This is a genomic window from Lysinibacillus sp. NPDC048646 (assembly GCF_050272295.1).
In the GTDB taxonomy this organism is placed as follows: Bacteria; Bacillota; Bacilli; order Bacillales_A; family Planococcaceae; genus Lysinibacillus.
This window is the reverse complement of record NZ_JBNNLZ010000020.1, coordinates 1-89,514: the sequence shown is the minus strand read 5'-3', so window position 1 is coordinate 89,514 and position 89,514 is coordinate 1. Positions and strand designations below refer to the sequence as shown.

At 38.6% G+C, this 89,514-nt stretch carries 81 protein-coding genes, 3 pseudogenes and 1 riboswitch; of the genes and pseudogenes, 17 read left to right on the top strand and 67 right to left on the bottom strand.

Translation table 11 applies throughout. The features are described from left to right. Window positions 1-365: 365 nt before the first annotated feature. From ACQKII_RS18560 to ACQKII_RS18540, 5 genes are all read left to right on the top strand, one after another. A complete protein-coding gene (locus ACQKII_RS18560) occupies window positions 366-698 on the top strand; it encodes a tyrosine-type recombinase/integrase (RefSeq protein WP_427461761.1) in 333 nt (110 codons plus the stop codon). Window positions 699-991: 293 nt separating this feature from the next. Continuing rightward, window positions 992-1,351, top strand: a complete 360-nt coding sequence (locus tag ACQKII_RS18555) for a GntR family transcriptional regulator (protein WP_107922990.1) — start codon at window positions 992-994, stop codon at window positions 1,349-1,351. Window positions 1,352-1,354: 3 nt separating this feature from the next. Continuing rightward, on the top strand, window positions 1,355-2,221 hold the full coding sequence (locus tag ACQKII_RS18550; RefSeq protein WP_427461759.1) for an ABC transporter ATP-binding protein: 867 nt from the start codon (window positions 1,355-1,357) through the stop codon (window positions 2,219-2,221). Further along, window positions 2,218-2,913: a hypothetical protein gene (locus tag ACQKII_RS18545; protein WP_427461757.1), complete on the top strand. Its 696-nt coding sequence runs from the start codon at window positions 2,218-2,220 to the stop codon at window positions 2,911-2,913. Before ACQKII_RS18550 ends, ACQKII_RS18545 begins: the two co-directional genes overlap by 4 nt. A 66-nt stretch (window positions 2,914-2,979) precedes the next feature. Further along, complete coding sequence (locus tag ACQKII_RS18540) at window positions 2,980-3,687, top strand: CPBP family glutamic-type intramembrane protease (RefSeq protein WP_427461754.1); 708 nt, start codon at window positions 2,980-2,982, stop codon at window positions 3,685-3,687. Between the two features lie 113 nt (window positions 3,688-3,800). Here the strand turns inward: ACQKII_RS18540 and ACQKII_RS18535 are convergent, their stop codons facing one another. Continuing rightward, on the bottom strand, window positions 3,801-5,156 hold the full coding sequence (locus tag ACQKII_RS18535; RefSeq protein ID WP_427461751.1) for a YjiH family protein: 1,356 nt from the start codon (window positions 5,154-5,156) through the stop codon (window positions 3,801-3,803). Between the two features lie 1,054 nt (window positions 5,157-6,210). Here ACQKII_RS18535 and ACQKII_RS18530 point away from each other — a divergent pair. The 4 genes from ACQKII_RS18530 to ACQKII_RS18515 all read left to right on the top strand — a co-directional run bounded on the left by ACQKII_RS18530 (window position 6,211) and on the right by ACQKII_RS18515 (window position 10,779). Continuing rightward, entirely contained in the window at window positions 6,211-6,537 is a 327-nt protein-coding gene (locus ACQKII_RS18530) for a CotD family spore coat protein (protein WP_427461749.1), read from the top strand. Between the two features lie 1,125 nt (window positions 6,538-7,662). Next, complete coding sequence (locus ACQKII_RS18525) at window positions 7,663-8,667, top strand: alpha/beta hydrolase (protein WP_427461747.1); 1,005 nt, start codon at window positions 7,663-7,665, stop codon at window positions 8,665-8,667. A 1,107-nt stretch (window positions 8,668-9,774) separates the two neighbouring features. Continuing rightward, window positions 9,775-10,347 carry an AAA family ATPase gene (locus ACQKII_RS18520; RefSeq protein ID WP_427461745.1) on the top strand — a complete coding sequence of 191 codons (573 nt, stop codon included), beginning with the start codon at window positions 9,775-9,777 and terminating at the stop codon, window positions 10,345-10,347. A 162-nt stretch (window positions 10,348-10,509) separates the two neighbouring features. Further along, on the top strand, window positions 10,510-10,779 hold the full coding sequence (locus tag ACQKII_RS18515) for a translation initiation factor 2 (protein WP_427461743.1): 270 nt from the start codon (window positions 10,510-10,512) through the stop codon (window positions 10,777-10,779). 641 nt (window positions 10,780-11,420) lie between these two features. Here the strand turns inward: ACQKII_RS18515 and ACQKII_RS18510 are convergent. The 5 genes and pseudogenes from ACQKII_RS18510 to ACQKII_RS18490 all read right to left on the bottom strand — a co-directional run. Further along, window positions 11,421-11,738 (bottom strand): annotated as a pseudogene (locus ACQKII_RS18510) (GNAT family N-acetyltransferase); the annotation flags it as partial. Then, window positions 11,735-11,815 (bottom strand): annotated as a pseudogene (locus ACQKII_RS18505) (transposase); the annotation flags it as partial. The pseudogenes ACQKII_RS18505 and ACQKII_RS18510, both read right to left, overlap by 4 nt. Window positions 11,816-11,884: 69 nt before the next feature. After that, window positions 11,885-13,219, bottom strand: coding sequence for a type I glutamate--ammonia ligase (gene glnA / locus ACQKII_RS18500; RefSeq protein WP_427461741.1), 1,335 nt, complete (start codon window positions 13,217-13,219; stop codon window positions 11,885-11,887). 100 nt (window positions 13,220-13,319) lie between these two features. Next, window positions 13,320-13,694, bottom strand: a complete 375-nt coding sequence (locus ACQKII_RS18495) for a MerR family transcriptional regulator (protein ID WP_427461739.1) — start codon at window positions 13,692-13,694, stop codon at window positions 13,320-13,322. A gap of 156 nt (window positions 13,695-13,850) precedes the next feature. Next, on the bottom strand, window positions 13,851-15,101 hold the full coding sequence (locus ACQKII_RS18490) for an aminotransferase class I/II-fold pyridoxal phosphate-dependent enzyme (RefSeq protein WP_427461737.1): 1,251 nt from the start codon (window positions 15,099-15,101) through the stop codon (window positions 13,851-13,853). A gap of 149 nt (window positions 15,102-15,250) precedes the next feature. Between ACQKII_RS18490 and ACQKII_RS18485 the strand changes: the two genes are divergently transcribed. Further along, window positions 15,251-15,856, top strand: a complete 606-nt coding sequence (locus ACQKII_RS18485; RefSeq protein WP_427461735.1) for a trimeric intracellular cation channel family protein — start codon at window positions 15,251-15,253, stop codon at window positions 15,854-15,856. 206 nt (window positions 15,857-16,062) lie between these two features. Here ACQKII_RS18485 and cobT read toward each other — a convergent pair whose 3' ends face one another. The 20 genes from cobT to ACQKII_RS18385 form a co-directional block, all read right to left on the bottom strand. Next, on the bottom strand, window positions 16,063-17,118 hold the full coding sequence (gene cobT / locus ACQKII_RS18480) for a nicotinate-nucleotide--dimethylbenzimidazole phosphoribosyltransferase (RefSeq protein WP_427461733.1): 1,056 nt from the start codon (window positions 17,116-17,118) through the stop codon (window positions 16,063-16,065). 115 nt (window positions 17,119-17,233) lie between these two features. Next, window positions 17,234-17,410: riboswitch (cobalamin riboswitch) on the bottom strand. A 492-nt stretch (window positions 17,411-17,902) separates the two neighbouring features. Continuing rightward, window positions 17,903-18,205 carry a rhodanese-like domain-containing protein gene (locus ACQKII_RS18475; RefSeq protein WP_427461731.1) on the bottom strand — a complete coding sequence of 101 codons (303 nt, stop codon included), beginning with the start codon at window positions 18,203-18,205 and terminating at the stop codon, window positions 17,903-17,905. 95 nt (window positions 18,206-18,300) lie between these two features. After that, window positions 18,301-18,531, bottom strand: coding sequence for an RNA chaperone Hfq (hfq, locus tag ACQKII_RS18470; protein WP_010858560.1), 231 nt, complete (start codon window positions 18,529-18,531; stop codon window positions 18,301-18,303). An 89-nt stretch (window positions 18,532-18,620) separates the two neighbouring features. Beyond that, on the bottom strand, window positions 18,621-19,523 hold the full coding sequence (gene miaA, locus ACQKII_RS18465) for a tRNA (adenosine(37)-N6)-dimethylallyltransferase MiaA (RefSeq protein ID WP_427461729.1): 903 nt from the start codon (window positions 19,521-19,523) through the stop codon (window positions 18,621-18,623). Next, window positions 19,510-20,427, bottom strand: a complete 918-nt coding sequence (locus ACQKII_RS18460) for an alpha/beta fold hydrolase (protein WP_427461727.1) — start codon at window positions 20,425-20,427, stop codon at window positions 19,510-19,512. Before ACQKII_RS18460 ends, miaA begins: the two co-directional genes overlap by 14 nt. A 3-nt stretch (window positions 20,428-20,430) precedes the next feature. Continuing rightward, window positions 20,431-22,077: a glycerol-3-phosphate dehydrogenase/oxidase gene (locus ACQKII_RS18455; protein ID WP_427461725.1), complete on the bottom strand. Its 1,647-nt coding sequence runs from the start codon at window positions 22,075-22,077 to the stop codon at window positions 20,431-20,433. Between the two features lie 18 nt (window positions 22,078-22,095). Next, window positions 22,096-23,589, bottom strand: coding sequence for a glycerol kinase GlpK (glpK, locus tag ACQKII_RS18450; RefSeq protein WP_427461723.1), 1,494 nt, complete (start codon window positions 23,587-23,589; stop codon window positions 22,096-22,098). A gap of 72 nt (window positions 23,590-23,661) precedes the next feature. Beyond that, window positions 23,662-25,515, bottom strand: a complete 1,854-nt coding sequence (mutL, locus tag ACQKII_RS18445) for a DNA mismatch repair endonuclease MutL (protein ID WP_427461721.1) — start codon at window positions 25,513-25,515, stop codon at window positions 23,662-23,664. Between the two features lie 13 nt (window positions 25,516-25,528). After that, window positions 25,529-28,096, bottom strand: a complete 2,568-nt coding sequence (gene mutS, locus ACQKII_RS18440; RefSeq protein WP_427461719.1) for a DNA mismatch repair protein MutS — start codon at window positions 28,094-28,096, stop codon at window positions 25,529-25,531. A 315-nt stretch (window positions 28,097-28,411) separates the two neighbouring features. After that, window positions 28,412-29,077: an outer spore coat protein CotE gene (cotE, locus tag ACQKII_RS18435; RefSeq protein ID WP_427461717.1), complete on the bottom strand. Its 666-nt coding sequence runs from the start codon at window positions 29,075-29,077 to the stop codon at window positions 28,412-28,414. Window positions 29,078-29,286: 209 nt separating this feature from the next. Beyond that, window positions 29,287-29,724: a RicAFT regulatory complex protein RicA family protein gene (locus tag ACQKII_RS18430; RefSeq protein ID WP_427461715.1), complete on the bottom strand. Its 438-nt coding sequence runs from the start codon at window positions 29,722-29,724 to the stop codon at window positions 29,287-29,289. Then, a complete protein-coding gene (miaB, locus tag ACQKII_RS18425) occupies window positions 29,725-31,269 on the bottom strand; it encodes a tRNA (N6-isopentenyl adenosine(37)-C2)-methylthiotransferase MiaB (protein WP_427461714.1) in 1,545 nt (514 codons plus the stop codon). A gap of 73 nt (window positions 31,270-31,342) precedes the next feature. Beyond that, the gene (locus ACQKII_RS18420; RefSeq protein ID WP_427461713.1) at window positions 31,343-31,720 is read right to left on the bottom strand and encodes a hypothetical protein; all 378 of its coding nucleotides are present in this window, start codon (window positions 31,718-31,720) and stop codon (window positions 31,343-31,345) included. Between the two features lie 61 nt (window positions 31,721-31,781). After that, the gene (locus ACQKII_RS18415) at window positions 31,782-32,795 is read right to left on the bottom strand and encodes a histidinol phosphate phosphatase domain-containing protein (RefSeq protein ID WP_427461711.1); all 1,014 of its coding nucleotides are present in this window, start codon (window positions 32,793-32,795) and stop codon (window positions 31,782-31,784) included. Further along, window positions 32,795-33,577, bottom strand: coding sequence for a DeoR/GlpR family DNA-binding transcription regulator (locus tag ACQKII_RS18410; protein WP_427461709.1), 783 nt, complete (start codon window positions 33,575-33,577; stop codon window positions 32,795-32,797). The genes ACQKII_RS18415 and ACQKII_RS18410 overlap by 1 nt, the downstream gene beginning before the upstream one ends. Continuing rightward, window positions 33,574-34,575, bottom strand: coding sequence for an ABC transporter ATP-binding protein (locus ACQKII_RS18405; protein ID WP_427461707.1), 1,002 nt, complete (start codon window positions 34,573-34,575; stop codon window positions 33,574-33,576). The genes ACQKII_RS18410 and ACQKII_RS18405 overlap by 4 nt, the downstream gene beginning before the upstream one ends. Further along, complete coding sequence (locus tag ACQKII_RS18400; RefSeq protein WP_427461705.1) at window positions 34,572-35,357, bottom strand: ABC transporter permease; 786 nt, start codon at window positions 35,355-35,357, stop codon at window positions 34,572-34,574. The genes ACQKII_RS18405 and ACQKII_RS18400 overlap by 4 nt, the downstream gene beginning before the upstream one ends. Beyond that, window positions 35,357-36,190 (bottom strand): ABC transporter permease, encoded by an 834-nt coding sequence (locus ACQKII_RS18395; protein WP_427461703.1) that lies wholly within the window; start codon window positions 36,188-36,190, stop codon window positions 35,357-35,359. Before ACQKII_RS18395 ends, ACQKII_RS18400 begins: the two co-directional genes overlap by 1 nt. Window positions 36,191-36,234: 44 nt before the next feature. After that, the gene (locus tag ACQKII_RS18390) at window positions 36,235-37,071 is read right to left on the bottom strand and encodes an alkaline phosphatase family protein (RefSeq protein WP_427461701.1); all 837 of its coding nucleotides are present in this window, start codon (window positions 37,069-37,071) and stop codon (window positions 36,235-36,237) included. Next, the gene (locus ACQKII_RS18385) at window positions 37,061-38,149 is read right to left on the bottom strand and encodes an ABC transporter substrate-binding protein (RefSeq protein WP_427461699.1); all 1,089 of its coding nucleotides are present in this window, start codon (window positions 38,147-38,149) and stop codon (window positions 37,061-37,063) included. The genes ACQKII_RS18390 and ACQKII_RS18385 overlap by 11 nt, the downstream gene beginning before the upstream one ends. A 305-nt stretch (window positions 38,150-38,454) precedes the next feature. On the opposite strand from ACQKII_RS18385, the gene ACQKII_RS18380 reads away from it, so the two are divergent. Further along, window positions 38,455-38,700 (top strand): hypothetical protein, encoded by a 246-nt coding sequence (locus tag ACQKII_RS18380; protein ID WP_427461697.1) that lies wholly within the window; start codon window positions 38,455-38,457, stop codon window positions 38,698-38,700. 276 nt (window positions 38,701-38,976) lie between these two features. Here ACQKII_RS18380 and ACQKII_RS18375 read toward each other — a convergent pair whose 3' ends face one another. From ACQKII_RS18375 to ACQKII_RS18335, 9 genes are all read right to left on the bottom strand, one after another. Further along, a complete protein-coding gene (locus tag ACQKII_RS18375; protein ID WP_427461695.1) occupies window positions 38,977-39,354 on the bottom strand; it encodes a 2-oxoglutarate ferredoxin oxidoreductase subunit beta in 378 nt (125 codons plus the stop codon). An 87-nt stretch (window positions 39,355-39,441) separates the two neighbouring features. Beyond that, complete coding sequence (locus ACQKII_RS18370; RefSeq protein WP_427461693.1) at window positions 39,442-40,857, bottom strand: sensor histidine kinase; 1,416 nt, start codon at window positions 40,855-40,857, stop codon at window positions 39,442-39,444. Beyond that, on the bottom strand, window positions 40,845-41,507 hold the full coding sequence (locus ACQKII_RS18365) for a response regulator transcription factor (RefSeq protein ID WP_427461691.1): 663 nt from the start codon (window positions 41,505-41,507) through the stop codon (window positions 40,845-40,847). Before ACQKII_RS18365 ends, ACQKII_RS18370 begins: the two co-directional genes overlap by 13 nt. Before the next feature lie 28 nt (window positions 41,508-41,535). Next, a complete protein-coding gene (locus ACQKII_RS18360) occupies window positions 41,536-42,291 on the bottom strand; it encodes a lantibiotic immunity ABC transporter MutG family permease subunit (protein ID WP_427461689.1) in 756 nt (251 codons plus the stop codon). 4 nt (window positions 42,292-42,295) lie between these two features. Then, on the bottom strand, window positions 42,296-43,030 hold the full coding sequence (locus ACQKII_RS18355; RefSeq protein WP_427461687.1) for a lantibiotic immunity ABC transporter MutE/EpiE family permease subunit: 735 nt from the start codon (window positions 43,028-43,030) through the stop codon (window positions 42,296-42,298). Window position 43,031: 1 nt separating this feature from the next. After that, window positions 43,032-43,739, bottom strand: a complete 708-nt coding sequence (locus tag ACQKII_RS18350; protein ID WP_427461685.1) for a lantibiotic protection ABC transporter ATP-binding protein — start codon at window positions 43,737-43,739, stop codon at window positions 43,032-43,034. 332 nt (window positions 43,740-44,071) lie between these two features. Then, a complete protein-coding gene (locus ACQKII_RS18345; protein WP_427461683.1) occupies window positions 44,072-44,938 on the bottom strand; it encodes a 2-oxoacid:ferredoxin oxidoreductase subunit beta in 867 nt (288 codons plus the stop codon). After that, window positions 44,938-46,677: a 2-oxoacid:acceptor oxidoreductase subunit alpha gene (locus tag ACQKII_RS18340; RefSeq protein WP_427461681.1), complete on the bottom strand. Its 1,740-nt coding sequence runs from the start codon at window positions 46,675-46,677 to the stop codon at window positions 44,938-44,940. Before ACQKII_RS18340 ends, ACQKII_RS18345 begins: the two co-directional genes overlap by 1 nt. Window positions 46,678-47,388: 711 nt before the next feature. Continuing rightward, entirely contained in the window at window positions 47,389-47,655 is a 267-nt protein-coding gene (locus tag ACQKII_RS18335) for a stage V sporulation protein S (RefSeq protein WP_010858535.1), read from the bottom strand. A gap of 472 nt (window positions 47,656-48,127) precedes the next feature. Between ACQKII_RS18335 and ACQKII_RS18330 the strand changes: the two are divergent. Further along, window positions 48,128-48,328 (top strand): annotated as a pseudogene (locus tag ACQKII_RS18330) (IS5/IS1182 family transposase); the annotation flags it as partial. A gap of 146 nt (window positions 48,329-48,474) precedes the next feature. Here ACQKII_RS18330 and ACQKII_RS18325 read toward each other — a convergent pair. From ACQKII_RS18325 to ACQKII_RS18280, 10 genes are all read right to left on the bottom strand, one after another. Continuing rightward, window positions 48,475-49,272, bottom strand: coding sequence for a TIGR00282 family metallophosphoesterase (locus tag ACQKII_RS18325; protein WP_427461679.1), 798 nt, complete (start codon window positions 49,270-49,272; stop codon window positions 48,475-48,477). Window positions 49,273-49,434: 162 nt separating this feature from the next. Beyond that, the gene (locus tag ACQKII_RS18320; RefSeq protein WP_427461677.1) at window positions 49,435-50,544 is read right to left on the bottom strand and encodes an acyltransferase family protein; all 1,110 of its coding nucleotides are present in this window, start codon (window positions 50,542-50,544) and stop codon (window positions 49,435-49,437) included. Between the two features lie 82 nt (window positions 50,545-50,626). Beyond that, window positions 50,627-52,135 (bottom strand): lipopolysaccharide biosynthesis protein, encoded by a 1,509-nt coding sequence (locus ACQKII_RS18315; protein ID WP_427461675.1) that lies wholly within the window; start codon window positions 52,133-52,135, stop codon window positions 50,627-50,629. A 13-nt stretch (window positions 52,136-52,148) separates the two neighbouring features. Next, on the bottom strand, window positions 52,149-53,216 hold the full coding sequence (locus ACQKII_RS18310) for a glycosyltransferase family 2 protein (RefSeq protein ID WP_427461673.1): 1,068 nt from the start codon (window positions 53,214-53,216) through the stop codon (window positions 52,149-52,151). A 4-nt stretch (window positions 53,217-53,220) separates the two neighbouring features. After that, window positions 53,221-54,441, bottom strand: a complete 1,221-nt coding sequence (locus tag ACQKII_RS18305) for a hypothetical protein (protein WP_427461671.1) — start codon at window positions 54,439-54,441, stop codon at window positions 53,221-53,223. Window positions 54,442-54,563: 122 nt separating this feature from the next. Next, window positions 54,564-55,745 carry a glycosyltransferase gene (locus tag ACQKII_RS18300; RefSeq protein WP_427461669.1) on the bottom strand — a complete coding sequence of 394 codons (1,182 nt, stop codon included), beginning with the start codon at window positions 55,743-55,745 and terminating at the stop codon, window positions 54,564-54,566. A gap of 58 nt (window positions 55,746-55,803) precedes the next feature. After that, window positions 55,804-56,922, bottom strand: a complete 1,119-nt coding sequence (locus ACQKII_RS18295; RefSeq protein ID WP_427461667.1) for a glycosyltransferase family 4 protein — start codon at window positions 56,920-56,922, stop codon at window positions 55,804-55,806. 108 nt (window positions 56,923-57,030) lie between these two features. After that, window positions 57,031-57,786 carry a tyrosine-protein phosphatase gene (locus ACQKII_RS18290; RefSeq protein WP_427461765.1) on the bottom strand — a complete coding sequence of 252 codons (756 nt, stop codon included), beginning with the start codon at window positions 57,784-57,786 and terminating at the stop codon, window positions 57,031-57,033. 39 nt (window positions 57,787-57,825) lie between these two features. Further along, entirely contained in the window at window positions 57,826-58,488 is a 663-nt protein-coding gene (locus ACQKII_RS18285; protein ID WP_427461763.1) for a CpsD/CapB family tyrosine-protein kinase, read from the bottom strand. Between the two features lie 49 nt (window positions 58,489-58,537). Beyond that, window positions 58,538-59,263: a YveK family protein gene (locus tag ACQKII_RS18280; protein WP_427461665.1), complete on the bottom strand. Its 726-nt coding sequence runs from the start codon at window positions 59,261-59,263 to the stop codon at window positions 58,538-58,540. Window positions 59,264-59,843: 580 nt separating this feature from the next. Here ACQKII_RS18280 and ACQKII_RS18275 point away from each other — a divergent pair. Beyond that, window positions 59,844-60,551 carry a diphthine--ammonia ligase gene (locus tag ACQKII_RS18275; RefSeq protein WP_427461663.1) on the top strand — a complete coding sequence of 236 codons (708 nt, stop codon included), beginning with the start codon at window positions 59,844-59,846 and terminating at the stop codon, window positions 60,549-60,551. Window positions 60,552-60,655: 104 nt separating this feature from the next. Here the strand turns inward: ACQKII_RS18275 and rny are convergent, their stop codons facing one another. From rny to ACQKII_RS18165, 22 genes are all read right to left on the bottom strand, one after another. Next, on the bottom strand, window positions 60,656-62,215 hold the full coding sequence (gene rny, locus ACQKII_RS18270) for a ribonuclease Y (RefSeq protein ID WP_427461661.1): 1,560 nt from the start codon (window positions 62,213-62,215) through the stop codon (window positions 60,656-60,658). A gap of 638 nt (window positions 62,216-62,853) precedes the next feature. Next, the gene (gene recA, locus ACQKII_RS18265) at window positions 62,854-63,921 is read right to left on the bottom strand and encodes a recombinase RecA (protein WP_427461659.1); all 1,068 of its coding nucleotides are present in this window, start codon (window positions 63,919-63,921) and stop codon (window positions 62,854-62,856) included. 159 nt (window positions 63,922-64,080) lie between these two features. Further along, window positions 64,081-65,340: a competence/damage-inducible protein A gene (locus ACQKII_RS18260; protein ID WP_427461657.1), complete on the bottom strand. Its 1,260-nt coding sequence runs from the start codon at window positions 65,338-65,340 to the stop codon at window positions 64,081-64,083. A 17-nt stretch (window positions 65,341-65,357) separates the two neighbouring features. Continuing rightward, a complete protein-coding gene (pgsA, locus tag ACQKII_RS18255) occupies window positions 65,358-65,936 on the bottom strand; it encodes a CDP-diacylglycerol--glycerol-3-phosphate 3-phosphatidyltransferase (protein ID WP_054767153.1) in 579 nt (192 codons plus the stop codon). Between the two features lie 47 nt (window positions 65,937-65,983). Beyond that, window positions 65,984-66,892: a helix-turn-helix domain-containing protein gene (locus ACQKII_RS18250; RefSeq protein ID WP_427461655.1), complete on the bottom strand. Its 909-nt coding sequence runs from the start codon at window positions 66,890-66,892 to the stop codon at window positions 65,984-65,986. Between the two features lie 25 nt (window positions 66,893-66,917). Next, window positions 66,918-67,706 carry a DUF3388 domain-containing protein gene (locus ACQKII_RS18245; RefSeq protein ID WP_143999307.1) on the bottom strand — a complete coding sequence of 263 codons (789 nt, stop codon included), beginning with the start codon at window positions 67,704-67,706 and terminating at the stop codon, window positions 66,918-66,920. Between the two features lie 226 nt (window positions 67,707-67,932). Next, window positions 67,933-68,190, bottom strand: a complete 258-nt coding sequence (locus ACQKII_RS18240) for a DUF3243 domain-containing protein (RefSeq protein ID WP_143997728.1) — start codon at window positions 68,188-68,190, stop codon at window positions 67,933-67,935. Between the two features lie 44 nt (window positions 68,191-68,234). Further along, window positions 68,235-68,963 carry an elongation factor P 5-aminopentanone reductase gene (gene ymfI, locus ACQKII_RS18235; protein ID WP_427461653.1) on the bottom strand — a complete coding sequence of 243 codons (729 nt, stop codon included), beginning with the start codon at window positions 68,961-68,963 and terminating at the stop codon, window positions 68,235-68,237. Continuing rightward, window positions 68,960-70,261 carry an EF-P 5-aminopentanol modification-associated protein YfmH gene (gene yfmH / locus ACQKII_RS18230; protein WP_427461651.1) on the bottom strand — a complete coding sequence of 434 codons (1,302 nt, stop codon included), beginning with the start codon at window positions 70,259-70,261 and terminating at the stop codon, window positions 68,960-68,962. Before yfmH ends, ymfI begins: the two co-directional genes overlap by 4 nt. Next, window positions 70,258-71,529, bottom strand: coding sequence for an EF-P 5-aminopentanol modification-associated protein YfmF (gene yfmF / locus ACQKII_RS18225; protein WP_427461649.1), 1,272 nt, complete (start codon window positions 71,527-71,529; stop codon window positions 70,258-70,260). The genes yfmH and yfmF overlap by 4 nt, the downstream gene beginning before the upstream one ends. A gap of 172 nt (window positions 71,530-71,701) precedes the next feature. Next, a complete protein-coding gene (locus tag ACQKII_RS18220; protein WP_427461647.1) occupies window positions 71,702-72,661 on the bottom strand; it encodes an ABC transporter permease in 960 nt (319 codons plus the stop codon). 1 nt (window position 72,662) lies between these two features. After that, window positions 72,663-73,709 carry an ABC transporter permease gene (locus ACQKII_RS18215; RefSeq protein ID WP_427461645.1) on the bottom strand — a complete coding sequence of 349 codons (1,047 nt, stop codon included), beginning with the start codon at window positions 73,707-73,709 and terminating at the stop codon, window positions 72,663-72,665. Beyond that, window positions 73,709-75,250: an ABC transporter ATP-binding protein gene (locus ACQKII_RS18210; RefSeq protein WP_427461643.1), complete on the bottom strand. Its 1,542-nt coding sequence runs from the start codon at window positions 75,248-75,250 to the stop codon at window positions 73,709-73,711. The genes ACQKII_RS18215 and ACQKII_RS18210 overlap by 1 nt, the downstream gene beginning before the upstream one ends. 549 nt (window positions 75,251-75,799) lie before the next feature. Continuing rightward, the gene (locus ACQKII_RS18205; RefSeq protein ID WP_427461641.1) at window positions 75,800-76,882 is read right to left on the bottom strand and encodes a BMP family lipoprotein; all 1,083 of its coding nucleotides are present in this window, start codon (window positions 76,880-76,882) and stop codon (window positions 75,800-75,802) included. A gap of 53 nt (window positions 76,883-76,935) precedes the next feature. Further along, window positions 76,936-77,664 (bottom strand): GntR family transcriptional regulator, encoded by a 729-nt coding sequence (locus tag ACQKII_RS18200; protein ID WP_427461639.1) that lies wholly within the window; start codon window positions 77,662-77,664, stop codon window positions 76,936-76,938. A gap of 198 nt (window positions 77,665-77,862) precedes the next feature. After that, a complete protein-coding gene (locus tag ACQKII_RS18195; RefSeq protein WP_427461637.1) occupies window positions 77,863-80,157 on the bottom strand; it encodes a DNA translocase FtsK in 2,295 nt (764 codons plus the stop codon). 291 nt (window positions 80,158-80,448) lie between these two features. Next, window positions 80,449-82,116: a ribonuclease J gene (locus ACQKII_RS18190; protein WP_427461635.1), complete on the bottom strand. Its 1,668-nt coding sequence runs from the start codon at window positions 82,114-82,116 to the stop codon at window positions 80,449-80,451. A 793-nt stretch (window positions 82,117-82,909) separates the two neighbouring features. After that, window positions 82,910-83,809, bottom strand: coding sequence for a 4-hydroxy-tetrahydrodipicolinate synthase (gene dapA / locus ACQKII_RS18185; protein WP_427461633.1), 900 nt, complete (start codon window positions 83,807-83,809; stop codon window positions 82,910-82,912). 13 nt (window positions 83,810-83,822) lie between these two features. Beyond that, window positions 83,823-84,860 carry an aspartate-semialdehyde dehydrogenase gene (locus ACQKII_RS18180; protein ID WP_427461631.1) on the bottom strand — a complete coding sequence of 346 codons (1,038 nt, stop codon included), beginning with the start codon at window positions 84,858-84,860 and terminating at the stop codon, window positions 83,823-83,825. Window positions 84,861-84,942: 82 nt separating this feature from the next. Further along, window positions 84,943-85,533: a dipicolinate synthase subunit B gene (locus tag ACQKII_RS18175; RefSeq protein WP_427461629.1), complete on the bottom strand. Its 591-nt coding sequence runs from the start codon at window positions 85,531-85,533 to the stop codon at window positions 84,943-84,945. Further along, window positions 85,527-86,306 (bottom strand): NAD(P)-dependent oxidoreductase, encoded by a 780-nt coding sequence (locus ACQKII_RS18170; protein WP_427461627.1) that lies wholly within the window; start codon window positions 86,304-86,306, stop codon window positions 85,527-85,529. The genes ACQKII_RS18175 and ACQKII_RS18170 overlap by 7 nt, the downstream gene beginning before the upstream one ends. 9 nt (window positions 86,307-86,315) lie before the next feature. Next, window positions 86,316-86,579, bottom strand: coding sequence for a YlmC/YmxH family sporulation protein (locus ACQKII_RS18165; RefSeq protein WP_427461626.1), 264 nt, complete (start codon window positions 86,577-86,579; stop codon window positions 86,316-86,318). 211 nt (window positions 86,580-86,790) lie between these two features. On the opposite strand from ACQKII_RS18165, the gene ACQKII_RS18160 reads away from it, so the two are divergent. Genes ACQKII_RS18160 through ACQKII_RS18145 form a run of 4 tightly spaced genes read left to right on the top strand, consistent with a single transcriptional unit; the run spans window position 86,791 to window position 89,268 of the window. After that, the gene (locus tag ACQKII_RS18160; protein ID WP_143997712.1) at window positions 86,791-87,168 is read left to right on the top strand and encodes a GntR family transcriptional regulator; all 378 of its coding nucleotides are present in this window, start codon (window positions 86,791-86,793) and stop codon (window positions 87,166-87,168) included. After that, window positions 87,169-88,017: an ABC transporter ATP-binding protein gene (locus ACQKII_RS18155; RefSeq protein ID WP_427461623.1), complete on the top strand. Its 849-nt coding sequence runs from the start codon at window positions 87,169-87,171 to the stop codon at window positions 88,015-88,017. Continuing rightward, entirely contained in the window at window positions 88,014-88,640 is a 627-nt protein-coding gene (locus tag ACQKII_RS18150; RefSeq protein ID WP_427461621.1) for an ABC-2 transporter permease, read from the top strand. Before ACQKII_RS18155 ends, ACQKII_RS18150 begins: the two co-directional genes overlap by 4 nt. Window positions 88,641-88,653: 13 nt before the next feature. Then, complete coding sequence (locus ACQKII_RS18145) at window positions 88,654-89,268, top strand: ABC-2 transporter permease (RefSeq protein ID WP_427461619.1); 615 nt, start codon at window positions 88,654-88,656, stop codon at window positions 89,266-89,268. Window positions 89,269-89,514 lie beyond the last annotated feature (246 nt).

Sequence of the window (89,514 nt, the reverse complement as noted above, 5' to 3'; positions counted from 1 at the left end):
AAATACGTGGTTTTATCATTCCTATCCTCGGTTATAAAGTTAGGATTTCCGAAGAAATCCCTTGTATTTTCACACATTAGTGCTTATAACAAAACTTGTCGCGCTGCCTCGTTAGCTCAATAAGAAAAAAAGAGCTGCATATGCAACTCAATGATCTTTAATTAACGCCTCCGTTAGTTTAAGTATATTCATTCACAAATGTGCAAATAAGAGTGCAGAGCTAGTCTATCAAGCAAGAGTATAACGCATTTAAAAGTTAAGAATGCGAACTTTAATACCGAAAACACCTGATGAAAAACAAATACTCAAAATCAAGAAAGCGATTCCTGCTATAATTATTAATTGGTTATTTTAAGGATGTAGAGATGGAATTGCTTGACACCAATCAACTGAAGGAATATCTTGCTATATCCGGCAAGCACTTAAAACCAGCCAGTCTTGCACACTTTATGAAATCATTTTTTCGTTGGTCTCATGAGGAAGGATACCTGAGTAAGAATCCAACTTCCAAAATTAAAGAACCGAAAGTAGGGAAACGGATACCCAAGTATTTAACCGAACGGGAGATTGAACATTTTCGTGAATCCTGTCATTCCGCAATGGAAAAAGCGATTTTCGAATTCATGTTTTCTACTGGTTGCCGAATTGGAGAAATAGTTGCGTTAGAAAAGAACCATAACTTTGCTCCACTTGACTAAAGCACTCCGTTAGTTGAATAACAACAATCTTTTAGAAAACAGCCATTATTTATAACAATAATGTTTAGTTGCCTACATTGTTGTTATAAATTTTTATTTTAATCTAAAACAACTTTTTATGTTAATTGAAAATAAGTTGGAAACTTATCCACAGATTCCAACTTTTTTTGTACGATTCCAACTTTATTTGTTCTGTACAAGTGAAATTTTTCCATCAAATGGATTGACAAAAATAACCTTACGTTATATGGTTAGTTACATAACTAATTAACCAATGGACTAGGAGGTGGATTGTGAGCTATTCGTTAAGCAATGAAAAGCCTATTTTCCAACAAATTCGCGAACGCATTGAGGACGCTATTCTCGATGAACTGTTACAGCCTGAAGATCGCATTCCATCAACAAATGAATTTGCAAAGGAATATCAAATCAACCCAGCTACAGCAGGAAAAGGTGTGAACGAATTAGTGGATAAGGGAGTCATTTATAAAAAACGTGGAGTCGGTATGTTTGTCAGTACTGATGCTCGAAAGATACTAATTGCTGAGCGTAAAGAAAGTTTTTTTGCCCAGCATATTGAACCATTGAAAAAAGAAGCAACAAGATTAGGCATCTCACATGAAGAATTACAAAATATGTTACAAAGGGGATAACTTATGAGGATTGAAGTGAGGAATGTAAGTAAATCGTATAAGCACAAGCAGGCGCTGAAAAATGTCACATTTACGATTGAAGGGCCGAAAATCATTGGTTTCTTAGGTCATAACGGTGCTGGAAAAACAACATTCTTAAATCTGGTAGCAGGACTAATTGACACATCCAGCGGAAGTGTTTGTGTGAACGGAGAAAATGTCTTTAATGCCTCAACTATTTTACGGGACATTTGCTTTGTTGCAGAGAGTGGCAATTTTCAAGAAGAAATGACCATCGCTCAAAGCCTAAAGGCCAATAGCTTCTTTTATCCAAAATGGGATGCAGACCTTGCTTTGGAGCTACTCGAGGTCTTTGCGCTTAATCCGAAAGATAAAGTGCAAAGTCTGTCAAAGGGAATGATATCTGCACTAGGCATTATTACAGGCTTTGCCAGCAATGCCGGCATCACGATTTTTGATGAACCGTATATCGGGCTAGATGTAGCCGGACGTAATACATTTTATAATTTATTGATTGAACAGCAGGCTGAAAATCCAAGATTATTTATTTTGTCCACGCATTTAATTGATGAAGCAAGTGAGTTGTTTGAGGAAATCCTTATACTTCACGAAGCACAATTACTGCTTCATAAAACGGCAGATGAATGGCGGCAACATATTGTTGCTGTAAAAGGCAGCTCTCACGCTGTCGAGCAGGCAACTGCTGGCTTGGAGGTTATTTACCAGCATTATTTTATGCATGAAATGATCGCCGTTGTTTATGCCAATGGCCGCACGATCGAAGGCGACAATATTACATGTGAAAGTGTTTCTGTACAAGACATGTTGGTGTATTTAAGTAAACAACAGAAAGCGAGGGCAATTGTATGAATATAGTAAAGGGTAGCTTTTATGTATTATTTCAAAGCTATAAAAAGAAGAATATTATTTTCTGGAGTATTTTATTTTCCATTGTTTTGCTGTCGTTTTTCTTAGATACCTTTTTTGGCAAATATATTTCCTTTGTCATCACGATTTCTATTCCTGTCTATATTTTTTATAGTACAATGGGCGCAAAAATATTAAATAGAACCTTGCCCTATTTTTTAAAGCTTGGCTTAAGTCGTAAGCAGTATTTATGTAATGTTGGACTCTTTTTCATTGTTTGGAGCATCACAGGTGCACTCATTATAGCCTGTACACATAAATTGATATCTTTCTTCTATAGCTTGCTAGATGTTAAAGATATTATTATTATCCACCCAATTTTATTGTTTGATGGTTCCTCTTCCTTTTTACAAACAGTCATTTTAGACACAGTGTTACTACTGTTTTTCCTCATCTCTGGACTTTTATTGAATGTTGTCTTTTACCGTTTAGGTACACTAGGTGGCTATAGTTTTATTGGACTGCTTGCATTAATTCCGATTGTCATGGTGATTTTCGAATGGTATATCCCACTGTTTAATCTGCTATCAGAGGCTTCCGTTTATGTGCTATTAAGTAGTTTACTAGGACTCAGTATTTTGCTCTACGCCGTGATTATAAGTGCAATGCAAAAGGCTTCGGCAAATCCGGCCTGAATCCTTTAAGAATTAATGCCATAAGATGTACAGATACGAAAATTAGCCTCGAAAGGAATCGACGAAATGAACAAAAAGATTGCCTTTAAGCTTATAGGTTTGGAATTACTGTTAATATTTTTCTATGTTTTCAACGGTGCTTATGTATCTATTCAGCAACCTTCTAGCCCATTATTACAGTTTGTCTTGTTGATACCATTAGCGTTAGGACTCCTCATCTATATTGCGTCGAAAAAAAAGTGGAGCAATTACTTCTTTATTCATATCAATAAAGAAAATATTCTGATATACAGTCCACTCATTCTTGTTTTATGTATCATTTTAATAGGAACAAAAGGATTAAATTTCGACTCCTTTAGCGATTTACTTTTAATGTTTATCATGCAAATGTTCATCGTTGCATTTATTGAAGAAACAGTTTTCAGAGGAATTATGCTTCGAATATTGTTAACGAAGGGTGCATTTACAGCAGTATGGATTTCTAGCATACTTTTTGCTGTCACACATGCCTTACAGCTACTTGGCGGGCAATCCGTTGAAGATACCATCATACAAATTATTTATGCACTACTCGTAGGACTTGTGCTTTCGTTACTAATTCTGGATGGTCAATCCATTCTACTAACGATTCTATTTCATGGCTTCAATAATTTCTTCAACTTCATGGGCAATACAGAAAGTTCAATGTTGACAGGATATATCATTATTTTTGTACTATTTGTATATATGCTATTCCTATGGAAGCGAGTAAAGAAAAAAGTAACTGTTCAATAACGAAGGATCAAAATGCCAAGCCAACAAAATTTAGCACTTGGCATTTTGATTTGTGAAACCACAAAAAAAAGCAACTGTTTACATTCATAAGATGCAAACAATTGCCGTTTCGACTAGAAGAGTAGGTGAGCAACTAAAGCTGCAATTGGTAGTGAAATGATCGTACGTAATAAGAATAGGACAACTAAATCAAAAAATTTCAGTGGGATTTTTGTACCTAAAATAAGACCACCTACTTCAGACATATAGATTAACTGTGAAACAGAAACAACAGCAATTACAAAGCGTGTCGTTTCAGCTTCAATACCTGCACCCAAAATTGAAGGCAGGAACATATCTGCAAAGCCAACAACCATTGTTTGTGCTGCCTCAGCCGCTTCTGGTAAGCCGAGCACTTTTAAAATAGGTTCGAATGGCATCCCTAACACTGTAAAAACACTAGTGAATTCAGCAAGCATTAAAGCAGTCGTACCAAATGCCATAACAATGGGTGCTACGCCAATCCATAAATCCAAAACATTTCTAAACCCATCTTTTAAAAATTGGCGCGGATCACGATTTGCATGTGCGACTGTTAACGCATTTTCCAAGCCATGTGTCACAGAATTATAGCCTTTTGGTAATTGTTCACGTGATAAATCTACTGGTGTACCGTCAATATAAGTGTCTTCCTTGTTGGCAAGCGGATAAATTCGAGGCATTATGATTGCAAGCACAATCCCACAAAGTACAACCGTTAAATAATATGGGATAAAATAGCGCTCCAAATGAACTGTCTCTAACACCACGATACAGAAAGTAATAGACACAACAGAGAAGCTGGTTGCAATAATAGCAGACTCTTTTTTCGTGTAGTTCCCCATCTCATATTGTTTACTCGTCATTAAAACACCAATTGTCCCATCACCAACCCATGAAGTAAGTGCGTCAACAGATGAGCGTCCAGGGCTTTTAAAAAGTGGACGCATGATTTTCACCATCATTGTACCGAAAAACTCAAGCAAGCCGAAGTTTGTTAAAAACGGTAATAACAGTCCAGCAAATAAGAAAATTGTAAATAAAAATGTTACCAAGCCATCATTAGGATTCATTAATAATCCACCAGTATTTTCATTGATAATGGCAGCTGGGCCGAAATTAAATACAACCATTGATGCAAAGACTAAACCGATAAGACGAATGATTGTCCAAAACCAATTTACATAAAATAATGAATCTAAAATACTAGGTTCTTTGGTATTTTTTCGAGGAATAAATTTAGCAATGACTGAGCCAATAGCAGAAATAGCAAACATCGATACAGTAAAATAGCTAATGACAGGTGACACAATTCCCGCTAGTAAATTTGCTAAAATAGCAATCGGTACTTTCCATCCTGCATCTGTTAAGACTGGTGTCATGAATAATAGGACACCAATAAGAGATGGAATAATGAAGTAAAAGTAAGTGGAAGTAGGATGTTTTTTCATATTTTTAAAAAAACCTCATTTCTCTATTTTGATTGGAGTTTATACATGCTTGCTAGTTATGCACCGTTAAAAAGCTAATATATGTAAGTTTCATTTCTTCTGAATGAACAAAGAACAAATAAAAAAACATTCCCCTAAAAAGTAATCAAGGAATGACCAAGCGCTACTGTTTTATAATTAACATAGGCATTCACAATTTCTTAATATTAAGCCGGACTTCAATCTAATGCTGTATTTAACGTACCAAGCTACACTCTTCAATTTTCTTAGAATAATTTCATTCATTAAGATGATTTATATAGTGTAAAGTGCTTATTTAAATTTGTAAAATAAATTATTGTGTTAAAAGTTAATTTCTCCATTTCCAGTCAATTAAATCTTTCAAAAATCTAAAATTCCTCAAAATAATAGAGATTCTATTCATACCTCTTTCATATTATTTAACGATAATACGGACATTTAGTTGTATCTAGAATAATACCATCCTTTTCATGTTTTTATAACATCTCTATGTTACAAAACTATTGTAATCTTTATCATATATTCTGTTCACCCTTATAAAAAATGAATTTTTATACAATTAAAATAATTATAGACATTACACTATATCTTCAAAACTAATTTACTTTGTGCAAATTTGTATCACCCAAATAATCTGTAACTTCTCTCAGCCTGGGCCTTTGTATAAATCTTAAGTGAGCCATTAACATGCAAGGCATGCGATTTTCTTTATTAGGACCAATCACCACCTTACCTTTTGCTATGTCCTTCCCCTAACTTTAAACGTGTTCCATTGCTACAAGAAAATAAAAAATCCCTTAGCAAGTCCGAATTATTTAACACTAATAACAACAAGAATCAACCTGAAGATTTTAAATTTTGTCTTCCATTACTCCTCTATTCCTTTAATTGGTAGTTCATAATACTTAGGCATTACTCGTTTAATTGCCTAAGAGATTTAACCAACACTTAATAGGCATACAAATAGACCAGTTAGTCTTCCATCTCATATGTTAATTATGAACCACAACTTATCAAAACAGGAGGTTTTAACATGTTTAAACGTAATCGTCGCCATGGAAGAGGACCACATTGCTGTCCGCCACAAACAATGCCTACGCAATTTGATCCACCACAGTTTTTACCAGCTGAACAATATGTTCGTACTAACTATATCCATACTGTCGTACCACACGTTCAACCAGCTCATATCACAACTGTCAACAAACATATCTTCGATCATCAATATTTCTTCCCTTGCACGGAATCCGTAGTGAATGAATGCTGTGAAAATCACACACTTTGTGAAATGCCACATAATCCTTGCCATATGCCGCAACACTGCCCAATGCCACATCATCATAAACATATGGGCTATTAATGAAAGAGCGCGATGGGGCTATTTTCTGCCTCATCGCCTTTTTGACTATCTTATATTTCCTTAATCTAATATGTACATGCTAGTAAGTTTAATTTGACCATGACTTTAAATTGGCACTCAGGCTAACCTCATTTCAAGTTGTGCATCCTTATTACTCTGGAAAAAGGATTTTCGCTGCCCTAACAGAAATAATTGTCGTACACAGTGTTACATCGTTATTCCAAGGCAAAATAGATATCGGTAATAGTAATGAATTTTTTTAAAATGCTGCTTCATGTTTAATTTCGATAAATTTATGATACATTCTCTATTTTCAAATTACATTTCAGGCAATTCGTTTACATCGCTTATGGTAAATGTATGGAAATTTTTTATTGTATTACATATTCCATAAAAGGCGTTGAAGCCCAGAGCCCCCAACGCTTTTGATCACATTTGTTAATGGGATAATCAGCTGTTGTCGATCCACAACAATTTGGCGATTCCGTTGAATTTGGACCTATAATTTTTCACGCTGACACTGGCAATTACTCAACAAATATTAAAGGGTCACTTCCCATCCAAAAGTGACCCAAACCAACAAATCAGGATGTGCAAAGCTAAATTAGCTTTACACTACTATTACTATGATGTGATAGCTATTTATGTCTAGCTATTTGCCTGTAAACTAGAACAAAAAAATAAAAAGCCGCAGTGAGTTGGTATGAATTAAATTCCATTACATACATTAGTTTTGGGATAGCACCTTTAGCATCGCCCCACGATGTTTTCGTACTTCGCTATCCCATTTTTGTACATTTTACTCATATTGTGCGGTAGTTAGCATGTAGCGTGTTGATTGATGTAGAGAATTTATTTTTAAAAGTGGATAGTACGTTATCTCCAAACAATGCTATGAAAATAGTTTTATTATTTTTAATATATTTTAAAATCTCTACAAGATTTTTTTCATGATATTCATTATTTTCATTCCTGCTCATTTATGACACTATTGATATTAGTATTGAGATAATAACACATCGAAATGAATTGATTGTTGTCTTCCGAATTTGAATTAATATAATAAATCATAAATCAGCATCAATAACTCAACGTAATGTTGAAATAAAAAGGAGTATAAAAATTATGAAAAAATTTTTAAAAATATTCAAATGGATGGTAATTATAATGACAGCAAGCCTATTATTGATTATTACCGTTAACCATTTTAATCCAGCCCCCTTTTTAAAAGTTACAGGGAGTTTTCTAGGTGCTGAGTACAGTTACGATGAGAGTGTTAAACAAACAGAAGAGGTATTAAGTGATAATACAAAAGTATATAGAAATGTTACCTATGCAAGTAATTATACTAATAATTATTTAGATATTTTTGTACCAGAAGGAGATACAACAACTACAAGACCCGTGCTTTTTAATATACATGGTGGCGGCTTTGCATGGGGTGATAAAGTAGATGATGAAGAATTTGTTCAACACTTTGTTGATGAAGGATACATTGTAGTCTCAATGAATTATGCTTTATCTCCTGATAATTTATATCCTGTTCCAATTATTCAAGCAACAGAAGCCCTAGGTTATGTTGCTGAAAATGCACAACAATATGGTATCGATAAAAATAACTTTGTGATTTCTGGTGGTTCGGCTGGTGGACAATTAGCAGGCCAATTAACTATTATTCAAACTAATAATGAATATGCAGAAAAATATGGATTTAAGGCAACAAAGGATATATCAATAAAAGGAGTTATTTTAAATTGTGCCTTATTAGATATAACACGTGTCGATAATACAGGTTTCACATTTACAAACTGGCTTTTCAACGGTATGGTTAGAGCTTATTTTGGTTCAAATGAGTTTGAAAGTCTATCCGAGGTTGCTGAGGCAAATGTTATTGAAAATACAAATGTGGATTTTCCAAGTACTTATTTAACTGACGGAACAGTTGCAACCTTCACTGATCAAGCATTAGATTTCAAAGAAAAATTATCATCTTTTGGAATAGATGTAACAATATATATTACTCCTGAAGAATCGAATCAAGCACATGGTTATAATGGTAATTTTTCAACAGAGGAAGCACAATACAATATAGCTCAAGAGTTAGACTTTATGAAGAAAGTCACTCAGTAATAAAATAAATAACAACCATACAGATTTAGGAGGAACTTCTAGTGTTGTGCAATTATCTACCATTTGGTGGGAAATAATATTGTTTATCCAATGACAAAACAAATAAAATTTCATCATGAAATACCAATGGGAACCATCATGACATATACATAGACTATCACTCACATTATAAGATTCCCTCTTTAGCAATCCCTCCGAAAAGTGACGGCTTTTTTATAAAAATCATGTGAGCATGTAACGCCTGACTTGATTTAATTTTGATTAAAAAGAACCATTGCTTATTCTCAAGAGTCATATACTTCTCCACAGTATTGATCACTCTACTTTTCTTGAGGATAAATCTAAATCACTTTGTAAACAGAAAGTGGTCCTTTTTTATAGATTTTGAATATTTTTAAATCTATTCCAAAGGCAATAAATTATATAAACATAACTATGGCGTCATATAAATAGTAATTAAAGCTAAGCTGGCTTTACACCTCCAAATTCCTTTCTAAGGGTCACTACGCCCAAGTGACCCTGTTTTATACCTTTTTTCATCAGATTGTTCATTAGTTTGCTGTAGCCTAAAAGACGCCGCAGCTTTTTCCATGTCATAATTTACATATATTACATACATAGGTGATGATATGGAAAACAATAAATTGGTTTGTAAGGCTTGCGGTAGTGATTCCTTTACAACCGGTCAAGTTGGTGATGCTAGTACTTATGGTAGTGTTAAACCTATCGGATCTGCATTTACTGCAGGATCCCCATTTATTTTTCGCTTTTGTAAGGTTTGCGGCGAAGTAGCTTCAATCAAGGTTGTAATACCGCAAAAATTCAAGTGGTCACTTATATTTTATATTTAGGGTCACTTCTAGCAGTGTGACCCTTTAATAGTTTCTTTCTTCATATTGTTCAGTAATAAAAATGTACTCGACAAAAAAGAACTATACTTTACAATAAAGTTATATACTGAAAAAAGATGTATACCCTGATTATATAACTCTAATGAGTGGAGTTTAGTCGTATCTTTTTTGATACAGATAGTTTCTACTCAATCATTTGGATACATCCTTTTTGTGGATTAAAATAAAGTATAAATACCTAGGAGAATATCGGAAAATGATTGATAATAATTTATTTAGAGATGATTTTATCATTATTACCGGAGGTCCCGGTTCTGGTAAAACAACTTTGTTAGATGAAATACTTAAAAATAACTATAACTACATTCCTGAAATTGCAAGAGAAATCATTCAAACACAAGTTTCTTCTGAAGGTGATGCGCTACCTTGGAAAAATGTAAAAAAATATCGTGATTTAATGTTAGATAAATCAATAGAAAGCTTTATTTCAGCATTGACGAACCCTCAAAAACAACCTTTATTTTTTGATAGAGGCATTCCAGATACTCTTGCCTATACTCACTTAATTAATATTCCAATTTCGAAGAGACTTGAATCAGCAACTAGAAAGTACATGTATAACAAGAAGGTGTTTATTTTACCCCCTTGGAAAGACATATACAAAACTGATTCTGAAAGAAAACAGGATTTTGAAGAAGCTGTAGCAACTTATAAAATCATGTTTGAAACTTATAAACATCTTGGATATGAACTTATTGAAGTACCCAAACTGATCGTTGAAGAAAGGGCAAGCTTTATTATTAAAAATGTAGTATCTTGGGAGCTTTAGATGGAACGCTATTTGTACAATCAGCAACCAATCCTCAAATTGTTCAGTACAACAATCCTACAACCTAGATAATAATTATTTGTATTTGTCACTTTTCATCTCTTTAATTCATAGGATACAGTTGAGATGCTTGATCACTATGAAAGTGAAGGGGATATTGTAATGAATGATTATAAAAAAAATCCACAACAATCTTTGGATACAACAGAAATTCAAATAGCTAGACTTGCATATATCGGAGCTTCAATCTCAACATTGGGGGATGGTCTATCTGCTGTTGCAGCAGGCCTAGCGCTAAATGCATTAGAAAAATCGAGTAACCAGAATCCTCAAAACCAAAATAATGATCAATCTAAAAGTTCAGAAGACATGCAAAAACAGATAGACTATTTAATAAATGAACTAAAACAAGTAAAAAAAATGATGCGATAACTCCAACTTACTGACAAGATACTTTTGATTAATTGTTATTTTGAAGTTTTAATAAAAAGAGGTGTAATCTTTTGCAATAGCCACAAATGGCGAATTCAATGCCATTCGATTTTACGAACGCTTGGCTCAACTTGCTCCAAACGGTGAAATTAGAGATAGAATTCTTGAAATAAGAAATGATGAAATACGTCATTATCAAAGTTTTCCCTACATTTATACATGCATTACAGGACAGCAACCATGTCCTCAAATAACCGAACAATTGCCAACTTAACTTTAAAAGTGGAGTGATAACCGCTTTTAAAGATGAACAAGAAGCAGTCGAGTTTTACCTTAGAGTAGCTAGGGAACCTTATATTCCATATATCAGTAACCAATTTAGGTCGAATGCTTTAGATGAACAGAGTCATGCTGTTTGGTTTTTATTTTTTTATAACAAAATACTAATGACGCTACCGACTATTGAGGTCGGTTTCTTTATTAACTCTTGTTACTGAACATTTTTTATCAGATATTCACTGTGATGAAATTCAAAATTCCACTTTGATATATCTGTTTAAGGTAACCTTCTACTCCTTCTTACTCAACTAACCGGCCACGTTAGCACAAGAAGCGATTGTTCAATTAGGTTGTTGCACAGTTTATTTCCATTCATTAGCCAAAAGTCCATAAATAACGTGGTCTACATAATGGTCATATAACCACTCTGCTTGTCTTATTCTTCCTTCTTCTTTAAAATCGAACCTTTCTGGAAGTGCTCTACTTTTTTTATTTTCAACTGCGACTCTAACTTCAATTCGATTTAGTTTAAGGTCATTGAATCCGTAATCAATTAATGTTTTGAATGCTTTAGACATTATACCTTTACCTTGAAATTTTTCACCTAACCAATAACCCACAACACCAATTTTGTTATTCTTATTGATTTCATTAAATCCGATTGTACCAGCAATTCTTCCATCTTGATTTGATCATAAATAACTTGTCTTCTGTATTTCGATGCGAAGACGATATGATACTTACATTCCCTTGTTATATGTGCTCATAGCAAGGGGTTTTCCAAAAAAAAGAAAAGCGTTGGAGCCTAGAGCCCCAACGCTTTTAATTAATACATTTTTAAATATTGATCGCGTTCCCATTGGTGTACTGTTGTGCGGTACATGTCGAACTCGATTTCTTTTGCTTCTTTGAAGTTTGCATAGATATGTTCACCTAGCGCTTCTTGAGCAATTTTGTCTTTTGCTAGTAATGCTAAAGCGTCATCCAGTGCTGGTGGTAAATTTTCAATACCATTTGCCTTACGTTCTTCTTCACTCATTACATAGATGTTACGGTTGATGGCAGCTGGTGGTGTTAATTGTTGGCGGATTCCTTCTAGGCCCGCTTCTAAAATAACAGCCATTGCTAAATATGGGTTTGCTGCTGGGTCCACTGAACGTACTTCTACACGAGTTGAAAGACCGCGTGCAGATGGAATACGGATAAGTGGTGATCGGTTTTGCGCTGACCATGCTACGTAACATGGCGCTTCATAACCAGGAACAAGTCGTTTATAAGAGTTAACTGTTGGGTTTGTTACTGCTGTGAAACCTTGAACATGCGCAAGAACTCCTGCCATGAATTGCATAGCTGTTTCAGAAAGACCTAGTTCTGTTGATTTATCGAAGAATGCATTTTCTTTACCTTTAAATAAAGATACGTTGAAATGCATACCAGAGCCTGCTTCACCGAATAATGGTTTTGGCATGAATGTAGCATGTAAGCCATGTTTGCGTGCAATTGTTTTCACAACTAATTTGAATGTTTGGATGTTATCACAAGCAGTGATTGCATCAGCATATTTGAAGTCAATTTCGTGTTGTCCAGGCGCTACTTCATGGTGAGACGCTTCGATTTCAAAGCCCATTTCTTCTAGTTCTAATACGATGTCACGACGGCAATTTTCACCTAAATCAGTTGGTGCTAAGTCGAAGTAACCACCGTGGTCATTAACTTCTAATGTTGGTTCACCTTTTGCATCTAATTTGAATAAGAAAAATTCTGGCTCAGGTCCTAAGTTGAAGCTTGTGAAGCCTAAGTTTTCCATTTTTTTCAGGATTCGTTTTAAGTTGTTACGTGGGTCACCAGCAAATGGTTCGCCTTTTGCAGTGTACACGTCACAGATGAAACGTGCTACTTTCCCTTTTTCAGAAGTCCAAGGGAATACTACGAAAGAACCTAAATCAGGAAATAAGTACATATCTGATTCTTCGATACGTACGAAGCCTTCAATTGATGAGCCATCGAACATCATTTTGTTATCTAGTGCTTTGTCTAGTTGGCTTACAGGAATTTCAACGTTTTTGATTGTGCCAAGAATATCCGTAAATTGTAAACGAATAAAGCTTACATTTTTTTCTTCGATTAGACGCTTAATGTCCTCTTTTGTGTATTTACCCACAGTTTTCCACACTCCTATAAATTGTCTAGCTTATATTATTACCCTACCCTATTCATGAAACAATAAACGGTCCGCTCAAAAAGCTTACGATTGCTCAATTTTAATAGAATCGAGATAAATCCCCACGTCTGATGGATGATTTTTGCATGCGCTGTGCTTGACGCACTTCTTCGCGCATAATTCGACGCAATTCTTTGTCGCTTAAATCTGGTTCTTCTGCTGCAACAGGATCAAGCTTTTTAGCGAATATTTTTTTAATTTTCGCCATATTCATGCCCTGCTCCAAGTAATCCTTTACTTCTAGCAGTGTGTCGACATCATTTAATGAAAACATACGACGATTGCCTTCTGTTCGGTGCGGCTCGATTAAATGGTGTTCTTCATAATAACGAATTTGGCGTGCCGAAAGCTCGGTCAATTGCATCACGATACTCATGGATAATAGCGGCATAGTTCGTCTAATTTCACGACTCATTTAAGTCCCCTCCAATACCCGCTAATCATATAACGAAAATTTTTCACTGTCAATAAAGATGTAAGGTTTCCTAACATCATTTTTCAGATTTTTTTTGAAGTGATAAAAAATTGTAAAAAACGATAGAAAAAAATGCTTGAATTAATTATTGTTTCCCTATTTTGAGATGGATTGCACTGCGCTACAAATGGCCAATTTCACGTGCTCATACGTTAATCCACCTTGAATGAACGCTGTATAAGGTGGACGAATCGGACCATCCGCTGTTAGCTCAATACTCGAACCTTGAATAAATGTTCCTGCCGCCATAATAACATCATCCTCGTACCCAGGCATATACGCTGGTTCTGGGGCATAATGCGCATTAATCGGAGAATTCGCTTGAATTTCTCGACAAAAAGCAATCATCTGCTCCGCCGTTTGGAATGATACCGATTGAATTAAATCCGTTCGCACAGCATCATAACTAGGTGACGTCGTCATGCCTGCTTCCGCCAACATCCCTGCTGTGAAAATGGCACCTTTTAACGCTTGTGAAACTACGTGAGGCGCAAGGAAAAAACCTTGATAGAAATCACCTAATGTATTTAATGTGGCACCAGCTTCAGCACCAATACCCGGTGACGTCATACGATAGGCGCATTTTTCTACTAAATCGGCACGGCCGGCAATATAACCACCGATTTTGGCTAAGCCACCACCTGGATTTTTAATCAGCGAGCCTGCCATTAGATCAGCACCGACCTCAGTCGGCTCGTGTGCCTCGACAAATTCACCATAGCAATTATCCACAAAAATAACTGCATCTGGTGCAAGTTGACGAACCTTTGCACACATTTCTGCAATTTGTGCAATCGTAAATGATGGTCGTGTGGCATAGCCCTTAGAACGCTGAATTGCAATCATTTTGGTGTTCGGTGTAATGGCTGCTACTACACCTTCCCAATCAATCGTGTGGTTGTCGATTAAATCCACATGACGATAGCGTATTTTATAATCCTTCAGCGAGCCAGTATCCTTGTCTCCCCCATCAACAATCGATTGCAATGTATCATATGGTTGACCCGAAATATAAAGCAACTCATCACCAGGACGTAACACACCGAATAAACTAAGCGTGATGGCATGCGTACCCGAAATAATTTGCGGACGCACTATAGCTGCTTGTGCTCCAAATACCTCTGCATAGACACGTTCAAGATTGTCACGACCTTCATCATCGTAACCATAGCCATTGGAAGGGTGCAGATGATAATCACTTACCTGATGCTTTCTGAATGCCGCAAGCACCTTTTGTTGATTGTAAAACGCCATGTCCTCTACTTTTGCATGATAAGGACGTACCTTTTCTTCTATTTTAGCCGCGAAAGCTAGCGTTTGTTCTGTTAAATTACTTGTAAAAGTCATTGTTTTCGTCTCCGTTTCACATATGTTCCTGTCTTATCTTATCAATTTGTGCGCAAGCCTGCAAAACTTGCTATTGTTTCTATTTACAAGATGCGCTAAGCTAAGGGGCGGACTTATTACAAATTATTCTCGTATAAGGAGTGAAAGTTGTGGCTTGGGAAGTATTTAGCACCATTGGGACAATTGCCTTCGCCATTTCCGGGGCAATAATTGCGATGGAGGAAGAATACGATTTATTCGGTGTATATATACTTGGCATTGTAACTGCATTTGGTGGCGGTGCCATTCGAAATTTACTGATTGGGTTGCCCGTGACAACACTGTGGGGCCAGGATATGATGTTTCAAATTGCCATAGCGGCGATTACGATATTTTTTATATTTCCACATCATCTTATCCAGCATTGGCATCGCTGGGGCAATTTCACGGATGCCATTGGCTTATCGGCATTTGCCATTCAAGGCGCACTTTATGCTGTCAAACTCAACATGCCAATTAGTGCAGTCATTGTGGCCGCTGTCTTAACAGGTTCAGGTGGTGGGATTGTTCGTGATGTATTAGCTAGACGCAAACCACTCGTACTCCGCGATGAAATCTATGGGGTATGGGCAGCAATAGCAGGACTTATCGTAGGGCTAGAACTATTTTCAGGAGATATCTTTTTATATGTATTATTCGGTGTCATAACAGCATTACGCATTCTCTCTTATATGAAGAAATGGCGTTTGCCGTTGCGAAAGTTGAATCGAGCTTAGCCAAATTACTTTCAATGCTAAATACCAACAAGCCCAAATAGCTATTCTGTTACTTGGGCTTGTTTTCCCCTATTTCTTAAAAAAATAACATGCTACAACGATTACTGTCACCAAGTATTCTAAGTAAATCTATACTTATTGAAAATACGGTAACTACTTTGAAAAGAACTAATTGTTTTTCTTTAATCGAAAATTCATAGATCTGGTTACTTTTCCAACAGCTTCATCGATTCTTCTAATGTAGCCATGTTTTTCATCATGGAGCAAGCTGCGTCCAAAATAGGAAAGGCTAAAGCTGCACCAGAGCCTTCTCCCAATCGCATATTCATATGCAGCATCGGTTCAACTCCGAGCAAATCGGCGGCAATTTTTGCACCTGGTTCTTCAGAGGTATGAGAAGGAATGATATAGTCTTTAACTTTTGGTTCGAGTTCGTATGCAAGAAGTGCAGCAATGGTAGATATAAAACCATCAATGACCACAGGCTTGCGATTAGCAGCGGCAGCAAGTACGACACCCGCCATAGCGCCTATTTCTAAACCACCAACTTTTGCAAGAATATCAATCGCATCTTGGCGATTTGGTTTGTTTAAGGCAATGGCTTTTTGAATGACCTCTACTTTATGTTCAATTCCCCCAGGTCCAATGCCTGCACCGAATCCTGTCACTTCAAGCGGATTACACGCATGAAGAACCGATAATATCGCAGCACTTGGCGTTGTATTGCCAATCCCCATTTCACCTGTCCCGAGTACATTGGCCCCATTTTTTATTTCTCCTGTCGCTACTTCAATGCCTACTTCAATTGATTGAATAGCTTCTTCCCTTGACATGGCAGGACCTTTTGCCATATTATCCGTGCCATATTTAATTTTTTTTAGGATGACACCCGCATCAAACGGAATATCCTCCTTTACACCAACGTCTACCGTTACAATTTTTGCATTTGTAATTTTAGCGATAGCACAAACTCCTGTTAACCCTTTTGGAAAATTTAATGTTTGAAAGACCGTCACATTTTGTGGGTTTGATGTCACCCCTTCATCACAAACACCATGATCTGCCGCACAGACAATAATGGCTTTGTTATCAATATTGGGAAATAATTGTCCTGTTATACCAGATAGTTGCACGGCTAGAGATTCAAGTTTACCTAAACTTCCAGGGGGCTTGCTAAGGGCGTCTATTCGTTCCCTCGCTTCCTCCATCATCTTGTTGTCAGCACCTTGAATGTTTTGAATTGTTTGTTGTAATAAATGCATGAAAATTTCCCCTTTCCTTTTTGGCCTATTACTTTGAAAATAAGAATAAAGAAAAAACAAAAAGCCTGTAGTTTATTCCATAACAAATAAACTACAGACTTTTCCATCGTCTATATAAACCGAAGTCAATTAGGCAGGTCTCCTGGCTCAATTTCAACATTTCATAGAACCTTCCCAGCACCATGCTAGTGGCATTCTCTATGAAACTCCCTTTTACAGTGGTGGGACCGCTAAAGTTTTTCACTTTATTCCCTATTCTCCCGCAATGGGCACCTAATACTTTTATGTAACTCCTTTAAATCTACGACAAAGTGTTTTTTGTGTCAATATACTAAAATAATCGATGTAGGAACACAAAACAGTGAAGTCAAGATAATTAAACTACCGTGAGAACGCGTCTGATATAAGTCAAAAACAAAATAAGCAGTGTATGCACCCAATTATGAATGTCTACTTGACAGTGTATGGGGCTACTTGTTTGGGATATAAAGGGGTTACACATTTTAGAAATGATGCAGCCAACTTTAAGAATGAAAAACTTAGAAAAACGATAAAATTAGTTGATTGGCGTGCAGGCGACGACTCCTTGGGGGGACTAGCGAACAGCTTGAGACCCCCAAGGTGCATTAGCGACGAGGAGGCTCAAGGTTCGCCCCCAGGAAAGCGTCCGCCAAAACGGCAATCAACGGCGTCGAAGTAAAAGCCATGGCAGAAACGATTAATCGTTTCCGCCATGGCTAAACTTTTTCAGTACCCTCGTATAAACGAGGGTTTTACTCAACAATTATTTAAATTCTAACTCGCCATCGTAAGCAAGCATACCGCCTTCAAGGTTTGTTACATCAAAGCCTCGATCTTCTAGAAATGCACAGGCATTTGCAGAGCGTCCGCCAGCTTTACAAACCACGATATACGGTTTTGATGCATCCAATTCTTCTAGGCGATCTGGAATTGTGCCAAGTGCGATGTGTTGTGCGCCCGGGATCATACCTTGTGCAACTTCATCATCTTCACGAACATCGATAATGTATAAATCTTCGTTTGTATCCAGTAATTCTAATATTTCGGTTGTTTCCATTGTTTTCATGTGTATAATCCTCCAATATGTCTAAACTCTTGTACTATTATAGCGTGAACAAAAAAAAACAGCTAGTGTCACACACTAACTGTTCATATAGCCTCTTATTCTTCTGTCTCTGAAAAATCTACTTGCTTTGCTGGAACGAATGTAGAAATCGCGTGTTTGTATATAAGATGCTGTTTGTTGTCAGCGTCTACTAATAACACAGTAAAATTATCATAGGATTTTACAGTCCCTTTTAACTGGAATCCATTTAAAAGAAACACAGTTACAAAAACACTGTTTTTACGTAGATGGTTTAAGAACGTATCTTGCAAATTAATTGATTTCATCAAATGCGCCTCCCCTAATCTCTTTCTACCTCTTCATTCCTATAGTAGCATGTTCTACCAATTAAGCAATTAGTAATTTTTTGAAATTATTAAATACGCCAGTCTTTTTCGACAAATTGCACATCCATTTTATTTCGGAAATAGGTTAACTGTCTTTTCGCATAACGTCGTGAATTTTGCTTTAAACGCTCGATTGCCTCTTCAAGTGTGCATTTACTATCTAAATAATCATATAACTCCTTGTAACCGATCGCCTGAATCGACTGGACACCTCGAATATTTTGTTGCCATAAGCCCTTCACTTCTGCTAAGAGGCCCTTTTCCATCATTACATCGACACGAAGGTTAATGCGGTCGTAGAGCTCTTCACGCGACATATTTTGGCCAAGCCCTAAAATCAAATGATGATAAAGCGGAATTTCCCCACGGTTTTGTGCTGCGGATGCCTTCGAGACCCCACTAAGCTCAATCATCTCTAATGCCCGAATGACACGACGCGTATTGTTTGGATGTATTGTCTCAGCTGTTTTCGGGTCACGCATAGCAAGCTTTGCATGCATTGCCTCTGGACCTAACTTTGCAAGCTCAGCGTAATAGGCTTCACGTGCCGCTTCATCGACCTGCTCCTCTGTAAATTGAAAATCATAGAGTACTGCTTGCACATATAATCCCGAGCCTCCTACTAAAATCGGCAGCTTTCCACATCCTTGAATATCAGCAATTTTAGCTCGCACTAATTTCTGATAATCGGCAACCGAGAAGGATTCTGTTGGCTCTTTGAAACTAAGTAAATGATGTGGCACACCCTCCATCTCTTCCTCAGTAATTTTCGCCGTACCAATATCTAAACCTTCATATACTTGCATTGAATCGCCGTTAATGATTTCGCCATTATACTTTTTTGCAATTTCAATACTGAGTGCCGTTTTGCCAGAAGCCGTGGGTCCCACAATCGCTACGACCTCTGCCTGCTGTAATTTATCTTGTATCATATTTTCCCAACCACCGTAATAAAACTTGATAAACCGCTTGTTGATTGTCCTCGTTCAAAATCTCATGTCGCTTATCTTCAAACAAGTAGACTGTTACATCTTGTACACCGGCAGCTGCAAACTGCTCAGCGACTGTGTATACACCTTGTCCGTGATCACCGACTGGATCCTTGCTTCCACTTATCAATAAGATCGGTAAGTTTTTCTTTATTTTTTCAATCTCTTTTTTTCGATTCAGCAACATAAAACCTGCCGTTAAATCAACGAAAAATTGATTCGTCGGCATAAATCCACAATATGGATCATCGATATATTTCTGCACTTCTTGCTCTACCGAACATAACCAATCATAAGCCGTTTTCGGATTTGGAAACTGTTTATTAAAGCTACCGAAACTCAGCTTATTTAACAATGGGCTCTCCGTATCTTTGCCATGTTGCATCGCCAATGTACGGGCAAAGAAATGACCCGCCATATGCAATGTTGAAACACTGCCTGTCCCACATAGAATAACATTATCAACCTGATCACTATGCAATTGAATATATCTTCTTGTAATAAAAGACCCCATACTATGACCAAATAAGATAAACGGAACATCTGTAAACTGCGCATGCATAGTCATGACAATTTCATGGACATCCTCCACGACACGCTCAAAACCATTGTGCTCGGCAAAATAGCCCAATTTGCCGTTATATCCTGCTGTTTCCCCATGTCCTCGGTGATCATGCATGGTTACCGCATAGCCCGCAGCACATAGCTCCCCCGCAAGTTTCACATAACGACCGCTATGTTCTGCCATACCATGCAAAATATGAATATGACCAATACAGGAAATTGTTGGTGCCATTGTTCGCGTAAACACAAAATGTCCATCTGACATTTGAATATAGCGTTCCATTTTCTATACTCCTTCCTCAGCAAAATTTGTCGCATCAAGGATTGCTTGTTCTAGCTGAGCAACATATGTGTCTTTTTGTGCTTCTGTATAGTGAAAACGTTGTTGCATCACTTGAATAACCTGCTGCTTATAACGTTTAACTGCATGAATATCAAAGTATAATAAGCCCGTACGACGGATAAAGAAATCACTTGGCGTATATATCATCTCCTCCTTCATGCCATATAATAGCATCGCATTTAGCGCGAGTGGCATTGTGCTCCCATGTTCATGCAAATATTTCACCTGTTCAAATAAAGCATCGACATTCGTGCCATATTTTTGCACAAGTTGTTTTGCTTCATCATAATTTAAACCGTACTGAACGCCCTCTCTTGCTTTATAGGTAGTATAATCAGGGAAATTAATGGCATTTATGCCCTTTGCGCCAGAAAGCGAAAGTTCACGTGTCATACATGGACTAGCATGCTTAAATTTATGCATTTTGACAATTTTATCGACGACGGTTTCAGCCATTTGACGATAGCCTGTTAGCTTACCACCCGCAATGGTCATCAAACCACTTGGAGCTGTCCAAATTTCATCTTTACGTGAAATTTCTGAAGGATCTTTTCCTTTTTCGAAAATAAGAGGTCGTACACCTGCCCACGATGACTCTACCGTCTCACGTGCTATATTTGCTGTTGGAAATATATTTTTTGCAGCGGCTATTAAATAATCAACGTCTGCTTGCGTCGCCACAGGATGTACGGGATCACCTTCATATACTGTATCAGTTGTGCCAATATAGGTCTTACCATCACGCGGTATCGCAAACGCCATACGACCATCTGGAATATCAAAATACACAGCTTGTTGCAACGGAAAATACTTTTGGTCAAGGACAATATGTACACCTTTTGTCAGGCGTAATTGTTTCTTGTCCATCGTTTTATCCTTTTGACGAACTTCGTCCACCCAGGGACCAGCCGCGTTGACAATTTGTGCTGCATGGACTTCCACTGTTTCACCCGTAATATGATTCTTAACTTTTGCGCCAACTAGCTTTTTCTTGTTATATAAAAACCCTGTCATTTCAGCATAATTTAAACAAAGCGCCCCGTATTCAACTGCTTTTTTCAGTACTTCAATTGTGAGGCGGGCATCATCTGTGCGATATTCCACATAATAGCCTCCACCAACAAGCTCGTCACTATTCAAAAGAGGCTCGAGTGCTGCAGTTTCTTGTGCGCTCAGCATCGTTCGACGTTCATGCTTTTTCACACCTGCTAGTCGATCATATACTTTCAACGCCAATGATGTTGTAAATGGTCCAAGCGAGCCCTTCTTATATAAAGGAAGCAACATTTTTTCAGGCATCGTGACATGAACAGCATTGTCATAGACAATTTCACGTTCACGTCCTACCTCTGCTACAACACTTACGTCAAACTGTTTTAAATATCGAAGGCCTCCATGAATAAGTTTTGTCGAACGACTTGACGTACCAGCCGCAAAATCCTGCATCTCAATCAGTGCGACTGACAATCCTCTTGAGGCGGCATCAAGCGCAATTCCTGCTCCCGTAATGCCCCCTCCAATCACTAATACATCAAAGCTATACTGCTCTAAATAATGCATGATTTTAGGTCGATGCTCAAATGAAAACATACTCTTTTCCCCCATTAGCTATGATTTAAATATACGTGTAGCTTCTACTGCTTTTTGCCAACCGGTATATAAAGCCTGACCTTGCTCCGCTTCCATCTTTGGATGATAGTTTTTTCCATTAACCCACAGTGTGGATAAGGTTTCTTTACTCTGCCAAAAATTAGTGGCAAGCCCCGCTAAATAGGCTGCACCAAGCGCTGTTGACTCATTGAGTTTTGCCAACTCCACCTTTAACTGCAAAATATCACTTTGGAACTGCATTAACAGGCTGTTATTTACTGCTCCTCCATCAACACGGAGTACCTCAATCGGTGTCCCAGCTGCTTCCTCCATCGCATCCAGCACATCCTTTGTTTGGTACGCCAAAGATTCAAGTGTTGCGCGGATAAAATGCTCTTTCGATGTGCCACGCGTTAAACCAAAAATCGCCCCACGCGCATCCGTATCCCAGTACGGTGTTCCCAAGCCAACAAATGCAGGTACAACATATACACCATCCGTGTCTTCTACCTTTTTTGCATACTTTTCAGAATCCGCCGCAGTACGAATCATCCGCAGTCCATCCCGTAACCACTGGATCGCTGAGCCTGCTACAAAAACGCTACCCTCTAGCGCATATGTCACCTTGCCGTCTATGCCCCAAGCAATCGTTGTGAGCAAGCCATTTTTAGAATGTACGGCCTGCTGTCCTGTATTTAATAACATAAAACACCCTGTACCATACGTATTTTTAGCCATTCCTTTATCAAAGCAAGTTTGCCCAAAAAGTGCGGCTTGCTGATCCCCTGCAATACCAGCAATCGGTATTTTCTCGCCAAAAAAGATACTTGGTGCAGTCGTCGTATAGACCTCTGATGAATTCTTCACTTCCGGCAACATCGTCATCGGAATATCCAAAATTTCACAAAGCTGATCATCCCATTTTAGTTCATGAATATTGTAAAGTAATGTACGTGCTGCATTCGAATAATCCGTAATATGCGCCTTTCCCTTTGATAATCGCCAAACAATCCACGAATCAATCGTACCAAATAATAAATCGCCATTTTCTGCCTTGTCACGTGCGCCTTCCACATTATCTAAAATCCATTTAATTTTCGTTGCTGAGAAATAGGCATCGAGACGCAGACCTGTTTTTTGCTGAAATAAATCCTCAAGATCCTGTTTCTTCAATTCATGGACAATGTCCTGCGTTTGCCGAGATTGCCATACAATCGCATTGTAGACAGGCTGCCCCGTATGTTTATCCCAAATAACGGTTGTTTCCCGCTGATTCGTAATCCCAATAGCGTGAACTTCGCTTGCTTCATGACCACTTTCTGTTAAAACGGCTGCAATGACAGCTAAGACAGAGCCCCAAATTTCATTAGCATTATGCTCCACCCAACCAGCTTTCGGAAAATACTGCTGAAATTCTTTTTGCGCCACATGGGCAATCTCACCCTTATGATTGAATAAAATTGCACGCGAGCTCGTTGTTCCTTGGTCAATAGCTAAAATAAATTCACCCATCCATTCTCCCCCTTTTGCACTTTATGTGTTGACTGTGCAAATTTGTAGCAACAGCGTACGTGTACTTATTAGTTACATTACCCGTTTAAACATTTTCTCTACTTCATACGTTGTAAAATGAATGAGTACTGGTCGTCCATGTGGGCATGTAAAGGGATTGTCAGCCTTGCGTAAATCATGTAGTAAAACATCCATCTGTTCCTTCGTTAAATAATGATTCGCCTTAATGGATTTTTTACAGCTCATCATAATGGCCGCTGCTTCACGCAATTTTTTCACGTCTGCCTTTTTTGTCGTCAGAACCTGTTCGATTAAGTCTTCAATAATCTCCTGCTCCTCACCCTTTGGAAACCAGCTAGGATGCTCTCGCACAACAAACGATGACTGTCCAAACTCCTCTAAAAATACACCGACCGCTTCAAGTTCCAGTCCATTTTCACGTAAAATCAGTGCCTCGTCCGCTGCATAATGAAAGGTCAATGGTAACAATAACGCCTGCCGCTCATTCGGATTCACTTGTCCAACCTTGTCACGGAAAAATTCATATTTAATGCGCTCCTGTGCCGCATGCTGATCGATTAAATAAAAACCGTCCTCCATTTGCGCCACGATATACGTACCATGAATTTGCCCGACTACTTCGAGGGCAGGAAATGGTTCTTTTAATAGTTCTTGCTCAGGTATTTCCTCTCGCGTCTCCAGCACACTTTCAACAGGTTTTGTTTCGGTCGGCAATGTTGGTTGCCAGCTTATCTCAACGTCAGAGGTCTCTAGTTTTTCAACAGCTAGCGAGGTTGATTCTTGTACCGTTTGCACATCATAAAGCTTTTCGACAATGGCATTCATTTTCTCCACATCCAGCTTAGGTGCAGGCTTCCATATATTAAGCTGTTCGGTGGTAGGCAGTGCAACTTTTTCCTTCTTCTCCATCTGTGGTACACGAATTACACCACGAATCGTCTCGCGAATCGTTTCCTCGATTAGCTTCAGTAGTTCCGGCTCTTTACTCAAACGGATTTGATGCTTTGCTGGATGAACATTAACATCCGTTAAATACGGATCTCCTTCAATATAGAGCGCAACAATTGGGAAACGCTCGATTGGCAAATACGTATGATACGCATCCACAATCGCTTTTTGTACCAAATAATGCTTTACCCAGCGGCCGTTCACAAACAGCGACATATAATTTTTCGAAGCACGAGTCACTTCAGGTAATGATACAAAGCCCGATACCTTATAATCATGCGACTCCCCTTGAAATGGCACCATTTTTTTTGCATTATGCACACCGTATATCGCAGCTAATACCTGCTGCACATCGCCTCGACCATTCGTCTGTAACAGTTGCTGACCATTATGTAGCAATCGAAAGGAAATTTGTGGATTTCCAAGTGCGAGACGGTTCATCAGATCGATGGTATGTCCAAGCTCGGTTTGAATTGTTTTCATATATTTTAAACGCGCAGGTGTATTGAAAAACAGCTGTGCTACCGTAATATCCGTGCCCTTTCGTAAGGGTCCGGGTTTATGCGTAGTGACATGTCCACCTTCTAACGCTACATACGTACCCGATTCGCCATTTGATGTAATGAGCGTCATTTTTGATACCGATGCAATGGACGCTAATGCTTCCCCACGAAAACCTAATGTTCGAATACGGAATAAATCATGCTCCTGGTGGATTTTACTTGTAGCATGACGTGAAAAAGAGATGAGTGCATCATCCTCGTCCATGCCTATGCCATTATCAATAACCTGAATTGAAGTGAGCCCCGCTTCTAGTAAAAAAACATCAATGGATGTACTTCCTGCATCAATGGCATTTTCAACAAGCTCTTTCACAACAGATGCTGGCCTTTCGACAACTTCCCCTGCCGCGATTTTATTGGACAGCCATTCATCCATTATTTGTATTTTACCCATAGCGCATCACTCCTTATTTTTTTGCGTTGACCAATTGCTGCTGTAATTCATATAAAATATTCATCGCCTGCATCGGCGAAGTGCCCAAAATATTAACCTTTTCTAGAATTTTTAAAACCTCTGTTTCAGCTGGTGAAACAGGCTCTCCTTCAACAAATAGCGACATTTGCACTGGCTGTTCTGCAACCACTTGTGGCACCACTGCCTCTTTGCCTGCCTCGAATTTTTCAAGCAGTACTTGTGCTCTTGACAAAATTTCCTCTGGCAATTGCGCAAGCTGTGCCACGTGAATCCCGTATGATTTATCGGCAGCTCCTTTTTTCACCTTATGTAAAAAGACAACCGTGCCATTTTTTTCAGTGGCAGATACGTGAACATTTTGCAGACGAGGAAGCTCCTTTTCAAGTGCCGTTAACTCATGATAATGTGTTGAAAATAGTGTATTTGCCCCGATTTTATCGTGAATATATTCCATCATCGATTGCGCAAGGCTCATCCCATCATATGTGGAAGTCCCACGACCAATTTCATCAAACAGCATGAGGCTATTTTTAGTCGCATGCACGATAGCATGCTGTGATTCTAACATTTCCACCATAAATGTTGATTGCCCTGCTGCTAAATCATCTGCAGCGCCAATACGTGTGAAGATTTGATCAGTGATTGGCAATCTTGCTTTTTCGGCTGGCACATAGCAACCCATTTGCGCCATCACGACAATGAGTGCTACCTGACGCATATACGTACTTTTACCGGACATATTTGGTCCCGTAATCAGCATCATATTGTGATTTTCTTCGAGCACACAATCATTTGGTACATACATTTGCTTATTCAACATTTTTTCAACAACAGGGTGGCGTCCTTCAAGAATCTCCAGCGAGCGCCCTGCATGAAACTCTGGCTTCGTAAAGCGATATTTCTCTGACACGCTCGCAAAGCTCAGGAGGACATCTAACTCACTAATACTGGCCGCTAAAGCTTGTACACGTGGAATAAAAGCCTTTAATTCTTCGCGAATTTCCACGAATAAATTATATTCTAGCGCCAGACTTTCTTCTTCAGCATTTAATATGAGTGCTTCTTTTTCCTTCAGCTCTTGCGTAATATATCGCTCAGCGTTGGCCAGCGTTTGCTTCCGTTCATAGCGTGTTAAATCTGCTAAATGAATATTGGATTTTGTAATTTCAATATAATAGCCAAAAATACGGTTATAACCGATTTTCAAATTTTTAATACCCGTTTTCACACGTTCTTCTTGCTCCAACTGTGCAATCCAGTCCTTGCCATTTCGAGATGCGTAGCGTAGTTCATCTAAACGATCATTGTAACCATCGCGAATGACATCGCCTTCTTTAATGGTAATAGGTGGATTATCAGTAATAGCGTGTGCCAGTAACGTCTCGACATCTGCACATATATCAAGTGCACTCCCTAATTCTTGCAGTGTGTCTTTGCTTGATTCTAAAAGTTGTTGCACGATCATTGGTACTTGACGTAGTGAATCACGGAGCTGTGCCAAATCACGGCCCCCCACATTGCCAAATGCCACTCGACCCGCCAAACGCTCTAAATCATATACTTGTTTAAGAGCAGTTTGTAATTCTGTTCTCACAAAATATTCTTCTAATAAATCAGTGACAATTTCTAGTCTCGACTCAATTGCAGAACGCGTTGCAAGGGGTTGATGTATCCATTGTTTTAACTTACGCCCCCCCATTGCTGTAACCGTATCATCTAATAACCAAAGCAATGTACCTTTTTGGTCGCCACCACGAATTGATTGTATCAGCTCTAAATTACGTTTTGAGCTCGAATCAATACGTAAATAATTTTTCATTTCATTAAATGTGAACGCTTGAATATGCGATAATGAGCGCATTTGTGTTTTGTCAATATAGGCAAGTAAACGGACGCAAGCCACTTGTAATTGTGCTGGTACCGCTTCTACATAATTCACAACCTTGTCCAATGCCATTTCATCTACTTCAACAGACAACACAATCCCTAAATTCACAGCATGCTCTGCCAATAAAATCTGTAGACTCTCTGTTACGACAAGCTCACGAATACCATATGCCTGCATTTGCATTAATAGTGCTTTCCCATCGCCTTCAATAGATGATGCTGTTGCTTCACCCGTCGATAAGTCTAAATAGGCATAGCCAAAGGTAGTAGTATCTAACTGCTCCGCTGCACCAATAAAATGATTCGATTTACCTTCAAGGGCCTTACCTTCCATAATTGTACCTGGTGTGATAAGCTGTACCACTTCACGTCTGACTACGCCCTTTGCTTGTTTTGGATCTTCCGTTTGCTCACAAATTGCGACCTTATAACCTTTTTGAACGAGTGATTCAATATAGTTTTTAGCCGAATGATGAGGCACACCGCACATTGGAATACGGTCCTTCGCGCCTGCATCTCGACTTGTTAACGTAATTTCTAAAATTTGTGAGGCATTCACTGCGTCTTCAAAAAACATCTCGTAGAAGTCACCTAATCTAAAAAATAAAAAGGCATCCTTGTAATCTTCTTTTACCTGCAAATATTGTTGCATCATTGGTGTATAAGTTGTCATTTTATCTTCCCTCGCTCTTACCATATAGATCAAATTCGCCTTGGCGTATTTGCGTCCAGATTTTGAATTGTGCTTGCACAATTCACTCTTTTCAAAATCTTTGACATCCGCCGGAGGCTTTTTCTTCATTCAGCTAGTATATAAACACTCATTGAACAGAAAGTTTATCCCGCAATTATCTCCTATAATAAAAGGAGACGCCTTTTGCTGATTGAAGATAATTTCATTATAACAAAAGATACATGCGAAACGCCTATTTCACCTTTGTAAAGATGCTAGCATTTCGCATGTATCAAAAAAACTTCTTGTTGTGTTTTATCTTGGACGCTCATCAGGAAACGATGAAGACTCTAATACATACCTTCCTTCATCGCTTGAGCTAGACGACGAACTTGAACTTGAACTTGAACTGGAGCTAGATGAAGATGAGGATGAACTTTCATCATTTAAACTCCATTCTTCTTCGAAATCTAGTGGGTGCACACTAATACAAATTGTCATTTCACCCATTACTTCTACGACAATTTCTCGTTCAACTACTATTTCAAATTTCGTACCACATGGAGAAATTACCGCTTCCATGCAATTTGGCTCTTGGATCACACGAACACGTACATCATCGCTAACACTAACTTCACCGTCTCTGTAATGTAGTTTTACTTTGTCTTTATAGTGAACCGTTTCTGAAAACACAGCTGTTTTCGAATGGTTACTATAGGCATACCATACATTGACATCAAATTTCCCTGATACTTCTACAAATTTACCGACTCTTTTTGCTGAGCAAGTATGATTGATTACCCAGCAACCCAGAATACTCGTCGGTTTATTTGTTGGACATAATGTAACACGATCTTCCGTTCTCTTCTTCCCCTTGGCAACTACTGCTTTCGTCACGATTTGTCGTAAACGTTTCAGCGCAATTCCTCCTTCGACTCTTTTCACTCCATCATATGCAGGTAGCGCCCATTGGGTGAACATATTTCATAGAATCCAGTCGAATCACTTTATATCTTTTTCAGATTACGGGCATGGTTGCCAAATCACGCTCAAAACTTCTCGAGCAAACGAAAGCTACTGTTAAAGTTCATATTCACTTAGCTGCAAGCAGCATCTCCTAAGCACTTTTTGCTCCCTACCAAGATAAAAAATAGCCCGAATGCAGTCATTCGAGCCTTTACTTCTATTATTTATGAGCAGCTACCAGGTTGTGTATTTGCTACGTATGAGCCTGTTTCACCACGTAGTAAATCGCCATCTGTTGAGCGAATAATTTCATTCGTGACATTGTTAGCAATTGTGTTTGACACTAATTGTAATAAATCATTCACATCCACTTGTGAATCTTTAAATTGTTGAACAACTGGGATTGCATTAATTTCTTCTTCGATTTTCGCGATTTTATCTTCAATCATTTTCAGCGCTTTTTCTTTACCTAAGTGTTGGAAATTTACTGCTTGTTTTTGCAAGCTCTTTAAACTAGCAATACGTTCACGTACAAGTTGATTTTCGTTAATTTGTGCTTCTGCCTTTTTGAAAAACTCAACTTCTGGTGTATTGGCAATCATGTGTGCAATTTCATGTGATTTCTTAATTAAATCTTCTTTTGTATACAATACTTCTGTCATTTACGCTTCCACCTTTTCATTTTTTACTACTTCCACAAATTCACCACGTAATGAATAAGAAGTAGCTTCGATTATTTTAACGTTTACTAACTGACCAATAAGCTCTGCTGGCGCTTTAACATTCACGAGGCGATTTTTACGTGTGTAACCTGCAAGGACATCTTCACGACGTTTACTCGTCCCCTCAACTAACACTTCTACAATCTCGCCTTCTAAACCTTCTAAAGCTTTTCTAGAATACTCTTGTACAACGGCATTTAAACGATGAAGACGTTCTTTTTTCACATCTTCTGGAACATTATCAATCATCTTCGCTGCTGGCGTACCCTCACGAGGAGAATAAATATACGTAAACGCCATATCGAAGCCGACTTCACGATACAAAGACAGCGTCTCTTCGAATTGCTCCTCTGTTTCGTTTGGATAACCAACAATAATATCAGTTGTCAATGTTACCCCTGGGATAGCCGCTTTAATTCTATCCACTAAGCCAAGGAAGTGCTCCCGTGTATATTTGCGCGCCATTATTTTTAACACTTCATTTGAACCTGATTGCACGGGCAAATGAATATGCTCAACGAGGTTACCACCCTTTACAAGTACCTCAATTAAATGATCATCAAAGTCACGTGGATGACTCGTTGTAAAACGAATACGTGGAATATCGATTTTTCTTAGTTCATCCATTAAATCACCCAGTCGGTATTCAATGTCCTCAAAATCTTTTCCATACGCATTGACATTTTGGCCAAGTAGCATGATTTCTTTATAGCCCGAAGCCGCTAGCTCTCGCACTTCGGCAATGATTTCCTCCGGTCGGCGACTACGTTCCTTACCACGCGTATACGGTACAATACAATACGTACAAAACTTATCGCAGCCGTACATAATATTGACCCAAGCCTTAATGGAACCAAGACGTTTTTTAGGCAGGTTTTCAATAACATCGCCCTCTTTTGACCAAACTTCAATGACCAATTCCTTCGACATATAGGCTTCTTTTAAAATATTCGGCAGTCGGTGAATATTATGCGTTCCGAATACCATATCGACGTGTGGATACGTTTTTAATATTTTGTTTACCACAGATTCTTCCTGTGACATACAGCCACATACACCGATGAGCATTTCTGGATTTTTACGTTTATATTTTAACAGGAAACCAAGTTCGCCAAATACTTTGTTTTCCGCATTTTCACGAATTGCGCATGTATTTAGCAACACAACATCTGCTTCCTCAATCATCTCTGTTGCTGTATAGCCAAGTTGCATAAATATCCCGGCCATAACTTCAGTATCGTGCTCATTCATTTGGCAGCCATATGTACGGATATAAAACGTACGCCCCGCGCCCATGCCTGCAAACTCTTCTGCAATATTAAAATCCTTGTGGTACTTAATTTCTTCTTTCCCACGTTTTTTAGCATCTTTTAATGAAGGTGCTGTAAAGACCTTCTCAAAATATTGACTATAATCCTTTTCAGGCTTGTCTTCTTTTTTCGGTTGATTGACATGTTGACTGGCTAATCGTTGTTCCTCATTCATTGCAATCAGGTAACTCCTTTCAAACGAAATTCCTGCATTCGAATTCCCATTTTACTATTATACTGAATGATTACTACTTCCTACAAGGTTTGCGTACTAAATGTCGAGGTTTCGACTTAAATACACTTTCTTTCACTTTGCCGGTTCTATCCGTCACTTCGAAGGTTCTATCCGCCACTTTAACGATTCTATCCGTCACTTTGCCAGTTCTATCCGTCACTCTAACGATTCTATCCGTCACTTCGACAGTTCTATCCGTCACTTTAACGATTCTATCCGTCACTTTGCCAGTTCTATCCGTCACTCTAACGATTCTATCCGTCACTTCGACGGTTCTATCCGTCACTTCGACAGTTCTATCCGTCACTTCGACGGTTCTATCCGTCACTTTGCCGGTTCTATCCGTCACTTCGACGGTTCTATCCGTCACTTTGCCGGTTCTATCCGTCACTCTCTGCTAACGTTAAAAAAAGCCACCGATGACCTGTATCACCGGTGACCCTTCAATCAAATTATAGCTCGATATATTTCTTTTTACGCTCATCAAACCCTAGTATCGATTGAACACCAAGACCTTTTAGCACATCTGTATTGGCAAAGGTAAACTTCCCTACATCATCAGGGAAATGGGCATCTGAGGAAACTGTAAATTCTACGCCCTGTTCAACCAACACTTGTAAGAAATGAGAACCAGGGCACATTTCCTTTACGGGATATCGATAATATAACCCTGCATTAATTTCCGTAGCTGTTTGTGTTGAGACAAGCGCCTCAGCAATTTGCACATACCATGCATGTAAAAAAGTCTCATCTTTAATCTGATAGTTAAAGACTTTAAAATTATCCAAATGCGCCACAAAATCAAACATCCTTGCGTGTATCATGTTCTCCACAGTCGAAAAAAATCGTCCATACTTCTCCTGCAATGCCTCTGCATCCATGTTCTCAAATATATTCTGCGTTTGCGGATTGTCAAAGCCCCAGCCGTCCACAAAATGCACAGAACCAATAACATAATCCCATGGATAGTCTTGTAATAGTGATGCTAGCTCTTCCTCACCACCTACAAAATAATCCGCTTCTATACCAAGCTTTAATGCAACACCATGGCGACGCCATTTTTCCTTTGCGTTGGTAATGGCTGATACAAAAGTATCCATCTGTTCAGTCATTACACTATCTAGCCAGTAACGTTGCAATTTACCGACCTCTGACCTTTCATCCAACTGCATATAGCGTTCAAAGTAAGCACGTGTCTCCTTAAATCGATACAAATGATCGACTATACCAACCTCTCGTAACCCTAGTCGCTTTGCCTGCTGCAAATATAAATCGAGCCACTCTTCACTGTAACAACCCTTTTGCAATCGTTGTGCTAAGGCCTGTATTTGCCTCTCGATAAGCCCTTTTGAGCCCTTCGAAATAACTTCAGCCTCATCAAAAAATGCCATGGCCTGCGAAGTGCGTTCTAACCAACGGAATGAGTAGGGTCCCTCCTCTACATGCACATGATAATCAATTGTCATCAGCTTTTCCCTCCATTAGCTATCGTCCACATTTCTTCGTATGCTTGCCATCCTTCTGGGCATGCCACATCACAAATTATATCTGTGCAATCTGCCAAGTGACAAATTTGATAAAATGATTGGCCATTAATTTTTGTAGCATCGGTTAATAAAATGGTCGTTTTGCTATTTTCAAGCATCTTTTGAGAAATGAGCGATTCATCCAAATCATAATCATAGACAATACCACCCTTAATGCCGCCACATGATAAAAAGGCTTTGTCAAAGTTCATATTGCCCAGCCACTCCAATGTCATGGCACCTGCGACAGAGGACTGTCTTGGATTGGTCGTCCCACCTAGCAAAATTACCTTGCCCGTCATACGTCTCTCTTCAATGGCTAAATTAAACTGTGCAGCTGCTGCTATGGAATTTGTGACGACGGTAATATCATCGACCGCCATTAAGTAATCTGCAATATGTACCGTTGTTGTTCCTGTATCAACAGCGATCGTATCCCCATCACATATACGCTTCGCAGCTAGCCGAGCTATGTTACACTTCGCCTCTTTTTGCATTTGAAGCTTACGCAAAAACGCTGGTTCTGTTCTGACATTCGTATACTGTATTGCTCCACCGTGTACACGCGTTAATAAATGCTGTTCCTCTAGTTCATCCAAATCCCGCCGGATAGTTTCTGGTGCTACTTGAAGTGCATCTGCAATGTTTGCGACAATTATTTTCCCATCCACTTCTAGTTGCTTTAAAATATAATCGAAACGTTCAATTTTTGCATAAGTCATGATAATGCAATCACATCTTCCTTTGCCACATAGCACTCATATTTTTTGCCCATTTCAAACAATTGTCCTCGTTGATGTAATTGTTCCATTGTAAACATACATTCACCCTCAAAGGTAGTACGAATGACATTACCAGTCATCAATGACTGCTTCGCTACACCCGAAAAACAAATATCCCCATCCATTGCTTGTGTATGAATGGCCTCTGGACGAATAGCAAATTTCAAGCCATCTCCTGGCAAGGTGCGACCGATCATTTTCTCCAGTGCTTGCCGTATAAAGACATTATAATGCCCAATAAAATTAGCTATAAATTCACTTTCCGGTTTTGTATAAATGGCAGTAGGTGTTCCGCTCTGTGCAATTTCTCCATTACTCATGACAAATATTTTATCAGAAACAGCCATTGCCTCTTCCTGATCATGTGTTACCAATATCATCGTCATATTGAGCTGTTGTTGAATCGCTCGTAAATCTTCCTGCAATTTTTTTCGAATTTGTGCATCCAGTGCACTAAGTGGTTCATCTAAAAGCAATACCTTTGGACGTACAATTAATGCACGTGCTAAAGCAACACGTTGCTGCTGACCACCAGACAGTTCCTTTGGATAAGCATTCGCTTTTTCAGTTAAATGGACAATGGCAAGCATCTCTTGCACACGTTGCTCAATTTCAGCATTATTCACTTTTTGCATGTGCAAGCCGAATACTATATTTTCTTTGACGGTCATATTAGGAAATAACGCGTAGGATTGAAAGACCATCCCGACTTGACGGTCTTTCGGTTGAATACCATGCATGTCTTTTCCTTCAATTTCAATACAACCTGCAGATGCATCTGTTAAACCTGCGACAATGCGTAAAATTGTACTTTTTCCACAGCCACTTGGTCCTAAAAGAGTAATAAATTCCCCTTGTTCAATCCTCATATTAATATTTGATAAAACTGTTGAATGGCCATACTTTTTATGAAGCCCTTCTATGACAATATAGCTCATATATTTGTAGCACCTTTCGATCGTTTTGTTAACAGTGCGATAACAAACGTTAATATGCCCATAAGAACGAGATAAATAAAGACAACAGCACTTGCAATGTGTCCACTTGCACTTAGTTTTTTCATTAAATAAATTTGCACAGTTTCAAAGCGTGAACCTACAACTAAATTAATGAGGACAAACTCACCAAACAGCACTGAAAATGATAATAATGCACCCGCAAATAGACCTGGATAGACAGTTGGTAAAAGTATTTTCATAAAAGCCTGCATTTTAGAGGCGCCAAGTAATTGCGCTGCATCTAAAAGTTGCCTTGCGTCTACATTACGCAGACTATTGCGTGTGCCTTGATAAATATATGGCAAAATACCAATAACATAGGCACCCACCACAACTAAGATCATTGGTACACCTACTGTGGAATAAACACGAATTAATCCTACTGCTAAAATAACCCCTGGGAAGGAATACACCATGACAACTGCCACTTGAATCCATTTTTCATAATTCGGAAAATACAAAACAATGATAAATATCGCTGGAACAATCACTAACATTGCTACTACGACCGCTCCCCCTGATAATAAGACAGAGCGCCCAAACGCTTGGATAAATTGTGCATCTTGAAATAATGTTACAAGCCACTTGAACGTCAGCCCCTCTGGTAAAATCGTTTTATTCCATTTAGCAGAAAATGCGTATAGGGTCGTTGCAACAATCGGTAATACTAGATACAAAACGAAAAGGAGGAAAAAGAAATCAGCAAAGCCTCTCTTTTTCATTATAATTTCCCCCTTGTCTTTTTGATGCTCCATTCACTTAATAACATCGCCATTACCATCGTTACTGCTAGTAACACCGCAATCGCACTTGCAAGTTCTGGCTGGGCAAATATATCTCCCTTAATAAGCGAACCGATACGTATTGCAACCAAATTGTAATTACTGCTGGTTAATGCATAGGCCGACGCATAGGCACCCATCGCATTGGCAAACAACACACTAAATGTTCCAACTATACCTGGTAGCATGACAGGGATGCCAATTTTCACCCAAAATTGCCATGTAGATGCACCAAGAAGTGCAGCCGCTTCTTTCCATTGTTGTTGTATCCCATCATAAATTGGATACAACAGCATCAATGCTAATGGCAACTGAAAATAAATATAAATCAGTAGTAAGCCACTCCAGCTATACAGAGAAAATGACGATAATGCACCAATGTCCCATTTTTCAAAAAGCAACGTAAATAACCCGCTGTTACCCAGCAACACAATGAAAGCAAAGGCTAATGGAATGCCTGAAAAATTGGACGTTAAATTTATCAAAATTAGAATTTTCTCTCGAATTGGCTCCGAAAAGCGCATGACGGCATAGACTGCAAACAATGTCACAATCAATGCTATCACGGCGGAGATCGCTGACAATGTAATACTATTTTTAAAACCTTGTAGTATATAGTCATTTGTTAGGACAGATTGATAATGTTTAAACGTAAAGCCTTCACTATTACTAAAGCTTGTGATTACCATATACAGTAATGGTACTAAAAAGAATAACAGCACAAGTAATAGGAATGGGACGAGCCAGGCAAATGCTTGCCGTTTCGAGATCACTTCAACCACTTCTTTCTGTTAGTAAAGTAGAATATAGGCATTCATTAGGCCTCTTTTAATGAATGCACACCCTCTAATAAGAGAGGAACCATCTCCTCTGAGGGTTCAATATTCAATAAATAACAGCACAGTGGCGCAACTTGCAATTGCGACACAATTCCATTTTTAATACCAGCTTTCACATTATTAGAAACGACAAACATCGGTACATGACGATCCTCTGAAGTTGTACCACCATGATTACCATCACTTGTCATCCCATGATCCGCTGTGACAATAATCTCATAGCCTTGCGCCAAACATTTTGGAATAAACAAAGATAGCAGTGCATCAACGGCTAACACACGGTTACGGTACTGTGGTGAATCTGCCGTAAATTTATGCCCGTCATCATCCACATTCATCGGATGAATATATAAGAAATCTGGTTGCTTTTGATCCATTAACCATGCTGCATCCGCAAATAAATGGCTATCTGGATAGTGATCCTCAAAGTAGAACATTCCATTTTCAATCGGAAGCTGCATATTGAACTGCAATCTGTCCTCCATATGCATAAATGGTGCACGATTATATAATTCACTTACCCAATAATAAGCAGCAGCTGCAGTAGTTAAACCGTTTGATTTAGCCAAATGAAATAAACTATGTTGCGTGGATAAACGCACCGTCATATTGCTTGTGACACCGTGTACGATAGGCGGTGTACCCGTTAAAATGGTTTCGTATAATGGCCGCGATAATGATGGCACCTCCGAACAAACTTCATATCTTGCGGCTATTTTGCGTTCTATTAAATGTTGCATGAATCCCATATGTGAACAGGCCGTATCAAATCGAAGTGCATCTACGACAATAAGGACAACTTTATTATTTTGCATAAATTAAAACCTGCTCTTGATAAATTTGTGGAATTTGCTTCGTTGTTTCTTCCCATTGCTTTTGATCTTTTACTGGTTGTGCATTTTTATACATCTCTGCTGGCAGTAATAAAGCCTTCACATCTTGAGATAATTCAACATTGTCACGAATGGGGCGTGCATAACCCTTCGCTAAGTTTTCCTGTCCTGCGTCCGATAAAATATATTCTCGTGTTAACATAGCAGCATGTGGGTTTTTCGCATACTTATTGATAACCGTCGCGTAGCCTGATGTCACCGAACCTTCTGATGGGACAACTACATTAAATCGGTCTTCATCAATTTGGTGACGATAGCCCAGCGCATTAAAGTCCCATAAGATGGCTACATCAATTTCACCTTTTTCTAAATTGGCAACAGACGGATCTCCTTGTAAACGTCCTTGTTTAGCTAAGTCCGCAAAAAAGTCAATACCAGGTTGAATATTCGACTCATCACCACCGAAAGCCATTGCGGCTGCCAAAATCGCAAATTGCGCTTGGTTCGCTGTTAAGGCATCACCAATACTGACAGTATAATTGCCATTTTTAATGTCCGCCCAAGATGTTGGGACGTTTTTCACATTATTTGTATCTGTTAAAAATGAAATTGTTCCTGTATAGCCAACAATCCAATGTCCTTCATCATCTTTCGCCCATTGTGGAATATCATCCCAATAAGATGTTTTATACGGTAATGTTAAGCCCTTATCTTTCGCAATTGGTCCAAATGCAATCCCTACATCGCCAATATCGGCTGTGGCATCTTCTTTTTCTGCTTCAAACTTAGCTAGCTCTTCTGCACTCGACATGTCTGTATCTTTGTGCTTCAGACTATATTCCGCATCCAATTCTTGCCACGTCTCCACCCAGTTCGCCCATGTATCAGGCATCCCGACAGAGTTTACAGTACCTTCTTCTTTCGCTTTTTCAGTAATTTCGTCAAGCGTCAAATCACTGTTTACGTCATGCGAGTTAGCTGTACTATCAGAACAAGCAGCCAACATTGAAATCGCTAATACACCGATTAGACTTTTCTTCCACAACTTTTGAATTGCCATAAGATGGACCCTCCATTTGTTTATGTTTATTTTTATTTGCTTACAACAGTAATCATATAAAACAAACATTAAGCAAGTATGGAGCGCTTAAAAATATTCGGTAAAAATTATTGAGGAATTATAAACTCTATGAAGCATGTTGGATAATTAGGGGAATTGTAAAGATTATTATTTTCTGGCTCATCACCAAAAGTTGGGGATGACATTTGTTAAAATGTATACCATTTATCCCGCATTAACTGTCAGTAATTTATCTGTTCCGAAAGCGAAGCGTCAGGTACAAGACGCCCACCTCAAGTGGAAAGATGAGTGAGAGTCAACTAGCTGGGCGATCAACTGTCCGTAAAAGCCCGATTGGTTCGGGGCAACAGATGTTTTTTGTGCGAAAGCGAAGCGGCAGCGACAAATGTTTTATGTGCGAAAGCGCAGCGGCAGCGACAGATGTTTTATGTGCGAAAGCGAAGCGGCAGCGACAGGATGTTGGTCACACAAGCTTTTTCACAGGATGTGAAGGTTTTAGCTTGTGTTCCTCTATTTATTGTGGGGGATGAAGAAAACCTCCAATGATTGAAGTTTCACTTTATATTAGTTGATTGGAGTGGAGGCTGGGCGACTCCTTGAGGATCAGCGTCACAGATGAGACCCTGGAGCGAGCCACGCGAGTGAAGCGGCTCAGCGGACGCCCCCAGGAAAGCGCCCAGTCGGAACGGAAATCAACTCCACGTTATGGTGATGAGCCTATTTTCTTCTGATAGGGGTAATAAGTGGAATCTAGTTTTGTATGCGCACGTTTGTACAGTGCTTCAAACGTGCACATACCCCCTAGATTATTCAGACAAACCAAGGAAATTTGCATATGTATGCGGTTCATTTTCCTTTAAAATTGATAAAAATGTAAAAGCTAACTGCACAACTGACCACCATTTCATATTGTAGTCCATTTCAAAACGGGCAGGCTCAAATGTAAAAACATCCTGAAAAATCTCAAGTGGCTCAATTTCTTCATCCTTTAAAATGGAAAGAAAGCCTAAAAATAATGTATGATCTTTCACCTTTAGTACTTTTCCTTCTACCAAAGCATCAATATTTTCAGGCTGATGGAGCTTACAATGGCATGCAACGTAATGCTCTAAATCTTGTGCACGCTGTCTTTCTTCACGTTCCTTTTTCTTCGCAATAAAATCAATGACGTTATCCACGTACATCGCCTCTTCTTTTTTCTTTTATTGTAGCATTTTTTAACATTATTGCCCTGATATTCCCCCTTTTAACTATGCAGAAAAAAGATGATTTCAACTATGTAGCGAAATCATCTCATTGCCACCTACTTCTCTATTACGAATTGGAATAGTTATTGTTACCTGTCCTCCACCAGATGAACTATCATTAGCAATTAGCAAAGTACCTCCATGGTTTTGTACAATCGATTGAGCAATGTAAAGTCCCATACCATGATGATTACCGGTATTCCGACTGGAATCGCCCCTATAAAATTGCTTTGTAGCCTCTTTCACATCTTTTGGGGAGAAACCATGGCCATTGTCTGTAACGATAAATCGAACATCATCAGAGGTTCCTTGAACAGATAAAGTAACTTTACCATTAAAGGGGGTGTACTCCACAGCATTGACAATGACGTTTAAAATAGCCCGATAAAAGGATTCTTTATTAATAGCAATACACTCTGGAAGCTTTTCTTTGTGGATACACACCTGAAGACTTTTCTCACAAGAAAGAGCCTTCATTTGATTCTTCACCTCTGCAAGAAAAGCCTCTGTTATAATGGATTTTTTTTCATGTGCCGTATTTTTTTCCATTTTAGATAAATCCATCAGTTCTTTTGTGAATTGTTCAATTACAATGGTATTTTTTAAAATATAATCATTATATGCTCGTTGCGTAGCGTCCTGTTGTGTTTCTTGTAACAGCTCAGCATTCCCTCGAATAATCGTTAATGGCGTTTTGATGTCATGAGCAAGCGCAGAAATCTGTTCTCTACGGGATTGCTCTAACTCCCATTGCTGCTTTAATGAACTATGCAGTGCATCTTTCATGTGCCCAAATGAAGATGCTATTTCATCGATTTCACGTATTCCAGACGGAGCAATGGTGAAATCTAAATTTTGATGTTGTATTTTTTTTATAGCATCTTGTAAACCCATCATTTTCTTCTTTAAACGTCTGCCAAAGTGGACAGCAAGCACTGTCGCTTGAGCAAAAATGCCTACTATAAATATTAGGAACATCAATAGTTGTGGATTTGGTAAGTACTCTCTTAATATAGCGGAGCGATATTGCGGTACTAAATAATAGCGCAATATACAAACCTCATTTTCACGCTGTATAAACGTGTAAAATTGGGAACCACCCTTGTTTTCTCCCCTTTGCATTAAATTCCAAGCATCGATCGCTTCCTTTGCTGAAAGATTACCTGACATAAATGTACCTTGTTTAGAATAGACAGCGTAGTCTACAAGATCAGGTATCATATCAGCAGTTACTGTATCGCTTGAAGCAATGCGATTTTTAGTGAAAGAAATCTGAGATTCGACATAATTTGCTGGCAAAATAATATTAATAGAAAAGGCTAATAGAAATAAGCCAAGCAGTATAGCCACTAATAATATTGTACCGATACTGAAGGAAAGTAGATATCGAAGAAAAAATGAATGAAGGCGTGTTCCTTTACTCGGCTTTATATTCTCCATTTATAGCCAATCCCCCAAACCGTGTCAATTACATCCACGTCAAAGGCGTGTAGCTTAGCGCGAATATTTTTTATATGCTCCGTAATTGCCATGCTGTCACTTTTCCCGTCAAAACCAAAAATAGTTTCGTAGATTTTTTCCTTCGTAAAAACCTGACCACGGTTACGCGCGAGAAACTCGCAAATCTCATATTCGCTTTTTGTGAGAGTTATCTTCTCCTCACTTACATATAACTCTTTGCCTGATAAATTGAAGTGAACCTCATCCGTATATAGAATGCTCCGTCTGCCTCGTTTTTCGCGTCTCAAATGGGCATTCACTCTTGCACGTAGCTCTCCGATGCCAAAAGGTTTTACAAGATAGTCATCTGCTCCAAGTCCGAGACCATACATAAGATCTTCCTCTAACGTTTTAGCTGTTAAAAAAAGTATAGGGCAATCTACAGCAGGACGAATTTGCCTACACAAAGTGAACCCGTCTATAGTCGGCATCATCACATCGAGTAATATTAAATCGAAATTTCCAAGATCCAGTTTACATACTTCTGTTGCATCAGATACAACAGTCACAAGGTGATTATCTTTTATTAAGGCATTTTTTATCAATACTAATATATCTGCCTCATCATCCACTGCTAACACTTTTGCCATACACCTTACCTCAACATTCTTACTTTTTCTAACCCTCAGACTTTCTTCCTTCCCAACGCCAAAACCATAAACAAGCCCATATAAATGCCAGCAATGTTGCACTAATACATGTAATCATACCCACTTGTAATCCCGTATGCACGACTGACAGCTCCACACCACTCTCATAAAGTGCCCAAAAAGAAATGAAATGACCACCCCAACCATATGGAATAAATGACCAAATGCCATCACCTAGACCTGTCAACAGTAAAGCGACCAAAAGTGCTTCCACAATACCTAGGCCAATTGAGGCACCTTTGCCAAAACGAAGACTTGTAAAAAGATGTAAAATATATAAAAATATAGTACTTCCGAATAAAATACACGCGCCTATCACATAAAACTGAACATCAAATCGGTCTTCATGTAAGATTTCAATAAAGCCAAAACTAAACACTAAAATAGAGAACAGTATTGCGGCAAAACTGAATAATAATAAGTGCAGCAATTTGCTTACAAATGCTAATATTTTTATGCTAGTCGCAGTTAACATTAGCTGAAAATGACCTGCTGATGCTTCCTGTTCTGAAGACATTGCACAAACTAATCCAATAATAATGGGAAGCCCGCACGCTAATGCTTGATAATAAGCAGTTACCTTCCCATTGAAATCCCATGGAGAATAGGAATAGTATGCTAAAAACAGCCCTGAAATAATGATAGGGACAAGTAGATGCATTAGCAAAAATGGTGTCCTTTTTGATTTAAGAAACTCCGCTCTCAGTAATCGAAAAAATACCATGCTGCTATTTCGCCTCCCTTCGCTTAAACCATCTTGCGGTAAGGAAGGTCAAAAGTGCAAACCACATTAATGCAATTGCTACGCCTGGTACGATAACGCCCGTACTCAATAGTTCACTGCCATCCTGTACGGGTAGTCCATTAGGCAAAATATGAAGTGTTGGACACAATAAACGCGCCGTAATTGCATAAGGGAAGGTATACCAAAGCCCTCCATCTGCTAATGCGGCAACCCCAACGATATTGCCAACTAAATTTAATAAAATTGCCATATATGTTCCGCATTTCGCAGCTAGGAACAAACATAAGGGAATTTGCCATAAAAACGTCACGAAAATTAAAAAACTTCCTGTTAGGCTGTCTCCAATGGTTATACTATTGCCAAAAAGCGTCATTCCTCCAGCAGTAATACCTATTAAGAAAACAACTGTTATTAGCAACAGCCATGCGCTACATGCAAGAATCTTGCCTAGCCAAATCGTTTTCATATCAATCGGCATAGCGAGAATACTATGATATTTCAATTTTGAATCTTTTTCCACTGTCAATGCACAACATATCGTCAGTGCACCGGGTAGGAGCATTGTATACCACCAATTATAAGCGCCTGTTTGAAAAAAACTCCCGCCCATTAAACCTGCACTAAGAAGCAACGTAACAATTGGGGTCAGCCAAACTAATTTTGGAATAAAAGTCCGTTTCCATTTTAATCTTTCAGCTTTCATAACATGGGGTAACATTTTATTGTCCCGCCTTTCTGTTCGCGGCGACTACCTGCATAAATAGTGATTCTAATTCTTGACCTTGTGGTGCAATCCCCTGATATCCTAATACCCCACCGGCAATAATGCCGATTCCATCGACAACCTGTTCTACTTCTGACAGGATATGGCTCGACAAGATGACGGTGATACCCTGCTCAGGAAAAGAACGAATCATTTTTCGTAGTTCTTGTATTCCGATGGGGTCTAGACCATTTGTTGGCTCATCAAGGATGAGGAGTTTTGGATAATTTAGCAGCGCAATGGCTATTCCTAAACGCTGTTTCATCCCTAATGAAAACTGCCCGGCACGTTTTTTGCCTGTATTGCTTAAGTCCACTATCTTAAGAACTTCATCTATACGGCTTTGTGGCAATCCAAGGGCAATTGTTCGAACCTTGAGATTTTCTCTTGCAGTTAGGTTGTCATATAACGGTGGCGTTTCAATCAACACACCAATATCTGTTAAATCTGTTCGTCGCCAATCATGTCCATTAAATAATATCGTCCCTGAATTTGGACGTAGCATGGCTGTAATCATTTTTAACGTTGTTGATTTCCCCGCTCCATTTGGCCCTAACAATCCATAAACCGTGTTTCGTGGAATGGTCAAAGATAGATTTTCTACTATCTTCTGTCCTTTAAAGCTTTTACTAAGATTTTCTGTTTGTAAAATAATATCATCCATAGTAAGTCATCATCCTTTCGATGACTTTAGTGTAAAAAATGATTATAAGGATTTTATAAGGATTTAATTTTTAATATAAACTCGCAACTTGATATGAGCGAAATTAGTCGCCCAGCCTCCACTTCAGGAAAAAAGCAGACTGTATTAAAAGAACGCTTACCTCTATCGCTAGAAGCGTGTCTTCCCTTTATAGCGAGTAGCTTACTTGAAGCAGCAGCGCGAAAAGCGCGTAGCTTTTTCACATACAAAAAAACTGTAGGCAAACTCGATTTTCACAAGTTTACCTACAGTTCGATTCAATTATTTTAAAAGGCATTTAATTCATCTTTTAGTTACATAAATTCATTTACTAATGCATTAAATTGATTTTCGCTCATTTTAATGTCAATATCCGTAAGTGGCAATTCAGAGTAGCCAGGGACTTTCTCTTGGTAAGAAGTCGTTTTTGTATCTTGATAGATAATACCTGTCACAAGCCCTTCAGTTTCCATTACTGTACGCATTGCCATGCCGCGATCAGCATTGTCGTAGCCTTCAATATCTGCAAGCTTTGTTAAGTTCTCTTTGAACCAATCATATGTGTTCACTTTGTTGTATGTTACACAAGGTGAGAATACGTTGATGAAAGAGAAACCTTTATGGTTAATGCCCGCTTCAATTAAAGCAGTCAACTCTTTAATATCTGTAGAGAATCCTTGTGCCACAAATGTAGCACCACTTGTTAAAGCTACCTCTAATGGTTTTAACGAAGGCTCAATTGCACCGCCTGGTGTTGATTTTGTGATAAATCCAGCAGCAGAGCGTGGTGAAGTTTGCCCTTTTGTTAAACCGTAAATTTGGTTATCCATCACTACGTAAGTGATGTCAATATTACGACGAATAGCGTGAATGGTATGTCCCATCCCGATAGCAAAGCCATCTCCATCACCACCAGATGCGATGACGTTTAAATCACGATTAGCCATTTTTAGGCCTTGTGCAATCGGTAGTGCACGGCCATGGATCCCATGGAAACCATATGAATTTATATAGCCTGAAATACGACCTGAACAGCCAATCCCAGAAATCACTGCAAGCTCATTCGGTTCAATGCCTACGTTGGCAGCTGCACGCTGAATTGCGGCTTGTACGGAGAAGTCGCCACAGCCTGGGCACCAGTTTGGTTTTACTGTATTACGAAAATCCTTAAATGTTGCCATTAGCAAGTCAGCTCCTTCACTTTATTTTCTAATTCACCAGGCAAGAACGGCGTACCGTCATATTTTGTGATGGTCTCAATTTTATCGTGGCCACCAATATTCATTTTTATGATATTTGCTAATTGACCTGTGTAGTTGTTTTCTACAACAATCACTTTTTTCGCTTTCGCGACAAGAGGTGTCATATCCGCAGATGGGAATGGGTGAATTAAGCGCATATGTGCATGGTTCACTTTCATACCTTGTGCATTGAGACGCTCTTGTACTTCTTCAAGAGCACCACGCGTTGAGTTAAAGCCAACCAGTAGTATATCGGCTTCATCATGCGGCACATTTTTATAAACAGGGGTATCAAAGTTTAGTGCCTCAAGCTTACGGAAACGTTTATCCATTTGTGTACGACGATTACCCGTCGCTTCAGACGGCTTACCTGTTTCATCATGCTCTACACCTGTTACATGATGAATACCATTTAACTGACCTGGTAAGACACGCGGTGATATACCATCTTCTGTATTTTCGTAACGTTTAAAGTAGGCTTTATCTGCTGCTGCTTCAATGTCTTCTGTTACAATTTTACCACGACGAACTTCAATTTTTTTGTAATCGAATGGTTCAACTGTTTGTTTACCTAGGGATAGCTGTAAGTCTGTTATTAAAATAACTGGTAATTGCAATTCCTCCGCAATATTGAATGCTTGAATTGTATCAAAGAACGCTTCTTCCATTGTAGAAGGTGCAATGACTACTTTCGGAATCTCACCATGTGTACCATAAAGCATCGCCATTAAATCCGATTGTTCCTGTTTTGTCGGAAGACCTGTTGATGGACCACCACGTTGTGTATCGATAACAACAAGTGGTTGCTCCGTCATACCCGAAAGCCCGATTGCTTCCATCATAAGTGAAAGACCAGGACCTGCCGATGCAGTGAATGCACGAACACCACCAAAGTTTGAGCCAATAGCCATCGTAGCTGCTGCTATTTCATCTTCAGTTTGAATAACCGCACCACCGAATTTCGGTAATTTTTTTATGAGGTATTCCATAATTTCAGAAGCTGGTGTAATTGGGTATGCCGCCATAAAGCGTGTCCCAGCAGCAAGTGCACCCAATGCTACTGCATCATTACCAATCATGAACATACGGCGTTTGCCGTCTGCAGGCGCTAATGCCCATTCGCCCGCGCGATCACCTATAAGCTCATCCATCATTTCATGGCCGCGTGCAATAGCTTCCATGTTTTTTTGTACAACCTCTTCACCTTTTTTACCGAAAATATCATCCACAACATTTTGGAAGACAGCATCTTCTAAGTTAAGAAGGGAAGCTGTTGCTCCGATTGCTACCATGTTTTTCATTAATGTTGTGCCAAGCTCCGCGGCCACTTCTGTGAATGGTACAGCGAATAATGGAGCCTTAGAATCTTCAGGCTTTACTGGTTCAAACTTTGCATCAGCTAAAATAACACCATTTTCTGTTAATTCTTTATAATTGACGTCGATTGTTTCTTGGTCGAAGGCAACTAAAATATCTAAATCATCCGCAATAGAACGTACTTCTGTTGGACGAACTGTAATTTTATTATTCGTATGGCCACCTTTAATTCGAGAAGAGAAGTGACGATAACCGTATAGGAAATATCCTAAACGATTCATTGCCATTGAGAAAATCTCACCTGTACTCTCAATCCCTTCACCCTGTTGCCCACCGACTTTCCATGAAAGCTGATGTAACATGTCAACAACTCCTTAAATCCAATGTGTACTATTATTTTTTCCTTCATAAGTTTAACACGAAGATACGGTCTGCACTATTGTTATTCCACGATTTAGCGGAAATTCAGACCTTTGACCGAAAATGCCGTTCAAAAAATTGTAATATTCAGACCAATTAAGTATAAAAAATTAACTTACTGGAATCAACTACAAAATTCTCGTTTTTTCCAGTTATATGTATATGAGCTGAGCTTTCCTTTCGGTGACCAGAGCGTTACTACTGCTTACCTGAGCGATACACCCACTTACCCGAGCGCTTCTACTGCTGACCGGAGCGCTTCTACTGCCGACCGGAGCGTTTCTCTCGCCTACCCGAGCGGTTCTACCTCCGACTTGAGCGTTACTACCGCTTACCCGAGCGCTCCACCAACTGACTTGTGTATTACGATTCAACACGATATCAGCCCCAGCATATAATTAGATTTGCACTGTAACAAAAAAATGCCTCGCATCATAAATGTGCAAGGCATTTCTCTTCATTTTTTATCGGGAACTACCGAAAGCTCCATCTCTCATCTAACATGAGAGCTTCAGCACGCGTTAGCTCCTGATCGGTTCAAGTCAACAGGAAGTTGATTACTTAGGCTCTGTAGTTATTGCCGTCGCATCGCCATAAATTCCTAAATAATCGGTGGGGATATAGAATCCCCCACCGATTAAAGGTTCACTTTATTATCGAACACGTTTTTCTACTAACAATTTTAAGGCCGTACGTTCCTCACCAGCAATTAAAATATCGGCAAACGCCGGTGCGCATATCAAATCTGTGCCACTTGGCGCTACAAATCCGCGTGCAATGGCCACTGCTTTCACGGCTTGGTTAAGTGCACCCGCCCCAACTGCCTGCATTTCTGCTTGCCCTTTTTCTCTGATTACCGCGACTAATGCACCTGCAACTGAATTTGGATTAGAGCGTGACGATACTTTTAATGAATCCACAATTATTCCTCCCCGTTTCGCGAATAGTGTTTACGCTCAATAACTCATGTCCCCCTTTTTGGTCCTCAAGTTATTGTCCGTAGGTCATTTTATGCTCGTGAAAACGAAAATAGACTATTTTCAAAACCGATATATTGCAAACCATGCAAATACATTAAATTTACCTATGTAATTTACTACCATTCATGTCATTACAAAGCGTGCTTCCCTTACTATCGCCAGGTATTTTTCATACGATTATTATTTTTTTACATAAAAAAATTACTGTATTTTACACAGTCTTTTTTCTTTTAAAATTGAAGTATCTATATGAACCCGTTGATTTTCGCTACGGCGGTCGCTTTTCGCGGCTACACTCGCCGCCTGCGCGCCAATCAACTAGTGTACGTCTATATATGATTGAGGTGATGGATAGGATGACGAAAAATAGTAATAATAAACGACATCAACTAGAAATCCTGACAATTGACCATCCGAGGTGCCACACTTCACAACGTTTGGCAAAAACTATGTCCGTCGCTTTCAAGATACCGATTTATTTGAACGCATCTTCTATCGCATTTTAGAAGAAATCGTAGATAAAGGATTGTTGAGCGCAGACTATATTTTCCTTGATTCTACACACGTCAAAGCAAGTTCGAAAAGTAAATCGTGCGCAAAGAAACGCGTTCGTATGAGCCACTGACTTTACAAACGTACACGCCGTCTGAATAAATATCACAGAAAAAATCAAAAGGTTTCGGAATGCTTAGCATTTCCGAAACCTTTTGTCTTCAATCTGAAACTACTGTGTTTTTCATGACACAGTAGTTGTTGACATTACCCTTTGAACGGATAATCTTCATTTATATAAATTCTTTCGCAGCGCAAAGCTTTTCCTGATTTGTCATCAATTTCTACAAAAAAGCCACTTAACACATCGCGCCCTTTTTTTGGTACTTCAAAGCGGGCTGGCATATTTGTCTGGAATTTGTAAATAACATTGTCCTTCGTCATCCCTAAAATTTCATCATAAGGTCCTGTCATTCCGACGTCAGTAATATAGGCTGTCCCATTCGGATAAATGCGCGCATCTGCAGTCTGCACATGTGTATGTGTCCCAACAACCGCTGAAGCCTTACCATCTAAATGCCAACCAAGTGCAATTTTTTCACTTGTCGCTTCCGCATGGAAATCCACAAATACTAACGGAGACGTTTTACGCGCTTCTTCAATCAATTCCTCCGCCATTGCAAAAGGGTCCTCATGTGGTGGCAAAAACACTCGACCATGTAAATTAATAACCGATAATGTGACACCATTTTTTGAAATTTGTACCATACCCTTACCTGGAGCCTCACTTGAAAAATTCGCTGGACGAATTAAATAATCCGCATCATCAATAAAATCAAAAATATCCTTGTTGTCCCAAGTATGATTGCCCATCGTAATGACATCTACACCCATTTGTAAAAGGTCAATATAAATAGAATGTGTAATTCCACGACCTGCAGCTGCATTTTCACCATTCGCAATGACAACGTCTAGATTATATTTTTTCTTTAAACGTGGCAAATATTTTTCCACTGCATCACGACCAATTGAGCCGACAATATCTCCAATAAATAGCACTTTCATTTTGCAAAACCACTCTTTCTATAAATAACAATCTTTAGTTTACCATTATTTCTTCGTCAATCGCAAAATAAAACGCAAACCATAAATAGTTCACGTTTTACACAAACTGCTGATACGTATCATTTCCGTCAATCATCCCATAACAGTCATCCAACAGTAGTTTCATGACCGTTGTTTGAGTACTTGTTTTGCTTTGCTAACACTTATTTTTTCATCTAAATGCACCTGGCCTACTAAGTAAGCACCGAATTTCCATTTGTTCAATAGATATGTCACGCAAATGGAACTAATCGTACTGAAAAAAAATGAAATAAAGACAACAAAAAAAATACTAAATTTTCCTACATAGTTCGTTAAGAAGCTTTTCACCAAAATATTAAATAACGGGTGTAACAAATAAATACCAAAGGAATAGCGACTAATAAAAATGATAAAACTTGGCATTCCCTGCATTTTACTCGCTATATAAAATAGAAAGAAAGCGACACTCAATGTATACAGAATGACATCTATTCTCTTTGAGTGAATTTCAGTGATAAAGCCCCAGAGCTGAATAGTTAGTAAAAAACTTAGTGTGCATAGGCATATAACGAATAGTTGATAACGAAAACGGTGTAATAGTGAAAGGAAGACTTCATAATTTCTTCCGCAATAGTAGGCTGTTACAAAATAAGCTAGCCACGCAGGAAACGGCATCTTATTTAAAACGCTCCACTCCAGTTCTGCATATGGTAAATAATAAAAATACTCGTACGGATCCAAAAAATTAAAAAAGGCTAAGTAACCAAAATTAATAAGAAAAGCAGTTATCATGACTTTATAGGCTGGATATTTCGATACAATATACTTGACGAACAATGGATGTAAAAAATAAAACTGAAAAATGATGACGATAAAATAGCCATGAAAATCGCCTTCGAATAAATTCAGAATAACCTTTTTTTCAAATTCACCACTATTCGTGCCAATCGAATGAAGCGCTGCATCTAGAATGCCTATAAACAGAAATGGGACAAATATATACTTAAAACGTTTTTCATAAAATTTTTTGGGCAAATGATCTGGGTAGGAATAAGCAATGACGAACTCCGAGATAAAAATAAAGAGCGGTGTGCCGAACATGAATGCCAATTGAATAGACGTCAGTACTACTAATAATGGACTTTCCCCAATGTCATAGATATCTAACGCTAACGTGACACCGTGCATGAATACAATCCCCAAACAGGCGACGAATCTTAGTAAGAATATCTCTTTCACAACTGGTTTCATTTTTCCCACCTGCCATTTCTAAGCAATCATCTTGCCACGCAATTATGCTTTTTAGCTTACTTAAACACATAGGAAAAACTTTTTAGTCGTTGGAAAATGCACGCTTTACATGCACCAAAATATCACGCATCATTTTAGGTTCAAGTAAAAAATTCCCTAATAAAACAATCGCAATTGTCCATAAGGAAACACATATCGCCGCTACCAACCAAGAACCTACACCTGTAATAGGAAGCTCCATGAAAAAAATAAATGGCGTTGCAGCGATGAATGCTAAAATAATATTGCGCATAATTTTTTTGACCGTAACCAGCGCAGACTGTTTTAAAATTTCTTTTGACGTATACAAAATTAAATCACACGTACGATAGGCATACGAACAAAGCGCACCTATTAGTACCCCCTCTATACCAAAAAACTGTACGAAAATAATGGCGGTCACAAGGTTAATAACCGCTTCAATAATGGCACGGTTTTTCGTCTCTCTAAAATGGCCAGCAGCGTTTACTAACGTATTTGAAGGAATTCGAATCGTATTCGCAACACCTACCATAACAAATAGCATCGCTAGCCACGGCCGTATATAATCAACATCCTCAACACCCACTGTATATATAGTGATAAACGGTAAAATTAAAATGGCTGTACACGTATAACAAAAAGCAACGACTGCAAAAAAAACGTACTCAAAATGTTGAAAATATTTTTGAAGACCGACCCTATCCGCTTTTACTAGAATGTCACCAAATGCCGCTAACATTGCCCCCGAAAAAGCTGAAACGAACAAAGTGACGGCATTAAAGACCAAACTGTACACCGTAAATACACTAACCTCCGCTAGACCCAGAAACAATGTAATCAAAATAAACGGTGTATTAAATACAACTAACGAAGCGATTTGATGAATTAAAGCATCCCATTTAGCTTTCGTTGCTCGGGTATTTGGCTCTACTTTTATATTAAAATATGAATATTTTTTTTTGACATAGCGTCTTAAAAAAAGAATATCCAGTAATAATAGAACACTTGAACTAGCAATAACGACAATGATGGAAAAACCAAGCATGATAAATGTCAATGACAGTAGCGTACTGGCAATAAGTAATATGGTTTGGATGCGGAAAATTACGTAACTTTTTTGATCCGCCGTCAGAAGAACTAGATATTTTCCTATAAAAAAATACTCCCACATACCGCTTATCCCTAGAATAAGTACCATGTAAAAGGCTGTACGTGGATTCACCTCATCGCCCACCACGAAAGGATAGAAGATAGCTAAAATTGCTACTAACACTGTAAAGATAGTACCTGAACGTCTATAAAAATGATTAGTAGCTGACAGTATACCATTTATCTGGTCTTTATCACTCAAGGACAAGGGCTTATAAAGTGCGGCGATAGATGCATTGCCTACGCCCGCTTCTACAATTTTTAAATAACTTAAAAATTGCTTAATAGATGATATAAGTCCATTGGAAGCGGAGCCATAGGTCGTCATAAATAATCGAGGCAAAATAAAATTAATGGCTGCCGAAACAATTTGAAGCAGTACATTTGACAGTAAATTCAATAACACTTTTTTTGTTCTCATGGTGGCTAACACCTTATCCTTTAGTAAAAGCAGGGCTTAAAACCTTCATGTTACTTCGATACCGACTCAACCAAATCAAACCATAGAGTAAAAGAATGTGATGTTTCTTCAATAACCAAATATAAATCTTTGATTTGAGGGACATTTTATTCATGTGGACCGCATGTAATGCCTTTTTCATGTCCTTATGCGCTAACATTTTTTTGATAAAGATTCTTTTCTCACGGAAGCTCTTATGATTATGCCGGCTAAATTCATTATGAACGGTGGCAGTCGCTAGATACGTAAAATAATAGTGTAATTGTTCAGCGAAATTAGGGACCACCCCTTCCACTTCACGTTTAAGATCATTCAATCGCTCACACAAAATAAGTATTTTTTCAAAGAACTTCTCATCATAGCTCGCAGTCATTGAAGAAGAGATTTGACGATAATGGTAGAGATACTTATCTTCTAATATACATATACTGTTCGCCTCGAGTAAGCTTGGATACGTACAAGCAACATCTTCCCCCAAGCGAATTTTATCATCTACTTTAAATTGATATTTTTCTAGTAGCAATCTTTTAAATAATTTATTGGAAACTGAGGGGAATAATCCGAATTTATAATATTCGCCTGAAAACAGCATAACCGGATACACGTCTTGTAGCATCCTCTTCTTTCCGTACAGTCCAGGCGCTACACTTTGCGTTCGTTTCACTTCTAAATCTGGGTAATTTTCAACAATATCACAAATAACGATGTCTACATCAAATTTACGCGCGGCATTACATAATGATTGGTACATATCCACCTCAATCCAATCATCACTATCCACATAGCCAATATATTGCCCACTGGCGATACTTAACCCCGCTTTACGTGCACTGACAAGCCCACCATTTTCTTTATGAATAACGGTAACTCTTGCATCGAGCTCGGCATATTCATCACAAATTACTGAGCAGTTATCCGTCGAACCATCATCTACTAAGATTAATTCAAAATCTACGAATTCCTGTTTCAAAATACTCTCAATACACTTTCTTACATAAGGCTCCACATTATAGATTGGTACAATAATACTTAAAAATGGCATCGCCTCATCTCCCATTCATCTGAATTCCCTGACTTTTATTCATGGTTAATGCAAACATGAGTAACAAAATATGATACGGAAAATAATCCATTACAAATGAATCAAGTCCAATATTCGCAATGAACATGATATAAAGGGGAATGGCGTTGACCGAAAGTAATTGAAAGCTTGTATGTCCTACTATGCCAACATTATTTTGTAGCACTTTATATAAACTTAAAATGTAAAGTAAAGCGAGTATTACGCCAAAAAAACCTAAATAATAGGGCGTCGATAAGTACATGGTATGGGCCATTTTCACTTTCGAAAAAGTTGTCCCAAAGCCCGCTCCAAAAACAAAAATCTTTGTACTTTGCAAGATTTCGCTTGCAAACATCCCCCAACTACTCACTCGCCCTGTCGTGATGGCATCGGTGGAGATCCCTGCTCCAAAAAAACGAATCCAATATATTTCGAATAACTTCTCGTAAAAAAAAAACAGTGCTGTTCCACATATCACCAATATGAAAGAAGAAAACTTTATAGCCGTTTTGACATTGTTTTTAAAGAACACAATAAACGTCATCAAAATTAATGCAATGAATGTGATGATAAACATTTTGGAATAAGTCAGTACGCCAAAGGCCGCTAATATAATGATAAAAACAATCGACTTTTTTTCTTTTTTCCCATCGAGATTAAACAGTACTAATAAACAAGACATTGCTATTAAAATTTGTAAACTAAAATAATTCGGGTCTAAATCTAAACCAGTAAATCTAGTACTGATCGTACTCAATGTCCTTACCGTATTCACAACCGTCATAGATTGAATAAAACTATCGATTGTAGGAACAGAAAAGCTTATCAAACGAACAACGGCTGCAGCAAGTAAACCTAACACATAAATATACGTGTATCTTCTGAAGTATTCTTTATGATTGATAGCTTGGACAGCAAAGAAGATGACACTATAATTCAACACAAAACCTAACACTTCAATAACATTACCGCTGCTAAATAACGTTACACTGACAGCATAAAATACAAAGAGAAAATAGGTTATTACGAGCCTTGTTGACAACCCTTCGTTTTGTAAAATTATCGTCAAAATACTTAAAACAATATAGAAAAAACTCAGGACTACAAAAAGTGAATAGCTTGTTAAATCGAACTTAATGACATACACCCATGAAATAAAAAATAATAAATAGTCAATTCTATGTTGTTGCTTATCACACAACATGGCCGTACACGTTAACAGAAAAAAAATCCAAAGAAATATATTGCTACCTGTGTACATTTTTAACACAACAAATATACTGGAAATAAGACAGATGAAAATACTGAAATACTTATTTTTCAATATCATTTAGCATCAAACTCCAATACGAGTTGTTCTTGTGCTCTTCGATTTGTATATTGATTTTCTTCGATAAACCTTTTCATTCTTTGGAGCTTGTCAGCGTTTTCGATTACATGGGCAATAATCGGATAGAGGTCCTCTACATTTTCGCTTGTAATAAAGCCGTTTTGGCCATCACTAATTTGTTCACCTGCTGCTGCAAAATTCGTGGTAATAACCGGCGTATCTAATATCAATGCCTCCCCTATAACCATTGGATAACCCTCATATGCCGATGTTAAAATAAGCACATCACTTTGTCTTATAAAAGGATATGGATTGTGACATTCACCGACAAATTCAACCACATCATCTACCCCTAGTTCAAAGGCTAATCTTTTATTTTGCAGTAAATCTGGCCCGTCCCCTAAAATTCTCCAACGAAAATGACAAATGGAAGAATCCTTTAGTAACTTACAGAGATGTGGAATGAGATGAAACCTTTTGGTGGCATTTTCAATCCTCCCAATAGATATTAAATCTATTGGCCCCTTTTCAAAAGGTGTGTACTGCCATGCCAGCTCTTTTATTTCATCAATTGGGAAAAAGTTATAGACAACCTGAATTTTGTCTTTATATTGTGGGAGAAAGTTTATCAAATTTTGCTTACATGCTTCCGAAACACATAACAATCGATCAAAATTTTTATAGGTTTTGACACATCTATCATAATGAAAGTCGGCTTTAAGAGGATCCGTATGTATCCACGCGAACTTCCTATTTGCCTGAACAAATTTATCTACAAATAAATTCGTACCTTGGTTAAAATAATTATGTGGCACATCATTAAAATAAGAAATGGCAATATCATAAACTCTATTGTTGCGATGTGTTTTTAATAAGATTGCATATAAATGGTTAGAGCCAATCAATCGTACGACAATCATACATAATAGACGTAGTGTTACATGCCATACATTCTGTCTCTTTTTCACTTCTGCAAAAGGAGTAGCGATTAGTTGTAACAGTAAATTTCCTGTATGCACATTAACATTTGGAGGGATGTCCTTCATTAATTCACCTTTACCAAATGTAAAAACATCTATTTCATATTGCTTATAGAGACTGACTTCTTTGAGTGTATTAATTAATGCTTTTTGAATACCGCCCATCTGAAAATTTTGCGCAACAAATAATATCTTCATATAGTCCCCCTAGCAATCCAATATTATTGTAAATTTACATTAGCTATTAATAAACGTTTCATAAATACCTATATAGATCCGTTAACCTTTTTTCCATTTGGCACCAACTATAATGTTCTTCATAAAGTTCTTTCATTTTATGAGTAATTTCTGGCCACTCGTTCCTTCGCTTGACCAAACTGTCAATGGCTTTTTGTAGACTCTCTCTATTAAAATCAATGAGTTCGCCAAGATTATTTTCCGCTACAACCTCAGACATACCTGTATTTTTTGCCATTATTAAGGGTTTTCCGAGCATTAATGCCTCATAAAATTTATTTGGCGCTGCATAGTAATGATTAGAAAGTTCAGGGTCGTAAATAGCTGTCATAATATCGCAGCTATTTTCTAATTCTAATGTCTTTTCATAGGGTAACTTACCGTAAAATAGTATGTTATCGTGCTCTTGTGAAATTTGCGCTAGTTCATCCGCAAATTCTCCAAACCCGCCAATATGCAATTCGTAGTTTGGGGTATTCTTAACTATTTCCACCAATTCTTGAATAAGTCTCTCTCTAGCCAGAATGCCTACATAAACTATTTTTACTTTGTCTGGATTCAAATGTAAGTCACCATTTAGATTTACATAAATCGGGGTATTATAAATAACTTCTAATTTTTTGGGCGACGATTTAGCAATCTGTTCTTTGCGCTTTTCTGTACAAATTATTACTGCATCCACTGTGTTCATTAGCATAACATCTATAGTTCCCACGATTTTCCCGATACTTTCTGGTCCATTAAATGGTGCTGTAATCGAATCGAAAATATCGTAGATGACTTTTTTATGAAGTATTTTCCCGCATATTGTCCCTACTAGTGCCGTATCAAAATCACAAGCATGAATAATGTCATACGTATTTTTATTTCGCAGCAGCCAATGAAATAGTTTTACTTGAAATTTCAACAATGGCAAGAGATTTTTTTTAAAACCACCTCCATACGTAGCTGGCAATCCGAATCTTGTGATTTTAATGGCATGTGTACGCTCTAATAATTGCTCTTTCGCCCTATACTTGGCGTCTCGATCCCACGCTAAAATTTGGACACGCCAGTTATTTTTGACAAGGCTGTGTGCTTCCTTTTCGACCCTTGGATCTGGAGAAACAGGATTACTTCTCATGAAAACCACTCTCACCTATACTATCCCCTTACATATTTAATGCCTGCTATAACAAATTCGCCTTTATTTGTTTATGTATTCTATTATGTTTTATGTCCTTACATACGGACGTGTTTTCTTATTTCAAAAAAACTTCCACCATTTTTTTGTGAAAGTATCTTCTGGTTCATAAGATAGTAAAGGCTGATTTTTGATGATGCGTTTGTTATTCTCAAGGAAACAATCCACTGCTTCTAATTCTTTTTGTTTTTCTAGAAATCTGAGTCCTTTTTCAAATAATAAGGGACGTGTTTTTAAATTATGCACATCCGAACCATAAGTATGAACAAGGTTCGAACGCACTAATCTTATGGACAGCTTTTGAACGGCCTTTCCAAACATACCGGTTAAGCTGCCTGCGGTTATTTGTGCAAGTGCACCCTCGCGTATAAGTTGGGTTAAACGGCCCGGGTTTTCGGCAATCACTCTATTTCTCTCTGGATGTGCAATGATGGGGGTGATACCTGCTGTTAGTAAACCGTAAATGATATCTTTTGTATACTTGGGTATGAAATGAGATGGAAGCTCTAAAAGTAAATAATTGGAGTGCGCTAATGTATGTAGCTGCTGTTGTTCACAAAGCTCTAAAATCTGCCCTGACAAACGTACCTCATGTCCTGGGTAAAGTTTTAATGGCAAGTTACGCCTTTCGATTTCGTGCTGTAGTTGCTTAATTTGTTCACTCACTATCTCAAAATGGACATTATATAATGGATGTAGAGCATGTGAGGTTGAAATCATCCCTGTAATCCCTTGTGCAACAGCTTGGTCAAATATGCTGAGCGACTCTTCTAATTTTTCTGGCCCATCATCGACATTAAATAAAATATGACTGTGCATATCAATCACTGTGTGCCACTCCCCATCTACATCCTATAGCTATCTATAATATTCTTCATAGTATTGACTACGCGGTAATTTATAATTATTTAATACGACCCCTAAAATATTCGCTTTTGAGGATTCAAGGCTTGCCTTTGCTTTTAGAACACTAGAATTTTCCACAGCACCACTATTAACTATCAACAGTGTGCCATCACATTTATTGGATAAAATTTGTGCATCCGTCACCGATAAAATTGGTGGTGCATCGAAAATAATGATGTCAAACTCTTTCTTTAACTCTTCCATCACACTCTCTAATGTTTTAGAAGCAAGTAACTCAGCTGGATTCGGTGGGATTGGCCCGCTCGTCAAGACAAAAAGATTAGGAATATCTGTACGATTGATAACATCTAACATAGTCGATTGCCTTGTTAGTATATTTGAAAGCCCTCTCACATTTTGCAATAAAAACGTATAATGCATAGTTGGCTTACGTAAATCGGCATCCACAATAACTATCTTTTTTCCTTCCTGCGCAAACACCACGCCTATATTAGCGACATTTGTTGACTTTCCTTCACCTGGTGTTGCAGAGGTTACTAAAATTGTTTTTATATTTTTATCAGGCATTGAAAATGTAATATTTGTACGGATTGTCCGAAATTGTTCAGAAACAATAGAATTACTGTTTGCAACTGTCACAAGCTTTCGAGCCATTTTTATTAGCTTCTTCTTTTTCTTTTTTGCTTTTTTTTGTTGAAACAAGTTACTCCCTCCTCATTTTATGGGATGCAATCCTAGTGCTCCTATTATTGGCATCACTAATTTGACTAATCAGGCCTATAATCGGTAACCCTAGCGTTTCTTCAATATCTTGCTCCGTCTTAATCGTCGTATCAAGGCTCGCTACTATGATTGCGAAACCTGCACTCAAGATGAAGCCAATGAATGAGGCTGCCACGATGTAGAGAGTCTTGTTCGGCGCTACTGGCTCAGGTTCTTCATCTAACTTTGCTACTGACAAAATATTAACATTATCAACCGTCATTAAGATTTGAATTTCCTCTTGAAACACGCCTGCTATCGTATTCGCAATATCGACAGCCAGGTCCGCTTGCTTATCTTCGACGTTAATATTAACGACTTGAGAGTTATTGGCACTTGAAACAGTGATTTGGTTCATTAATATTTCTGGTGTCAAATCCAAATCCAATTTATTGATGACCTTAGATAAGATAGCTGGACTTTTAATGATGATATTATACGTATTAATTAATCGTAAATCTGTCTCAACCTGTTGTACCCCTATATATGGTTGATCTGTGTTTTTTTGATTGACTAATAGCTGTGTTTCAGCTTCATATATAGGCTGTAAAATAAAATAACTAATAAAGGCTGTAACTAAAGCTATGAATAATGTAAAGCTCATTATAAAAAGCAAATGTTTTCGTACTATTTTCAATACATCTTGTAATGTGATTGTCTCTTTCAACGTCATTCACCCCTTGTCAAAACGTATGCTAGTTATAATATGTGGCACTACTAAACTATTTGAATTATTAAAAGCATTATTCAAAAATTTTAGGAGGATCGTTCAATAAGCTGTTATTTGCCAGTATATTGTTACACACTTTTATTTATTCAAAGAAAAGAACACGTAGATGTAACATTGAAACCAAAAATACCTCGCAAATCTATATTTTCTGTTAAATAAAAAGAATCCATTTTGAAAAAAGATTGATTAAAGTGGATTCTTATCAGCAGATTTAAGTTTGGTTTTTCATAAATGATTTGATTATTTTCGACCTGCTATGCTCAACAATCACTTCCTTTAATGGAAAATCACTAAAGCGTAGTGATTTCAAGAAAATCCTCCTTTAGCGACATGCTTTGAGATGATTTTCTTTTTTCTGCATCATCAGAATTTCAATTTTTTTTATCGAGACGCATTAATATTCTATCTGTAAGGTCCAATCGTGATAAAATTAAACAAATAGAGCGATGAAATCTCATATAAAATGGCTATTAGCAGGCATCGTGAAAAAAGTCATTAGCATAAAGGGGAAAATTGAATGGCAGAATTAAAGGATTGGAAAAATAGTGCTCGCGGGCATAAATTTATAGCTTCATTTAGTGGAGGAAAGGATAGTGTCTTAGCTTTATATAAAGCAGAGAAGATTGGAGAAGCGATTGGACTGATTGTCATGCTGGAGGAAGAAGGGAAATGTTCCAGATCTCATGGAATGCCTCCAGAACTCATACGTGCCCAAGCTAAATCTATAGGTTTACCTGTATATACTGCAGCCGCAAGCTGGACAGATTATGAAAAAGAATTTATGCGCCTTTTAGAAAATGCTAAAAGTCAAGGAGCGGAAGTGTTAGTAACTGGGGACTTAGATATGCCAGCTCATGGCTGTTGGCATGAAAAGGTTACGAAGAATGCTGGATTAAAGCTTGGTATGCCTTTATGGGAAATGAACCATCGCGAAGCTGTCGAAGAGTTCATAAATCTAGGATTTGTAACGACCATTGTCACTGTTAATTTATCATTAGGAATGCGAGAGGTAGATTTAGGGCGAACGTTAACCCATGAATACGTGAAGGAGCTTGAAGCTCGTGGTATTGATCCCTGCGGAGAAGGTGGAGAGTTCCATACCACAGTAATAGATGGGCCCATTTTTAAATATCCAATTCCAGTTCGTAAATGTGAGATTATTAAAGATGGAGACTATGCTTTTTTGCCTTTGGAATTAGATCAGATGGCCGCTATGGATACCTAAACTCCCCTTCGTACAATGTTTCACAAATACCATACAAACAACGTTAAGTCATACACAAAGAGGCTTCCCTTGACCTAAGTCAAAGGAAGCCTCTTTATTATTTACTATTTCGCATACTCCACAGCACGTGTTTCACGAATAACTGTTACTTTAATATGTCCTGGATAGTCAAGCTCGTCCTCTATTCGCTTACGAATATCGCGCGCTAGACGATGTGAAGCTAAATCGTCAATTTTTTCAGGTTGTACGATAATTCGAATTTCACGACCTGCTTGGATAGCATATGATTTTTCGACACCATCATAGCTTTCAGAAATCTCTTCTAATTTTTCAAGTCTGCGGATATAGTTTTCGAGTGTCTCACTACGAGCCCCTGGACGCGCTGCTGATAATGCGTCAGCTGCAGCCACTAGTACCGCAATAACAGAAGTTGCTTCTGTATCACCATGGTGAGAAGCGATACTGTTAATAACGACCGGATGTTCTTTGTATTTCGTTGCAAGTTCTACACCAATTTCGACGTGGCTACCTTCCACTTCATGGTCAATAGCCTTACCAATATCATGTAATAAGCCTGCACGACGAGCCAATGCTACATCTTCACCAAGTTCAGCTGCGAGTAAACCAGCTAAATGTGCAACCTCTACTGAATGTTTTAGTACGTTTTGACCATAACTTGTACGATACTTCATGCGCCCTAAAATTTTCATTAAATCTGGATGTAGATTGTGAATGCCAATTTCAAATGTCGTTTGTTCCCCTGTTTCGCGGATTTGTTCATCCACCTCACGACGAGATTTTTCAACCATTTCCTCGATACGTGCAGGGTGAATACGCCCATCTTGTACCAGTTTTTCAAGTGCCAATCGAGCCGTTTCACGACGAATTGGATCAAAACCAGATAAAATAACCGCTTCTGGTGTATCATCGATGATTAAATCAATACCTGTTAACGTTTCTAGCGTTCGGATATTACGGCCCTCACGACCGATAATTCGACCTTTCATTTCATCATTTGGCAAAGTCACGACAGAGACTGTTGTTTCTGCTACGTGGTCAGCTGCAAAACGTTGCAGTGCCAGTGATAAAATCTCACGTGCTTTTTTATCAGATTCTTCTTTTGCACGTGTTTCAGATTCTTTCGTCATCACAGCAATATCAGTTGCGAGCTCTTTTTCTACCTCACCTAAGATAACAGCCTTGGCCTCATCTCTTGTTAATGCAGAAATACGCTCTAACTCTGTTTTTTGCGCGGCAACGAGCTCGTCCACTTTGCTTTCCATCTGTTCAATATGCTGTTGTCTTTCGGCAAGAGCTTGTTCCTTACGCTCTAAGCCAGCTTCTCTCTTATTCAGAGCATCATCCTTGCGATCAAGATTCTCTTCTCTTTGCAATAAACGGTTCTCTTGTTTTTGAAGTTCTAAACGACGATCACGAATGTCATTTTCGGCTTCAGTACGAAATTTGTGAGTTTCATCTTTGGCTTCAAGTAGTGCTTCTTTCTTTAATGCCTCCGCTTCTCGTTTTCCTTCTTCAACGATCGTTTCAGCAACATGTTTAGCACCAGTGATTTTTGAGTCATTCACTTTTTTCATGTAGATATAGCTAACAGCGGCACCAACGATGAGTCCAAGCAAAGCGGAGATGATAGTAATTCCATCCATATGAACACCTCCTCTTGCTATTTGGGTAATACAGTTTCAGTCGGCGCATACATCCATTTCGCCTTGGGGGCCAACATAATGTTGGTCACTCAGTCGTTGCCACAAGACGTGGCGTTCTTAGACTGAGTTCCTCTATTTCAGTAGGTATTTGAACACCCACTAAAAGGAACCACAACCGCATTCATCTCACCACCTTCAGAGGTGGGAGTCTTACGCTGAATGAAGATAAAATGTACTGCCTATTTCAAAGTCATAATTCAGAAATTATACATATTTAATTGTATATCTAGCTTTTAGCTCTGTCAAGGATAGACGGTCACCTGTTCGCCTCGAACAAGAAAAAAAGTAAGTGATATCCATAAGGAGAATTTATTACCTGATACTTATGTGCTAGCTATAAATCCAGCTATTGATTAATAATTCGGATTTTCAGTCCAAAGGTTTCAATTCATCATTTGTAAATTGCGTGTGATGAACAGCATATCATGTTATGCTACCCATCAAAACATCTTTCATTACTTACTAAAGAACTATGCAAAAGAAATATCGCAAATTTCTACAGATAATGACACGTAAAATAATAATGAAAGCAAAAAAATACATCGTTCTCACTCTGTAGCGCGAGAACGATGTATTTTTTATTTTTCTTCTTCAAGAAGAACTATTAATTCCTCATCCATTTCCTCTTCTACATCATGTGCTGCAATTGTATAAGCAGCTGAAGCAATACCGTAGGAAGCACGGATTTTATTAGCAATATCATCTAGGACAGCAGGGTTTTCTTTTAAGTATTGTTTTGCATTTTCACGGCCTTGTCCTAGGCGCTCATCACCATATGCATACCAAGAGCCGCTTTTTTGCACGATGTCTAGCTCAACACCTAAATCGACTGTTTCGCCCTCTTTTGAAATGCCTTCACCGTACATAATATCAACTTCTGCTGTACGGAATGGTGGTGCTACTTTGTTTTTCACAATTTTAATTTTCGTACGGTTACCCATAATGTCATTGCCTTGTTTAATAGCTTCTGCACGACGTACTTCTAAACGAACAGAGCTATAGAATTTAAGCGCACGACCTCCTGGAGTTGTTTCTGGGTTCCCGAACATGACACCGATTTTTTCACGAATCTGGTTAATGAAGATGGCAATAGTTTTTGATTTATTGATAGCGCCAGAAAGCTTACGTAAAGCCTGAGACATTAATCGCGCTTGTAAACCCACGTGCGAATCACCCATATCACCTTCGATTTCCGCTTTTGGCACTAATGCTGCCACTGAGTCAATAACGATGATTTCGATAGCACCACTGCGTACTAATGCTTCTGCAATTTCAAGCGCTTGTTCGCCAGTATCTGGTTGCGATAATAATAATTCGTCGATGTTAACGCCTAATTTTTGTGCATAGATTGGATCTAATGCGTGCTCAGCATCGATAAATGCTGCCTGCCCACCTGCTGCTTGTACTTCTGCAATTGCATGTAAGGCAACTGTTGTTTTACCTGATGATTCTGGGCCATATACTTCAATAATACGTCCACGAGGATAGCCACCAATACCTAATGCTGCATCAAGTGCTAGCGAACCACTTGAAGATGTTGCAATTTCTAAATCTGTTTTTTCGCCAAGCTTCATGATAGAACCTTTCCCAAAATTCTTTTCAATTTGCTTTAAAGCCTGTTCTAAGGCAGCTTTACGATCACTCATTGTTTTTCCTCCTTCGAAACTGTTCACTGTTTTTATCTATCTCTACTATACTTGTTTTTGAGAAAACACGCAAGAAAAAAGCGAACATTTATTCGATTTTTCTCCAAAATAAAAATTTGGGTATGTTTTCTCTACCCAAATTTCTATTTTGACTTCTATTTAGTAACGTTTCATAAAACCTCGTTCTTCCAATAGTTGCATTAAGTAATGGCATGTAAACTTCACCGCACGTAAACGATTCGTATTGCGCATACCCGATAAATGTAATAAATACGTGATCGGTTCTTCTTCACCAATAGCAATCCCAATCCAAACCATTCCTACGGGTTGGTGGTCATGTGCTGTCGGGCCTGCTGCACCAGTAAGACCAATACCAATAGTTGTACTGAACTTCTCACGTACAGTGCTGGCCATCGCTGCAGCACATTCACTACTGACAATGCCATGCGTATCTAATAATTCCTGTGAGATACCAAGTTGCTTCACCTTTGCCTCTTCTGTATAAGTGACAACGCCACCAATGAGCGCAGTACCTACCCCTGGAATCTCAGCCAGCTCTGACTGAAATAAGCCTGCTGTTAAACTCTCAGCCGCAGAAATTGTTAATTTATTATCTAACAGCATCTCCACCGTCTTCGAGGCAAGGGAATCATCATCAATGCCATATTGATAGTCTCCAACAATCGCCTGGATTTCAGTAACTTTCGATGCAATAAGCTGTCGGGCTTTATCCTCTGTTTCTGCCTTCGCTGTTACACGCAATGTGACTTCACCATCAGATGCGAGTGGTGCAACGGTTGGATTTGTCTGTGTATCAAGAATGTCTTGCACACTTACCTCTAGCTCAGCTTCGCCGATGCCATAAAAGCGCATCACGTGAGACACAATTACGCCACCGTCATTGAGCATCGCACCAAGCTTTGGTTTTGCTTCAAATTGGAACATTGGTTCAAGTTCTTTGGGTGGACCAGGAAGAAGAATGTACGTACGTTCATCCTTCGTCAGTATCATACCAGGAGCCATACCATGATGGTTTGCCAGCACTTCACTACCCGCTAATACAAGCGCCTGTTTACGATTATTTTCCGTCATTGGTCGTCCTCGTTTTGCAAAAAACTGTTCGATATAGGAAAGGGCTACTTCATCAAATGCTAGATTAACACCCAGATGGCGTGCAATTGTTTCCTTTGTTAAGTCATCCTTTGTAGGACCAAGGCCACCTGAGAGGATAATCAGATTTGCACGAGATTCTGCTACCGCGATTGCCTCTTCTAATCTTTTAGAATTGTCTCCAACAACCGTATGATAAAACACGTTAATCCCTAGTTCAGACAGCTGGCTTGAGATAAACTTCGCATTTGTATTTGTAATCTGTCCAAGCAATAATTCTGAACCAACTGCAAGAATTTCAGCATTCATGATTCACAAGACCTTTCTTATTTAGACTCCAGTAACACACGGCGATTTAGATAGAAATAATCCCATCCAGACCATAGTGTAAAGAACAATGCAATATATAACATAATTGTATCGAACGGGATACCGAAAAGTGTAAAGATTGTATTGTGTAGAAGTGCAGCAGCAATAGCCACGATTTGCGCCCATGTTTTAATTTTACCAAGCTGGTTCGCTGCTACGACCTCTCCTCCACCTGCCAAAATTAAACGTAGACCAGTTACCGCAAACTCACGGCTTATAATTATTATGATTAACCAAGCAGACGCCATATCAAGCTCTACCATTAAAATAAATGCCGCAGATACAAGTAATTTGTCAGCCAACGGGTCTAAAAATTTCCCAAACGTTGTCACAAGATTGTACTTACGCGCGTAATAACCATCTACCCAATCGGTCGTCGAAGCAAAAATAAAAATAAGCGCTCCCACAAAATGATGGACTGGCATCTCTGCACCAAATAACGTCATTGTTCCCCAACCAAAATCAAACATCATGACAATAACAAAGAACGGAATAAGTAAGATACGTGAGATGGTAATTTTATTTGGAATGTTCATTTTTCTAACACCTTTCATGAAGAAAGAAAGTAGTCATCACAAGACGACTACTGTTCTTTATTGAAATTGATGACGATGTTTTGCGTTACGATTTGCTGAGCGTACGTTAAAAGTTCGTCATTAATATATACCTTAGCTTGTGATGAATTACCAAGACGGACACGGGCATAATTTTGCGCCGTTGCATCAAATTCCACTACTTCACCTGCGTTATAAACGCGAGTATCTGCTAGTAATTCTTGTTGCTGTTGGTCACGAATCCCAATAAATGTAGGACCAGACACCTCAATGCGTATTTTAAATGAATCTGTACCCGTCAATGTATAAGAAGTTGTCGCACCATCTGCTTCTATTGTACCTGCTGAAATCGTTTGCTTAACCTCTTCAACGTTATGCTCATCTGATGTTACTTCTTTTGAATCATCTTTTGAATCATCATCTTTATTGGCATTCTCTTGTTCTTGTTTGTCTTTTTCCTCTTTATCTTTTTCACTATCAATCGGCTTTGGTTTTTTAACATATTCCACTTCTGGTGGCGTATCTTCAATTACATTTGTTCCTGCATTATTTTTTGATTGTAATAGAAACCAAATTGCAACAAGAATGACGATAATAAATAAACCGACGATTATTTTCGGCATAGCCTCCATCATTTTATTAGATGGAACTTTTCTTCTACTTGAACTTTGTGTCATCGATTGGCTTACTTGATCGTTTTTCGTTCCTGGTAATTCACTCTTATAGGTTTCTAAAATTTCCTCTGCATTTAAACCAACAGCTTCTGCATACTGCTTAATAAAAGCACGCACATAAAACGAACCAGGCATAATCGAATAATTGCCCTCTTCAATCCCTACTAAATAACGCTTTTGAATTTTCGTTATCTCTTGCAAATCGTCTAAGCTGTAGCCTTTAGACAGTCTCGCCTCTTTCAGTCGAGTCCCTAATTCTGTCACTCATAACACCTACTTTAGTATCAAATTAAAAATTAAATCCTCCAAATGAATCGGATTCGGACATCATATGATTTTTTTCCATTATTTCATAAGTAATTTCTTCATCTGGGTGATGACGTAGTTCAATAATATAATCAAAATCCTCAATCTTATATTCTGAATGCTGCACAAACATATCTGGATGCTCTACAACCTTGATGGATGGCATATTCATCATCTCACGTACTAGTTGCAAATGTCGTTCATCCGTCGAGCGACGTGTCACAATGCCGTCTAATATAAAGATATTATTGTCACTGAATTCATCGCCAGCCAGCTTATTACGAACGGTTTGCTTAATCATTGTAGAAGATAAAAAAATCCATTTTTTATTGGCGCACACACTTGCCGCGACAATAGACTCTGTCTTACCAACACGAGGCATACCGCGTATTCCAATGAGTTTATGACCATCCTTCTTAAATAACTCTGCCATAAAATCCACTAAAATACCAAGTTCATCTCGCACGAAGCGAAAGGTATTTTTTTCATCTGCATCTCGAGGAATATAATGACCGTGCCTTATGGCTAAGCGATCACGGAGTTTAGGTTGTCGAAATTTGGTAACGTGGATATGTTCCATTGTCGAAACAATTGTACGAAAACGCTCAATCGCCTCATCATTGTCTGTATGTACTAGCATACCACGACGCCCTTCATCGACACCATTTATTGAAATAATATTGACACGAAGCATCCCTAAAAGTGAAGCAATATCTCCTAATAATCCAGGGCGATTCACCTGAATCTCATATTCAAAGTACCAATCGCTCAAACTCACTCGTTCCCTTCCTATTAGTTAACGTAAAAAATCTTTTATAAGTTCCATCATAGCTGATTTTTTATGTAATGGAAAGTTAGAATACATGGAATTACAGCGTTATTTTAAAAAACTTACTATTTTTTTGGAGCGTACTCCTAATAGGCTTACATACGTTCCCTTTTCCTGACGGCTATTACTTTTTGATATAGAAAAAAGAGGAGATAAACTCTCCTCTTTCTCATTGTACATGTTTATTTTGAACAAGTTTTACGACACAATTCGCCAAGGCCTGTTTCTCATCTTCAGAGGCAACGCCCCATAAATCCGACAGCACTCGCTCTTGCTCGTTTTTAGGATCGACATTTGTCGCCAAATAATCGCCGATTTGCATAGCTGCTTGTTGAATCATTTTTTTCGGCATACCACTTGATTCAGCCTGCATTACGTTTTGTCCTAAAAAAGATGTCCATTTTTGCCAGTTTTCTAAAATGGTCATAAGATCCTCCTCCTTTACACAGGTAGTATGCGCAAAAAAGAATCTTATATGTACCAGCCGCCATTTAATCTTATTATTTGTCCTGTTACGTAATCTGCCTTACCAGAAAGATAAAAACGAACCATTTCAGCTACATCCGTTGTTTTACCGACCGTACCAAGGGGAATTTCCTCTAAAATTGTATCGAGTTCCACATCATTTAAATGACTATTCATGGAAGTATGGATAAAGCCAGGCGCTATAGCATTCACTCGAATACGAGACAACGCCACTTCTTTCGCATAAGACTTCACAAAGGTATGTTGGGCGCCTTTTACCGTTGCATAAAGTGTTTCACCAGCTGATCCTGCCTCGCCCCAAATCGAGCCGATAAAGAGCACATAGCTAACATCATGAGCACGTAACTTTGATGATAATAACGCTGTTAAACGCATTGGATTTTGCACATGGACACGCCATAATGCGTCCATATCCTCCACTGTAGTATCTTCAAGAAGTGCATAATGTGCTTGACCACTTGCAAAAACGATCGCCTGCACAGTAAAAATTTGCGAGGCCATCGTTTCTGCTGCTGTTATTTTTGAAAAATCCCCCTGCACAAGCATGAATTCCTGTGTAGGGAAATTTTCTGAAAGCGCATAAAGTAAAGTTTGTGCCGCTTCCTTATTATTCGAATAATGCACATAGAGTGACCAACCGTCCTGTGCCAGGCTCTGACAAATGGAACGACCAATCTCTCCTGAAGCACCTAATACAAGCGCAAATTTCTTCACTGTTCGCCCTTCTCAGTTGGTAGAACTTTGAAGACTGTTTGTTGCGATTCACCTTGAATTGTTGCAAATGCAGAAGTTAAGTCTTCGATCGTTAACTCTTCCAGAACTGGGACAACGTCAAATAAATTCATGTCGTTGAACGAGTAACGCGTGAATTGATTGGCAATGAATTCAATAGAGTTCAGCGCACGTAAGAAGAAACCGATTTTTTTACGTTTAATGCGTTCTAAATCGGCACTTGCAAATTGAGCATTTCCCTCATATTTTGCTAATTCTGTTTTAATTGCCTGTTCTAATGCCACTGGTTCTGTTGTATCAGACCCAATCATGGCAAATCCAAAGCCATTTTCTAATGTAAAGTCAAATGCATACGACTCATCAATTAGACCTTCATCATAAACACGCTCATAAAAATTAGATGTACGTCCAAAGATAAGTTCTAAAGCTATTTGTACTGAAAGCTCATGCTTTAACATTTCGCGACCAGAAAGCCCCGTCTCTTTCGCCTTTAAGCCAATATATAACTTTGGTTTTTGAACATCCATATGCAATGTACGTTCTTTCATTGCAACTGCTGTCGGTTCTTCGTCAAAGAAACGCTGTATTGGCGCAGGCTCAGGGAATTCTTTTTTACCTTGATTTTCTCGAATGAATGCCATCATTTCTTCAGGTTCAACTGCACCTATGGCAAATAACAGCATGTTTGAAGGATGGTAAAAAGTATGATAGCACGTGTATAAATGATCTGCAGTAATCCCATCAATCGATTCGATTGTACCTGCAATGTCAATTTTCACAGGGTGATTGTGATACATATTTTCAATTGTACCGAAATACAATCGCCAATCTGGCTGATCATCATACATCGTAATTTCCTGACCAATAATACCTTTTTCCTTATTGACTGTCGCTTCTGTAAAGTAAGGCTCTTGCACAAAATTTAATAAGGTTTCAGTGCTGTTATAAATATTGTCTGTTGATGAAAATAAATACGCTGTCCGTGTAAAGGATGTAAAGGCATTTGCAGAAGCGCCATATTCGCTAAATTTTTGGAATACGTCACCGTCTTCTTTTTCGAACATTTTGTGCTCTAAAAAGTGTGCAATGCCATCTGGCACAGAAATGCTTTCCGTTTCACCGATTGGCATAAAGGTACGGTCAACAGAACCGTATTTTGTCGTGAATGTCACGAATGTTTTTGAGAAGCCCTTTTTTGGCAAAATATATACGTCTAAGCCATTTTCTAGCTTTTCATAGTAAAGTGTTTCATCTAATTGCTTAAATTCAATTGTTTTCATTGTGCGGCTTGCTCCTTTCCACATAAGAAATAGATCGCTTCTAGCTGCACTTGTTTTGCCATTTCGACAACATCTTGCTTCGTAACAGCCTTCCATTTATTTGCCCAGGTTTCAACAGAAAATTCCTCGGGTAAATCCTTATATTGGTCGTAAATTTCTATTTGTCCACGCGCAGAATCAAGAGATTCTTTTAGCTGGTTCGTCAGCATCGCCTTTGTTTGCTCTAGCTCTAAATCTGAAATGTCACCTGCCTGCATGACAGCAAGTTGCTCTTTAATAAGTGATAAGGCCTTTTCTTCATTTTTAGCTTCAATGCCTGACACAACAAATAGTAAGCCATAATGCGATGCGTATGAACTAGATGCATAGTACGCTAAACTTTCTTTTTCACGAACATTCATAAATAACTTCGCATGTGGATAACCACCGAATACGCCGTTAAAAATTTGCATTTTCGCAAAGTCTGCATCACCAAATCTTACGGAAGTACTAAAACCAATATGCAACTTCCCTTGTTTCATGTCATGTTGCTCACGCACATAATCATTTTGTGGATGTTTTTGCGGCAGTATAGCGGGAATTTCATCTGGTGTACGATCCTTAAAAGGTAGCGCCTGTTTTAATTTCGCTACGATTTCGTCTTCATTAATATCGCCTGCAACATAAATGTCGATTTTATCGTTTGCTAGCATGGATTCGTAAGCTGCCAATAATGATGCCGATGTGATGTTTTCGATAGCTTCTACTGTACCATTGGCAGAAATTGAGGCAGGCTCGTTTGGACGTAAAATTTGTTGAAGACGCTGTTGTGCAAAACGCGACTTGTCATCAAAAATGGATTCAATTCGCTGAATGACCATTTTCTTTTCTCGTGCCACAATAGATTCTTTAAATACACCATTTTCTAAATTCGGCTCGAAAATTGCCGTGTGCAGTAATCCAAGCACTTCATTTAAAACACTCGTATTTGCCAAATACTGATCATTCACGGCTTCTACATTCATCAACACCGTATGCTCGTTACCACGCTTAGACGTGTCAAAATACAACACAGTCCCATATAAGTCATCTAGAGAGCTACGAAATGCGGCTGTAGTTGTATATTTTGCATTGCTATGCTGCAATACATTTGTTAACACCGTGCGTTCTGACGCACTTTCGGCCGTTAAGGGTCTTCTCCATTTAATTGAAAAATTTACGGTTTTAAATTGGGTCGTTTGTCGGATATGCAAATTGACACCTTTTGCAAAAGGTATTGTTTTAAACATATGAAACCCTCCTATCTTTCTTAATATAACAATGTACTACAAATACTATACATGTCTATTGTCTATAATTGCAAAAAGAATCCAAAGTATGTATATAAAAAGTGTAAAAATAATTGTTCAGTAGGAAATAGATAAGGAAAAAGACTGAGCTTTTATCGCCCAGTCTTTTATTTTAACGTTTACCTTTGATATAAGGTTGTCCACTCGCTTTTGGTGCACTTGCTTTACCGATAAATCCAGCTAATGCAAGGATTGTTAACACATACGGTAAAATTTGTAGGTATACAGCTGGAATCTCTTGAATGTAAGGAATTTGGTTCCCAGCAATACTTAATGTTTGCGCTAAACCAAAGAATAACGCTGCACCAAGAGCTCCAATTGGATGCCATTTCCCGAAAATCATTGCCGCAAGTGCCATGAAACCTTGACCTGCAATCGTGGCATGTGAGAAATCATGCGTAATTGTTTGCGCGTACACTGCTCCACCAAGACCACCAAGTGCTCCGGAAATAACAACTGCGATATAGCGCATTTTATTGACTTTCACACCCATTGTATCCGCAGCCATTGGATGTTCCCCAACCGCACGAAGACGTAAACCAAATGGTGTTTTATAGATGATAAACCATGCACCAATTGCCACAGCAAATGCTAATATCGAAGAACTGTATACGTTATGGAATAATAATGGTCCCAAGAACGGAATATCCTCTAAATAAGGAATACTAAAACGACTTATCGGTTGGCTAATCATGTCTGTTTGGCCTTTATCATAAATCAGTTTTACTAAAAATACCGATACGGCTAACCCTAATAAGTTAATGGCTACCCCTGATACTGTTTGGTCGGCACGGAATGAGATTGACGCCACCGCATGTAAAAGAGAGAAAATTCCACCGACGATTACAGCCGCAAGCATTGCAACCCAAATCGTCGCAGAACCAAATGTGGACGCAAATTCTAAATTGACAAAAATGCCGACAAATGCTCCGACAATCATTAAACCCTCTAACCCGATGTTGACAACACCAGAACGTTCAGAGAATACACCACCGATTGCGGTGAAAATTAATGGTGTTGCATAAAGAATCGCAGAAGGGATGATGAAGTATAACATTTCTAAAAAGCTCATGTTATTGTCCCTCCTTTTTCTTTTTTAACTTTTGTAAAGCTACACGAATAATATAGCCTGATGCTACAAAGAAGATAATCAATGCAATAATAATCGATACGATTTCCTCTGGAATACCCGCAGCGTTTGGCATGTTGAGTGCCCCGTATTTAAGTGAGCCGAATAATGAAGCTCCGAATACAACCCCAAGTGGCGTGTTTGCACCAAGCAAGGCAACAGCGATACCGTCGAAACCAATCCCTGTAAAGCCAGCTTTAATCGAAGCATTTTGGAATGTCCCTAATGCTTCCATTGCACCACCAAGACCTGCAAACATACCTGAAATTGTCATCGCTAAAATAATATTTTTGTTCACGCTCATCCCAGAATAATCTGCAGCATGCTGATTAAGTCCCACTGCCTTAAGTTCATAACCGCGTGTTGTTTTTTCCAAAATAAACCACATAACCATTACCATCATTAGTGCAACAATGATCCCATAGTGAAGACTTGAGTTGTCTGTAAGCTCTCTTAAAAACGGAGAACGTAAAGAAGCTGTTTCATGAATACGTTCTGTTTTAAAGCTACCATCTGACAATTTTTTAATAACTGCGTTGGCAATATAAAGTGCCGTGTAGTTTAACATAATTGTCGCAATTACTTCATGGACTTTAAATTTCGCTTTTAAGAAACCTGCAATAAAGGCCCAAAATGCACCTGCTGCTGCTGCGGCAAGTAACGCTAAAGGTAAGTGAATAATTTTAGGCAGCTCAAAAGCATAGCCTACCCAAGCAGCTGCTAACCAACCTAAAATGAGTTGTCCCTCAACCCCGATATTAAACAAGCCTGTACGGAAGGCGAAAGCTACTGCAAGACCTGCCAATAAGTACGGTGTAATTTGACGGATTGTGTTCCCAATTGAATATGAATCTCCAAATATACCTGTCCAAAGAGCGATATAACCTTGTATTGGATCATAACCGCTGACTAACATTACGATAGCCCCTACAATTAAACCGATAACGATAGAGATGATAGGAACGAGTATATTAATGACACGATTTGACATTAGTCGTTCCCCTCCTTACGCGTGCTTTTTTTACTACTTTGTCCTGCCATTAATAGACCAAGTTCTTGCTCTGTTGTTTCTTTTGGATTTAGCTCGTCCACAATTTGACCGTCGTAGATAACTGCAATACGATCTGAAACGTTCATCACTTCATCTAATTCGAAGGAGATTAACAGAACTGCTTTTCCTTTATCGCGTTGCTCAATTAGACGTGAATGAATAAATTCAATTGCCCCAACATCAAGACCACGTGTTGGTAGTGCGGCAATCAGTAAATCTGGATTACGGTCAATCTCACGACCAATAATCGCCTTTTGCTGGTTACCACCTGAAAGTGCACGTGCTGGGGTCATTTCGCCATTCCCTGTACGTACATCGTATTCTTTGATGACTTGACGTGCTTTCTCGGATACTTTCTTGTAATCCATTACAAATCCTTTAGCAATTGGTGACTGGTAATATGTTTGGAGTGCAATATTATGACCAATCGGGAAATCTAGTACTAAACCATGTTTATGACGGTCTTGTGGAATATGCCCAACACCCTCTTCGGTAATTTTACGAGGTTTCATGTTCGTCACATCTTTGCCATTCAGTTTAACGATACCACTTTTCACCTTACGTAAGCCGGTAATAGCCTCTATTAATTCTGATTGACCGTTACCGTCGATACCTGCGATACCAACAATTTCACCTTTACGAACTGTTAAGTTTAAACCTTTTACTTTGTCGATATTTCGATAGTCTGTAACGAATAAATTGTCAATCGACAGTACTTCTTCGGTTGGATGTGCCTCCGTTTTTTCCGTTTTAAACTCTACTTGGCGACCGACCATTAATTCAGCTAAATGATTCGGGTTTGTTTCAGCCGTAACAACTGTGCCTATCCCTTCGCCTTTGCGGATAATCGTCACACGGTCAGAAACTTCCATAATTTCTTTCAGCTTATGTGTAATTAAAATAATCGATTTTCCTTCTGCGATTAAGCGACGCATAATTTGAATAAGTTCAGTAATCTCTTGCGGTGTTAATGATGCGGTAGGTTCATCGAAAATTAAAATTTCCGCACCACGATATAGTGTTTTTAAAATCTCAACACGTTGTTGCATGCCAACTGTGATGTCTTCGATTTTTGCATATGGATCCACATCTAGGCCATATTTCTCAGAAAGCGCTTGCACTTTCTTCGCAGCATCCTTAATATTGACAATCCCCATTTTTTTAGGTTCCGAACCTAAAATAATGTTTTCTGTTACTGTAAAATTTTCCACCAACATAAAGTGCTGATGTACCATGCCAATTCCTAAGCCATTGGCAACATTCGGGTTAGTAATTTTCACAGCATTCCCACGAACACGAATCTCGCCCCCCTCTGGTTGATACAAACCAAAAAGGACGTTCATTAAAGTCGATTTCCCTGCACCATTTTCACCTAGTAACGCGTGGATTTCGCCTTTTTCTAGTTGGAGGGTGATATTATTATTTGCTACGAAATCACCAAATTCTTTACGGATTCCTAGCATCTCAATCACGTATTCCAATATAGTCACTCCCTTATTAGGCACTTTTGTAATATCTAATTCGCCTTGTACTTGAATCCAGATTTTGAATTGCGAATATGCCTGCACAATACAAGTCACTTAGCCATAATCGCATAGATGCGACGCTATACCGACTAACATCCCCTTTGTCATTTCTTCAAGACCTGTGACCTTCGCCAGAGGCTTATCTACGTTCAGCGGGGTTTAAATACCCAAAGAACAAAAAATTCGCTCTCATGCATTGCACATCTATAGAGGTAGGCGTCTTTTCAAGCTAACGCTACGCTTTTCGTACATAACATATCTGCTGAATGAAGATAAATTAACACAGGAAAGGTCATCGTTAGAAACCTTTCTTCTATTAACTTGTTACCATCATTATCTTAAGCTTACGATATACTCATATAAAAATTCTACCTCTATATGGGCAACCATGTAGAAATATAAATTTAACCATATAGAGTATTAAAAATAGTCGAAATATAACGATAGATTGAAAAATCATCATAAGGGCCTGCAAAAAGCCCCTTATGATGATTGAGAGATGAATTATTTTTCCACTTTTTCTGGAACTACGATTTCACCGCTAGCAATTTTTTCTTTATATTCGTCAATAACTGCTTGTACATCTTCTGGAATTGCACCACGAGAATCAGCAAGTTTCACACCATCTTCAGCTAAACCATAAGTTAGTGTTGTGCCACCAGGGAAGTCACCATTTTTCGCTTTGTTTGAAATATCTACTACCGCAGCGTTAACACCTTTTAACATAGAAGTTAAAGTAACGTTTGTTTTTTCGTCAATTTTACCTTCCTCGTATTGGTCAGCATCTACACCGATTACCCATACATTTGCTTTAGGGTCTTTTGCTTTACGTTCTTTTGCTTCAGAGAATACACCATTACCAGTTGCACCAGCAGCGTGGAAAATAATATCTACGCCTGAAGAGTACATACTGTTAGCAGCGATTTTACCAAGATCAGCTTTATCGAATGCAGCTGTGTAGTTACGTTGAATTTCGATATCTGGGTTAACAGCTTTAGCACCTTCAACGAAACCAGCTTCAAAACGATTGATAACTGGAATATCAACACCACCTACGAAGCCGATTTTGCCTGATTTAGACATTTTCGCAGCAGCAACACCTGCTAAGAAAGCACCCTCTTGCTCTTTGAACATAACATTTACTACGTTGTCTGCTTCAACTTCAGCATCGATTAATGCAAAGTGATTGTCTGGGTTTTCTGAAGCAATGGCTTCAATTGCATCAGCCATCATATAGCCAATCCCGAATACTAAGTTGAAGTCACGACGTAATAATAGGTTTAAATTTGTATCATAGTCTGCGTCCGTTTTTGATTGTAAGTAGTCGAAACCACCATCACCTTTTGATAGGTTGTGTTCTTTACCGTAAGCTTGAACACCTTCCCATGCAGATTGGTTGAATGATTTGTCATCAACGCCACCTACGTCAGTAACCATTGCTATTGAGAACGCTTCTTCTGTTTTTGTATCTCCTGATGAAGCATTGTCATTCTCTTTGTCTTTGTCGTCTTTTGCACCACATGCACCAAGAATTGCACTTGCAGCCAATACTGAAGATAATACTAAACCAAATTTACGTTTTTTCATTGTGTTAACCCCCCAAAGGTATTGTAATTAGCAGGAAAGTAATTAGAAATGTTCTACACCCGTTTTCGTACTACATGGAAGCTGAATTTATCAGCTCGGAAATAATTTTTTGAATACAGCACTACTTGATCATGATCATCGTAATGCAGCTGCTTCAATACTAAAAGTGCCGTTTCACGACCACAATTTAAAATCGGCGATGCTTGTTCATGATAGCCAACTGGATCAATGTAAGTCACAGCGTAGGCAACATGAATTTTACCCGATTGTTCAAGTGCAGAAAAAAGTGAAACTTCTTTTTTGTCTACAAAGTCAGTAGGCAGGAAGCTAGCTGGTAATTTATCTATACAATAAACTACTGGTTCACCATCTGCTGTTCTGACACGTTCAATCTTGAGTATTTTATCTTCGCCATCACATTGGAAGCGTTTTAAATCTTCATCAGAAGGGATGGTTTCGGTTGCTTTTAAAAAACGCGAACCTGGTTCCATTCCTGCCGTTTCGATCATAGAAGAAATGCTGGATAAATGCTCGATGCCAGATGTAAACAACGGCTTAGGATTAACAAATGTACCAACCCCATGTCGACGCACAATCACATTTTCCTCTTCCAACAGTCGAAGCGCTTCTCTAAGTGTTGCTCGACTGACTCCTAGTGATTTCGATAATTCAAACTCTGAAGGCAGTTTTTCATTTTCTTTGAAAACGCCGGTCTCAATATCAGATTTTAAACGATCAATTACTTGAAGATAGAGATGACGATGATCTGCTTTAATAGTCACATATATCACCACCAAAATCAGAGATCAGACATCTGATGTACAACATTCCTACTAATCGTTCATAAATATAACATTTTTGCAGAATGAAATAAACTGTTTTGAGAAAAATCTGTAATAGAAATCGCCCTTTCACCACTTTTATTGTGACAAATGGACAAAAATATAGATAACACCTAAAATTCGGTCTTTCCCGAATCATTAATTATCATACTGACTAATGAGCACCTGACGAGGTTTACTTCCCTCTGAAGGCCCGACAATACCACGTTGTTCCATCTGATCAACAATACGAGCTGCACGGGAATAGCCAATTCGGAACCGTCGTTGTAGCATCGAAACCGACGCCGTTTGCATCCCCACCACTAATTGCACAGCTTCATCAAATAAATCATCCGTTTCTTCTAAAACGGTTTCCTCTTCTGTTGGAATCATCTCTTCTTGATACTGTGCTTTTTGCTGTTCTATAACAAATTCTACGACTTCTTCTACCTCTTGATCTGATAAAAATGCACCTTGCACACGTTTTGGCTTAGAAGCACCAGCTGGTAAAAATAGCATGTCCCCTCGACCAAGCAATCGTTCTGCACCACCCATATCTAAAATCGTTCTAGAATCAATCGATGATGACACGGCAAAAGCAATACGAGAAGGGATATTGGCCTTTATAACCCCAGTCAAAACATCTACACTCGGTCTTTGTGTCGCAAGTATTAAATGAATACCTGCAGCACGAGCCATTTGAGCTAACCGTGTAATAGAATCCTCTACATCATTAGATGCAACCATCATTAAATCTGCTAACTCATCCACAATTACTACAATATATGGTAATTTAGGGTGTTTTTCAGCAGTTTGTTCGTTTACTTTTTGTACATGACCATTATAGCCTTCAATATTACGTGTACCCGTATGTGAAAATAAATCATAACGTCGTTCCATTTCGGATACTACTTTTTTTAGTGCCTGAGATGCTTTACGTGCATCGGTTACAACAGGCGCTAATAAATGCGGAATTCCATTATAGACATTTAACTCGACCATTTTAGGATCAATCATCATCAGCTTTACTTCATGTGGTTTTGTGCGCATTAGTATGGATACGACAATGCCATTTATACACACACTTTTCCCACTACCAGTTGAACCAGCGACTAGTAAATGTGGCATTTTATTTAGCTCGGCTAACACAGCTTGTCCCGTAATATCACGACCTAATGCCACTTGTAGTAATGCATCTGGCTTCGCACCATCTTTGGCTTCTAATACCTCTCTCAGTGTAACAATCGCTACCTCACTATTTGGCACTTCAATGCCAATGGCAGATTTTCCAGGAATCGGTGCTTCCATACGAATATCTTTGGCTGCAAGTGCTAAAGCGAGATCATCCTGTAAGTTAACAATTTTACTGACCTTCACCCCGATATCAGGTAAAATTTCATATTTCGTTACTGCTGGCCCTAGATGGACCTGTGTCACCTTTGCTTTTACACCAAAGCTCTGCAAGGTTTGCTCAAGCTTTTTGGCATTCGCTTGGATCACTGAATATTCTCCACTTTGGTCATGTTGTGGTGGCATTTTTAAAAGATTATACGAAGGGAGCTGATAATCTGCATTTTCAATAGCAGCTGTGTCCTCAATATGAACATCATCTACCAGCTCCTCTTCTTCTATTTCCACGTCCTGAGGGGCAGCAAACGTCTCCTCTCGTTCATGCGAAACATTTTGTGTAAAGGCTGAGATAATCGGCTCATGTGAAGTTTCCTCTTCTTCTTGAACTGGTTGCGTATAATCCTCCGCTGCAATCTCATCCATACTTTCTGATCTTGTACGACGATTCGATTGTTTTTTCTTTGGCGCATTTTTCTTCTTTTCTTGCTGTTTTTTTTGCCACTTCCCAAAAACATCTGGCATCTTTTCCGCTAAATACGGGACAAGTGCTTTTCCTGTCACTAAAATTAATCCGATAAAGAAAATGACCCATGCAACAACCTTCGCACCGGTTGCCTCAAACAGCACATGAAGCCCACTAAAAAGCAAGGCACCTACCATACCACCGCCAAGAGAATTACTACGATGCACAACACCATCTGTATCAATTAATATTCGCCAAGACTCTCGCAATACTGAGTCTGATAATAAGCCACTTGATTTGGATAGTTGCTCAAAAAGAATACTATGACTAAAAATTGTTAAACTCATAATAATAAGTAACATTCCGAAAATCAGTCGATCCTTCAAGCTTATTTTTTTGCGTCCTATCATTAGGATTAAGGCAATAAATACAAACATAAATGGTACAGCAAAATGTAAATTCCCTATAAAAAACATTGCAATTGTTTGGAGTATACGCCCAGTCATGCCATATTCAAAAATCATAATGACCGCAAGCGCAATTAGGATGAGCCCTAAAATTTCATACATAAGCGGGTGCATTTCTTTATTTTCTGCTGATGGTTTCCTTTTTGTCACTTTTCTTTTTTTACTAGTAGCCATTTTTTCACCTTCTTTTGCAATCCATTTTATATATGTAGCGAATGATATCATGTAGAACTCAATTGTTTCAAAAAAAAGGATTTCCCACCGTTATGTCGGCTAGAAAATCCTTTTTCATTCGCTACTTACCCAAAGCATTCGCGATGTGTTTTAAACCCATAAATACGGGTCTGATTCAGGCCAACATAATGTTGGTTACTTAGGCATTGCCACAGAAATGGGCGTTCTAAGCATAAGTTCATAAATATCGATGGAAGAGTGCGACCCTTCAGATTATAGTTTTGCTTTGTTTTAATACTCCATAATGATTGGGATAATCATTGGGCGGCGCTTTGTTTTTTGGAATAAATAAGTATTTAATGTATCACGAATTTCTTGTTTAATGTTTGTCCATTCAAATGTTTCTTTGCCAACGTATTTTTCAATCACATTTTTGGCAATTTCAGATGCTTCCACCATCAATGCTTCCGATTCACGTACATAGACGAAACCACGGGATAAAATTTCTGGACCTGACGCGATTTTCTTTTGCGCACGATTTAATGTCACAACGACAATGAAAATACCATCCTGTGATAGTAATTTACGGTCACGAAGGACTATATTGCCAACATCGCCAACCCCAATTCCGTCAATTAGGACATTACCTGCTTGTACACGACCGCTCATGCGCATTTTACCGCTTTTGTATTCTACGATATCCCCTTTATCTGCGATGAAAATTTGTGACTTTTGCATACCTAGTTGTTGTGCAAGCTTAGAGTGTGCAATAAGCATACGATATTCACCTTGTACAGGGATAAAATATTTTGGTTGCATTAAGTTGAGCATTAATTTTAAATCCTCTTGGCTACCATGACCTGAAACATGCACATTTTTACTTGACGTTAGAATTTCAGCCCCTGCTTTTGCAATCGAGTTCATAGCATTCGCCATTTGCACTTCCATACCAGGAGATGGTGTGAACGTAATCAGCACTGTGTCATCTTTTTTAATCTTAATGTCTCTGTGATGCTTACGAACAATCTTTTCTAGTGCATCAAGCGGTTCGCCTCTATTGCCAGTTGCAATAATAATAATCTCATCATCTTGATATTTTTGCATATCAGAGATTGGAATAATTGTGTCTTCTTCGAGTGTCAAATAGCCTAATTGTACACCTAAATCCACAGCTTTTTCTAAAGATTTACCAACAATCGCCACTTTACGGGACGATTTTTGAGCTTGTGCGAATACTTGTTGAATACGAATAAAGTTTGATGCATAAACAGCGACTAAAATACGTCCTGGTGCTGAATGGAATGTTTTTGATAATTGCTCTTCAATTACAATTTCAGATGTCGTATAACCCGGGCGTTCTGCTTCACATGATTCAGAAAGCAATATAAATACGCCTTCTTCCCCTAACTGAGCCATTTTTGCCAAATCTGGCTTGAATTTGCCAGTTGCAGATTGATCGAATTTAAACTCTCCTGTATGAACGATTGCTCCTTCAGAAGTATGGAACACTACCCCTAACGAATCGGGAATACTATGTGTTGTATGGAAAAATGTCACATACGTTGAGTTGAAATTCATACGGCTACGATTTGTTACTTCAAAGAATTTTACCTGATGTGGTGCAGGTAACTCTTTCAAATGTTCTTTCGCAAGCGCAATGGTTAGTTTAGACCCGTACACAGGGGCTTTCACTTTTTGTAAGACATAAGCAATTGAGCCAATTGCATCCTCATGTCCGTGCGTTAAGAAAATTCCCTTCACACGTTCTTTGTTTTCTTCTAAATACGTAATATCAGGAATTACGATATCAATGCCCAGCATCTCGTCTTCTGGGAACATTAAACCACTATCAACTACAAATAGCTCTTCGTCAATTTCTACTACGCACATTGCTTTTCCAATTTCGCCCACGCCACCTAGTGGAATGATGCGAATTAATTCATTTTTCTTTTTTGTCAATTTATTTCCTCCTAAAAGATATCCCGAACAGCAACCACTTAATTTTCATTATACGGTTTGCAAAGCTTTTGCACAAATTAAATATACATGTTTCGTGTTGGAAACATGTATTTTATGTCTACTAAAATTAAATTGAGGCAAGAGTTACCCATCGATCATAGGGACTAAGGGGGTAAAAACTAGATTGGATGAGGGGGTTAGTTGTTTATTGCCTTAGTGGTAATCGGGGCTGACTCGGTGTTTTGCTAACAAAGGAGCGATGTAGGAGGTTAACTGTCGAGGTGCGTGGTTACCTGAGCGGTCCTTCTTTGTACCCGAGCGGTGCATGCGATTACCTGAGCCGGTCCTTCTCTGTACCCGAGCGGTGCATGCGATTACCTGAGCGTTTCTTCTCAGTACCCGAGCGGTACCTGCGGCTACCTGAGCGGTCGTTCTCTGTACCCGAGCGGTGCATGCGATTACCTGAGCGTTTCTTCTCTTCACCCGAGCGATGCATGCGGCTACCTGAGCGTTTCTTCTCAGTACCCGAGCGGTGAACACGATTACCTGAGCGGTCGTTCTCTGTACCCGAGCGGTGCATGCGATTACCTGAGCGTTTCTTCTCTTCACCCGAGCGATGCATGCGATTACCTGGGCGTTTCTTCTCTTCACCCGAGCAGTAAACGTGATGATCCGAGCTCTCCTACTCTTCAACTGAGCGAGGTATGTAGACTACATGCAAATAGACCCCTGAATCATTCAAATCTCCGCTCAAAAAAAGGCGCAGCTGATTTTCATCAGCCACGCCACACTACTATCTAAAACTCTTCGCTTTTTCTTGATATGCTTCCCAAACTTGGTCAAAGTTTGTTTTTTCATCTTCTGTCATCTCCACCATTGGTAGACGAACATTTAATGTATCAAAGCCTAATTTTGTCATCGCATATTTTACAGGTGACGGATTCGGCTGTGCAAACAAAGCACGTACGAGTGGTAATAATGCTCGGTGAATTTTGGCAGCTAGCTTGTGATTTCCTTCTTCAAACGCTTTAATCATTTGTTGCATATCATTACCGACAACGTGTGAAGCAACTGAAATAATACCAGCTCCACCAATTGCAAGTAACGGCAGTGTTAAACCATCGTCACCACTATACACAAGGAAATCATCTGTAACATCAACATTCTCAATAATATCGCCCATTTGGTCTAAATTACCGCTCGCTTCTTTAATCCATGCGATATTTGGAATTTTACTTAAAGCAACAGAAGTTTCATATGCAACATTAATGCCTGTGCGACCTGGTACATTATAGAGCATCACTGGCAGCTTTGTTTCTTTGGCAATCGTTTCAAAGTGCGCAAAAATACCTCGTTGGTTTGGTTTATTGTAATACGGTGCTACTAACATAATACCGTCTGCACCATTTTCTTCAGCCTTGTGCGTCATTGCAATAGAATAAGCCGTTTCGTTATCTCCTGTACCTGCAATAACTGGTACACGTCCCGCAACCTTCTCTACTGTAAATCGTACAACTTCAATTTTTTCTTCTGTGGTCATCGTTGGGTTTTCAGAGGTTGTGCCACAAGCAACAATACAATCAGTACCATTTTCTATTAAATGATTAATAATACGTTCTAGCTCTGGATAATTAATCGTGCCATCTTCCTTGAATGGCGTAATCATCGCCGTTCCAATTCGACCTATATTCATCCTTACACCCCTCTTATAGTAAGTTATCCTCAAGCATCGCTTCTGCAATTTGGATAGAGTTTAATGCAGCGCCTTTTAATAGATTGTCTGATACGATCCATAGGTGGAATCCTTTTTTATTGTCTAAGTCTTGACGGATACGTCCTACAAAAGTAGCATCTTCCCCTTCTGCATAAATTGGCATTGGGTAAGTTTGTGTGGCAATATCATCTTGTAGTTCGATTCCTGGTGCATGACGTAATACTTCAAAGATTGCTTGAACCGTTGCCTCTTTTTCTACTTCAATATAAACAGATTCAGAGTGTCCTGAAACGACTGGCACACGTACGCAAGTTGCAGCTACTTTTAGCTCTGGTGCATGCATGATTTTCTTCGTTTCATTAATCATTTTCATTTCTTCGTATGTAAAGCCATTGTCAGTAAATTTATCGATTTGTGGAATGACATTACGAGCAATTGGGAAATAACGTTTGTCGCTGCCAGAAGGTAAAATATTTGCTGCTACTTCCTTACCTGCATCCCAGTTTGCGCTTTGTGCTTGTAATTCTTGAACCGCAGAAATGCCTGCGCCTGAAACTGCTTGGTATGTCGATACTAATACCTTCGTTAAGCCAAATGCTGCACGAATTGGTTCAAGTGCTGCTACCATTTGAATTGTAGAGCAATTCGGATTTGCGATAATGCCTTTATGCTTAGCAAGGTCGCCGCGATTTACTTCAGGTACAACAAGCGGTACCTCCGGATCCATACGGAAATGGCTCGTATTATCAATGACAACAGCACCACGTTTTGCCGCTTCTGGCGCAAGCACTGCTGATACCGAACCACCCGCTGAGAATAAAGCGACATTGACGCCTTCGAAAGCTTCTGATGTCGCTTCTTCAATTGTATATGTCTTGCCATTAAATTCGATTGGTTTTCCTGCTGAACGTGCAGAAGCTAAAAACTTAATGTCACCAATTGGAAAATTCCGTTTTATTAGCTGCTCCATCATTTTAGATCCTACTGCTCCTGTTGCACCTACAACCGCAACTGTTAACTGCTTTGTCATCTGTCATCTCTCCCTGAATACAAGTTCTATAATGTGTGCTATTGTATCACAAAAATACTGAAAATTGTGTGCAATTATAGATTTATTTGAAATATTGTATCAACAGCGGTTGTAATTGGTTTTTCTGCGTAATTGCTGCATGTACGGTGTCAACCATTTTATCAAAATCAGCAATTAATGAGTTAGGCTTTCCATATGGAGAATCCTGACCGAATGGAATAAAGTATATATTTTTAGCATTGAGCAGTTTCATAATATTCATGCCATTTAAACCGAGAGCATCATTTGTCGAGATGCCAAGTACCACAGGTGAACCATTGCGCAAAGTTGCTTTTGCTGCCATTAACACTGGGCTGTCTGTGGCTGCATTCGCAAATTTACTAATACTATTACCTGTCATTGGAGCTATAACCATTGCATCCAATGGATTTGACGGTCCAAACGGTTCCGCTTCTTTAATAGAAGAAATGACTTTTTCTCCTGTCAAATCCTCGATTTTTGCAATCCATTCCTCCCCTGTGCCAAAGCGTGTAGCTGCATGTAAAACGGAGTGGGTAATAATCGGAATCACCGTTGCCCCTACATCGATAAAATTTTGAATTTTAGGGACTACATCTTCATACGTACAATGTGAAGCTGTAATACCTAAACCAATACGTTTCCCCGTTAGCAATTTTCCTCCTCCTCTATTGCCTTGCACAATATTTCTGCTGCATCATGTGCAAAGTATTTCCCAGGTAATGATGGCAATAGTACATACGTTTGTAACTGGTCAGCATCTATATCTAAACAGCCCGGCTCTGAAGCTAAATCATATAGCACTGCCGGTACATGATCTTGGAATGACTCCGTAATCCACTTGGCAGGAATCGTATTAATGAAAATGCCATCATGGATGGACCATTTCCGATCATCTAAATTCGTCGCTTTGTATCCATATGCCCTTGCTTCACTTACTTGCACCACAGACCTTGCAACAATGTGCACATTAGCACCCATCTTAACGAGTAAAGACGCGAGCATTTTGGCTATGCGCCCAAAACCTGCGATAGTAAAGTTTTGTCCGTAAATACATTTTTGCTCTAGACCGTAAAACGTGGCGATAAATCCCTCCGCAGTTAAACGAGCATTTTGCCAAATAAAAGACTCTTGCTGTAAATAGCAATTCGTTTCATTTTTATCAAGCAAGTGCTTCCAATGCATTGTCAGTCGCCCCGTATAAAACTTAACCTGAGATGTTCCATATAATTGTTCCACTTCAATCTTTAATGGAAGAATCGGTAGAACAATCTTATTGGGCTGGAACTCTAAAACTAATTTATTTAACTCCTCATTCCAGACGGTTGTTCTTTTATAAAATACTGTACGTGATGGGCTCCTCAACATTGTCGCTAATTCCTTTAATCTCGAGTCTTCTCCAATCACGAGCCATTTTTCGTTTTCCAAAAGCTCACCTCACTGTAAAAATTCTGACTGTACCGTCGCTGTTTTGTTAAATAAAATCCGATCTTCACCAATTAATATAATTTCATGCCATGGAATCATTTCACTAACTTTTACTTTCTTTTTTTGGAATGGCATCTTATCTTTAATAATCTCAAAGCCATGGATCTTCCCTGTTTGTACATCTAATAGGCATTCTGTGTGTGCGAGTATGCCAAAATGTACCCCACCCTCAACCTGAATTAACTCTTTATCCACCATTTCTGATAGTAGCATGCCTCATCTCCCTCCTTGAGCCGTTATCCCAATATATGCCGAGTTTCTGCAATTCGTGCCCATCATTAAGAGTTCTTCTGGGTTGCATTTTTCGCCCCTACTGTATATAGTGTGTATATACAGTTTAACGTTTTTGGTAGATGTCATATCTAGCAAGAGCACAATGGCAACCATAGTTACAACTTGACTATAAATCTGTGAGGTGAAAAAAGTGCATATTCATTTAAGTAATGCGAGCGATAAGCCCATCTACGAGCAAATTACGATGCAGTTGAAAGAAGCCATTTTGGCCAATAAATTGCAAGCTGGTGATGCATTGCCTTCGATTCGTATGCTGGCGAAGGAGTTGAAAATTAGCGTCATGACAACGAAGCGGGCTTATGCTGATTTAGAGCGAGATGGCTTTATAGAAACGGTCGCAGGTAAAGGTAGCTTTGTTACAGAGCGTAATCAGGATTTTCTTCGTGAGGAATTACTTCGTCAGATTGAAGAACATTTGCAAAAAGCAGTAAAAACAGCAAAAACAGCTGGTCTTACAAAAGAGGAATTACAAGAGCTATTATCGTTAATCTTAGAGGAGGACAACTAAATGAATGCCATTGAAATTCATGATTTACATAAAAGTTTTGTTGGCTTTTCACTAAAAGATGTGAGTTTTTCTGTACCCCAAGGAACCGTCATGGGCTTTGTTGGAGAGAACGGTGCAGGCAAGTCAACAACCATTAAATGTCTTTTAAATTTACTAAAAAAAGAACATGGCGAAATTTTGCTATTTGGCAAGGATGCTGTCGAACATGAAATTGCGATAAAATACGACATTGGTGTTGTTTTTGATGATTTACATGTACCCGAGACGCTAAATGCGACACAACTCGACAAATTTATGAAAAAGGTATTTAAATCGTGGGATTCGCCCTATTATTTTGAACGGCTAGCACAATTTAAAGTACCTGAGCGAAAAAGAGTAAAAGAGCTATCGCGTGGAATGAGGATGAAGTTGTCAATTGCATTAGCTTTGTCGCATCATCCAAAACTGTTGATATTAGATGAACCAACAAGTGGACTTGATCCAATTATTCGCGACGAAATTCTCGACTTATTTTTAGAGTTTATGCAGGATGAAACTCATAGTATTTTATTTTCTTCACATATTACGAGTGATTTAGAAAAGATAGCAGATTATATTACATTTATTCATAATGGAGAAATTTTATTGAGTGAAAGTAAGGATGTAATGCTTTATGAATATGGCATTTTTAAAGGGAGTAATGAGGAAGTAAGCGAATTACCTGAGCACGCTATTATTGGGAAGCGCATTGGGACTTTTGGCGTTGAGGTGCTCGTCCATAGAAATGAAGTAAGTGAAGCATTTATACTTGAAAAACCGACTATAGAGGAAATTATGCTATTTTACGTGAAAGGAAGTGTTGTGCGATGACTGCTCTTATAGTGAAAGATTTCATGACCATACAGCGCCAGTTGAAATCACAGGCTATTTTTCTCAGCGTCATTTTGATCATCTCGGTTTTCATGCAACAGAGCACAATACTTCTTTCCTTTATTGTATTTATCGTAACCATTCAAGCAATAACAGCTCTCACTTATGATGAACTATGCAACTGGGATAAATACGCGAATACCCTTCCGATTTCAACGAGCGATATCGTGCTCAGTAAATATCTACTAAGTATCATTATGATGATCATTGGTCTTGTGATTGCGTTACCTTTTGTCTTACTGATTAATCGCTTCACAAATCACATAGAAACTACTGATTTTTTTCTGACTTTCTGCCTAATCGTGACTGCCGCCTTTTGTATGCTGGCTATGTTACTACCAATTTATATTAAATTCGGCTCCATCAAAGGAAGAATCGTTCTTATTGCTCTATGCTTCATACCAGGCTTTTTGATAGGGTTCATAGATGGGGAACTTGCCGATTTTTTAGTGACACTATCAAAATTAAAAGATTTCGGTTACTTTGCACCTTTTGTTGGGCTTTTTATCTTATGGCTATCTTCTCTTATTTCAATTGCGATTTATAAACATAAGGATTTTTAGGAGGAGAAGTTGGATGAAAGCATTACTTTGGCATAGAATTTCGATGCAAAAATTCTCAATAATTAGCATATTAATTGTTTGTATTGTTATTAATTTCATAAGTATACAGTATTTCGATAGTTTTTCAATGTTGATTTTCATCGTTATATTTTCAGTTAATATTGTCAGTAGTTTATATGAGCAAGACAAGAAGGCAAACTGGGAACTATTCGTAAATAGCCTACCATTAGCTAAGAAAACACAGTTAAAAACTGATTTTCTATTTTGCTATTGTCAAATTTTATGTCTTTTCATCATTACTGCACCTTTTTATTTTATGCGCACTGATGAATACAGTGGTTTTTCAGAGCATTTCGCTATGTATTTTGCAAATCTTAGTTGTGTAATCTTACTTATCTGTATACAATTTTATATCCAACACATTAAAGATACGAAGAATATGAAAAATTTAAGGATGTTTACAGCTATTTTTCTTATTTTTCTTATTAACTATCCTATCCATTATTATCTATCATTAGTGGCGGGAAATTTATTAGTGATCCTTGTTCCAACCATTATCAGCACTTTCATTAGCATGTTTGTTTTTCGTAAATGTCTCACTTTATATACAGCAAAGGACATTTTGTAGTGATACAAGTTGTGTTGTTCTTCAGCGTTTCTATCTTCAATAATGAATGGAATAACATGATGATGTTTGTAAATACATTACTGTTTATTCTTATTTACATTACCTATGCGATGGTACGGTTAAAAAAAGAGGTTGCCAATGGCAACCTCTTAGACTGTAGACAAACTGATCTGACCCAAAAAAGTTAGACAAATAATTTAAGCAGCTTCTAAGATCTGAGTCCGGTATTGTACCGGACTCAGATCT

What these genes read in the sequence shown, in the direction of transcription:
- ACQKII_RS18370 (WP_427461693.1), bottom strand. Translation starts at nt 40,857, where the DNA reads ATGGAGAATATAAAGCCGAGTAAAGGAACACGCCTTCATTCATTTTTT.
- yfmF (WP_427461649.1), bottom strand. Translation starts at nt 71,529, where the DNA reads ATGTTTAAAACAATACCTTTTGCAAAAGGTGTCAATTTGCATATCCGA.
- ACQKII_RS18520 (WP_427461745.1), top strand. Translation starts at nt 9,775, where the DNA reads ATGATTGATAATAATTTATTTAGAGATGATTTTATCATTATTACCGGA.
- ACQKII_RS18550 (WP_427461759.1), top strand. Translation starts at nt 1,355, where the DNA reads ATGAGGATTGAAGTGAGGAATGTAAGTAAATCGTATAAGCACAAGCAG.
- ACQKII_RS18360 (WP_427461689.1), bottom strand. Translation starts at nt 42,291, where the DNA reads ATGGTATTTTTTCGATTACTGAGAGCGGAGTTTCTTAAATCAAAAAGG.
- ACQKII_RS18195 (WP_427461637.1), bottom strand. Translation starts at nt 80,157, where the DNA reads ATGGCTACTAGTAAAAAAAGAAAAGTGACAAAAAGGAAACCATCAGCA.
- rny (WP_427461661.1), bottom strand. Translation starts at nt 62,215, where the DNA reads ATGGATGGAATTACTATCATCTCCGCTTTGCTTGGACTCATCGTTGGT.
- ACQKII_RS18220 (WP_427461647.1), bottom strand. Translation starts at nt 72,661, where the DNA reads ATGAGCTTTTTAGAAATGTTATACTTCATCATCCCTTCTGCGATTCTT.
- ACQKII_RS18405 (WP_427461707.1), bottom strand. Translation starts at nt 34,575, where the DNA reads ATGAGCTATATTGTCATAGAAGGGCTTCATAAAAAGTATGGCCATTCA.
- ACQKII_RS18350 (WP_427461685.1), bottom strand. Translation starts at nt 43,739, where the DNA reads ATGGATGATATTATTTTACAAACAGAAAATCTTAGTAAAAGCTTTAAA.
- ACQKII_RS18320 (WP_427461677.1), bottom strand. Translation starts at nt 50,544, where the DNA reads ATGAAACCAGTTGTGAAAGAGATATTCTTACTAAGATTCGTCGCCTGT.
- ACQKII_RS18385 (WP_427461699.1), bottom strand. Translation starts at nt 38,149, where the DNA reads ATGGCAATTCAAAAGTTGTGGAAGAAAAGTCTAATCGGTGTATTAGCG.
- miaB (WP_427461714.1), bottom strand. Translation starts at nt 31,269, where the DNA reads ATGAATGAGGAACAACGATTAGCCAGTCAACATGTCAATCAACCGAAA.
- ACQKII_RS18545 (WP_427461757.1), top strand. Translation starts at nt 2,218, where the DNA reads ATGAATATAGTAAAGGGTAGCTTTTATGTATTATTTCAAAGCTATAAA.
- hfq (WP_010858560.1), bottom strand. Translation starts at nt 18,531, where the DNA reads ATGAAATCAATTAATTTGCAAGATACGTTCTTAAACCATCTACGTAAA.
- ACQKII_RS18525 (WP_427461747.1), top strand. Translation starts at nt 7,663, where the DNA reads ATGAAAAAATTTTTAAAAATATTCAAATGGATGGTAATTATAATGACA.
- ACQKII_RS18460 (WP_427461727.1), bottom strand. Translation starts at nt 20,427, where the DNA reads ATGGAACGCTATATTCAAATGTCAGATGGACATTTTGTGTTTACGCGA.
- ACQKII_RS18490 (WP_427461737.1), bottom strand. Translation starts at nt 15,101, where the DNA reads ATGACTTTTACAAGTAATTTAACAGAACAAACGCTAGCTTTCGCGGCT.
- ACQKII_RS18355 (WP_427461687.1), bottom strand. Translation starts at nt 43,030, where the DNA reads ATGTTACCCCATGTTATGAAAGCTGAAAGATTAAAATGGAAACGGACT.
- ACQKII_RS18150 (WP_427461621.1), top strand. Translation starts at nt 88,014, where the DNA reads ATGACTGCTCTTATAGTGAAAGATTTCATGACCATACAGCGCCAGTTG.
- ACQKII_RS18165 (WP_427461626.1), bottom strand. Translation starts at nt 86,579, where the DNA reads ATGCTACTATCAGAAATGGTGGATAAAGAGTTAATTCAGGTTGAGGGT.
- ACQKII_RS18400 (WP_427461705.1), bottom strand. Translation starts at nt 35,357, where the DNA reads ATGAAAAAGAGAGGCTTTGCTGATTTCTTTTTCCTCCTTTTCGTTTTG.
- ACQKII_RS18325 (WP_427461679.1), bottom strand. Translation starts at nt 49,272, where the DNA reads ATGAAAGTGCTATTTATTGGAGATATTGTCGGCTCAATTGGTCGTGAT.
- recA (WP_427461659.1), bottom strand. Translation starts at nt 63,921, where the DNA reads ATGAGTGATCGTAAAGCTGCCTTAGAACAGGCTTTAAAGCAAATTGAA.
- ACQKII_RS18375 (WP_427461695.1), bottom strand. Translation starts at nt 39,354, where the DNA reads ATGTACGTGGATAACGTCATTGATTTTATTGCGAAGAAAAAGGAACGT.
- cotE (WP_427461717.1), bottom strand. Translation starts at nt 29,077, where the DNA reads ATGTTCACCCAATGGGCGCTACCTGCATATGATGGAGTGAAAAGAGTC.
- ACQKII_RS18240 (WP_143997728.1), bottom strand. Translation starts at nt 68,190, where the DNA reads ATGACCATTTTAGAAAACTGGCAAAAATGGACATCTTTTTTAGGACAA.
- ACQKII_RS18215 (WP_427461645.1), bottom strand. Translation starts at nt 73,709, where the DNA reads ATGTCAAATCGTGTCATTAATATACTCGTTCCTATCATCTCTATCGTT.
- ACQKII_RS18455 (WP_427461725.1), bottom strand. Translation starts at nt 22,077, where the DNA reads ATGTTTTCATTTGAGCATCGACCTAAAATCATGCATTATTTAGAGCAG.
- glpK (WP_427461723.1), bottom strand. Translation starts at nt 23,589, where the DNA reads ATGGGTGAATTTATTTTAGCTATTGACCAAGGAACAACGAGCTCGCGT.
- ACQKII_RS18180 (WP_427461631.1), bottom strand. Translation starts at nt 84,860, where the DNA reads ATGACAAAGCAGTTAACAGTTGCGGTTGTAGGTGCAACAGGAGCAGTA.
- miaA (WP_427461729.1), bottom strand. Translation starts at nt 19,523, where the DNA reads ATGATACAAGATAAATTACAGCAGGCAGAGGTCGTAGCGATTGTGGGA.
- cobT (WP_427461733.1), bottom strand. Translation starts at nt 17,118, where the DNA reads ATGCATTTATTACAACAAACAATTCAAAACATTCAAGGTGCTGACAAC.
- dapA (WP_427461633.1), bottom strand. Translation starts at nt 83,809, where the DNA reads ATGAATATAGGTCGAATTGGAACGGCGATGATTACGCCATTCAAGGAA.
- ACQKII_RS18475 (WP_427461731.1), bottom strand. Translation starts at nt 18,205, where the DNA reads ATGAAAACAATGGAAACAACCGAAATATTAGAATTACTGGATACAAAC.
- ACQKII_RS18540 (WP_427461754.1), top strand. Translation starts at nt 2,980, where the DNA reads ATGAACAAAAAGATTGCCTTTAAGCTTATAGGTTTGGAATTACTGTTA.
- ACQKII_RS18515 (WP_427461743.1), top strand. Translation starts at nt 10,510, where the DNA reads ATGAATGATTATAAAAAAAATCCACAACAATCTTTGGATACAACAGAA.
- ACQKII_RS18560 (WP_427461761.1), top strand. Translation starts at nt 366, where the DNA reads ATGGAATTGCTTGACACCAATCAACTGAAGGAATATCTTGCTATATCC.
- ACQKII_RS18310 (WP_427461673.1), bottom strand. Translation starts at nt 53,216, where the DNA reads ATGCCATTTTTAAGTATTATTGTACCAATCTATAATGTGGAGCCTTAT.
- yfmH (WP_427461651.1), bottom strand. Translation starts at nt 70,261, where the DNA reads ATGAAAACAATTGAATTTAAGCAATTAGATGAAACACTTTACTATGAA.
- ACQKII_RS18155 (WP_427461623.1), top strand. Translation starts at nt 87,169, where the DNA reads ATGAATGCCATTGAAATTCATGATTTACATAAAAGTTTTGTTGGCTTT.
- ACQKII_RS18315 (WP_427461675.1), bottom strand. Translation starts at nt 52,135, where the DNA reads ATGAGAACAAAAAAAGTGTTATTGAATTTACTGTCAAATGTACTGCTT.
- ACQKII_RS18300 (WP_427461669.1), bottom strand. Translation starts at nt 55,745, where the DNA reads ATGAAGATATTATTTGTTGCGCAAAATTTTCAGATGGGCGGTATTCAA.
- ACQKII_RS18390 (WP_427461701.1), bottom strand. Translation starts at nt 37,071, where the DNA reads ATGCAAAATAATAAAGTTGTCCTTATTGTCGTAGATGCACTTCGATTT.
- ACQKII_RS18495 (WP_427461739.1), bottom strand. Translation starts at nt 13,694, where the DNA reads ATGAGTCGTGAAATTAGACGAACTATGCCGCTATTATCCATGAGTATC.
- ACQKII_RS18290 (WP_427461765.1), bottom strand. Translation starts at nt 57,786, where the DNA reads ATGCACAGTCATATTTTATTTAATGTCGATGATGGGCCAGAAAAATTA.
- ACQKII_RS18530 (WP_427461749.1), top strand. Translation starts at nt 6,211, where the DNA reads ATGTTTAAACGTAATCGTCGCCATGGAAGAGGACCACATTGCTGTCCG.
- ACQKII_RS18535 (WP_427461751.1), bottom strand. Translation starts at nt 5,156, where the DNA reads ATGAAAAAACATCCTACTTCCACTTACTTTTACTTCATTATTCCATCT.
- ACQKII_RS18275 (WP_427461663.1), top strand. Translation starts at nt 59,844, where the DNA reads ATGGCAGAATTAAAGGATTGGAAAAATAGTGCTCGCGGGCATAAATTT.
- ACQKII_RS18345 (WP_427461683.1), bottom strand. Translation starts at nt 44,938, where the DNA reads ATGGCAACATTTAAGGATTTTCGTAATACAGTAAAACCAAACTGGTGC.
- pgsA (WP_054767153.1), bottom strand. Translation starts at nt 65,936, where the DNA reads ATGAACATTCCAAATAAAATTACCATCTCACGTATCTTACTTATTCCG.
- ACQKII_RS18410 (WP_427461709.1), bottom strand. Translation starts at nt 33,577, where the DNA reads ATGACTTATGCAAAAATTGAACGTTTCGATTATATTTTAAAGCAACTA.
- ACQKII_RS18380 (WP_427461697.1), top strand. Translation starts at nt 38,455, where the DNA reads ATGAGTGAGAGTCAACTAGCTGGGCGATCAACTGTCCGTAAAAGCCCG.
- mutL (WP_427461721.1), bottom strand. Translation starts at nt 25,515, where the DNA reads ATGGGTAAAATACAAATAATGGATGAATGGCTGTCCAATAAAATCGCG.
- ACQKII_RS18260 (WP_427461657.1), bottom strand. Translation starts at nt 65,340, where the DNA reads ATGAATGCTGAAATTCTTGCAGTTGGTTCAGAATTATTGCTTGGACAG.
- ACQKII_RS18305 (WP_427461671.1), bottom strand. Translation starts at nt 54,441, where the DNA reads ATGTTGTGTGATAAGCAACAACATAGAATTGACTATTTATTATTTTTT.
- ACQKII_RS18145 (WP_427461619.1), top strand. Translation starts at nt 88,654, where the DNA reads ATGAAAGCATTACTTTGGCATAGAATTTCGATGCAAAAATTCTCAATA.
- ACQKII_RS18285 (WP_427461763.1), bottom strand. Translation starts at nt 58,488, where the DNA reads ATGGCTCGAAAGCTTGTGACAGTTGCAAACAGTAATTCTATTGTTTCT.
- ACQKII_RS18365 (WP_427461691.1), bottom strand. Translation starts at nt 41,507, where the DNA reads ATGGCAAAAGTGTTAGCAGTGGATGATGAGGCAGATATATTAGTATTG.
- ACQKII_RS18340 (WP_427461681.1), bottom strand. Translation starts at nt 46,677, where the DNA reads ATGTTACATCAGCTTTCATGGAAAGTCGGTGGGCAACAGGGTGAAGGG.
- mutS (WP_427461719.1), bottom strand. Translation starts at nt 28,096, where the DNA reads ATGACAACTTATACACCAATGATGCAACAATATTTGCAGGTAAAAGAA.
- ACQKII_RS18430 (WP_427461715.1), bottom strand. Translation starts at nt 29,724, where the DNA reads ATGACAGAAGTATTGTATACAAAAGAAGATTTAATTAAGAAATCACAT.
- ACQKII_RS18415 (WP_427461711.1), bottom strand. Translation starts at nt 32,795, where the DNA reads ATGACAATTGATTATCATGTGCATGTAGAGGAGGGACCCTACTCATTC.
- ACQKII_RS18205 (WP_427461641.1), bottom strand. Translation starts at nt 76,882, where the DNA reads ATGAAAAAACGTAAATTTGGTTTAGTATTATCTTCAGTATTGGCTGCA.